109 protein-coding genes (2 of these 109 running past the window's edge) are annotated in these 115,343 nt (G+C 39.7%); 47 read left to right on the top strand and 62 right to left on the bottom strand.

Annotation, left to right across the window (positions count from 1 at the left end; translation table 11 throughout):
* Positions 1-38, top strand: partial view of an alpha/beta fold hydrolase gene (locus tag BMZ55_RS09275; RefSeq protein ID WP_089820094.1) — the 3' portion only. Its footprint begins 745 nt before the window's first position; 38 of the gene's 783 nt are visible here — the last part of the coding sequence; its start codon lies off the left edge, out of view; it ends in the stop codon at positions 36-38.
* A 67-nt stretch (positions 39-105) separates the two neighbouring features.
* Here the strand turns inward: BMZ55_RS09275 and BMZ55_RS09270 are convergent, their stop codons facing one another.
* Complete coding sequence (locus tag BMZ55_RS09270; RefSeq protein ID WP_089820093.1) at positions 106-1,113, bottom strand: DHH family phosphoesterase; 1,008 nt, start codon at positions 1,111-1,113, stop codon at positions 106-108.
* A 235-nt stretch (positions 1,114-1,348) separates the two neighbouring features.
* Here BMZ55_RS09270 and rpmH point away from each other — a divergent pair, with 235 nt between their 5' ends.
* Together rpmH and BMZ55_RS09260 are read left to right on the top strand one after the other, a co-directional pair.
* The gene (gene rpmH / locus BMZ55_RS09265; protein ID WP_084060812.1) at positions 1,349-1,507 is read left to right on the top strand and encodes a 50S ribosomal protein L34; all 159 of its coding nucleotides are present in this window, start codon (positions 1,349-1,351) and stop codon (positions 1,505-1,507) included.
* Positions 1,508-1,665: 158 nt separating this feature from the next.
* Entirely contained in the window at positions 1,666-2,376 is a 711-nt protein-coding gene (locus tag BMZ55_RS09260; protein WP_039341229.1) for a cell division ATP-binding protein FtsE, read from the top strand.
* A 66-nt stretch (positions 2,377-2,442) separates the two neighbouring features.
* Here the strand turns inward: BMZ55_RS09260 and BMZ55_RS09255 are convergent, their stop codons facing one another.
* Positions 2,443-3,399 (bottom strand): acetyl-CoA carboxylase carboxyltransferase subunit alpha, encoded by a 957-nt coding sequence (locus BMZ55_RS09255; protein WP_039341232.1) that lies wholly within the window; start codon positions 3,397-3,399, stop codon positions 2,443-2,445.
* A 48-nt stretch (positions 3,400-3,447) separates the two neighbouring features.
* Positions 3,448-4,959, bottom strand: a complete 1,512-nt coding sequence (gltX, locus tag BMZ55_RS09250) for a glutamate--tRNA ligase (RefSeq protein ID WP_089820178.1) — start codon at positions 4,957-4,959, stop codon at positions 3,448-3,450.
* 72 nt (positions 4,960-5,031) lie between these two features.
* On the opposite strand from gltX, the gene BMZ55_RS09245 reads away from it, so the two are divergent.
* Complete coding sequence (locus BMZ55_RS09245) at positions 5,032-5,970, top strand: glycosyl transferase family 90 (protein WP_089820092.1); 939 nt, start codon at positions 5,032-5,034, stop codon at positions 5,968-5,970.
* Between the two features lie 13 nt (positions 5,971-5,983).
* The gene (locus BMZ55_RS09240; protein ID WP_089820091.1) at positions 5,984-6,328 is read left to right on the top strand and encodes a phosphomannose isomerase type II C-terminal cupin domain; all 345 of its coding nucleotides are present in this window, start codon (positions 5,984-5,986) and stop codon (positions 6,326-6,328) included.
* A 40-nt stretch (positions 6,329-6,368) separates the two neighbouring features.
* On the opposite strand, the gene BMZ55_RS09235 is transcribed toward BMZ55_RS09240, so the two are convergent.
* Positions 6,369-7,628 carry a glycosyltransferase family 4 protein gene (locus BMZ55_RS09235; protein ID WP_089820090.1) on the bottom strand — a complete coding sequence of 420 codons (1,260 nt, stop codon included), beginning with the start codon at positions 7,626-7,628 and terminating at the stop codon, positions 6,369-6,371.
* Complete coding sequence (locus tag BMZ55_RS09230; protein ID WP_089820089.1) at positions 7,576-8,667, bottom strand: CDP-glycerol glycerophosphotransferase family protein; 1,092 nt, start codon at positions 8,665-8,667, stop codon at positions 7,576-7,578. The genes BMZ55_RS09235 and BMZ55_RS09230 overlap by 53 nt, the downstream gene beginning before the upstream one ends.
* 177 nt (positions 8,668-8,844) lie before the next feature.
* Here BMZ55_RS09230 and BMZ55_RS09225 point away from each other — a divergent pair, with 177 nt between their 5' ends.
* Positions 8,845-9,930: a glycosyltransferase family 4 protein gene (locus BMZ55_RS09225; RefSeq protein ID WP_089820088.1), complete on the top strand. Its 1,086-nt coding sequence runs from the start codon at positions 8,845-8,847 to the stop codon at positions 9,928-9,930.
* Here the strand turns inward: BMZ55_RS09225 and rocD are convergent.
* The 6 genes from rocD to pdxA form a co-directional block, all read right to left on the bottom strand.
* Positions 9,920-11,170: an ornithine--oxo-acid transaminase gene (gene rocD, locus BMZ55_RS09220; protein ID WP_089820087.1), complete on the bottom strand. Its 1,251-nt coding sequence runs from the start codon at positions 11,168-11,170 to the stop codon at positions 9,920-9,922. The two genes, BMZ55_RS09225 and rocD, sit on opposite strands and share 11 nt — an antisense overlap.
* Positions 11,171-11,271: 101 nt before the next feature.
* Positions 11,272-12,624, bottom strand: a complete 1,353-nt coding sequence (gene accC, locus BMZ55_RS09215) for an acetyl-CoA carboxylase biotin carboxylase subunit (protein WP_039341253.1) — start codon at positions 12,622-12,624, stop codon at positions 11,272-11,274.
* A gap of 78 nt (positions 12,625-12,702) precedes the next feature.
* Positions 12,703-13,182: an acetyl-CoA carboxylase biotin carboxyl carrier protein gene (accB, locus tag BMZ55_RS09210; RefSeq protein ID WP_039341255.1), complete on the bottom strand. Its 480-nt coding sequence runs from the start codon at positions 13,180-13,182 to the stop codon at positions 12,703-12,705.
* Between the two features lie 115 nt (positions 13,183-13,297).
* Positions 13,298-13,501 (bottom strand): 50S ribosomal protein L32, encoded by a 204-nt coding sequence (rpmF, locus tag BMZ55_RS09205; RefSeq protein WP_084060814.1) that lies wholly within the window; start codon positions 13,499-13,501, stop codon positions 13,298-13,300.
* A 66-nt stretch (positions 13,502-13,567) separates the two neighbouring features.
* Complete coding sequence (locus tag BMZ55_RS09200; RefSeq protein WP_089820086.1) at positions 13,568-14,089, bottom strand: YceD family protein; 522 nt, start codon at positions 14,087-14,089, stop codon at positions 13,568-13,570.
* Positions 14,090-14,177: 88 nt separating this feature from the next.
* The gene (gene pdxA, locus BMZ55_RS09195) at positions 14,178-15,266 is read right to left on the bottom strand and encodes a 4-hydroxythreonine-4-phosphate dehydrogenase PdxA (RefSeq protein ID WP_089820085.1); all 1,089 of its coding nucleotides are present in this window, start codon (positions 15,264-15,266) and stop codon (positions 14,178-14,180) included.
* Positions 15,267-15,390: 124 nt separating this feature from the next.
* Here pdxA and BMZ55_RS09190 point away from each other — a divergent pair, with 124 nt between their 5' ends.
* Genes BMZ55_RS09190 through BMZ55_RS09180 form a run of 3 tightly spaced genes read left to right on the top strand, consistent with a single transcriptional unit; the run spans position 15,391 to position 18,203 of the window.
* The gene (locus BMZ55_RS09190; protein ID WP_089820084.1) at positions 15,391-15,987 is read left to right on the top strand and encodes a riboflavin synthase; all 597 of its coding nucleotides are present in this window, start codon (positions 15,391-15,393) and stop codon (positions 15,985-15,987) included.
* Positions 15,974-17,467 carry a sensor histidine kinase gene (locus BMZ55_RS09185; RefSeq protein ID WP_089820083.1) on the top strand — a complete coding sequence of 498 codons (1,494 nt, stop codon included), beginning with the start codon at positions 15,974-15,976 and terminating at the stop codon, positions 17,465-17,467. The genes BMZ55_RS09190 and BMZ55_RS09185 overlap by 14 nt, the downstream gene beginning before the upstream one ends.
* A gap of 40 nt (positions 17,468-17,507) precedes the next feature.
* A complete protein-coding gene (locus BMZ55_RS09180) occupies positions 17,508-18,203 on the top strand; it encodes a tRNA1(Val) (adenine(37)-N6)-methyltransferase (protein ID WP_089820082.1) in 696 nt (231 codons plus the stop codon).
* 2 nt (positions 18,204-18,205) lie between these two features.
* On the opposite strand, the gene BMZ55_RS09175 is transcribed toward BMZ55_RS09180, so the two are convergent.
* Positions 18,206-18,784, bottom strand: coding sequence for a DUF6759 domain-containing protein (locus tag BMZ55_RS09175; RefSeq protein ID WP_089820081.1), 579 nt, complete (start codon positions 18,782-18,784; stop codon positions 18,206-18,208).
* 137 nt (positions 18,785-18,921) lie between these two features.
* On the opposite strand from BMZ55_RS09175, the gene tsf reads away from it, so the two are divergent.
* Both tsf and BMZ55_RS09165 read left to right on the top strand, forming a co-directional pair.
* Positions 18,922-19,746 (top strand): translation elongation factor Ts, encoded by an 825-nt coding sequence (tsf, locus tag BMZ55_RS09170; protein ID WP_089820080.1) that lies wholly within the window; start codon positions 18,922-18,924, stop codon positions 19,744-19,746.
* A 157-nt stretch (positions 19,747-19,903) separates the two neighbouring features.
* Positions 19,904-23,194 (top strand): T9SS type B sorting domain-containing protein, encoded by a 3,291-nt coding sequence (locus BMZ55_RS09165; RefSeq protein WP_089820079.1) that lies wholly within the window; start codon positions 19,904-19,906, stop codon positions 23,192-23,194.
* Here the strand turns inward: BMZ55_RS09165 and fmt are convergent.
* The 5 genes from fmt to folK all read right to left on the bottom strand — a co-directional run bounded on the left by fmt (position 23,191) and on the right by folK (position 29,191).
* On the bottom strand, positions 23,191-24,144 hold the full coding sequence (fmt, locus tag BMZ55_RS09160) for a methionyl-tRNA formyltransferase (protein ID WP_089820078.1): 954 nt from the start codon (positions 24,142-24,144) through the stop codon (positions 23,191-23,193). The two genes, BMZ55_RS09165 and fmt, sit on opposite strands and share 4 nt — an antisense overlap.
* Before the next feature lie 20 nt (positions 24,145-24,164).
* Positions 24,165-26,099, bottom strand: coding sequence for a RecQ family ATP-dependent DNA helicase (locus BMZ55_RS09155; protein ID WP_089820077.1), 1,935 nt, complete (start codon positions 26,097-26,099; stop codon positions 24,165-24,167).
* A gap of 57 nt (positions 26,100-26,156) precedes the next feature.
* Positions 26,157-27,587 (bottom strand): OmpA family protein, encoded by a 1,431-nt coding sequence (locus BMZ55_RS09150; RefSeq protein ID WP_039341280.1) that lies wholly within the window; start codon positions 27,585-27,587, stop codon positions 26,157-26,159.
* 70 nt (positions 27,588-27,657) lie between these two features.
* The gene (locus BMZ55_RS09145) at positions 27,658-28,758 is read right to left on the bottom strand and encodes an outer membrane beta-barrel protein (protein WP_089820076.1); all 1,101 of its coding nucleotides are present in this window, start codon (positions 28,756-28,758) and stop codon (positions 27,658-27,660) included.
* Between the two features lies 1 nt (position 28,759).
* A complete protein-coding gene (gene folK / locus BMZ55_RS09140) occupies positions 28,760-29,191 on the bottom strand; it encodes a 2-amino-4-hydroxy-6-hydroxymethyldihydropteridine diphosphokinase (protein ID WP_089820075.1) in 432 nt (143 codons plus the stop codon).
* 23 nt (positions 29,192-29,214) lie between these two features.
* Here folK and sppA point away from each other — a divergent pair, with 23 nt between their 5' ends.
* Positions 29,215-30,969 (top strand): signal peptide peptidase SppA, encoded by a 1,755-nt coding sequence (sppA, locus tag BMZ55_RS09135; protein WP_089820074.1) that lies wholly within the window; start codon positions 29,215-29,217, stop codon positions 30,967-30,969.
* Positions 30,970-31,026: 57 nt separating this feature from the next.
* On the opposite strand, the gene BMZ55_RS09130 is transcribed toward sppA, so the two are convergent.
* From BMZ55_RS09130 to BMZ55_RS09095, 8 genes are all read right to left on the bottom strand, one after another.
* On the bottom strand, positions 31,027-31,281 hold the full coding sequence (locus BMZ55_RS09130; protein ID WP_039341291.1) for a GlsB/YeaQ/YmgE family stress response membrane protein: 255 nt from the start codon (positions 31,279-31,281) through the stop codon (positions 31,027-31,029).
* Positions 31,282-31,424: 143 nt separating this feature from the next.
* Entirely contained in the window at positions 31,425-32,378 is a 954-nt protein-coding gene (gene ftsY, locus BMZ55_RS09125) for a signal recognition particle-docking protein FtsY (RefSeq protein WP_089820073.1), read from the bottom strand.
* A gap of 117 nt (positions 32,379-32,495) precedes the next feature.
* Positions 32,496-32,651, bottom strand: coding sequence for a DUF4295 domain-containing protein (locus BMZ55_RS09120; RefSeq protein ID WP_084060817.1), 156 nt, complete (start codon positions 32,649-32,651; stop codon positions 32,496-32,498).
* A gap of 21 nt (positions 32,652-32,672) precedes the next feature.
* Complete coding sequence (gene rpmG / locus BMZ55_RS09115) at positions 32,673-32,855, bottom strand: 50S ribosomal protein L33 (protein ID WP_039341297.1); 183 nt, start codon at positions 32,853-32,855, stop codon at positions 32,673-32,675.
* Between the two features lie 9 nt (positions 32,856-32,864).
* The gene (gene rpmB / locus BMZ55_RS09110) at positions 32,865-33,104 is read right to left on the bottom strand and encodes a 50S ribosomal protein L28 (protein ID WP_039341300.1); all 240 of its coding nucleotides are present in this window, start codon (positions 33,102-33,104) and stop codon (positions 32,865-32,867) included.
* A 146-nt stretch (positions 33,105-33,250) separates the two neighbouring features.
* Complete coding sequence (murB, locus tag BMZ55_RS09105; RefSeq protein WP_089820072.1) at positions 33,251-34,270, bottom strand: UDP-N-acetylmuramate dehydrogenase; 1,020 nt, start codon at positions 34,268-34,270, stop codon at positions 33,251-33,253.
* 52 nt (positions 34,271-34,322) lie between these two features.
* The gene (locus BMZ55_RS09100; RefSeq protein WP_089820071.1) at positions 34,323-35,528 is read right to left on the bottom strand and encodes a pyridoxal phosphate-dependent aminotransferase; all 1,206 of its coding nucleotides are present in this window, start codon (positions 35,526-35,528) and stop codon (positions 34,323-34,325) included.
* Positions 35,529-35,882: 354 nt separating this feature from the next.
* Positions 35,883-38,021 carry a M3 family metallopeptidase gene (locus BMZ55_RS09095; protein ID WP_089820177.1) on the bottom strand — a complete coding sequence of 713 codons (2,139 nt, stop codon included), beginning with the start codon at positions 38,019-38,021 and terminating at the stop codon, positions 35,883-35,885.
* Positions 38,022-38,100: 79 nt separating this feature from the next.
* Between BMZ55_RS09095 and BMZ55_RS09090 the strand changes: the two genes are divergently transcribed.
* Entirely contained in the window at positions 38,101-38,898 is a 798-nt protein-coding gene (locus BMZ55_RS09090) for a head GIN domain-containing protein (protein WP_089820070.1), read from the top strand.
* A 75-nt stretch (positions 38,899-38,973) separates the two neighbouring features.
* Here the strand turns inward: BMZ55_RS09090 and BMZ55_RS09085 are convergent, their stop codons facing one another.
* From BMZ55_RS09085 to BMZ55_RS09075, 3 genes are read right to left on the bottom strand one after another with little or no spacing between them, the layout of a single operon-like run.
* Entirely contained in the window at positions 38,974-39,774 is an 801-nt protein-coding gene (locus BMZ55_RS09085) for a TPM domain-containing protein (protein ID WP_089820069.1), read from the bottom strand.
* Positions 39,755-40,183 (bottom strand): TPM domain-containing protein, encoded by a 429-nt coding sequence (locus BMZ55_RS09080; protein ID WP_089820068.1) that lies wholly within the window; start codon positions 40,181-40,183, stop codon positions 39,755-39,757. Before BMZ55_RS09080 ends, BMZ55_RS09085 begins: the two co-directional genes overlap by 20 nt.
* Positions 40,183-40,791, bottom strand: coding sequence for a LemA family protein (locus BMZ55_RS09075; protein ID WP_089820067.1), 609 nt, complete (start codon positions 40,789-40,791; stop codon positions 40,183-40,185). The genes BMZ55_RS09080 and BMZ55_RS09075 overlap by 1 nt, the downstream gene beginning before the upstream one ends.
* 78 nt (positions 40,792-40,869) lie before the next feature.
* On the opposite strand from BMZ55_RS09075, the gene BMZ55_RS09070 reads away from it, so the two are divergent.
* Both BMZ55_RS09070 and BMZ55_RS09065 read left to right on the top strand, forming a co-directional pair.
* On the top strand, positions 40,870-41,370 hold the full coding sequence (locus BMZ55_RS09070) for a dihydrofolate reductase (protein ID WP_089820066.1): 501 nt from the start codon (positions 40,870-40,872) through the stop codon (positions 41,368-41,370).
* 63 nt (positions 41,371-41,433) lie between these two features.
* Positions 41,434-42,000 (top strand): hypothetical protein, encoded by a 567-nt coding sequence (locus BMZ55_RS09065; protein WP_089820065.1) that lies wholly within the window; start codon positions 41,434-41,436, stop codon positions 41,998-42,000.
* Between the two features lie 237 nt (positions 42,001-42,237).
* Here BMZ55_RS09065 and BMZ55_RS09060 read toward each other — a convergent pair whose 3' ends face one another.
* The 3 genes from BMZ55_RS09060 to BMZ55_RS09050 all read right to left on the bottom strand — a co-directional run bounded on the left by BMZ55_RS09060 (position 42,238) and on the right by BMZ55_RS09050 (position 44,395).
* On the bottom strand, positions 42,238-42,816 hold the full coding sequence (locus BMZ55_RS09060; protein ID WP_089820176.1) for a trimeric intracellular cation channel family protein: 579 nt from the start codon (positions 42,814-42,816) through the stop codon (positions 42,238-42,240).
* Between the two features lie 63 nt (positions 42,817-42,879).
* Complete coding sequence (gene coaD, locus BMZ55_RS09055; protein ID WP_039341328.1) at positions 42,880-43,356, bottom strand: pantetheine-phosphate adenylyltransferase; 477 nt, start codon at positions 43,354-43,356, stop codon at positions 42,880-42,882.
* Positions 43,357-43,408: 52 nt separating this feature from the next.
* Complete coding sequence (locus BMZ55_RS09050) at positions 43,409-44,395, bottom strand: D-alanine--D-alanine ligase (protein ID WP_089820064.1); 987 nt, start codon at positions 44,393-44,395, stop codon at positions 43,409-43,411.
* Positions 44,396-44,553: 158 nt separating this feature from the next.
* On the opposite strand from BMZ55_RS09050, the gene lpxK reads away from it, so the two are divergent.
* Entirely contained in the window at positions 44,554-45,579 is a 1,026-nt protein-coding gene (gene lpxK / locus BMZ55_RS09045; protein WP_089820063.1) for a tetraacyldisaccharide 4'-kinase, read from the top strand.
* A complete protein-coding gene (locus BMZ55_RS09040; RefSeq protein WP_089820062.1) occupies positions 45,563-46,381 on the top strand; it encodes a purine-nucleoside phosphorylase in 819 nt (272 codons plus the stop codon). Before lpxK ends, BMZ55_RS09040 begins: the two co-directional genes overlap by 17 nt.
* 69 nt (positions 46,382-46,450) lie before the next feature.
* On the opposite strand, the gene BMZ55_RS09035 is transcribed toward BMZ55_RS09040, so the two are convergent.
* The gene (locus BMZ55_RS09035; protein WP_089820061.1) at positions 46,451-47,206 is read right to left on the bottom strand and encodes an NYN domain-containing protein; all 756 of its coding nucleotides are present in this window, start codon (positions 47,204-47,206) and stop codon (positions 46,451-46,453) included.
* A 139-nt stretch (positions 47,207-47,345) separates the two neighbouring features.
* On the opposite strand from BMZ55_RS09035, the gene dinB reads away from it, so the two are divergent.
* From dinB to BMZ55_RS09020, 3 genes are all read left to right on the top strand, one after another.
* Positions 47,346-48,395: a DNA polymerase IV gene (dinB, locus tag BMZ55_RS09030; RefSeq protein ID WP_233701935.1), complete on the top strand. Its 1,050-nt coding sequence runs from the start codon at positions 47,346-47,348 to the stop codon at positions 48,393-48,395.
* 109 nt (positions 48,396-48,504) lie between these two features.
* Positions 48,505-49,977, top strand: coding sequence for an alpha-amylase (locus BMZ55_RS09025; RefSeq protein ID WP_089820175.1), 1,473 nt, complete (start codon positions 48,505-48,507; stop codon positions 49,975-49,977).
* A gap of 91 nt (positions 49,978-50,068) precedes the next feature.
* Complete coding sequence (locus tag BMZ55_RS09020) at positions 50,069-51,127, top strand: NAD(P)-dependent alcohol dehydrogenase (protein ID WP_089820059.1); 1,059 nt, start codon at positions 50,069-50,071, stop codon at positions 51,125-51,127.
* A gap of 51 nt (positions 51,128-51,178) precedes the next feature.
* Here BMZ55_RS09020 and BMZ55_RS09015 read toward each other — a convergent pair whose 3' ends face one another.
* The 4 genes from BMZ55_RS09015 to ruvB all read right to left on the bottom strand — a co-directional run bounded on the left by BMZ55_RS09015 (position 51,179) and on the right by ruvB (position 55,171).
* Complete coding sequence (locus BMZ55_RS09015; protein ID WP_089820058.1) at positions 51,179-52,447, bottom strand: alkaline phosphatase family protein; 1,269 nt, start codon at positions 52,445-52,447, stop codon at positions 51,179-51,181.
* A 102-nt stretch (positions 52,448-52,549) separates the two neighbouring features.
* Positions 52,550-53,179 carry a dephospho-CoA kinase gene (gene coaE, locus BMZ55_RS09010; RefSeq protein WP_089820057.1) on the bottom strand — a complete coding sequence of 210 codons (630 nt, stop codon included), beginning with the start codon at positions 53,177-53,179 and terminating at the stop codon, positions 52,550-52,552.
* A gap of 24 nt (positions 53,180-53,203) precedes the next feature.
* On the bottom strand, positions 53,204-54,070 hold the full coding sequence (locus tag BMZ55_RS09005; protein WP_089820056.1) for an MBL fold metallo-hydrolase: 867 nt from the start codon (positions 54,068-54,070) through the stop codon (positions 53,204-53,206).
* A gap of 78 nt (positions 54,071-54,148) precedes the next feature.
* Positions 54,149-55,171, bottom strand: coding sequence for a Holliday junction branch migration DNA helicase RuvB (gene ruvB, locus BMZ55_RS09000; protein ID WP_089820055.1), 1,023 nt, complete (start codon positions 55,169-55,171; stop codon positions 54,149-54,151).
* A gap of 159 nt (positions 55,172-55,330) precedes the next feature.
* Between ruvB and BMZ55_RS08995 the strand changes: the two genes are divergently transcribed.
* From BMZ55_RS08995 to BMZ55_RS08910, 18 genes are all read left to right on the top strand, one after another.
* Positions 55,331-56,476, top strand: a complete 1,146-nt coding sequence (locus BMZ55_RS08995; protein WP_089820054.1) for an MFS transporter — start codon at positions 55,331-55,333, stop codon at positions 56,474-56,476.
* A gap of 62 nt (positions 56,477-56,538) precedes the next feature.
* Positions 56,539-57,762: an imidazolonepropionase gene (gene hutI, locus BMZ55_RS08990; protein WP_089820053.1), complete on the top strand. Its 1,224-nt coding sequence runs from the start codon at positions 56,539-56,541 to the stop codon at positions 57,760-57,762.
* Between the two features lie 37 nt (positions 57,763-57,799).
* Entirely contained in the window at positions 57,800-58,081 is a 282-nt protein-coding gene (gene paaB, locus BMZ55_RS08985) for a 1,2-phenylacetyl-CoA epoxidase subunit PaaB (RefSeq protein WP_039341363.1), read from the top strand.
* Between the two features lie 70 nt (positions 58,082-58,151).
* On the top strand, positions 58,152-58,901 hold the full coding sequence (gene paaC / locus BMZ55_RS08980; protein ID WP_089820052.1) for a 1,2-phenylacetyl-CoA epoxidase subunit PaaC: 750 nt from the start codon (positions 58,152-58,154) through the stop codon (positions 58,899-58,901).
* A gap of 140 nt (positions 58,902-59,041) precedes the next feature.
* Positions 59,042-59,509 carry a 1,2-phenylacetyl-CoA epoxidase subunit PaaD gene (paaD, locus tag BMZ55_RS08975; RefSeq protein WP_089820174.1) on the top strand — a complete coding sequence of 156 codons (468 nt, stop codon included), beginning with the start codon at positions 59,042-59,044 and terminating at the stop codon, positions 59,507-59,509.
* Positions 59,510-59,656: 147 nt separating this feature from the next.
* A complete protein-coding gene (locus tag BMZ55_RS08970; protein WP_089820051.1) occupies positions 59,657-60,454 on the top strand; it encodes an enoyl-CoA hydratase-related protein in 798 nt (265 codons plus the stop codon).
* A 7-nt stretch (positions 60,455-60,461) separates the two neighbouring features.
* Positions 60,462-61,691, top strand: a complete 1,230-nt coding sequence (locus BMZ55_RS08965; protein WP_089820050.1) for a 3-hydroxyacyl-CoA dehydrogenase NAD-binding domain-containing protein — start codon at positions 60,462-60,464, stop codon at positions 61,689-61,691.
* A 106-nt stretch (positions 61,692-61,797) separates the two neighbouring features.
* Entirely contained in the window at positions 61,798-62,211 is a 414-nt protein-coding gene (locus BMZ55_RS08960) for a PaaI family thioesterase (RefSeq protein ID WP_089820049.1), read from the top strand.
* 207 nt (positions 62,212-62,418) lie between these two features.
* Positions 62,419-62,931 carry an RNA polymerase sigma factor gene (locus BMZ55_RS08955; protein WP_089820048.1) on the top strand — a complete coding sequence of 171 codons (513 nt, stop codon included), beginning with the start codon at positions 62,419-62,421 and terminating at the stop codon, positions 62,929-62,931.
* Positions 62,932-62,941: 10 nt separating this feature from the next.
* Positions 62,942-63,613, top strand: a complete 672-nt coding sequence (locus BMZ55_RS08950; protein ID WP_089820047.1) for a hypothetical protein — start codon at positions 62,942-62,944, stop codon at positions 63,611-63,613.
* A gap of 63 nt (positions 63,614-63,676) precedes the next feature.
* On the top strand, positions 63,677-64,942 hold the full coding sequence (locus BMZ55_RS08945; RefSeq protein WP_089820046.1) for a DUF4252 domain-containing protein: 1,266 nt from the start codon (positions 63,677-63,679) through the stop codon (positions 64,940-64,942).
* Between the two features lie 5 nt (positions 64,943-64,947).
* Positions 64,948-65,472 carry a DUF4252 domain-containing protein gene (locus tag BMZ55_RS08940; protein WP_089820045.1) on the top strand — a complete coding sequence of 175 codons (525 nt, stop codon included), beginning with the start codon at positions 64,948-64,950 and terminating at the stop codon, positions 65,470-65,472.
* Between the two features lie 44 nt (positions 65,473-65,516).
* On the top strand, positions 65,517-68,060 hold the full coding sequence (locus tag BMZ55_RS08935) for a gliding motility-associated C-terminal domain-containing protein (protein WP_089820044.1): 2,544 nt from the start codon (positions 65,517-65,519) through the stop codon (positions 68,058-68,060).
* 71 nt (positions 68,061-68,131) lie between these two features.
* Positions 68,132-69,592, top strand: a complete 1,461-nt coding sequence (gene guaB, locus BMZ55_RS08930) for an IMP dehydrogenase (RefSeq protein WP_089820043.1) — start codon at positions 68,132-68,134, stop codon at positions 69,590-69,592.
* Positions 69,593-69,679: 87 nt separating this feature from the next.
* Positions 69,680-70,135, top strand: a complete 456-nt coding sequence (locus tag BMZ55_RS08925) for a DUF6759 domain-containing protein (protein ID WP_089820042.1) — start codon at positions 69,680-69,682, stop codon at positions 70,133-70,135.
* Positions 70,136-70,325: 190 nt separating this feature from the next.
* Positions 70,326-71,363, top strand: a complete 1,038-nt coding sequence (nirK, locus tag BMZ55_RS08920; RefSeq protein WP_089820041.1) for a copper-containing nitrite reductase — start codon at positions 70,326-70,328, stop codon at positions 71,361-71,363.
* Positions 71,364-71,398: 35 nt separating this feature from the next.
* Positions 71,399-72,238 (top strand): formylglycine-generating enzyme family protein, encoded by an 840-nt coding sequence (locus tag BMZ55_RS08915; RefSeq protein ID WP_089820173.1) that lies wholly within the window; start codon positions 71,399-71,401, stop codon positions 72,236-72,238.
* Positions 72,235-72,807, top strand: coding sequence for an SCO family protein (locus BMZ55_RS08910; RefSeq protein WP_317041317.1), 573 nt, complete (start codon positions 72,235-72,237; stop codon positions 72,805-72,807). The genes BMZ55_RS08915 and BMZ55_RS08910 overlap by 4 nt, the downstream gene beginning before the upstream one ends.
* A 51-nt stretch (positions 72,808-72,858) precedes the next feature.
* Here BMZ55_RS08910 and BMZ55_RS08905 read toward each other — a convergent pair whose 3' ends face one another.
* The 5 genes from BMZ55_RS08905 to BMZ55_RS08885 all read right to left on the bottom strand — a co-directional run bounded on the left by BMZ55_RS08905 (position 72,859) and on the right by BMZ55_RS08885 (position 80,465).
* Positions 72,859-73,938 (bottom strand): DUF4407 domain-containing protein, encoded by a 1,080-nt coding sequence (locus BMZ55_RS08905; RefSeq protein ID WP_394332637.1) that lies wholly within the window; start codon positions 73,936-73,938, stop codon positions 72,859-72,861.
* Positions 73,939-74,078: 140 nt separating this feature from the next.
* Positions 74,079-74,633: a crossover junction endodeoxyribonuclease RuvC gene (gene ruvC / locus BMZ55_RS08900; protein WP_039341399.1), complete on the bottom strand. Its 555-nt coding sequence runs from the start codon at positions 74,631-74,633 to the stop codon at positions 74,079-74,081.
* Between the two features lie 24 nt (positions 74,634-74,657).
* The gene (locus BMZ55_RS08895; protein WP_089820040.1) at positions 74,658-75,719 is read right to left on the bottom strand and encodes a fatty acid desaturase; all 1,062 of its coding nucleotides are present in this window, start codon (positions 75,717-75,719) and stop codon (positions 74,658-74,660) included.
* A 117-nt stretch (positions 75,720-75,836) separates the two neighbouring features.
* The gene (locus BMZ55_RS08890) at positions 75,837-76,976 is read right to left on the bottom strand and encodes a serine hydrolase domain-containing protein (protein WP_233701930.1); all 1,140 of its coding nucleotides are present in this window, start codon (positions 76,974-76,976) and stop codon (positions 75,837-75,839) included.
* A gap of 108 nt (positions 76,977-77,084) precedes the next feature.
* Positions 77,085-80,465 (bottom strand): methylmalonyl-CoA mutase family protein, encoded by a 3,381-nt coding sequence (locus tag BMZ55_RS08885; RefSeq protein WP_089820039.1) that lies wholly within the window; start codon positions 80,463-80,465, stop codon positions 77,085-77,087.
* Positions 80,466-80,635: 170 nt separating this feature from the next.
* Between BMZ55_RS08885 and BMZ55_RS08880 the strand changes: the two genes are divergently transcribed.
* Entirely contained in the window at positions 80,636-80,968 is a 333-nt protein-coding gene (locus tag BMZ55_RS08880) for a hypothetical protein (RefSeq protein WP_089820038.1), read from the top strand.
* Positions 80,969-81,021: 53 nt separating this feature from the next.
* On the opposite strand, the gene BMZ55_RS08875 is transcribed toward BMZ55_RS08880, so the two are convergent.
* On the bottom strand, positions 81,022-81,888 hold the full coding sequence (locus BMZ55_RS08875; RefSeq protein WP_089820037.1) for a GLPGLI family protein: 867 nt from the start codon (positions 81,886-81,888) through the stop codon (positions 81,022-81,024).
* A gap of 443 nt (positions 81,889-82,331) precedes the next feature.
* On the opposite strand from BMZ55_RS08875, the gene rplM reads away from it, so the two are divergent.
* From rplM to rpsB, 3 genes are all read left to right on the top strand, one after another.
* Complete coding sequence (gene rplM, locus BMZ55_RS08870) at positions 82,332-82,787, top strand: 50S ribosomal protein L13 (protein ID WP_039342627.1); 456 nt, start codon at positions 82,332-82,334, stop codon at positions 82,785-82,787.
* A 5-nt stretch (positions 82,788-82,792) separates the two neighbouring features.
* The gene (gene rpsI, locus BMZ55_RS08865) at positions 82,793-83,179 is read left to right on the top strand and encodes a 30S ribosomal protein S9 (protein WP_039341413.1); all 387 of its coding nucleotides are present in this window, start codon (positions 82,793-82,795) and stop codon (positions 83,177-83,179) included.
* Positions 83,180-83,375: 196 nt separating this feature from the next.
* Positions 83,376-84,158: a 30S ribosomal protein S2 gene (gene rpsB / locus BMZ55_RS08860; RefSeq protein ID WP_089820036.1), complete on the top strand. Its 783-nt coding sequence runs from the start codon at positions 83,376-83,378 to the stop codon at positions 84,156-84,158.
* Positions 84,159-84,344: 186 nt separating this feature from the next.
* Here the strand turns inward: rpsB and trmB are convergent, their stop codons facing one another.
* The 14 genes from trmB to lpxB form a co-directional block, all read right to left on the bottom strand.
* Positions 84,345-85,022 carry a tRNA (guanosine(46)-N7)-methyltransferase TrmB gene (gene trmB, locus BMZ55_RS08855; protein ID WP_089820035.1) on the bottom strand — a complete coding sequence of 226 codons (678 nt, stop codon included), beginning with the start codon at positions 85,020-85,022 and terminating at the stop codon, positions 84,345-84,347.
* A gap of 51 nt (positions 85,023-85,073) precedes the next feature.
* A complete protein-coding gene (locus tag BMZ55_RS08850) occupies positions 85,074-85,760 on the bottom strand; it encodes a DUF6759 domain-containing protein (RefSeq protein WP_233701810.1) in 687 nt (228 codons plus the stop codon).
* A 192-nt stretch (positions 85,761-85,952) separates the two neighbouring features.
* Positions 85,953-86,744 (bottom strand): hypothetical protein, encoded by a 792-nt coding sequence (locus tag BMZ55_RS08845; protein WP_089820034.1) that lies wholly within the window; start codon positions 86,742-86,744, stop codon positions 85,953-85,955.
* 165 nt (positions 86,745-86,909) lie between these two features.
* Positions 86,910-89,822, bottom strand: coding sequence for a reprolysin-like metallopeptidase (locus BMZ55_RS08840; RefSeq protein WP_089820033.1), 2,913 nt, complete (start codon positions 89,820-89,822; stop codon positions 86,910-86,912).
* Between the two features lie 203 nt (positions 89,823-90,025).
* Entirely contained in the window at positions 90,026-90,685 is a 660-nt protein-coding gene (locus BMZ55_RS08835) for a DUF6048 family protein (RefSeq protein WP_089820032.1), read from the bottom strand.
* Complete coding sequence (locus BMZ55_RS08830) at positions 90,651-91,127, bottom strand: hypothetical protein (RefSeq protein WP_089820031.1); 477 nt, start codon at positions 91,125-91,127, stop codon at positions 90,651-90,653. Before BMZ55_RS08830 ends, BMZ55_RS08835 begins: the two co-directional genes overlap by 35 nt.
* Positions 91,127-93,634: a zinc-dependent metalloprotease gene (locus BMZ55_RS08825; protein ID WP_089820030.1), complete on the bottom strand. Its 2,508-nt coding sequence runs from the start codon at positions 93,632-93,634 to the stop codon at positions 91,127-91,129. The genes BMZ55_RS08830 and BMZ55_RS08825 overlap by 1 nt, the downstream gene beginning before the upstream one ends.
* A gap of 29 nt (positions 93,635-93,663) precedes the next feature.
* On the bottom strand, positions 93,664-95,070 hold the full coding sequence (gene rlmD / locus BMZ55_RS08820) for a 23S rRNA (uracil(1939)-C(5))-methyltransferase RlmD (protein WP_089820029.1): 1,407 nt from the start codon (positions 95,068-95,070) through the stop codon (positions 93,664-93,666).
* Positions 95,071-95,502: 432 nt separating this feature from the next.
* Positions 95,503-97,011 carry a TlpA family protein disulfide reductase gene (locus BMZ55_RS08815; RefSeq protein ID WP_089820028.1) on the bottom strand — a complete coding sequence of 503 codons (1,509 nt, stop codon included), beginning with the start codon at positions 97,009-97,011 and terminating at the stop codon, positions 95,503-95,505.
* A gap of 178 nt (positions 97,012-97,189) precedes the next feature.
* Positions 97,190-97,957, bottom strand: a complete 768-nt coding sequence (locus BMZ55_RS08810) for a succinate dehydrogenase/fumarate reductase iron-sulfur subunit (RefSeq protein WP_039341446.1) — start codon at positions 97,955-97,957, stop codon at positions 97,190-97,192.
* Positions 97,958-97,977: 20 nt separating this feature from the next.
* Positions 97,978-99,990 (bottom strand): fumarate reductase/succinate dehydrogenase flavoprotein subunit, encoded by a 2,013-nt coding sequence (locus BMZ55_RS08805; RefSeq protein ID WP_089820027.1) that lies wholly within the window; start codon positions 99,988-99,990, stop codon positions 97,978-97,980.
* A 55-nt stretch (positions 99,991-100,045) separates the two neighbouring features.
* A complete protein-coding gene (locus BMZ55_RS08800; RefSeq protein ID WP_089820026.1) occupies positions 100,046-100,717 on the bottom strand; it encodes a succinate dehydrogenase cytochrome b subunit in 672 nt (223 codons plus the stop codon).
* Between the two features lie 104 nt (positions 100,718-100,821).
* The gene (locus BMZ55_RS08795) at positions 100,822-102,594 is read right to left on the bottom strand and encodes a ComEC/Rec2 family competence protein (protein WP_089820025.1); all 1,773 of its coding nucleotides are present in this window, start codon (positions 102,592-102,594) and stop codon (positions 100,822-100,824) included.
* A 50-nt stretch (positions 102,595-102,644) separates the two neighbouring features.
* The gene (gene lpxB, locus BMZ55_RS08790) at positions 102,645-103,751 is read right to left on the bottom strand and encodes a lipid-A-disaccharide synthase (RefSeq protein ID WP_089820024.1); all 1,107 of its coding nucleotides are present in this window, start codon (positions 103,749-103,751) and stop codon (positions 102,645-102,647) included.
* Between the two features lie 44 nt (positions 103,752-103,795).
* Between lpxB and BMZ55_RS08785 the strand changes: the two genes are divergently transcribed.
* The gene (locus BMZ55_RS08785; protein WP_039341458.1) at positions 103,796-104,302 is read left to right on the top strand and encodes a DUF2480 family protein; all 507 of its coding nucleotides are present in this window, start codon (positions 103,796-103,798) and stop codon (positions 104,300-104,302) included.
* A 59-nt stretch (positions 104,303-104,361) separates the two neighbouring features.
* Positions 104,362-105,024, top strand: coding sequence for a DUF937 domain-containing protein (locus BMZ55_RS08780; protein WP_089820023.1), 663 nt, complete (start codon positions 104,362-104,364; stop codon positions 105,022-105,024).
* A 33-nt stretch (positions 105,025-105,057) separates the two neighbouring features.
* Here the strand turns inward: BMZ55_RS08780 and BMZ55_RS11540 are convergent, their stop codons facing one another.
* Complete coding sequence (locus BMZ55_RS11540) at positions 105,058-105,348, bottom strand: 30S ribosomal protein THX (protein WP_089820022.1); 291 nt, start codon at positions 105,346-105,348, stop codon at positions 105,058-105,060.
* A 316-nt stretch (positions 105,349-105,664) separates the two neighbouring features.
* Here BMZ55_RS11540 and aspS point away from each other — a divergent pair, with 316 nt between their 5' ends.
* Together aspS and BMZ55_RS08760 are read left to right on the top strand one after the other, a co-directional pair.
* The gene (gene aspS, locus BMZ55_RS08765) at positions 105,665-107,419 is read left to right on the top strand and encodes an aspartate--tRNA ligase (RefSeq protein ID WP_089820020.1); all 1,755 of its coding nucleotides are present in this window, start codon (positions 105,665-105,667) and stop codon (positions 107,417-107,419) included.
* Positions 107,420-107,491: 72 nt separating this feature from the next.
* On the top strand, positions 107,492-109,765 hold the full coding sequence (locus tag BMZ55_RS08760; RefSeq protein WP_089820019.1) for a GH92 family glycosyl hydrolase: 2,274 nt from the start codon (positions 107,492-107,494) through the stop codon (positions 109,763-109,765).
* A 2-nt stretch (positions 109,766-109,767) separates the two neighbouring features.
* On the opposite strand, the gene BMZ55_RS08755 is transcribed toward BMZ55_RS08760, so the two are convergent.
* From BMZ55_RS08755 to paaZ, 4 genes are all read right to left on the bottom strand, one after another.
* The gene (locus tag BMZ55_RS08755; RefSeq protein WP_089820018.1) at positions 109,768-110,484 is read right to left on the bottom strand and encodes an SDR family NAD(P)-dependent oxidoreductase; all 717 of its coding nucleotides are present in this window, start codon (positions 110,482-110,484) and stop codon (positions 109,768-109,770) included.
* A gap of 11 nt (positions 110,485-110,495) precedes the next feature.
* The gene (locus BMZ55_RS08750; RefSeq protein ID WP_089820017.1) at positions 110,496-111,263 is read right to left on the bottom strand and encodes an enoyl-CoA hydratase/isomerase family protein; all 768 of its coding nucleotides are present in this window, start codon (positions 111,261-111,263) and stop codon (positions 110,496-110,498) included.
* On the bottom strand, positions 111,260-111,946 hold the full coding sequence (locus BMZ55_RS08745; protein ID WP_089820016.1) for an SMUG2 DNA glycosylase family protein: 687 nt from the start codon (positions 111,944-111,946) through the stop codon (positions 111,260-111,262). Before BMZ55_RS08745 ends, BMZ55_RS08750 begins: the two co-directional genes overlap by 4 nt.
* Before the next feature lie 73 nt (positions 111,947-112,019).
* Positions 112,020-114,512, bottom strand: coding sequence for a phenylacetic acid degradation bifunctional protein PaaZ (paaZ, locus tag BMZ55_RS08740; protein ID WP_089820015.1), 2,493 nt, complete (start codon positions 114,510-114,512; stop codon positions 112,020-112,022).
* Between the two features lie 356 nt (positions 114,513-114,868).
* Here paaZ and BMZ55_RS11335 point away from each other — a divergent pair, with 356 nt between their 5' ends.
* Entirely contained in the window at positions 114,869-115,012 is a 144-nt protein-coding gene (locus BMZ55_RS11335) for a hypothetical protein (protein ID WP_177179802.1), read from the top strand.
* Between the two features lie 57 nt (positions 115,013-115,069).
* Here the strand turns inward: BMZ55_RS11335 and BMZ55_RS08735 are convergent, their stop codons facing one another.
* Positions 115,070-115,343, bottom strand: the end of a protein-coding gene (locus tag BMZ55_RS08735; protein ID WP_089820014.1) for a citrate synthase. 1,013 nt of this gene lie beyond the right edge of the window; 274 of the gene's 1,287 nt are visible here — the last part of the coding sequence; its start codon lies off the right edge, out of view; the stop codon is at positions 115,070-115,072.

Here is a 115,343-nt window from a genome sequence, read left to right as displayed (position 1 = left end):
AACTTCTGCACCATTTACCAAAACATTTCGTGCTGTAAGTTTTGAAAAAAATGCCCAAATAGCGGCGAAAAAAAGGTTGTCTTTGCAGGCAACCTTTTTTATTTTTTAAAATTCTTCGTCGGTGATTTTCTCTTTAAAATCTTCGATGGTTTCTTCAATCGTTTTGAAATATTTTCCACCCGCCGCATTGATGTGTCCGCCGCCGTTGAAATATTTTCGGGAAAATTGGTTAACATCAACATCATCTTTTGAACGGAAAGAAATTTTAATGAAATCTTCATATAAATCTTCCATAAAAAACGCAGAAACCTGCGTTCCCATAATGCTTAAGCCGTAGTTTACAAAACCTTCGGTGTCGCCTTTCTGGAAGCCATATTCTTTCAGTTCCTCGCGTTTTAACCAAAGAATGGCAACTTTTCCGTCTTTCACGACTTCAATTCTGCCTAAAATCAATGCCAGCAAATGAAGCCGAGAAACGGTATTTGTATCCCAGGTTTTCGAAGTAATCATTGCAGGATCTGCACCATTTTCAATTAAGTTGGCCACAATCCGATGTGTGGTCGCGCTTGTAGAACGAAAACGGAAACCGCCGGTATCGGTCATAATTCCCGTGTAAAGACATTCCGCCACATTTTGATCGACCAAATTTTCCTCTTCCAAACCCTGAATAAAATGGTAAACCATCTGGCAGGTTGCGGGAACTTTCACATCGGAATACACGAAATCAAAATCTTCCGGCTGCTGGTGATGATCGACGAGAATTTTTGTGGCGCGCGCCTTTTCGATCCAGGGACCTACCAGATTTCCACTTCGGTGCGAGGCATTGAAATCTAAAATAAAAATGATATCAGCATTATGAATGGCTTCGCCGGCAACTTTCCGCTTATAATCTGCGATGATGACTTGCTTTGCGCCGGGCATCCATTTAAGGAATTTCGGAAAATCGTTCGGCACGATTACATCAGATTCAAGACCTTTATTTTTCAGAAAATGCTGCAAGCCTAAACTGGAACCAATTGCGTCGCCATCGGGATTATAATGGGTGATAATGACGATTTTTTTGTCCGGAGTGAGTAGATTTTGGATATCGGTAAGTTCTGCAGCTGTAAACATTGGTGAGGTAAATTTTTAGAAAGGCAAAGATAAGGTTTGTTTTTATTTTTTGGTTGCCGGCTTTTAATTTGATTCATATTTGAATGTGCTGAAAGAAAAAAATCTGCTGTTTTTAAAGCAATAAATTTTACCGGTTATTAACCTAAAAAATTTACTTTTAAATTTGCAGAAAGTAAAAAGTTTTCTATCTTTGCAATCTGAAAATAAGATATAGTTTTTACTAAAAATAATCGCAATGCCAAAAAGAACATTTCAACCATCTGAAAGAAAAAAAAGAAACAAACACGGTTTCCGTGAAAGAATGTCTACTCCAAACGGAAGAAGAGTGTTGGCTGCTAGAAGAGCGAAAGGCAGAAAGAGTTTAACTGTAAGTGCACAGCGCGCTAAGAGATAATCTCAGGAATTATCATATAAAATTATGCTTGAAAAGTTTCTTTTCAGGCATTTTTTGTTTGTTAAAATTTGCTAAATTGTAGCACGCAAAGAAAGTTTTATTTACTTTTGGTGGGCTATTGCAGCACATGCATTTACTTTAATTCAATTGTACTTTATATGCCACATACTTATCAGGAAGGACAGGATGTTATCCGGCTAAAAAATGCCAAAATTGCCCAGAAAAATTTTACCGTTCTGAACGATGTTAACTTAAATATTAAAAAAGGCCGTTTTTGCTACCTCATCGGGAAAACCGGTTCAGGTAAAAGTTCGCTTTTAAAAACCATTTACGGGCACATTCCGCTCACCGGCGGCCAGGGAAATATTGCGGGTTTCGACTTAGAAAAACTCCGCACTTCGGACATTCCGAATTTACGCCGCAAACTTGGAATTGTTTTCCAGGATTTTCAGCTTTTACCGGACCGAACTGTAGAAAAAAATCTTCGTTTCGTTTTGGAAGCTACAGGCTGGGACGACAAAACAAAAATTGATGACCGGATTAATGAAGTTTTGGCAAGCGTTGGTATGAAATCGAAAAAGCATAAAATGCCGCATGAACTTTCAGGTGGTGAGCAACAGCGTATAGCAATTGCGCGTGCGCTTTTAAACCACCCCGAATTGATTCTTGCTGATGAGCCCACCGGAAACCTGGATCCGGAAACTTCGAACGAAATTATGACTTTATTGAAGCAGGTTGCAGTTGAAAATGGTTCTGCAGTAGTAATGGCGACGCACGATTATCACATGATTCAGAATTTCCCGGGCGAAGCAATTCGCTGTGAAGACGGAAAAGTAACTGTTCTGGACACTTCCGAACTTTTCGAATAATTCTGTTATTTTAAATAAAAAAATCCTGCTAAACGGCAGGATTTTTTGTTTTTTCTAAAAGCGAAATTAACCTTTAAACTGGCCCATGGCAATGAATTTATCTTGTCTTTGCGTTTCAAGTTCTTTACCGGTGAATTTCGAAAAAGCTTTGATGTTTTGTAAAATCGAAGTTTTCAAATGCTCATAAGCAACTTTTGGATCGTAATGTGCACCACCAAGCGGTTCTTCGATAATTCCATCAATAAATTTTTCGTGTAAAGCATCATTGGGCGTAAGTTTTAAAGCATTTGCGGCGTCTTCCTTGTGATCCCAGTTTCTCCATAAAATGGAAGAGCAACTTTCCGGTGCAATTACGGTGTACCAGGTGTTTTCAAGCATATAAACTTTATTTCCCACACCAATTCCCAAAGCGCCTCCGCTGGCACCTTCACCAATGATGTACACGAAAATCGGCGTTTTCAGCATGGTCATTTCGAAGATATTTCTGGCAATTGCTTCACCTTGCCCGCGTTCTTCAGCTTCCAAACCAGGATAAGCTCCCGGTGTATCGATTAAAGAAATTACAGGAATATGGAATTTTTCCGCCAATTTCATCAATCTTAAAGCTTTTCGGTAACCTTCGGGATTGGACATGCCAAATCTTCGGTGTTGTCTTTCCTTAGTTGTACGACCTTTTTGCGTTCCGATAATCATCACTCGTTGTCCGTCGATGGTTGCTAAACCGCCAATCATTGCCGGATCATCCGCAAAATTTCGGTCGCCGTGCAGTTCCAGGAAACTGTCTTTATCTGTAATTCCTTTGATGAAATCTAACGTATACGGCCGGTCCGGGTGACGCGAAAGCTGCACGCGCTGCCACGGCGTAAGGTTATGATAAATTTCTTTTTTCTTTTCTATAATTTTATCCTCGATTTGCGAACAGGCGAGCTTTACGTCTACCCCACTTTCTTCGCCCACCAATGAACAGGTTTGATACTGATCCATCAGATCCTTAATCGGAAGTTCAAAACTTAAGTATTCCATTTCAGTTATTACAAATTATGAGTCAAATTTAGGGAAAATTCTAGGAAATCAGGGAATATTATTCACCGCATTTTGAATCCTGGCGGCACATTCATCTTTTCCAAGGATTTGCATAATATCAGGCACATCCGGACCTTTCAGTTCACCAACCAAACACAGGCGCAGCGGCATCATTACTTTTCCCATACCTGTATTTTGACTTTCAGCAAAATCATGAATTTCCTGTTTCAGTCCTTCGGCTGAAAATGAAAAATTTGCCATTTGAGCGGCTAAAATTATCATTAATGATTTCGCGCTTTCGCTCCAGGCTTTTTTAACGGCTTTTTCGTCATAATTTGTCGGAGCTTCGAAGAAGAATTTTCCATCTTCATAAATGTCTTTCGGGAAAGTTGCACGCTCTTTCATTAATGAAATTACTTTCAGCAGTTTTTCGTCACCGGAATTCGATAAATCTAAATCTTTTGAAGATTTTAGTAATTCCAAAACTTCTTCGTCAGATTTTGATTTTAAATATTGCTGATTAAACCATTCCGCTTTTTCTTTTGAAAACCTGGCGCCGGCTTTATGAACCTTGTGCAGATCAAATTCCTGAACCATTTCCTCTAAAGTCAGAATTTCACGGTCGTTAGCGGGACTCCAGCCCAAAAGCGCTACCATATTGATGAAGGCATCTGGCAAATAACCTTCTTCGCGGTAACCTTTCGAAATATTTCCGGTTTCAGGATCTTTAAAATTCAACGGAAATACCGGAAAACCGAATTTATCACCATCTCTTTTGCTTAATTTTCCTTTTCCTTCGGGCTTCAGAATTAAAGATAAATGCGCGAACTGCGGCTTTTCCCAACCCATTGCTTCGTATAACAAATAGTGCAAACCAAGCGACGGCAACCATTCTTCACCACGGATGACGTGCGAAATTTCCATCTCGTGATCATCAACAATATTCGCGAAATGGTAAGTTGGCATTCCGTCATTTTTCACCAAAACTTTATCATCTAAAGTATTGGTGTTCACCGCAAATTTTCCGCGGATAATGTCTTCAAGATTTAAAACGCGGTCCACCGGCATTTTAAAACGCACAACATAAGGAACCTGAGCTGCGAGAAGCTTCTGAACTTCATCTGCAGAAAGCGTAATTGAGTTTTTCAGGCGGTTTCTGGTGATATAGTTATAAGCGAAAACATCGCCGTTCTGTTCGAATTCTTTCCGGATTTCGTCCAGTTCTTCAGTGGTGTCAAATGCCAGATAAGCATAATCGGTTTTGAGAAGTTCTACCAGATGACGATCGTAAATTTCACGTCTTTCAGACTGACGGTACGGCGCATATTTTCCGCCTTGTTTTGGGCTTTCATCGGGGATAATTCCGCACCATTCCAGCGCTTCCATAATATATTCTTCCGCACCTTCCACGTAACGCGCGGTATCGGTATCTTCAATTCTCAAAACGAAATCGCCGCCCTGACTTTTAGCAAAAAGATAATCATATAAGGCAGTTCGTACGCCACCTAAATGTAAAGGCCCGGTTGGACTCGGCGCAAAACGCACTCTAACTTTGCTCATTTTCTGTAAAATTTTAAGAGGCAAATTTACTGAAAATTTAGCGCGTTTTAGAAATTTAGGTAATTTTGTATAATGGCAAAAATTAAAAAACAAAACAAACTTCTATTTTATCTCAAAGGTTTTTCTGCCAGATTGCTTCCACATCAAGAATTGGAACGCAAAATTAAGGATTTACGGAAAAATTTATCTGCGGAACAATTGAAAACAGTAGACTTTCGGGTAGATTATTATAATAAAATTTCGGAACCGACACCTGTTCCTCACAACGGAACCCGTATAAAAGATTTATTATCTCCTAAAAAAAAGAAAGTATATTATTTTGACACCTATAAATACGCAAAATATTTTGATAAAAATCTGCTGATTGACTTTACTTTTGGAGATGTAAATACGATTTTACCATTTCCCATGATTGCGAAAAGTCGACCTATTTCCGAAGATAATCAGAATAATATTCTGCTCAATTTGAATAAAATACGGCATTTTGTATCAGTTGAAAATGATAAACCACTAAATACTAAAAAAAACAAATTAGTTGGCCGTGCTGCAGTACACCAACAACACAGGATTGATTTTTATAATCAGTATTTTCAATCGCCCATCTGTAATCTTGGTCAAATTAATAAAACCGGCGGCCGCGCAGAATGGATTAAGCCAAAGATGCCTATTAAAGAACATTTAGATTACAAATTTATTCTTAGTTTGGAGGGAAATGACGTCGCAACAAATCTAAAATGGATTATGTCCTCAAATTCAATCGCTGTAACTCCAAAGTTGAAAATGGAAACTTGGTATATGGAAGGAAAGCTGGTTGCTAATGAGCACTACCTTTGCATTGATGACGATTACCAAAATCTGGACGAAAGACTTCAGTATTACCTCGATCACCCAAATGAAGCCAAAAACATCATTGAAAATGCTAAGATATATCGGGCTCAGTTTAATAATAAAAATATGGAAGATTTAATTTCATTTTTGGTTCTAAAAAAATATTTTAACTACATTCGCTAGAAATTTTGAGAGTATGTTAGAAATTGGTGAAAGACCCTGGGGAAAATATTTTGTTTTGGTAGATGAACCACATTATAAATTAAAGCGAATTGAAGTACAGCCGGGCCATCGCCTGTCTTACCAATTTCATCATAAAAGACAGGAACAGTGGACGATTGTGGAAGGTGACGCCACGGTGATTTTGGATGACAAAGAAATTTTGCTGTCTTATGGTGAAAGTATATTTATTCCGCAAGGTGCAAAGCACCGCATTATGAATCAAAGTGATAAGCTCGTAGTTTTTATAGAAGTTCAAACAGGAACGTATTTCGGAGAAGACGACATTGTACGCCTCCAAGACGATTACGAAAGAAAATAAAAATATGCCGTTATAGCGGCATATTTTTTTTAATTTACATTTAAGATTTTGTTACAAATTCGATGGCATCATCGAATTTTTGCAATACCGATTTCCAGGAATAATTTTCCAAAACGTAATTCTGCGCTATTTCAGCTTCAATTTCCCTTTCTGTCTCGCTTTGCTCAATGTAAAACTGCAGCGCCTGGAAAAATTCTTCTTTTGTAGTATAACTTTTCCCCACGCCACTGCGCTGCACGTGGCTTTTTAAAACATCGCAATTTCCGTTCACAATCACCAGTTTTTTTTCTACCATCGCCTCCAAAGTCACCATCGAAAGACTTTCGTAAAAAGACGGCATAATCATCGCGAGTGCTTTGGTCAAATAAGCGTGCTTTTCTTCTTCGGTCACAAAACCTGCAAAAATTACCGAGCTATTCCGGTAACTTTTTTTCATATGATTTTTCCCGACGAGCACCAGTTTAAATTCCCGGTATTTTGGGTATTTTTTCTGGAATTCCAGAAAATGGTGAATAACCAAATCGCAACCTTTTGCAGCCTCGATGCGTCCAATATAAATGAAATATTTGTTCGGAATAATTTCCGCGGGAAGATTAACTTTTTCACCCTCAAACGGGGAAATTCCGACACCGGCAATCTCTGAATTTTGGGCAATATTCGGAAAGTTGTTTTCAACAAGCTGCTTTTCACTTTCCGTATTATACATGATAAATTTCGGGACAGAAAAAAGATTTTCGTACGGTTTCGTGTACAAAATCGGTTCGTCGTGCGCGGTTGGAATAAAAATACTTTTTTCCGACACAAGCGGCATTCCTTCAACAGTTGGAAAGTACAGATAGGTGAAAAATATGAAGACATCATACTTTTCTTTATTTGCTGAAATAAAATCTACCAAATCTGGTACGTAAGGTCCCTGACCGCGCAACCAGACGTCCACATTTTCTTCTGTAACTTCAGATAAATTGAAAAGCTGATCAGCTTTTTTAAAAATTCCAAGGAATTTTAAAATTTTAAAATACTTTTTCTTCTTAAAAATGGCTCGTCGCGCAGCCCGGGTTTTTCTCTTATTTTCGGCAAAAGTTGGAAATCGGCGAACTTTAATTTCATTGATAAAACTTTCGCCGGGCTGATAATGATTTTCCCAACCGTGGTTGTTGATGGCGGTGGAAGTCAGAATTTCCACTTCATATTTTTGCGCTAATTTCACCGCTAGAATCCGCGCATGAAATTCTGCGCCGCCGTTTACTTCAACGCCGTAACGCTGAACAATCAGGGCAATTTTCTTCCTTTTTTCCGGCATTAAGTTTAAAATATTTTGTTTTCCAGCGCAGTTTAAGTTTTCGGACTAAATTTAAAGGTTTTGGTTTTAATTTTCCCTGATAATTGTCGATGAAATCGTCCACTGCAAAAAGTACGCGCTCGGAATTTTTGCCGTCGCGGTGCGCCTCATGATGCAGTGTATATTTATGGATTTCTTGCATAAGATTTTCGGGTCTTTTCAGGGCTTTTTCCAAAGCTTTACCTATTTCATTTTTATCCAAAACATCGATTAAATGTTTTCCCGGATGCGTGTTCCGATAAGTCACCACAGGTTTATCCAAAAGCATGGCTTCAATAATAATCGAAGAACTGTCACACAACATCACATCGATTTTCTTTAAAGTTTCCAAGCCGTCATTAAACCGCTGAAAAGTAACATTTGGAAATTTTGCCGCTAAAGCACGGTATTTTTCAATAAGTTCCGCATCATCCAATTTCGGATGAAAGGTGATGAGCCAATCCCAGGGTTTTGTCTCCATCAAATTTTCAAGTGTGCCGTGCAACGCTTCAGCAGAGGAAATTCCTTTTGTAAATGTTGGTGAATAAAGAACCAGCGGCCTTTCATTTTCCACTTTGTGGTCGACGGAAAAAAACGGATCGACTTTACACCAACCGGTTTCATAAATTTTGAAAAAGCCTTTTTCCTTCTCTAATTTCTTAAAGTATTCCGTGCTGCTCGGGCCTTGGGTGCAATAAATGTCAAACCAGCCACGAATGGTAAAATGATCGTCGATTTTTTCAATGCGTTTTTTCATGGCATAACCGTGAAAAACTTCCACTTTTACACCCGGAAAAAAATCATAGATGTAATTTCCCGGCGCAAACACCGCGATCGGCTGATAATCCATAACTTCCTGAATGGTATGAACTTGCTTTTCTTTTTTTGTCAACAAAACTTCACACGGTTTTTCGATAAACCAGGCTACCTCATCACCCCTTTTCCAGATTTCATCCTGCAAAGGCCGCAAAATCGAATACGAATACGGAAGTGAAACAAAAAAAAGATAGCGTTTCGGCATTTTTCAAAGGATTTCTTCAAAACTACAGAAATCGGCTTGATGTCGCAAGATGTTCTGAAATCTGGTTTTGCGAAAATACTCAGCTTCGATTTTTGAATTTTTAAATTATATTTGAGCTTACTAAACTTTAAAAAAGTTTGATGAAATATTGCTTAAAATTTAAAGGTTAAAACATTGATGAAAGTAAAAGTTCTGCTTGATCTTGAGCGACTTCGCCGACCGCATTCCGGCATTGCAAATGTTTTCAGAAACCTGGCGCGCGGCATCGAAGAAACTCAGCACAACTTTAATTTCACCTATTTTGGTGTTTTTACGACGATAAATTTTCCCTTAAATGAGCAAAAAAAGTGGAAACGGCTTCATAAAATTTACGAAAATTTCAGTCAAAAATTCGACATTATTCACGTCAGTCATCAGGCTTCGCTGTATTTTACGCGGAAGTATAAAAATTCTATAAAAATTGTAACGCTGCACGACCTGAATTTTCTGCACGAAAATTTACCTGAAAAAAAGAAAAAAAAGCTGCTTTTAAGGCTGAATAAAAATCTAGAATACGCAGATTATATCGTTTGCATTTCTCAGTTTGTAAAAGCTGATTTCGAAAAAAATATCGGGCTTTTCCGGCTAAAAAAGCTGAAAAAGGTTGAAGTCATCCATAACGGAATTCAGCTGCCGGAAGTCCGGAAATACAAATTGGGGAAATTCGCGTGTTTAGCCGCTAAAAAATATATGCTGAACATCGGTGTATTATTCGACAAAAAAAACCAGCTGAAACTCGTAGAAATGCTGCCGTTTTTAGAAGAAGATTTGGTTTTGGTGGCTTCGGGTGAAAAGGAACCGTATGCGACAGAAGTTCGGAATAAAATTAAAGAACTGAAGTTGGAAAACCGCGTTCATTTTCTGAAAAATATTTCAGAAGAAGAAAAATATGCATTGATCCAAAACTGCGAGGCGATGTGTCATCCGTCAACGGCGGAAGGTTTTGGTATTCCGCCGATCGAAGCGATGGCATTTGGCAAGCCGGTTTTCCTGTCGGAATATACCAGCTTACCGGAAATTGGCGGTGATTCCGCCTTTTATTTTAAAAATTTCGAACCTAAATTGATGGCAAAATTTTATCGGGAAAAAATGAAATTTTACCACGAAAATCCAGAGGAATTTTCGCTAAAAATCAAAAATTGGGTAAAACAATTTGATTATAAAGCGATGGCGAAAAATTACCTGAATTTCTACGAAAAAATTCTGGAAGATTCTATTTCTTAAATTCCAAAACCGTTTTTTCGATAATTTTCACACATTCTAAAATCTGCTCCTCAGTGATGACCAAAGGCGGCGCGAGGCGAATTATGTTGCCGTGTGTTGGTTTTGCGAGCAAACCGTTATTTTTCAGCTCCATGCAAAGATCCCACGCGGTAGAACTTTCCGGTGAATCATTGATTAAAATCGCATTCAGCAAACCTTTTCCGCGAACTTTTGTGATAAGCTCGGTTTTTTCGATTACTTTTTCAATTTCAGAACGAAACAGTTTTCCTAATTCTTCGGCTCTTTCGGAGAGATTTTCATTTTCTACCACGCCCAAAGCTGCTAATGCAACGGCGCACGCGATAGGATTTCCACCGAAAGTCGAACCGTGCTGACCAGGCTTAATGACATTCATAATGCTATCATTGGCCAAAACCGCAGAAACAGGGTACATACCGCCGGAAAGTGCCTTGCCGAGAACCAAAATATCTGGTTGTACATTTTCGTGATAACACGCGATTAATTTTCCGGTTCTTGCGATTCCGGTTTGAACTTCATCAGCAATGAAAAGCACATTATATTTTTTACAAAGATCAGCAGCTTGTCTTAAATATCCTGCGTCCGGCACAAAAACGCCAGCTTCACCTTGGATTGGTTCCACCAAAAACGCAGCGATATTATCCGCATCGTTTTTCAAAGCTTCCTCTAAAGCAGAAATGTCATTATAAGGAATTTTGACAAAACCCGGTGTAAAAGGACCATAATTTTTGCTGGCGTCCGGATCATTTGAAAAGGAAACAATTGTCGTAGTTCTACCATGGAAATTGTTTTCGCAAACGATAATTTTAGCCGCATTTTCGGCAATATTTTTCACTTCGTAACTCCATTTTCTGGCGAGTTTTACTGCAGTTTCTACGGCTTCCGCACCAGAATTCATTGGTAAAACTTTATCAAAACCGAAAAGTGTCGTAATTTTTTTTTCGTATTCACCAAGATTTGAATTGTAAAAAGCGCGTGAAGTCAATGCCAATTTTTGCGCTTGGTTTACCAAAGCATCAACAATTTTCGGGTGCGAATGACCTTGATTCACCGCAGAATAAGCAGATAAAAAATCGAAATATTTTTTCCCTTCCACATCCCAAACGTATACGCCTTCGCCTTTTTCCAACACAACCGGCAACGGATGATAGTTGTGAGCGCCATATTTATTTTCTAAATCAATGTAATACTGAGCATTATTTTTTACCGCTAATTCTGACATATTTTTTACTTTTTTACAAATTTACTCAATATTATCCTAAATCTAAAACCAAAAAAATTGCCCCTAAAAGAGGCAATTTTTTCTATTTTTTAAACTTATGTTTAGTTATCGAAACTTTTATCCATTTTAAAATCTTCCATGAACTTCGTGGTGTAATTCCCGGAAAGATAATCTTCATCTTCCATCAACTGACGGTGAAATGGAATGGTAGTTTTCACACCTTCAATATAAAATTCTTCCAACGCGCGCTTCATTTTGGCGATGGCTTCCTGACGCGATTGCGCTGTTGTAATCAGTTTAGCGATCATGGAATCGTAATTTGACGGAATGGTGTAACCCGAGTAAACGTGCGTATCAACACGAACGCCGTGACCACCAGGAATATTTAAACCGGTGATTTTTCCCGGTGACGGACGGAAATCATTAAATGGATCTTCCGCGTTAATTCTACATTCAATTGAATGCAATTTTGGGAAATAATTCTGACCGGAAATTGCATTTCCGGAGGCTAAAAGTATCTGCTCACGAATTAAATCGTAATCTACAACCTGCTCGGTAATCGGATGTTCTACCTGAATTCTGGTATTCATTTCCATGAAATAAAAATTCCGGTGTTTATCGACCAAAAATTCTATTGTTCCTACGCCTTCGTAAGCGATATATTCCGCAGCTTTTACGGCAGCATCACCCATTTTCTGACGAAGTTCATCGGTCATAAACGGTGAAGGAGTTTCTTCGGTTAATTTCTGGTTTCTACGCTGAACGGAACAATCGCGTTCTGAAAGGTGACATGCATTTCCGTATTGGTCACCTGCAATCTGGATTTCAATGTGACGCGGTTCTTCGATGAGCTTTTCCATATACATTCCTCCGTTTCCGAAAGCGGCAACAGCTTCCTGAATTGCAGATTCCCAAAGTTCTTTCAAATCTTCTTCTCTCCACACGGCGCGCATTCCTTTTCCGCCGCCGCCTGCAGTAGCTTTAATCATCACCGGATAACCAATTTCTTTTGCGATAACCAGGGCGCTTTCATAAGATTCTACCAAACCGTCGGAACCGGGAACGCAAGGTACACCTGCTTCTTTCATGGTCGCTTTAGCATTCGCTTTATCGCCCATCCTGTCGATTTGCTCCGGAGTTGCGCCTATGAATTTTATGCCGTTCTTTTGGCAAATTCTGGAAAAATTAGAATTCTCTGATAAAAATCCGTAACCAGGGTGAATCGCATCGGCATTGGTAATTTCTGCAGCAGAAATGATATTCGGGATTTTAAGATAAGAATCTTTGCTCATCGCGGGTCCAATGCAAACTGCTTCATCTGCGAACCGAACGTGCAAGCTGTCCTTATCGGCAGTAGAATACACGGCAACGGTTTTAATTCCCATTTCTTTGCAGGTACGTAAAATACGCATTGCAATTTCGCCGCGGTTGGCGATTAATATTTTTTTGAACATCTAAGAAATTTTGAATTTTAATTTTAAATTATTTCAGACGAAGCGCCCAAAATTTATAATCTATAATTTAAAATTATATTAAGAAGGATCTACTAAGAATAATGGCTGATCGTATTCTACAGGCGTGGCATCATCTACCAAAACTTTAACGATTTTACCGGAAATTTCAGATTCAATCTGGTTAAATAATTTCATCGCTTCAATAACACAAACAACTTTACCAACAGAAACTTCGTCACCAACGTTCACGAATAAATCTTTATCAGGAGCAGGTTTTCTGTAGAAAGTGCCGATCATTGGAGATTTTATGGTTACGTAGTTCGCATTTTCAGCAGCTGGTTCTTCAGTGGCAGCTGGAGCAGCAGGAGCACTTGATGGAGCAGCTGGAGCTTGCTGTTGCTGTGTGTGGTAAACGGCAGGTGCCGGACCGTAGTTAATTTCACTTCCACCAAGTGGCGTTTTAATGGTGATTTCGAAGTCTTTTGTTTTGTATTTTACCTCGGAAACCTCAGCTTTAGACACAAATTTTATAAGATTCTGTATGTCTTTAATGTCCATATAATTGGTATTTGTTTATTATGCCAAAGATACTAAAAATCAATAAAAAACCACTCAAAATTGAAAAAATTGAGTGGTTTATGTATTAAAACGAAGAATTTTGACGTTTTTTGGCTTAGTTCTCTTCTGAAGTTTCTACTTCTTTTTCCATTACTACTTTACCTCTGTAGTAAAGTTTTCCTTCATGCCAGTGCGCTCTGTGGTACAGGTGCATTTCACCAGATGTTGCATCTTTTGCCAATTGAGGAACTTCAGCTTTGTAGTGTGTTCTTCTCTTATCTCTTCTTGTTGACGACTGTCTTCTCTTTGGATGTGCCATTTTCTATATTTTTAATTTGATGAGCGATGAGTACTTGATTGCTCAATTCTCATCATTTTAAATTATTTAATTATTATCTTTTAACTTTTTTAGCGCTTCCCATCGGGGATCAGTCGCAGGTTTTTCTTCTTCGATAATTTCGGGACTGAACCGGTTTAAAATTTCCAAATCTTCCTCAGAAACATTTGGTGAAACCTTTTTCATCGGAATGGATAACATCACGTCTTCATAAATCAGCTGTGCTGCATTGAATGCGTGGTCGGTCATCGGAATCGTGATTACATCTTCATCGCTGTCATCATACTCTTCACCAAATTTCACCAAAACCTTGATCTCATGTTCAATAGGATAATCGAAATTGTCGTTCGTGATATCACAAACTAAATTAACGGTTCCAGTTGTTTTAATCCAAAGTTCCAAAAAAGTCGTATGCCGGTCCATAAGGATTTCCGCCACGATTCTGGGATCTGTAAATTCCTGTTCAGTATCGAAAAGTTCAAAGAACGCTTTATCTACCTCAAACCTGAACTCGTGTTTTCCGTTTTTAAGCCCCGAAAACACAATATCGTAGTTTCTAAACTTGTCCATAAAATGAGTGTGCAAAAATATGCATTTTTTTTAATATTACAAATATATTTGAAAACAATCTGCAGTAATAAATATTTACTCAGATTTCTCAGGCGCGGTCAACCGGCAAATCTTCATCCACGTTGTTGTTGGAATTGTTCCTGCGCGGTCGCATTCTATTGGTCATCAGATCATTATATTCCTGGCGGTTTTTAAAAATTTTAATTGCCATAAAAATCGCTTCGCTGAAACTTTGCGGATCTGCGATGTTTTTTCCGGCGATGTCATAAGCCACGCCGTGGTCCGGACTGGTTCTGATAAAAGGCAATCCCGCGGTATAATTTACACCTTCTTCATAGGCGATCGTTTTAAACGGCGCCAAGCCCTGATCGTGATACATTGCTAAAACAGCATCGAAATTTTTGTACTTTTCAGGCTGAAAAAAGCTGTCTGCCGGATACGGCCCGAAAGCCATAATTCCATTATCGAACAATTCGCGGATTGCCGGTTCGATGATTTCAATTTCTTCTTTACCAATTGCGCCGCCATCGCCAGCGTGTGGATTTAAACCTAAAACCGCAATTTTTGGTCTTTCAATACAGAAATCTTCAACCAAACACTGGTTGAGTAATTTGATCTGCTTTTTAATTTTTTCTTTTGAAATATTTTCAGCTACGTTTGCAATTGGAATATGATGCGTGGAAACCGCAACTTTCAAACTTTCTGTAACCAAAAACATTAAACCTTTTCTATTAAATTTCTCCTCAAGATAACCGGTGTGGCCCGCGTGCTGAAAACCGTATTTCAGCATTTCTTCCTTATTGATCGGCGCGGTAACCAAGACATCTACTTCACCGTTCATCAAAGCATTGGTTGCAGCTTCTAAAGATTCAATCGCCATTTTCGTGGATTCTTCCGTTGGTTTTCCTAAATCAACATTCACGTTATCTTTCCACAAATTCACCATATTAATTTTATCAGCGTGCGCCTGCGACACTTCGGTGATATAATTAAAATTATGCTGTAGTTTGAAGATATTTTTCTGGTAGGTAAACAATTTTCCGGAACCGAAAATCACGGGCGTAAAAAAATCTGTGATGGATTTGTCCTGCAGAGATTTCATAATGATTTCCGGACCAATTCCGTTGTAATCACCGATCGATATTCCTACTCTTATTTTATGCGGTTTCGCGGTCATTTTTGTTATCTTTGAAAATTGTTTGAATTTTACAAATTTAACAAATTAGGACTAATAATCCTTCATATAATTTATTTTAAGCTGATTCAGCAGTTTATTTACTACATTTTTTAATACTACCAATATGTTTACAGGAATTGTAGAAGCCACGGGAATTGTAGAGAACATTGAACATCGTGACCGAAACATTGATTTTATTTTGAGTTGTCCTTTCACCTCCGAATTGAAGATTGACCAAAGTCTGGCGCATAACGGCTGCTGCCTTACCATAGTGGAAATTACCGATACCAATTATCGCGTAACTGCTATCGACGAAACGCTGGAAAAAACAAATCTCGGCAAGTGGAATGTAGGAACCGAAGTGAATTTGGAACGCTGTTTGAAGTTTGATGGCAGACTTGATGGCCACATCGTACAGGGACACGTAGACAAAACCGGAATTATAGAAAAAATAGACGATAAAGCAGGAAGTTTTTTCATCATCATTTCTTACGATTCTACCGATGAATACACCACTGTTCCCCAAGGTTCCATAACTGTAAACGGTATAAGTTTAACGGTTGCGGAAAGTGCAGACACCAGTTTTTCAATCGCGATAATTCCTTACACCTGGGAATTTACGAATATGAAAAACCTGCAGGTTGGTGATATGGTTAATCTTGAATTTGATATTATCGGAAAATATGTAAACAAATTGATGAAAAAAAATGCCCTTCTCTAAATATAAAGGTTTAAGCCTTCGCAACAAAGTTTTCTGGGGATTTTTGGTGATCTGTTTACTCAGTATTACCGGCTCCTCAATACTTTCCTATTTTATTTTGAAGGACAATGCAACTGTGCAAAGCCGCACCGATTTGCAGAAAAAAGCAGAAGCGCTGATGTCTGCTTTGGATTACGCGGTAAGCCACACTCAGACGCAAACCGAAGACCTGCCGAAAATCCTTTCCAACTCCATTTACGAAATTGCTGATATTAACAATCAAGACATCATTATTTATGATTTAAACGGTAATTTTGTGCTTTCCAATAAAGACAGCAACCTCATCGCGACCAAAAAGCTTTCCTTACCGGTAATCAACCGCGTGCTGAAAAGCGATAAAAGAACCGATTACAATACTTTCGACAAAGACATCGGTGCGAACGTCACTTCTTCTTACATGATGTTGAAAAACAATATGCTGGAACCGATTGCTATTGTTTACTTTCCTTTCTACCACAACGATTCGGCGTATGTAAGCGTTTTTAACCGATATCTGAACTATATTTTCATTGTCAATCTTTTGGTCATTGCTTTTGGCGGCTGGCTCAGCTGGATTATTTCTAAAAATCTCACGAAGACAGTCACGAAATTTTCAGAGCTTATCAATAAAATCACCTTCCTGGAAGAGGATCCGCAGCCCATTAAATATTATCAAAACGATGAGCTGAATCAACTTGTGAAAGCTTACAATAAAATGATTTTGCAGATTCGGGAGCAGAAAGAACGACTTTCCTTTAAAGATAAAGAAGAAGCCTGGCGCGAAATGGCAAAACAGGTGGCACATGAGGTGAAAAATCCGCTGACGCCGATGAAACTGACCATTCAGAATTTTGAGCGGAAATTTGATCCGGCGGATCCTGAAATTAATGAAAAAGTGAAAAAATTAAGCAAAGTCATGGTAGACCAAATTGATTTGGTAGCCACCGTGGCGAACGCTTTTTCCCAGTTTGCGCAGCTTCCGGAAAAATATAATGAGGTTTTCGATGTGAACAGTGAAATTAAAAACATCATTAAAATCTTCAGCGACGAAAAAATATATTTCCACGCCAACCAGGACAAAATCATGGTCGAAATGGACAAAATTTATCTGTCCAGAATTATTACCAACCTGGTTTCCAACGCGCGACAAGCCCACGATGAAGAACGCGAAAACATTATTAATGTTGATGTGGAACAGCGCCAAAAAAGAATCATCATTACCGTGGAAGACAACGGCGTTGGCATTCCGGAGGAATTATACGCACGGATTTTCGAACCGAATTTCACCTCAAAAACCAGCGGAATGGGACTTGGTCTTACGATGGTGAGGAAAATGGTGGAAGATTATAAAGGCGAAATCACTGTTTCTTCTGAAATTGGAAAAGGCACCACTTTTACCATTTTTCTTCCCACGAACCTGAAAGCAAAACACGAAAAGGTTTTAGAAAAAGCCATGGTTTAATCGGTGCTAAAACGGCAATTTTTTTCAAAATACATAATTCTTGAAACTTTTCCATTTTAAAAAATTCTCGGTTAAACAGTCCGAAAAAGTTTTCCGAGTCGGGACCGATGCGGTTTTGCTTGGCGCATTAACCAATGTTATCGGCGCGCAAAAAATCCTCGAAGTTGGCTCAGGAACGGGGATTATTTCACTCATGGTAGCGCAGCGAAACACTTCAGCGGAAGTTACAGCGCTGGATATTTCAGTAGACGCAACAGAACTCGCGGCGGAAAATTTTGAAAACAGTCCGTTTCATTCGCGGTTGAAAAGCATCAATACTGATTTTAAAGATTTCAAAAATTCCGGGGTATTTGACCTGATTTTTTCAAATCCGCCTTACTTCGAAAAAAACGGTTCAACAAAAGATATTGTGGCGCGACAGCAAACCGAACTTTCCTTCGAAGAACTTCTGACAAAATCTTCAAAAATACTGAGCAAAAAGGGGCAAATTTCTGTAATTATCCCAACTGAATCTGAAGCGGTTTTTACCAAAATTGCAAATAAAAATTTGCTTTATTTAAACCGAAAAATCACGGTTTTCGGCATTAAAAATTCAAAACCAAAACGCGTGGTGTTGGAATTTACATTTCAGGAAAAAATGACCGTAGAGCAGGAAATTTTTATTGAAAAATCGCCGCGGATTTATTCGGAAGAATATTTAAAACTTACTGAAGAATTTCACCTTTTTAACCGGTAGTTTTATTTCGGTTGGTTCAAGGTAATTACGATGTCTTTGCTGATGCTTTTCCGTGAGGTGTATTTCGCGTCACAAACCGAAGTTGTCAGCGTGTACGAACCTTTATCCACCATGATGAAGTTTTGGTTTCGCGCCGGGACATCAAGATTATAAAACTTTTTACCGTTGATTTTAACGATTAAATTGCATTTTGATTTATTTACGATTTGTACGTAAGCAGTTTTGCTGTTGGGATCAGAGTTAAAAAGATGATTCAGCAAATCTGCGGTTCTTTTATGTTTATCATTTCGCCCATCAGCTGCAACATCTTTTCTCACCGCGGTTTTCAGTTTACTTTTATTTACGGGCGTTACGGTAGGTTTTGCAACGCTGACTTTTACGGCAGCAGGTTTGTCATTATTGATAACGGCGAAGAGTTTTCTTTTAAATTCCGGTGTTCTTGGATGGTTGGGATTGTACTTAATGAAATTCGCAATAACCTGCGCATTGGTACTTTTTTCTACTTGCTGAACCGTATATTTGGATTGTGCAAAGGCAAAAACAGACAGTAAAAAAACAATTAAATAGAGTGTTTTTTTCATTAAAGGTTTAATAATTAGAGATTTAAATTTTAGGAATAACGGAAAAATCCTCTTTTTAGTTTGTGCTAAATTTATTATCTTTGCAACGCTCTAAAACCGAGCTAAAGTAATCAATTTTAAATCTAAAAAACAAGAATATGTATACACCAGTTGCTGCAGATGTAGCGAAATTGAGAAATATTACAGGCGCAGGAATGATGGACTGTAAAAAAGCGTTGGTAGAAGCGGAAGGAGATTTCGATCTTGCGATTGATAACCTACGTAAAAAAGGTCAGAAAGTTGCCGCTAACAGAGCAGACAGAGATTCTCATGAAGGTGCTGTAATTGCAAAACTGAACGAAGATTTCACCATGGGTGCAATTATCGCTTTAAACTGCGAAACTGATTTCGTAGCGAAAAACGACAGCTTCGTAGAATTGGCACACGAACTTGCTGAGCAGGCTGTGATGTATGCAAACAAAGAAGAATTTTTAGCTTCTGATTTCCACGGAATGACTGTTGCTGAGAAATTAATCGAGCAAACAGGTGTAATTGGTGAAAAAATCGAAATCGGTTCTTTCGAAAGAATTGAAGGTCCTTATTTAGGGGCTTATATCCACGCTGGAAACAAGATTGCTGCAATCAGCTCTCTTTCTTCAAACGTTGACGGCGCTGCCGAAGTTGCAAAATCTGTATCAATGCAGGTTGCTGCGATGAACCCAATCGCGTTGGACGAAACAAAAGTTTCTCAGGAAACCATTGATAAAGAATTGGAAATCGAAAGAGAATTGTTGACAAAAGAAGGAAAACCTGCAAACATCATCGATAATATTTTGAAAGGAAAAATGCAGAGATTCTACAAAGACAACACTTTGGTTCACCAGTCTTTCATCAAAGATTCTTCCATCTCGGTTGCAGATTACGTAAAATCTTTAGATAACGATTTGAAAGTTTTAGGTTTCGTAAGAGTAAGTCTTACCTAATTTTTCAAAAGTAAATTCAAAAATCTCTTTCTATTTTTAGGAAGAGATTTTTTTTTCGGCTAAATAGAAGTAATTTTATATTTCTAATTTACCTATATAATTGAAAAATCTACTTTCTTTCTTTTTCGCATTATTTTTTGCAGATGCTTCTGCACAAATGGATACGGAACACTGGTTTGCACCTATGGCAGCAAGCCAGAGTTCAAACGGTTCTTTTCAGCCGGAAAGTTACCTTTATCTTTCCACCAATGAGACCACGTCTTTTCTTGTAGAAATTTACAGCGGTAATGTACTTTACACCACCGTACAGGTTTCTAAGGGAAACCCGCAAGTGATCGATATTCCGTTCAATTTTATGATGACAATTTCAACTTCGGAAATGTTTAAAGCAGTTCCGATGGGTCTTCATGTAAAAGGAACAAAGAAATTTTTTGCTAATTACAGATTTTCTGTACCTAATCACGCAGAAATTATCACTTCCAAAGGTTTGGCAGGAGTTGGAAAAAACTTTTTCGCCGTTATGGCACCTCTTACTGCCGCCAGAGAATACTTCAATGCGACCATAGGAGTTATTGCCACTGAGGACAATACGCAGGTAAAACTATCCGGCTATAATCCCGCGGTAGTTTTTGCCGATGGAAGTAGCAGTCCCACGAAAACATTTACCTTAAATAAAGGCGAGTCTTATATAATTAATGCGATCAACAATTTGGAGCTTGCAAACAGCGATGGTTTAGTTGGAGCAAAAATCGAAGCTACTCAACCTATCGCTGTGACTAATGGAAACTTTAATGGCATTTATACGAATGAAAATTTTAGCAATAATGACATCCTGATGGACCAATCTGTACCGGTAGAACGACTTGGAAAAGAGTTTATTCTGGTCAAAGGAAACGGTCCATATAACAATAATATGGAATCCGCGCTTATCGTAGCATCCGACGACGACACCCATATTTTCATCAACGGCGCAGATTCCGGAGTGGTTTTAAATGAGGGAGATTATCACGTTTTTAAAGCTAATAATTACGTTGATCAGTCACGTAATCACTATAACATGAGCGTTTCTACGACTAAAAATGTTTATGTGTACCAGTTACTTGCTGGCGTCGGTTTTGGAAGCGTATATGCTACGGGTGGATTCAATTTTATCCCTGCACTCAGCTGCTTTTTACCCAATAAAATTGATGAAATCTCTGCAATTAATCAAATTGGACAGGATCTCTACAATGCTAAATTAAATATTATCTCCGAAAAGGGAGCGACAGTTCAGGTAAATGGAACTGTACTTAACAGCCTGCAAGGTCCCTTTCCCGTGATCGGAAATCCAAACTGGGAAACCTACACCGTACTAAATGTAAGTGGTAATATCACGGTAAATTCTACAAAATCTGTTACCGTCGGTATTGCCTCGGGAAATGGCGCGGTGGGCTACGGCGGTTATTTCGCGGGGTTCAGTTCAGTGCCGGTGATTTCCAAAACAGGTGATTGCTATGCGGGAGTTTTATTACAGGTTGATGATTCCTATGACCAGTACCAGTGGTATTTAAATGGAATAGCGCTTCCGGGTGAAACTAAATTTATCATCAATCCCGACCTTTACGGAAGCGGAAGTTACACCAACAACATTTCGAAAACGAATTGTGAAACCAAGTTAACTGCGCCTTACCAATTTACAAAATGTCCGCCCATATCCACGACAACATTCGATATCGGTTTCTGCCAAACGGTTACGGTCATTCCGGCATTCACAAGTTCCAGCCAAAAAATAAACCCGCTTAAAACCAAAATTATTGTAAGACCTCAGTATGGAAGTGTCATTATTGATGTGGCAACCGGCATTATTACCTACACTCCTAATTCCACATTAACCACCAATGTTTCCGACGTTTTTGTTTATTATATTGAAGGAAACGGGACCCCGGAAGACAGCGAGTATTTTAAAGTGCTTGTCAATGTAAAAACCCCACAAACTACCGATGCTACCCTTCTGGTCTGCCCAAATCTGGACGGCACCGGAACCTATAATTTAAGTCTGGCCACCGTCTCCACCGATGCAACGGATACTGTTGTGTACTATTCGGATCAGCTGCTAAATAACCGCATTTCAAATTTCACCAACTATAAAACCCCACCCGGAACCGTATACGCGGCGGTAACTTCAACCTACAATTGCACTAAAACCGTAAAAATATTCTTAGAACTTACCAAGTTACCAATATTGAACGGAAATAATTACAATTTTACTCTTTGTGATGATAATTTTGCAGGAAGCATTCCAATTAAATTTTCGACTATTGCCCCGCAAATTATTTCAAATTACACCAGTTCGTTTACTGTCCGATATTATCTGAATCCCGCAAGCCAGCAGAATGGTACAAATGATTTTTTACCCGACGACTGGTCTTATTCTGCCAATACTACGGTTTATGTGAGAGCATTTGACACGTCGGGCTGCACAGTTGTTTTAGGTCAAATTAATTTTATTGTCGGTACAAAAACACCACTTAAAAACGCCACGGTAGTAAAGTCTGTCTGCGATGACAAACTTCTCGGAAAGGTAGAGGTCGATTTAAATAATTATCTCTCAGAATTCACCGCTAATGCGTCTGCTACTTTCTACATTAATGAAACCGATGCGAAAAATAAACAAAATCCAGTTTCAGCCAATCAAAATCTTACTGCTTCTAAAACATTTTACATTAGATTTGAAAGCAATAACGCATGTACAAATATCGGTACTTTAACCTTAAATATTTCTACTCCCAAGAAATCTACAACTTTAAAAAACGAAAAAATATGCCCTGGAAGCAGCGTAAATTTAGACGCTGGCTCCGGTTTCGATTCGTACAAATGGAGCACGGGCGAAACTACATCTAAAATTAATGCCCGAGTTGGAACGTACTACGTAGATTTAGGTTTTAACGGTTGTGTCTATAGGCAAACTGTAGAAGTTACAGCAGCTGAACTTCTGCAGATAAAACTAATCGAAGTTACCGGAAACACCGCCACGGTTTCAGTTACCGGTGGAACGCCACCTTACCAGTATTCTTTTGACAATATTAATTTCCAACCCTCAAATATTCTAACAAATATTCCCCGCGGAAAGCAAACGGTTTACGTGAAAGACGCGCAAAATTGCCAGGTAATTACCAAAGAATTTTTAATACTGAATTTAATAAACGTCATTACACCAAATGATGACGGAAAAAACGATGTGCTGGATTATTCCGACTTAAGCATCAAAAAAGATGTTCAGATTGAAATTTATGACCGCCACGGAAATTTGGTATTTTTGGCCAATAAAGCACCGTATTTTTGGGATGGCAAATTAAACGGCCGGCTTTTATCCACCGGAAATTACTGGTATATTTTAAAATGGATTGAGCCCGACACCGATTTGCCAGTGCTTCACAAAGGCTGGATTTTAGTGAAAAACAGAGATTAAATAAAGGCTGCCGAGATGTGCTTAAAATCCTGAAAACCATTTAGAAAATCCTTTACACTCATGCGTTTTTTACCTTCAAGCTGAACTTCTTCAGGGTAATAAATTCCGCTTTCGGTATAAAACTGCAGGTGATTTTTATCGATTTCTAAAGCTCCAGGTTTCTGATCGTGAGAATTTTCTTCGAAATGACCTTTAAATATTTTCAGCACTTTTTCATCATCTCCGATTTTTATTGAAGTAAAAGCCGCGGGATACGGCGACATTCCGCGGATAAAATTGTAAACCGTTTCAGAACTTTCTTGCCAGTTAATCCGGGTATTTTCTTTAAAAATTTTAAAGGCATTTTTTGGATTTTCTACGTGTGGCTGCGGCTTCTCCTTAATTGAATTTTCCGCCAAACCATCCAATGTTTCTACCACGAGTTTTGCGCCCATTTCCATCAAACGGTCGTGCAGTTCGCCCGCATTTTCTTCAGGAAGAATATCGATTTCTTCCTGCAGAAGAATATTTCCTTCATCAATTTTTTCATTGATAAAAAATGTTGTTGCGCCGGTTTTTTTCTCGCCGTTGATTACAGTGTAATTTATGGGTGCCGCACCGCGATAATCTGGCAGCAACGAAGCGTGCAGGTTAAAAGTGCCGAGTTGTGGCATTTCAAATAAAATTTTCGGCATCATCCGAAAAGCTACAACCACAAAAACATCGGCTTTTAATTTTTCTATCTCCGCTAAAAATTCCGGATCCTTCAACTTTTCTGGCTGCAAAACGGGCAAATTTTTCGAAATTGCATATTCCTTCACCGCTGACTGATGGATTTTCTGGCCGCGACCGCTCGCTTTATCAGCGACAGTTACTACGCCGACCACTTCGTGATGCGATTCATAAATAGCTTGCAGCGAAGTTTTAGCAAATTCTGGTGTACCAAAAAATATAACTTTTAGAGATTTCATTTGTTTAATTTAAAATGCATTTAATCATGGTTAAAGGCGTAAGTCCGGAAGTTCAGCATTTTTACTTTTCCTGAATCCAGGAGATGAATAAGGTTTTCCAGGATATTTTCTTTGCTGAAGTAGTTTAGTTTTATCGAAATTTCTTCCACATTTGCCGGAGAAATTTTTAAAATATTTAAAATATCTCCGGAAATATCACGGCCAAAAATACTTTCTTTCTGTTGCTGACAAACCGAGCACTTTCCGCAGTTTTTTGCATTTTTTTCGCCAAAGTAGGATAAAATCATTTTCATTTTGCAGAAGTCCGTATCCTGCACAAAAAATTTCATTTCTTCCCATTTCTGGATTTTATTTTTTTGTATCTGCGCAAATAATTGCCAATATTTCCCTTCGATTGCACGCTGGTCGCGGTGCTGAAGAAATTTCACACTAGACAGCGCTCCGTCGATATAGCTTAAATGCCCGCTTTTTTGAAGTTCCAATAAACGTTCTTTCACCAAATGAGGCTCAGAACCAATTTTTGTACTGAACGTTTTTTCGCTGAAAAGCACTTTGTGTGTTGCTATTCCGGTGAGATTTCTGAGCAAAAGTTCAATAAAATAAGCGTCTTTCTTCGGTAATAATTCTATTTGTTCCGGACTTATTTTCAATTCCAGCGAGGACAAAGAATTTTGGAAATTATAATAAATAATCTCCTGATGGTGAAGGAAGTTCAGCACATTCCGGATTTTGGCTAAAGAACTTTTGGTAAAATTCTGAACTTTCTGGATATGAAGCTGAAAAATATTTTCAGGAAGATCATTTTCCGCGATTTGAAACCTGGAATATAAATAGGTGACAATGTTCTGAAATTCTAATTTCGACGGAATTTGATTGATCAGAATTTGGTCAAAATTTTTGAGCTCCTGTTCGTTCCAAAGTAAAAAAGCATAAGATTCTGCGCCGTCGCGTCCGGCTCTTCCGATTTCCTGGTAATAATTTTCAATCGACGCAGGCGGTGAAAAATGCAGGACAAAGCGCACATTTTCCTTATCGATTCCCATACCGAAAGCGTTGGTTGAAATTAGGACGTGGTTTTGGCTTTTCACCCAATTGTTCTGCTTCGCGTTTTTTTCTTTTACAGGAATTCCGGCGTGGAAAAAATCAACATTTTTAATTTGGTTTCGGTGCAGGAAATGCGTCAGTTCTTCGGCTTCTTTTCGCGTTCGCACGTAAATTATTCCGGAGGAACTGTTATATTTTAAAAGATTTAAAACCCGTTCATATTTATCCGAAATTTTATCTGAAATAATTTTCAGGTTACTTCTGCGAAAACTTTTCTGAAAAACCAAAGCATTTTTCAGGTTCAGTTTCACCTGAATTTCCTGCATCACCTTTGGCGTCGCGGTAGCGGTTAAAGCTAAACACGGAATTTTGCCTATAAAAGGCCGGAATTTTTTAATATTCTGATAGCTCGGCCGGAAGTCCTGTCCCCATTCGGAAATACAGTGCGCTTCGTCCACCGCGAGAAATGAAATCTGAATTTCTTCCAAATTTTTCAAAAAAATCTGGTTTGTAAGCCGTTCCGGCGAAACGTATAAAAGTTTGGTGAGACCGTCTTTGCAACGGTTAAAAATGACTTCAGCATCAAAATCATCGAGTTCTGAAGAAAGGTATTCTGCTTCAATTCCTAAGTTTTTCATTTGAAAAACCTGGTCTTTCATTAATGCTAAAAGCGGCGAAACCACCAAACATGTACCTTCCAATATCAACGCCGGCAGTTGGTAACACAGCGATTTTCCACCGCCGGTAGGTAAAAGTGCTACTGCATCCTGACCGGAAATTACGGCGTTAATAATTTCTTCCTGAGCATCGCGAAAATTCTCGAAACCAAAAAAATGTTTTAAGGTTTGATGTTTTAGCTGCTCAAAATTTTGGGAAGAAATCACCCGTAAATTTACTGAAACAAATTTCATAAAACAAAAAAAGCCACGATATACGTGGCTTCTTTTATAGTCTGAAAAACTTTGAAATTATTTAGCTTCGAAGTAAACTCTTCGGTTTGCTCTGTTTTTCCATTCAGGGCACTTTGTAGCCGGTTCACATTCTGGATATTTCAAGTCTTTTTCTCCTTTTCCGATTGCATTGATTTTACCTGCATTTACTCCGTTGTCGATCAAATAATTTTTAACGCTATTTGCTCTTCTTTCAGATAAATTTTGGTTATAAGCATCAGAACCTCTGGTATCTGTTCCACCGATTACGTTGTAAGTACCTTCGGAAGAATTGATGTAAGTTACTGCATTATTTAAAATTGGTGTGTTTGACGGAAGGATTCTGTCTGAATCGAAATCGAATTCAATACCTTCAAGTGTTCTTGTATCGTCAGAAACTGTAGATGAAGAAGTTGTAGGACAACCGTCATTTTCAACTGGTCCCGGAACAGTTACACATTTGTCATACAAATCGATAACGCCATCTAAATCAGCATCTAAAGCTACACCAGCACCGTCAACTCTCGCTCCGGCAGGCGTATCCAATTGTCTGTCCCAATCATCGCAAACTCCGTCATTATCAGCATCACCTGTTTTACAAACTTCAACATCCTGATTTCTTTCAGCCAAAACATCTAACTTGTAATAGATTTCCTGTAACGGATCGTGCCAGAAAAGGTGAGATTCGTGTTTTCCTAAATTTAATGTTGCACCTAAAGTCAGGTTGATTAAGTTATCTGATGGGCTGTCATTAACCGTTTTACGTGCACCGTCAAATGTCTCATCACCGGAAACCAGATACATACCTCTTGCTTCCAAATCTAATGATTTAGTCGCGCGGTATTTTACACCAGCACCTGCCTGGCCGAATAAACTGTTTAATTTAAACGGTTCTATTTCGGTAATTAAAGCCTGGTTATAAACTGGACCTGCATCCTGTCTGTAAGCTCTGTAAGCCAATGTACCAATACCTGCATAGCCGTGAAGTGCCCATCTGAAAGGTGAGTGATTATCAACTCTACGCAACAGGTTGGAAATATTAAGGTCTCCTAAAACGGAAAGTGCATCATACTGAGTTCTTGCACCGTCTCCCGCAGTAGTTGTTTCGTGATCTTTGGTATTTACAAAACCCTGTCTTGTTTCACCTTTGTCGTATTGTAGTTTAAGACCGAAAGCATGGGTAATTGCTTTGTCAACACTTAAATAAGCCGACCAGCCGAATAAGTTTTTACCTGCTCCAAAACCTTTAATAGAAGTTAAGTCAGATGACTGCATTAAAGGTACACCTACCCCAGCAGAAACTGCCCAGTCATTAAACCTTTTCGATTCCTGCGTAAACGGGGAAACATTTGCTGAACCGGAAGTGTAGGCATTTGGATAACCTACGGGCGCAACAGCAATTGTGTCCTGTGCAAAAGTAGCTGTTGGTATAGCTAATGCGATTGCAATAATTGTTAAATTTAGTTTCATATTTTGTTATTATTTGTAGATTAAGAATTTATAATATTTTGCATCAATATTTGTTGCATCTCATATTATATTATTTCGGGCAACCACTGTTTTCTACCGTACCCGGTACAGTAACACATTTGTCATAAAGGTCAATAACACCATCCAGGTCCATATCTAAAGCTACACCAGCACCGTCAACTCGTGCACCTGTTGGTGTATCAAGCTGTCTGTCCCAATCATCGCAAACGCCATCATTATCTGCATCACCACGTTCGCAAACAACCAGTTCAATTGGTTTCGCTTCCAGCACCCCAATTCTGCCGTTAATATCCTGCAATGGATCATACCATGATAAATGAGTATCGTGACCACCTAATTTAAAGGTTAAACCAAGATTTACCGTAAATAAATTGTCTGAAGTACCTGGATTAATCGCGTTATATGGAGGTCTCGCATTTTTGCCGTAACCGCCGCCATCGAAAGAATCATCACCGGTTATAGTATATAATGCTCGTGCTTCAATATCAATTAATTTGGACGCATTATATTTCACGCCTGTTCCCAAATGAAACATGAAAGTATCTAAACCTAATTTTTGGTCAATTTTTATAGGAATTCTTGGTGGATTTGTACTGTATCTCGACATATCATTATCAAGCAATAAAGTATTGTAACCCTGGAAACCTAAACCTGCGTACCCGTGCAAAGCCCATCTGTAAGGTGAGTGGTTGTCTACACGTCGCATTAAATTAGAAAAATTTATATCACCCATTAAAGAAAGTTGGTGATATTTTGTATAAGCTGTCGCAACGCCCGCTGCTGCTCCAAGTTCGCCAGGCAACATAGCCTTTTGGTTGGTTTCTCCGGTTTGGAAATGTAATCCTAAACCAAAAACATGTGTAATTTGTTTGTCTAATGACCCATACAAATTCCATCCGAAATCTGTTTTCCCGTCGTAGAACGAGTTTACATCGGCATTTTGTAGAAAAGCGCCGCCGCCACCTATTGAAACGGACCAGTCACGAAACATTCGCGAAGAATTGTCAAAGGGACGGACATCGGCAGAGCCGGAAGAGAATGCATTAGGATAATCCCCGATTGTGCTGTCTACTTTTGTGCTGTCCAGAGTGGTACTCTGCGCAAAAAAAGCCATCGGAAAAGCTAATGTTAATAATAAATTTAATTTCATATTATTGTTTTTTAATGTTCATTAATTCATCCAACAGCCGCCGGGAAAATTCCCGCTGATGCAAATGTTTCTCATGTGGAATTATCAATTCCGTAGAATAAAAGCTAATTTTATCAAAAAATATCACATCAATGTCAATTATTCTATCTTCGTAGATTTTTGAAACTGATGTGTCAGTGCTCCTGCCCATCAACCTTTCAAACGCTTTTAGCTGCTTTAAAAGGGATATGGGTGAATATTGCGTTTTTATTACTATTGCAATATTACAAAAAAAATTATTACTATCAAATTCTACCGGCTCGGTAGTAATCATTTCTGTGCGAGCTATAATTGTGCCGATTTTTGCTTCTAACAGCCGAATTGCGGTTTTTATATTATTTTCTGTGTTCCCGACATTACTTCCCAGTAACAAAGTGACTTCATGTTGCGACATATAGCACAAATATAAAAAGAATAATGAAGAGTTTTTTTAAAAATGTTTTAGCAAATATTGTTGCTGTAATTATTATCGCCGCGGTATTTTCTATCACCATTATTATGCTCATTGCTGCAAGTGCTTTAAGCGGTGACCAAAAACCCAAAATCAAAGACAAATCTGTCCTTACTCTCGATTTTAAAACCAATATCATCGATAGTCCTTCGGAAGACCAAGGTGAAATTTTTACCTTCAATAACACCGAAAAAAACATCATGATTTATGATATGCTGGAAGCGGTGAACAATGCGAAATCTGATGATAAAATTAAAGGAATCAGTATAGAAACCGATGGTTTACGTGCCGGTTTTACGCAGCTGGATGATTTGCGTGCCGCATTACAGGATTTTAAGAAAAGCGGAAAGTTTGTGTATGCTTACGGAAATGTGGTTTCTCAACCCGCTTATTATTTAGGTTCGGTTGCTGATAAATATATTCTCAATCCAGCGGGGGGAATTGATTTGAAAGGACTTTCCATGGAAGTGCTTTACATGAAAAGTTTTGCTGATAAATACGGTATAGGAATACAGATCATTCGCCACGGAAAATACAAAGCCGCGGTAGAACCTTTTATGCGCGATGATATGTCACCAGAAAACAAAGAGCAGCTTTCAACTTTATTGAATGACATCTGGTCTGAAAATGCCGGCAAAATTGCAGCGTCAAGAAAAATGGATACCTTGCAGTTCCGCACTGTGGTCGACAGCCTGTACGGTACAATTCCGGAACTAAGCATTCAGAACAAATTGGTGGACCGGTTGATGCAGAAAAGCGAATACGACCAAATGATAAAAAATAGGCTAAAACTCGGCGAAAAAGATAAACTCTCCAAAGTTTCCTTCAGTAAATACATAAAGTCATTTGAGGAAAAAACCGATAAAAAGGAGCAAATAGCTGTTCTATATGCTTCCGGAACAATTTATAATGGTGAAGGTTTCGATGATATTTACGCAGAAAATTTCATCAAGGAAATTAAAAAACTTGCCGAAAACGAGAAAATAAAAGCCGTGGTTTTACGCGTAAATTCACCAGGTGGAAGTGCGAACGCTTCTGACGAAATATTATTCGAGCTTCAGCAGCTAAAAAAGAAAAAACCGCTGATCGTTTCATTTGGTGACTATGCCGCTTCTGGCGGATATTACATTTCCATGGCGGCGGATAAAATTTATTCCGAACCGAACACCCTTACCGGTTCAATTGGCGTTTTTGGAATGATTCCTTATTTTAAAGAAATAGCCGATAAAAACGGTTTAAGCGCGCACGCAGTTTCCACGAACGCCAACTCCAATATGTATTCTGCAATTAACGGCGTTACACCAAGCGGTGTAGCAATTTTAACTAAAAGTGTCGAACAGACTTATAAAAGATTTGTACATTTTGTAACCAAAAACCGAAATAAATCTTTTGAACAAATCGATGCGATTGGTGGCGGACGGGTTTGGAGCGGAGCGCGCGCAAAGCAGATCGGGCTTGTAGATGAACTTGGAAGTTTGCAGGATGCTATAAAATTCGCTGCTCAAAAGGCAAAAATTAAAGATTTCGGTGTCGTAAATTATCCAAAAAAATCGTCGCCTTTCGAGCAGTTTTTTAAGAATATAGAGGAAGACGAAATCTCAGCAAGATTCATCAAAAATAAAATCGGTGCTGAAAATTATAAAATGTTTGAAATGATTTCGAACCCGAAATTCAAGCAAGGTGTAATGATGACCACACCTTTTCAAATTAAAATGGATTAAGAACAAAAAAAAATCCCGCACTGAAATTCAGCGCGGGATTTTTATATTTTCTTTTAATTATCCACGTTTTGTGGCCATACCGTAGATCCAGAGAACGACCAGCGCTCCTACTACAGCAAGAAGAATTCCTTTGATGTCAAAATCTTCAACAGTTCCCCAACCTAGCATACTTCCGATCCATCCACCAACGAATGCTCCTACGATACCTAAGATGATTGTTAAAAGCCAACCCATGTTCTGGTTTCCTGGCATAATTAATTTAGCGATTGCTCCTGCGATAAGACCAAAAATGATCCAAGTTAAAATTCCCATAGTTTAAAAATTTAATGTTAGTATTTATTAATTTAACTTCTATTCTCTCATCAAACATAAGACCAAAAGAAACTGACAACTGCATTTTTTAATCAACTACAGGTTAAAATTAATAAATTATATTTAAATAATGGGCATTTTTATTATCTTTTTTTGAAAAACGAATCCACGAACTCTGCTCCGTTGAAGAGCTGAAGATCAGTCATTTTCTCGCCAACACCGATGTATTTTACCGGGATTTGGAACTGATCTGAAATACCGATTACCACTCCGCCTTTCGCAGTTCCATCTAATTTTGTAATCGCCAAAGCATTTACTTCCGTCGCCGCTGTAAACTGTTTTGCCTGCTCAAAAGCATTCTGCCCAGTAGAACCGTCAAGCACCAAAAGAATTTCGTGTGGCGCATCGGGCAGCACTTTCTGCATCACTCGTTTGATTTTCGTGAGCTCGTTCATTAAGTTCACTTTATTGTGAAGTCGACCCGCGGTATCGATGATTACAACATCTGCATTGTTTGCCACCGCACTTTGTACCGTGTCAAAAGCTACAGACGCCGGATCGCTTCCCATATTTTGCTTTACAATCGGTACACCGACTCTTTCACTCCAAATAACAAGCTGATCAACCGCGGCAGCGCGAAATGTATCGGCAGCTCCCAAAACCACTTTTTTACCTTCGCTTTTAAACTGATGCGCCAGCTTTCCGATGGTTGTAGTTTTTCCGACACCGTTTACACCCACCACCATAATTACATAAGGTTTTTTGGTCTCATCGATATTGCCACTTCCGGCGTGGGGATTATCGAGTAATAAGCCGGTAATTTCTTCACGTAAAATTCTGTCCAGTTCGTCTGTACCGACGAATTTGTCGCGCGCCACACGGTTTTCAATTCTTTCAATGATTTTAATGGTGGTAGATGCGCCGACATCCGACGCGATAAGAACTTCTTCCAGATCATCCAAAACCTCATCATCAACTTTAGATTTCCCTACGACCGCTTTCGAGATTTTATCGAAAAAACCCTGGCTGGATTTTTCCAGACCTTTATCTAAAGTTTCCTTCTCTTCTTTTTTAAATATTTTTTTATACCAACTCATTGTCAGATTTCAGTTTTACATTAAGAAATTTAAGCGCCGCCGCGGCTGGCAAACAAAGATAAAATAAAAAAACTACCCAAAATGGATAGTCTTATATATTCGCAATGGTGCTGAATATTATTTTTTCAAATAAGCTTCAACCTCGTCAGCGTTCATTACTTTTTCGTCAAATACGTAAGCTCCGGATTTAGGAGATTTTACCATTTTCACAACTTTGGTCATTTTCTTTGATCCTGCACCACCCTGAAGCGTTGCTACTACTTTCTTTGCCATATTCTATAACTTTTAAAAAAATTATTTAATTTCTTTGTGAACAGTATATTTCTTCAGAACAGGATTATATTTTTTCAATTCCAATCTTTCTGTAGTGTTCTTTTTATTTTTAGTAGTGATGTATCGTGACATTCCTGCTACTCCAGTTTCTTTGTGCTCAGTACACTCCAAAATCACCTGTACTCTATTTCCTTTTTTTGCCATGATTTCTTCTTATTTTTTAATAAAACCATTTCTGGTTGCTCTTACGATAGCTTCTTCAATACCAATTCTATTGATAATTCTCAAACCGTGAGCTGAAACTTTTAAAGTTACAGATTTCTCCTGCTCCGGGATGTAAAATTTCTTTTCCAACAAATTTATCTCAAAACGACGTTTCGTTTTGTTATTAGCGTGAGAAACATTGTTTCCTACCATTGCACGCTTTCCTGTTATTTGGCAAATTCTTGACATATCTCGATGTTCTTTTTTTACTACTAAATATTTGAGAGTGCAAAATAACGAAGAATTTTTTAGTTAGACAAATATAATTCAGATTTATTTTCTACAAAATCAAACAAATAAGCCCCGAATTTTTCTCCAAACCATTCCCCACAATTTTACAGGATGTTCACTTCCCTTTCCAGCTCAATACCAAACTTTTCTGCCACCGAATCAATGATCTGCGCCGAAAAATCATAGATTTCCTGTCCGCTCGCTTTTCCCGTTTTGTTCACGATTACCAAAGCCTGCAACTCGTGCGACGCCACATTTCCAATCTGTTTGCCTTTCCAGCCACATTGTTCGATGAGCCAGCCCGCCGGGATTTTCACCAAATCACCGTTTGGATAATTCGGCATGTCCGGATATTTTTTCTGCACTTCTAAAAACTGATTTTTGGTGATCGATGGATTTTTAAAAAAACTGCCCGCATTGCCCAGAATTTTTGGGTCCGGCAATTTGCTTTGTCTGATGTTAATGACCGCCGCGGAAATTTCCTGAATCGTCGGATTTTCAATTCCCATCTTTTCCAGCTCAGTTTTTATCGCGCCATATTCCGTTTTCAGCTGATGATTTTTCCGGGTCAGTTTAAAGGTAACTTCAAGAATCACAAATTCACCTTTTCGCTCACGTTTAAAAATCGATTCGCGGTAACCGAACTTGCATTCTTCATTAATGAAAATTTCAGTTTCCAAAGTTTCAAGGTTCAAAACTTTGCAACTTACAAAACTGTCTTTAATTTCCCGGCCATACGCACCAATATTCTGCATCGGCGACGTACCCACATTCCCCGGAATCAATGACAAATTCTCAAGTCCGCCATAATTTTTTTCCAGACAAAACTGCACAAATTCATGCCAGTTTTCACCGGCTTTTGAAGTCACCAAAACTTCATCATCACTCAAAAGTTCCTCCGTAATTCCTTGTAAATTTAACTGAATGACCAAACCTTCAAAATCTTTGGTAAATAAAATATTACTTCCGCCACCTACAAATAACGGTCTTAAAGCCTGTCTTTTTGCAAATTGCAATGCCTCGATAAGTTCGTTTTCAGAAGTGACTTCTGCAAAATATTTTGCCGAAACATCAACGCCGAAAGTATTGTAATTTTTTAAAGAATAGTTTTCCTGAATCTTCATGTATTTAAAATATTAAAAAAAACGGGCTAAAACCCGCTTTTTTTTGATTTTACTAAAGATTGAACTCCAGCTTATATTTTTCTAGTGCGTCGCTTAAAAGCTCTACACTTCGGCGCAAATCTTCTTCTTTTAAAACGTACGCTATTCTGACCTGTTTTCTGCCCAATTCCGGATCGCTGTAAAAACCGCTCATTGGCGCCACCATTATGGTTTCGTTGTTGTTCGAATAACTTTCCAGCAGCCATTGCGCAAATTTATCGGTATCATCCACCGGAAGTTCTACCGCGCAGTAAAAAGCGCCTTTCGGTTTCGGACAAATCACGCCCGGAATACCGTTCAGCAAATCCACCAAAACATTTCTGCGGTGCGTATATTCAGCCCGAACTTTTAAAATATATTCAGAATCGTTTTCGTGTGCCGCAGCTGCCGCAATTTGTCCCAACAAAACCGGACTCAATCGTGCCTGCGCGAAAAGCATCGCCGCATCATGAATTTTTTTAGAACGCGTTACCATAAAACCGATGCGCACCCCGCACATCGAATATCTTTTGGATTCAGAATCAATGATGATGCAGTTTTCCGAAATTTCCGGAAATTCAAACATAGAAATTTGCTGTTTTCCGTCGTACACATATTCGCGGTAAACCTCATCAGAAATAATTACGATATCGTGTTTTTTAGCAATATCAGCCAGTTTCTGCAATTCTTCACGCGTGTAAAGATAACCCGTCGGGTTTCCCGGATTGCAAATCAAAATTGCGCGCGTTTTATCGGTGATTTTCTCTTCAAAATCTTCTACCGGCGGCAAAGCAAATCCCGTTTCAATGGTAGACGAAACCGCCACCACATTCACATTAAAAGAACTCGCAAAACCGTTATAATTCGCATAATACGGTTCCGGAATGATCACCTCGTCACCATCATCACACAAGGTGGAAATCGCAAAATTCAGCGCTTCCGAACCACCGTTGGTTACAATGAAATTATCCGTTGTCAAATCGGTAAAACCCAAAGAATGGTAATAATTGTTCAGCGCCGTTCTGTAATTCAAATTCCCTTCAGAAAGTGCATATTCATAAATCTTCAAATCATTGTTTTTAACGGCATCCAGCGCAGATTTTGGCGTTTCAATATCTGGCTGACCAATGTTTAAATGATAAACTTTAATTCCTTTTTGCTTGGCTTGCAAGGCATAAGGAACCAGTTTTCGCACCGGCGAGGCGGGCATATGTTGTGCTCTTTCAGAAATTTTTGGCATTATATAAACTTTTACACAAAATTAAGAATATTTTTCGGGAGCAACACGGTTTTCTCTTCTAACAAGATGATCACCGGTCTCCGCTGCAATCTTTTTTTTCCTCCGCGGAGTTCAGCCGCAAAAAAAGGATTTCCGCTGCACCCGGGCTAGAAGTTCAGGTAGTTTTTCATCCGACGGGTGCGCGTACGGCATTCTGAAAAAATTTGCCCGAAAAACATCCAAAAAATTTATTCATCAAAATCTGATTCTTTTACATTTCTGTAATAAGTTTAACTGAAAAAATTTGCCTGAATAGCGCCAAAAAAAACCGCAGAAAAAATCTGCGGTTTTGTATCAGTTATTTTGTGGTTGATTTTATTTGATAAAGCCTTTGCTTTTCAGTAAAGGTTTCAAATCTGCCTCACGGCCTGTAAATTCTTTATAGGCCTCGTTCAAATCTTTTGAATTTCCTACAGACAGAATATACTTCCGGAAACGGTCACCGTTTTCACGCGTCATTCCGCCGTGATTGGAGATCCAATCCCACGCGTCGGCGTTCAGCATGTCGCTCCACATATAGGCGTAATAACCTGCAGAATATCCGCCGCCCCAAATGTGCGCAAAGTATGGCGAATGGTATCTTGGCGGAACTTCAGTAAGGTTGAATCCGTATTTCGCCAAGACATCTTTTTCAAATTCCAAAGTTGGTTTAAACTGCGATTCGTCGGTTACCGAATGCCAGTTCATATCCAGAGTCGCTGCAGAAACAAGTTCTGTGGTAGAATAACCCTGGTTGAAAGTTCCGGCTTTTTTAATTTTATCAACTAACGCCTTTGGCATTGGTTTTTTAGTTTCGTAATGAATGGCGTAATTTTTCAAAACTGAAGGTTCCAGCGCAAAAAATTCATTGATTTGCGACGGAAATTCTACGAAATCACGCGGAACATTGGTCCCGGAAATCGAAATGTATTTCTGGTCTGCAAATAAACCGTGCAAAGTGTGCCCAAACTCATGGAACATCGTAGTTACATCGTCATATGAAATCAACGAGGGTTTTCCTTCCGCCGGTTTCTGGTAATTGAAAACGTTAACAATCACAGGTTTCTGGCCTAGCAGATGCGACTGCTCAACAAAGTTGCTCATCCACGCGCCGCCGTTTTTATTGCTACGGGTATAAAAATCCAGGTAATAAAGTGCCATTGATTTTCCGTCTTTATCGAAAACTTCGTAAGCCACCACATCTGGATGATAAACCGGCAAATCCTTTCTTTCCTTGAAGGTTATACCGTAGAATTTTTCTGCGGCATAGAAAACACCTTTCTCGAGAACGGTCGTTACTTCGAAATATGGTTTAATTTCGTTTTCATCCAGATCATATTTTGCTTTACGAACCTGCTCTGCAAAGAAATTCCAGTCCCACGGCTCTACGGTAAAACCACCTTTTTGCTTGTCAATCAGCGCCTGAATTTCATCGCTTTCACGTTTTGCAGTTGCCACGGCTGGTGTTGCCAAACGCGCTAAAAGATTCATCGCATTTTCCGGAGTTTTCGCCATCTGGTCCTGTAACTTCCATTCTGCGAAAGATTTTTTGCCCATTAAATGGCCTTTTTCCATGCGAAGCTTCGCTTCTTTTTCCAGAATAGCTCTGGTGTCATTTTCGTCCCCTTTCTGTGCGCGGAACCACGAAGCGCGGAATAACTTTTCTCTCGTTTCGCGGTTTTTAAGATTTTGAAGCAAAGGCTGCTGCGTCGTATTTTGTAAAGCCAAAAGATAACCGGTTTTTCCGGCAGCTTTTGCATCGGCTGCAGCCGCGGCAATTTCGTCTGCTGAAAGTCCGTCCAGCTCTTTTACATCAGCGATGAGAAGTGCACCTTCTTTTCTGGCATCCAATAATTTGCTCGAAAACTGCGTAGAAAGCGTTGCCAGTTCTTCATTGATTTTTTTCACCTTCGCTTTATTTTCCGGTGAAAGATTTGCGCCGGCAAGATCGAAATTGGTGGTATATAATTCTAAAACTCGTTTTTCTTCGGAACCTAAATTGTCAGTTTTAATGGCTTTAATCCTTGAATATAATTTTTCGTTCAGATAAATTTTGTCGCTCAAAGCCGAAAAAACCGGTGCGTATTCCTCTTCTAATTTCTGCAAGCCCGGATTGGTATTAGAGCCGGTAAGATTATAGAATACAAGCTGTGCTCTTTTTAAAACTTCACCGCTGTTTTCCAGCGCCACAATAGTATTTTCGAAAGTTGGCGCCGCAGTATTGTTAGCGATTGCTTCAATTTCTGCCAGCTGAACTTTCATTCCGTAATCAAAAGCCGGTTTGAAATGTTCGTCTTTAATTTTGTCAAATTCCGGTGCCTGATATTGCAGTGAACTTTTCTTTAAAAAAGGATTATTTGCCATTACGTCTGGAATCGCAATTTCTGTGGATGCGTTTTCGGTTGTTTTCATAGTAGTACAGGCGGAAGTTAACGCCAGAGAAGATATTAAAAAAACAGATGTAATATTTTTCATTCTTGAATTGTTATTTAAAGATAAAGGTATTAATTTTAAATTTATCTTTAACAAATAAACCCTGAAAACAAACTAAACCATGAAAAAATCTCTAATTTTTGGCTGCTGTGCAGTGCTTTTTTTTAATTCCTGTTCCATAAAGTCAGACAACGGTTTTTCGCTGAATTTCCAGACTAAAGAAGGAAAAGGAATAATTAAAAACAAAGAGTTTAAAGGTAATTTTGATGAAATTAAAGTTTCACAATCCATCAACGCGGAAATTGTAAAAGCAAACACCGAAAAAGTAGTTTTAAGCGCACCATCCGATATCATTGATGATGTTTTGGTAGAAAATAAAAACGGAAAACTTTATATCCATTTCAAACCCGGACTTAATATTTCTGCGCGAAATGTAGCGGTGAAAATTTTTGCTAAAGATTTTTCCAAAGTTGAAGCAAATTCTTCCGCCTCAATTGATATAAAAGATCAGTTTACTCAGGATAAAACTAAAGTTAAAGTTGGAAGTTCAGGTTCAGTTACGGGGAATTTAGAAGCCAACGAACTTACCATCGATGTTTCAAGTTCCGGCACCTTCACCGGAAAAATATGGGCAGTAGATTTTGATGCTGAAGTTTCTTCTTCCGGCGACATTATTGTTTCCGGTGAAACCAAAAATGCAAAACTTCATGCCTCATCATCCGGCACCTTGGATGCGCGGAAAGCTACGGCAGCGAATGCAGATATTGAAGCTTCAAGCAGCGGTTCCGTAAGCTTGGCAGTGAAAAACCAACTTTCAGCGCGCGCGAGTTCTTCCGGTGATATTACGATCCGAAAAGCTGGAAACTTAAATGTAATCAGCAAAACCGAAAGCAGCGGTGGCAGCGTGAACATTCAGTAATATATAATTGCTAAAATGAAAAAATCAGCCCTTTTAACGGCTGATTTTTTTCATTTAAAATCTGTTCATTTTAATTTACCAGCCACCAGACGCGCCGCCACCGCCGAAACTTCCGCCGCCTCCAAAGCCACCGAAACCGCCACCTCCAAATCCGCCGCCAGAACCGCCGCCGCCGAAACTTCCCGGGAATGGGAAAAATCCGCCAGGGTAAGATCTTCGTCCGCGACGTGAGAGAATTACATCTTCATCATCACCATTTCGGCCTCGGCCACCGCCACGGTTTCGAAACAGAAAACTCAGGATGATGAAAACAAAAAATGCGATAATCATAATTTGCGCGGGCGACAAACTGTCTTCCAAGGTATCTTTAACAATCGGTTTAAATTTTCCCTGCACGGCTTCCATCAAAGCGGTGGTCCCGCGGTTGATTCCTTCATACCACAATCCCTGCTTGAAATTCGGCGTCACAATATAATCCAGAATCTGCCCTGCGACTGATGCGGTTAAATATTGCTCCACCGCGCGTCCCTGTTGAATAGACATCGTGTGATCTTCGGTCGCAATCAGAAAAACAATTCCGTTGTCTGTTTCTTTCTGGCCAATTCCCCATTTTTCACCATACATCGTTGCGAGATAATTTACATCTTCACCGCCAGTATTTGGAATGATGATGACGGCTATCTCTGTGGAAGTACTGTCGGCAAATTTGATCAGTTTCTGGTTCAGCTGATCTTTTTCAGTCTGCGTTAATAAACCAACTTCGTCGGTAACCGGATATAAAATTGCCGGCTTTTCAGGTATTTTTTGGGCAAAAGCATAGATGCTAAAACCTAAAAATAAAAAAAGGAAAATATATTTACGAGAAAGTAATCTCATTCGAAATTTCATTGGGATTTTCGCCCGAAATCGGGAAATGTTTTTTTAGTTCCAAACCAGTTTCTAAAATCGCCTTTTTCAAACCGTCGTGGTATTTTCCCACCGCAAAATCCCTCGTAATCTGGTCATGCATTTTGTCCCAGAAGTGCTGATGTACTTTTTTGTGAATTCCTTCATCACCGATAATGGTCAAATAGTGCTGCTCAAAATTTACATGAAAAAGCACGGCATTTTTTTCCGCGGTTTTTCCTTCGCACAACATCTTGAAAACCTCAAAAGCAATTTCTGCGTTGTTGCCTTCGGTTTGGGAATCTATGTGAATACGGATTTCACCAGTAGAATGATCTTCGGCGGTTTTAATGGCTTCTACGAGAGAAGCCATTTCAGAATCTGTGAGAAAACTGTTCATTAGTTAGTGAAAACTTCCGGCGCTTTTTGCGCACCTGCATCCGCTTTAAAGTATGGTTTTTCTTTAAAGTTGGTAAAGTTTGCCAAAATATTATTCGGGAAAGTCTTTATCGAAGTATTGTAATCCTGCGCCGCTTCATTGTAATAAACGGTCTCGCTTCGGATGCTGTTTTCAATCGCGGTATATTCTCTTTGAAAATTCAGGTATTGCTGATCCGCTTTCAAGTTTGGATATTGTTCCACAACCGCCATCAATCTGCTCAAAGCACCGCTTAATTCACCTTGCGCCGCCTGGAATTTCGCCATATCAGCTTCGGTCATATTTGTAGGGTCCACAGTAATAGAAGTTGCTTTAGAACGCGCTTCAATTACTTTGGTTAAAGTTTCCTGCTCGAACTGCGAATATGATTTTACGGTACGTTCCAGATTTGGAATCAGGTTCGCACGTTTTTGATATACGGTTTCAACGTTAGACCATTTGGTGTTTACGTTCTGTTCTTTGGTGACAAAATTATTGTAGCCATTTTTACCCCAGAAAAACAGGATAGCAGCAATTACAAGGAGAGCAATACCGATGGTTCCGGCGCTCATACAACCTTTATTTCTCATAGTTTATTAATTTTTTTAATTTTTATTGCTACCCAAATATACAATATATGTGCTAAATTTGTGGCAAATTACTTTAAAATGATTACAGCGGTCGTCGCCATGGGCTTAAACAATGAAATTGGTGCTGAAAATCAAATGCTTTGGCATTTACCAACCGATTTAAAACATTTTAAAGAAATTACCACAGAGCATCCCGTGATCATGGGCCGCAAGACGTACGAAAGCATCGGTAAAGCCTTGCCAAACCGTACCAACATTGTCATCAGCACCAAAAAAGATTGGTTTGAAGAAGGAATTCTGATCGTTGGAAGTATTAAGGAAGCACTGAAATTTGCTAAAAAAATCGATGAAAATATTTTCATCATCGGCGGCGGCAAAATTTACGAACAAACGATGGATGTTACCGATAAACTGGAAGTTACGCTGGTAAAAACCACGCTGAAAGCTGATACTTTCTTTCCGAAAATCAACCCAAAAATCTGGGAGAAAACTGAAGAAATTTGCCACGAAAAGGACGAAAAAAATGCTTTTGACTTTTGCTTTCAAACCTACGAGCGAAAGGTAAAACTCGAAAAATAAGCCTGAAATTGTGCTGTTTCTTTTTAGCACAAATTATTATCTTTGCACCACTAAAATTTAACAATGAATAAATACCTGAAATTCGTTATCGCAGCGCTGATTATCGCAGCCGGAGTATATCTGATGATGAATAGAAATATCGGCTGGGGAATCGTTTTGGTAATTCTTTCCGCGATCCCGATTTTACTTTTTTTCAAAAACGAATATATTTTGGCGGCTTTCTGGTACATGCGAAAACAGAATATGGTAAAAGCTGCGCACTGGCTTTCGAAAATCACCAATTATGAGTCGCAGCTGCACAGATCGCAGTACGGTTATTTCCATTATTTACAGGGACTGACTTTAGCTCAGGAAAATCCGGCTAAAGTTGAGCCTTTTATGAAAAAAGCGTTGGAATTTGGTTTAAATATGAAACATGACCGCGCGATGGCAACATTAAATATCGCTGCCGGAGCCATGCAAAAAGGCCGTCGCCAGGAAGCGCAGAAACTTCTGGAAGAAGCCAAACGCCTGGACTCGGCCGGAATGATGACAGACCAGATAAAGATGCTGAAAGACCAGCTGAAAATGCCGTCAATGCAGAAACACATGCACAACCCGAATATGCGCCAGCGTGGGAAATTCAACTAATATTGATTTCATAAAAAATTAAAAAAAAGCCTCATTTAGGGGCTTTTTTTATGTTTATATGTTTGCCATTGTCGGTGGAAGTTGGTTTACGCAGAAGACTTTAATTAAAAAAAACCCTCATTTAGCGGCTAATTTTTTGACTTGAATTCTTGATTACGCTTGAAAAAACGGGCCAATTTTAAATCAGAAAAATACCGGGCTAAAACGGCATTTTTTTTTAAATTTCAAAGTGAAATATTACATTTCCGAACTGTTGTCCACGCCGTAAAATTTCGGAATTTCCCAATGATATTTCACCGCAAAAGTACGGATGGCGACAATCAGCAAAATCGTGGAAACCTGAACAAATGCGTAAGAAAGCGTACTGTATTTCACCAAACCTAAAAAAATGGTTCCACCGATAATGCACGCCGTGGCATAAATTTCCTTCCGGAAAATAAGCGGAATTCGGTTCAGCAAAATATCGCGACTGATTCCACCAAAACAACCCGTAATCGTTCCTAAAGTGATGCAGATCAGTGGGTGCAAATCAGCATTAATTCCTTTCTGAATTCCGATAATGGTGAAAAGTCCCAAACCGAAACTATCGAATATAAACAAGGTTACTTTAAACTTTTTTTCCACCGATTTAAAAATCATCGAAACGATCGTGGTGATGAAAATAACGCTGCAAATGACCATATCGTGCATCCAGAAAACCGGTACATCGAGGATCAGATCGCGAATTGTACCGCCGCCGACGGAAGTTACAAAAGCAATAATCAGTACACCGAAAGGATCCAGGCGCTTTTGCATCGCGGCAAAACTGCCCGACATCGCAAAAGCAATGGTGCCCAAAATTTCGATGGCTAAACTAAAGTTTTGCTGAACTTCCACGCTTTATTTTGTTTTAGGCGCAACGCGTACAGCTGGTGGAACCAAAATTTCATAATTGCCGCCAAAACTGATGATTTCGCGCACAATACTGCTGCTGATAAAGGATTTCCCGGCAGATGTCAGTAGGAAAATGGTTTCTATTAAATTATTTTTGGTGAGCTCTCGGTTGGTTTGCGCGATGGCTTTTTCAAATTCAAAATCTGCTGGATTTCTGAGGCCGCGAAGTATGAAATTCACGTTTTTGCTGTGGCAGTAATCAATTGTTAGACCTTCAAAATGATCGACTTCAATATTGGGAAAATCTTTGAAAACCTCGCGGATAAAATGCATCCGCTGCTCCAGGGAAAACATGTATTTTTTCTGCGAATTCTGCCCGATCGCGATAATTATTTTGTCAAATAACGGGTACGCTCTTTCTACAATATCGTAGTGACCAAGCGTGATCGGATCGAAAGAACCCGGAAAAACTGCAACTCTCATAAATGGTTGTTTTAATTACAATTTCAATTCGGCTTTTATGAATCTGAAATTTTTATTTTTTAGCTAAAGCTTTTTCTACCTCATTTCCGCACAAATCTTTGATGGAAATTCCGTAAAAAGCAGCTTGTTGTGGTAAAATTGAGGCGGGCGAAAACCCTGGATTGGTATTCATTTCCAACATATAGGGAATTCCATCCATAATAATGAATTCGCTGCGCGAAAAGCCACTCATTCCCAATGCATTATATGCTTTAATGGTGATTTCTTCCACACGTTTTCGCGTTTCATCATCAATTCTGGCTGGTGTAATTTCTTCGGATGCGCCTTCGTATTTGGCTTCATAATCGAAAAATTCTTTGTCCGGCACGATTTCCGTAATACCGAGCACGATGGTTTCACCATTGAAATCGACCGCGCCCACGGAAACTTCCATTCCGTCCAGAAAGCTTTCGATTAATATTTCTTCATCTTCCGCGAAAGCGAAATCTAAAGCTTTTTGAAATTCAGACTGCGCTTTTACTTTAGAAATGCCAAGCGAGGAACCGGATTGGTTTGGTTTCACGAAAAGCGGCAAACCGAGTTCCTTAATAATTTGGTCTTCGTCAATATTTTCACCGTGGCGCAAATAAATACTTTTCGCGGACGGAATTCCGTATTTTGACAAAACCGCCAAAGTATCTTTTTTATTAAAGGTGAGCGCGCTCTGGTAAAAATCGCAGCCGGTATATTTTTGCCCGATGGTGTTCCAATACGCTTGAAGTTCACCATTTTCACCGGGTTTCCCGTGGATAATATTAAAGCAGACATCAAATTTCACTTCAAAACCACTGCTTAATTCTACCGTAAAATCTGCTTTATTAATAGGTGCTTTTACACCGCGATCGTCGACGAAATACCATTCATCTTTTAAAATGACGACTTTATAAACGTTATATTTTTCACGGTCCAGGGAATCAAAAATCAGTTGGCCGCTTTTTAGAGAAACTTTATATTCCTCGGAATAGCCGCCCATTACAACGGCAATGTTTTTTTTGTTCATCAGATTTTACAATAAAAGCAAAATTAAACAAATTGTTTAATAGCCACCGACTAATATGAGATTTTATAAAAAAACTGGCTTTTAGCGGCTAATTTTTTCTTTAAAAATGTAAAGAATCACCTTTTTAGAAGTCTTAAAAAATTGTAATTTCGCCCTCTATGAAAAGATGGTATCTCTACCCTTTTTCCTTAGGTTATCATGTGGCTACGGCAGCGCGTAACACCATGTATAATTGGGGAATTTCTAAATCGACCGCCTTTAAAACGCCGATTATCAACGTCGGAAATCTTTCCGTTGGCGGCAGCGGAAAATCGCCGATGGTGATGTACCTCGCAGAATTGCTCTCGAAACATTATAAAACCGGCGTACTTTCCCGTGGTTACGGCCGCGTAACGAAAGGTTACGGCATTACCAACTACGACAGCAATTATAAAACGGTGGGCGATGAAGCCATGCAGCTTTTTGAAAGGTTTAAAAACCGTTTCGTCATCGCAGTTTCAGAGGAAAGAGTTCCCGGCGCCAAAAAAGTCACTAAAGATATGGATCTGGAAGTTTTGATTTTGGACGACGCTTATCAGCACCGCGCAATAAAACCGGGTTTTAATATTTTGATGACCGATTACGAAGATCCGTATTTCAAAGATTTTCTTTTACCTGCCGGAAATTTACGTGAAAGCCGAAGTGGCGCGCGGCGCGCTCAAATCATCATGGTTTCGAAATCTCCGGAAAACTTGACGGAGGAAAAAAAGCAATTTTTCATCTCGAGAATAAATCCGCGTCACGGCCAAAAAGTATTTTTTTCGAGTATTGGTTACGATGAGAATGTATATTCGAAAACTCAGATATTGCCGGATAATAACCTTTCGTATTACGATATTTTGCTGATTACCGGAATTGCAAATCCGAAACCGCTCGTCAAACATTTAGCTAAATTTTCAGACCGCGTGAAACATCTTAAGTTTCGCGACCATCATAATTTTACCGATCATGACATTAAAAATATTTTGGCAGAATTTAAAAAACTCGGCGAGTATAAGCTCATTCTGACCACCGAAAAAGACTACGTTCGCCTGAAAACTTTTGATTATCTTCGGGACCTTGTTTTCTACTGGCCCATCAATATTACCATCGACCGGAAGGAAGAATTTAACCAAACCATCCTCAACTATGTTGGAAAAAATTAAAGAAACCGCACAATTCATCAAAAACATTATTCATGAAACACCGGATTTTGCGATCGTTTTAGGTTCCGGTTTGGGAAAATTAAAAGATGAAGTAGAACCGATTCACGTTTTGGATTATTCTGAAATCCCGAATTTCCCTCAAACCACGGTTGTCGGTCATGGCGGAAAATTAATTTTTGGTCTGTTAGAGGGCAAAAAAGTGTTGATGATGAGCGGCAGATTTCATTATTATGAAGGTCACGATATTCAAACAGTGGTTTTCCCTTTTCGCGTTTTTCATCTTTTGGGCATTAAAAATTTAATCTTGTCAAATGCTTCCGGCGGTGTGAATCCAGATTTTAATGTGGCTGATGTGATGATCATTAATGACCACATCAACATGATACCGGAACATCCTCTGCGCGGAAAAAATCTGGAAGAATTTGGGCCACGCTTCGTGGATATGAGCGAACCGTACAATCGGCAAATGATAAAAATTGCCCGAAATACCGCCGAAAATCTCGGAATTACTGCACACGAAGGCTGCTATGTCGCGCTACAGGGACCAACTTTTGAAACACCGGCGGAATACGGAATGATTCGCGCCATCGGCGGCGATGCTGTCGGGATGAGCACTGTGCCCGAAGTAATTGTCGCAAAACATCAGGGAATGGAGTGTTTCGGGATTTCCATCATCACCGATGTGGGTGGCCCGGACATCGCCTTCACCGTTTCCCACGAAGAAGTCTTGGCAGCTGCAGATAAAGCAATGCCGAATGTCATTAAAATTGTAAAAGGTGTGGTGAAAAATTATAACTCCTAAATTACATTTCAGCAAAAAATAAAAAAAATGCCCTTTTAGCGGCATTTTTTTTCGTTTTGGATCGTGCTGTTATTTCACACGCACATAAATATGCCTGATGTTTTTTACGCCGGTTTCTCTTTCGTCGATTTCAATTTTACCGATGCTTTTAATTAAAGGTAAAAGTTTTGGAAAACCGAAATTTCGCGGATCGAAATCGGGTTTCTTTTTGATGATAAAACTTCCGAGGTTTCCAAGAAAAGTCCAGCCATCTTCATCACCCAAATCATTGATGCTTTCAGTTATTAATTTAATCGTACGCGAATCTACTTTGCTAAGCGGTTCTTTTTTGCGTTTCGTTTTTTCGGGCTTTTTTGTGGCAATATTTTCAGTTTCCTTTTCAGAATCTTCGGTGTCATTTAAAATTTCCAAATAAATAAATTTATCGCAGGCAGAAATAAACGGCTTCGGCGTCTTTTTTTCACCAAAACCCATCACCATCATACCGGCTTCGCGAAGTCGTGTCGCAAGACGTGTAAAATCGCTGTCGCTGGAAACAATGCAAAAACCGGTAACTTTTTCGGAGTATAAAATGTCCATCGCATCGATGATCAATGCGCTATCGCTGGAATTTTTTCCTGTCGTGTAGCTGTATTGCTGTATCGGCGTAATTGCGTTTTCAAGCAGCACATTTTTCCAGCCGGAAACCGTGGGTTTTGTCCAGTCGGCATAAATTCTTTTGATGGTTGGTGTTCCGCTGCGCGAAATTTCTTCCAGCATTTCCTTCACATTTTTGTACGGGACATTATCTGCATCGATGAGCACTGCTAATTTATCGTCGTTCATAAATTTTTTTAAATTAAATTTTTGTCACTTTCAGTCAAATTTACGGCATTTATCCCAAGGTTTGCGAAATGGTGAAAATCTAAAGTGCATTTCCTAATTTTGCAGCGTGCAAACCGACCGAAAAATTATTCATGTCGATATGGACGCGTTTTATGCGTCTGTAGAGCAACATGATTTCCCCGAACTGAAAGGAAAACCACTCGTGGTCGGTGGCGGCATGTACGGCGTAGTGGCAGCGGCGAGTTATGAAGCACGGAAATATGGAATCCGTTCTGCGATGCCGGGAAAAGTTGCCATGGAAAAATGCCCGCATCTGATTGTGGTGAAACCGCGCTTTGCGCGTTACAAAGAAATTTCGCTGCAAATACGGGCAATTTTTTATGAATTTACCGATTTGGTGGAACCGCTTTCTTTGGATGAAGCTTATCTGGACGTTACCGAAAACAAGAAAAACATCGATTCTGCTCAGGAAATCGCGCGAGAAATCCGTAAAAGGATTTTCGAAGAAACCGGACTCACCGCTTCCGCCGGAATTTCGGTGAATAAATTTTTAGCAAAAGTAGCTTCAGATTACCGCAAACCGAATGGCCAGAAAACCATTCATCCGACACAGATTCTGCAGTTCATGGAAGAATTGCCGATTGAAAAATTCTACGGGATCGGGAAAGTTACCGCAAACAAAATGCACGAACTTCACATTTTTAAAGGTTTACACCTGAAAGAAAAATCTTTGGAAGAACTCGTGCGGCTTTTCGGAAAATCCGGCGCATATTATTATAATGTCGTGCGCGGAATTCATCACAGCGAAGTAAAAGCGCACCGCATCCAGAAAAGCGTCGGCGTAGAAGAAACTTTTTGGGAAAATCTGCTCGATGAGGAGGAAGTTTTCAAGCAGCTGGAAATCATCAGCGAAGATCTGAACAAGCGGCTTTTGACGAAAGAAATTAAAGGAAAATCTTTTACCTTAAAAATTAAATACAAAGATTTCACCGTGTACACGCGTAGTAAGACGCAGGAAGAATATTTCGGAAACGAAAAAAACCTCTTCGAAACGGCGAAAAAATTGTGGGAACTTCGTCCGTTCGATAAACCGGTTCGTTTGCTCGGTTTGTCGCTTTCAAACCTGAACACGCAGGAAAAAAAGCAGGTTTCTGTCCAGCTGAAAATTCCGTTTGAGGAGTTCGATTAATTTGAACTTCAATTTTTTTCCGGAATTAAATTTCATTAAAGAAGATAAAACAGAAAAATATGCCGAAATTAGGGGATATTTTTCTATTTCATTAAAATTTTTTAAGCATATGAATCCAACGATGATTCAGTTTTTCCATTGGTATTCCGATGGCGACGCGCAACTTTTTGACCAGATTAAAGATTCCGCTTCTTATTTAAAAGAGCTCGGAATTTCTGCGGTTTGGTTTCCCCCGGCTTACAAAGCTTCGGGCGGCGGATTTTCCGTAGGTTACGATCCTTACGATCTTTTTGACCTCGGCGAATTTGACCAAAAAGGCACAATTCCAACAAAATATGGCACCAAAGAACAATATTTAAATGCGTGCAAAACTCTGCAGGAAGAAGAAATTTCAGTGTATGTGGATATTGTTTTGAATCACAAAGCGGGCGGTGATGAAATGGAAAAATTTCATGTCATTAAAGTAAATCCGGAAAACCGCCAGGAAGATATTTCGGAACCTTTTGAAATTGAATCTTACACCAAATTTACTTTTCCGGGCAGAGGCAACAAATATTCAGATTTTGAGTGGAATTTCACCTGTTTTTCCGGAGTTGATTTCGCCGAAGGTGAGGAAGAAGGAATTTACCGCATTATTCAGGATTACTGCGAAGGTTGGGAAGAAATGATTTCTGATGAAAAAGGAAATTACGATTATTTAATGTACAATGACATTGAACACCGAAATCCCTTCGTACGCGAAGAGCTGAATTATTGGGCAAAATGGTATCATGACCAGGTTCAGTTTGATGGGGTCCGCCTGGATGCGGTGAAACACCAGTCGCCGGAATTTTATCAGGAATGGCTTTATAATTTACGCGCAAATACCGGCAAAAATATTTTTGCCGTGGGCGAATATTGGGCGCCCGGAGAATTATCCCTTCTGGAAAAATATATCGAAGCAACGGCAGGTTCCATGAGCCTTTTCGATTCGTCGTTACAGCAAAATTTTCACATCGCATCGCTTTCCGGGTCGGAGTATGATTTACGTACTATTTTCGACGAAACACTAACTTCTGCAAATCCACTTTTGTCGGTAACTTTGGTGGATAATCACGATACGCAACCGCTTCAGGAACTGGAAGCTCCGGTGGAAAAATGGTTTAAACCTTTAGCTTACGCCTTAATTTTACTTCGGCAGGATGGTTATCCGTGCATTTTTTATCCTGATTTATTTGGTGCACATTACATTGACAAAGACAAAGAAGGCAACGACCAGGAAATTTTCCTGGATAAAGTGGAGAAAATTGAGGAATTGCTGAAAGCACGACAATTTTTCGGGTACGGAATTCAGCGTGATTATTTTGAAGATGCAAACTGTCTGGGCTGGATTCGCGAAGGTGATGAAGAACACGCCGGTTGTGCGGTGGTTTTGAGTAATAAAGATGCCTACGAAAAACCCATGGAAATGGGAATTCAATATGCAGGGCACAATTTCTACGATTATTTGGGCTGGTTTGAAGAAAAAGTAACCATCGACGAAAGCGGCTGGGGAAATTTTCCGGTTCCGGCAGGAAATGTTTCGGTCTGGGTTCCGGAATAAAATGGCCAAATAGCACGGAAAAATTTTAATACTTCATTAACACACATTCTTTTCCGTAGCCAGTATATTTGCGTAAACGAAAAAATAAAATATGGGCGAGACCAATATAAAAGCTTTCGGAACCGCATCGAAAGATGAGGATTTGAAAGAAATGCACATTGAGCGTCGGGAAGTTTTACCTACCGACATTGAAATTGAAATTATGTACTGCGGCGTTTGTCACAGTGACTTGCACACTGCGAGAAACGATTGGGGCGGCACGAAATATCCAGCAGTTCCTGGACACGAAATTATCGGAAAAATTACCAAAATCGGTGCAGAAGTCACTAAATTTAAAGTAGGCGATTTAGCTGGGGTTGGCTGTCTGGTAGATTCCTGCCGCGAGTGCGAAAGCTGCAAACAGGATTTGGAACAATATTGCCTGAACGGTTCCACCGGAACTTATAACGGTCAAGACAAACATTTAAACCAACAAACTTTCGGTGGTTATTCCGAAAAAGTGGTCGTAGATGAAGCTTTTGTTTTGAAAATTCCGGAAAATTTAGATTTAAAAGCCGTTGCACCACTTTTGTGCGCGGGAATTACAACCTGGTCGCCACTTAAGCACTGGAACGTAAAAGAAGGTAGCAAAGTCGCAGTCGTAGGTTTGGGCGGTTTGGGTCACATGGCCATTAAACTGGCCAAAGGTTTGGGCGCTGAGGTAACTTTAATCTCCCGCAGTCCGGATAAAATTCAGGATGGTTTGGATTTAGGCGCAGATGCCGTAGTGATTTCTACCTACGAAAATGAGATGAAAGCCGCACAGGGAAAATTCGATTTGATAATCGATACCGTACCATACGATCACGATATCAACCCGTATATTTCAACTTTAAACATCAGCGGAACTTTAGTTTTGGTCGGTTATATCGGAAAAATGGAGGAAGCTCTTTTCACACCTCCGGTAGTTTTGGGCAGGAGATCTGTGGCCGGTTCACTGATTGGCGGAATTAAAGAAACTCAGGAAATGCTCGATTTCTGCGGTGAACACAATATTTTACCGGAGATTGAAATGATTAAAATGCAGGACATCAACGAAGCGTATGAACGCATGCTAAAAAGTGATGTTCACTACCGATTTGTCATTGATATGGCGTCCCTGAAAAATTAACAGCTTTTGGAAAAACGAAAAAATCCGGTCATTTGAGGCCGGATTTTTTATTTATTTTACGAGAACTTTTCTCGCTGTTGTTTGAGTACCGTCTATTGGTTCTGTGATTTTTAGCTTTAAAATATCGGCTACAATCGGGTACACATTTACATTTTTAAATTCACCAATTTTTTTATCTGTTTTAAAAGCCGGACCGTCCGCAATAAAAACGGCTTTCATTTCCGGCACTTTATACGGATTGTAACCGTGTTTTCCCGCAGAAGTGGTTTTGCCTTCTTCCAGAAATATTTTCGGAGCTTTAGGCATCAAAACTAGATTACCAATCCGCTCGTAGCGGTCTTCTTTGGTTGAAAAGTTTAGCTTGCGCGGAATTCTTTTAGTTAAATAAACCTCGTAATCAGGTGTTTTATTTTTCTTTAATTCACGGTAAACCGAGTTTATTTCGCTTTTATTTTTAACCACAACGCGAAGCAGCGTAATGGAATTGTAAAAATCAAATCGGTTTTTATTTAATAAAATTTCCGGTATTTTCAGCGGATTTTCACGATCTACTGAAATCATTCCGTGATCAGAAACAAAAATAAAGTTCACATTTTTTAGGCCTAAATCGTCCACTTTCTTCACCAAACTTCCCACCGCATCATCCACGAGTTTTACCGCCGCTGCTGTTTCGGCACTTTCCGGCCCGAAATGATGGCCTTTCGAATCTACTTCAGGGAAATATAAGCTGATGAAATGCGGTCTTCTATCCATCGGAAGTTTCAACCAGTTCACTACTTTTTCCACTTTTTCTTCGGGTGAAAATTTTTCGTGGTAATGGTAATAATAAGTTGGTCTCGCTCCGCCGGCATCACTTGCTGCACCCACCCACATCATTGAAGCTGAAACTACATCTTGCTTTTGGGCCAAACTCCAAAGTGGCATGCCGCCGTACCAAGAACCGTTTTCAGCATCTTCCTGTTTGCTCATCGCGTAAGATTTCTGCCGCTTGTAATCGTAAAAGTAATTGTCAATCAAACCGTGGTGCGATGGATACAAACCGGTGATTAAGCTCCAGTGGTTCGGAAAAGTAATGGTTGGAAAACTCGGAATCATCGCTTTTGCAGAAACGCCATTTTCAGCCATTTTTTGCAGGTTTTTTGCCTGAAATTTTTCTACATAATCTGCGCGGAAACCATCGGTTGAAATCAAAATAACATATGGTTTTTGCTGCGCTTCGGGAGAATTAAAACGGTTAGCGACAACTACCTGCGCGGTATCAGCCTGGGAATAGGCAAAACCGAAAAAAAGGGCAAAACAGAGCCGAAAAAATTTATTCATAATGAATTTAAAAAAATATAAAAAGTTTAATTGAAAAATTTAAAATGGAAATTTTGGTCATTAAAAAGCCAAATTTTTAGAAAAAATCTGGCTAGTTATCGTTTATAAAATTGCTTGAAGTTCAGTGAGCACTTTTTCAGTTTCGCGCTGAAGTTCCTCAAAACCGTCATTATTAAAAATAACAAAAGCTGCCATTTTCACCTTATCTTTTTCGGGCATCTGGCGCAGCATGATGGATTCTACTTCGCGGTACGTTTTGTTGTCGCGGTCCATCACTCTTTTCAATCTGCAGTTGTCGTCCGCCGTTACCAAAATGGATTTGAAGCAATCTTCATTTAATTTCAGTTCAAATAAAAGCGCAGTTTCCTTAAACACCAGATTTTTTGACTGCTGTTTTACCCAATTTTCGAAATTTAACTTTACGGCCGGATGAATGAGGGAGTTCAATTTTAAAAGCAAATCAGGATCATTAAAAACGAGATTTGCAACAAATTTCCGGTCGTATAAACCCTCCTGATTATATGCTTTTTCACCTAAAAGCTCAGTGATTTTTCCGCGCAATTGCGCATCTTCATTGACAATTGTTTTAGCGCGCACATCCGAATAATAGACAGGAAATCCCGCTTCTTCGATAAATTTGGACACAGTAGATTTCCCGGAACCGATTCCGCCGGTTACGCCGATAATTTTCGTCTTTTCCCCGGGCTCAGGTTCAGCTTCTTCTTCTATCATAATTTTTTTTAAATTTTTAATGTTTTAATAGCCAAAAACCTCGTTCATAGAAAAGGTTTCGTCTAAACGGATGCCTTTTTCAGTCATTTTAAGGCTGGCGAGTTCGTTGTGAGCGTCGTGCTCGAAAAATAAAAGGTATTCGTTATCCACGCATTGCTTCAAAAACTTTGCCTTTTCTTCCATGGTCAAAAGCGGCCGCGTGTCATATCCCATCACATAAACCTGCGGAATATGTCCCACGGTCGGAATTAAATCTGCCGCGAAAACCACCGTTTTTTCTTGATATTGAATGACCGGCAGCATTTGTTTTTCTGTATGACCGTCGACGAAAATCACATTCATTTTTAAATCCGGTGCAAAACCGTAATTTCCGGTTTGTGGTGTCGGTAAAAACTGAAGCTGACCGCTTTCCTGCATCGGTAAAATATTTTCTTTAAGGAAACTTGCCTTTTCACGCGGATTCGGTTCTGTTGCCCATTTCCAGTGTTCTTCATTGGTCCAGAAATTGGCATTTTTAAAAGCCGGACGATAACCTGTTTTATCATCATTCCACTCTATCGCGCCGCCGCAGTGGTCGAAATGAAGGTGCGTAAGGAAAACATCGGTAATATCTTCTCTTACAAAACCATATTTTTTAAGATTCTTATCCAAATTATCATCGCCCCAAAGCGAGTAATGACCGAAAAATTTTTCGTCCTGTTTGTTGCCGAGACCACAATCGATGAGGATGAGTTTTTTACCGTCTTCCACCAAAAGTGAGCGGGTACCGAGCTCAATTAAATTATTTTCGTCCGCCGGATTTGTACGCTGCCAAAGGCTTTTCGGAACCACGCCAAACATAGCTCCGCCGTCTAATTTAAATTTTCCGCACTGGATTGGATAGAGTTTCATAAAACAATAGGTTTATTTTTATCTGTTTTTGAGACAAATTTCAATTCATACAAAATAACAATTTTATCTTTGAATGGGCTAAAACAGTTCATCAGGTCTTCTCGGAACCGAAATATTCAAATGCTTGTAAGCTTTTTCAGTGACTTCGCGGCCGCGGGGCGTTCTGATGATGAATCCTTCCTGAATTAAAAATGGTTCATAAACCTCTTCCAATGTTTCCGGATTTTCCCCAATGGAAGTTGCTAAAGCAGAAATTCCTACCGGTTTGCCACGGAAATTTTCAATCATCACTCGCATAATCCGGTTGTCCATATCATCAAGACCGAATTCATCAACATTTAAGGAGTTTAAAGCAAATTTTGTAATCTCAATTTCAATTTCTCCGTTACCTTTTATTTCAGCAAAATCACGCACGCGTCGCAAAAGTGCATTTGCAATTCTCGGCGTCCCGCGACTTCTGCGCGCGATTTCCAACGCGGCATCTTCGTAAATTTTTACATCTAAAACCCGCGCGCTGCGCTGGATAATCATCGATAAAAGTTCAATGGTATAATATTCCAACCGTGATTGAATTCCAAATCTGGCGAGCATCGGTTTGGTAAGCATTCCGCTTCTTGTGGTGGCACCAACCAATGTAAAAGGATTTAAACCGATCTGCACACTGCGCGCGTTTGGGCCGCTTTCCAACATAATATCGATTTTGTAATCTTCCATTGCGGAATACAGATATTCTTCTACAATAGGAGAAAGCCGATGAATTTCATCGATGAAAAGCACATCATTTTCCTCCAGATTCGTTAGCAAACCTGCCAAACTTCCGGGCTTGTCCAAAACCGGCCCCGAAGTTATTTTGCAACCAACGCCCAATTCATTCGCAATAATATGCGCTAATGTGGTTTTTCCCAAACCCGGCGGACCGTGCAACAGTACGTGATCCAGGGCGCCGCCACGGTTTTTTGCCGCAGCAACAAATACTTCCAAATTATCCAAAGTTTTGCGCTGACCCGCAAAATCCTGAAAGCTCTGCGGGCGGATTTTTTCCTCTAACATCAACTCATCCGCGGAGAAATTCTCCTGATCCGGATGCAAAAAATCGGGCATTTTATAAAATTTATCCAAAGATATAAAATTTTAAAAGGGAATTTTTTCCATCTTTTTTAAATTCAAAAATTTTCCTGAGATATTTTTTCGGCCTTAAAACGGCATTTTTTTAAAAAAATCAAAAAAGTTTTCGCTTTCTAAATTCGTAATTTTGCACCAATGATTTCAACACCACAAAAGCAAAGAGTTGCTTTATCAGCTTATTTCCTGTTATCGGGAATGTGTTTTTCAACCTGGGCGTCGCGAATTCCCACCATCAAAGATCAATTTAACCTCAGCGAAAGCGATTTGGGAAACCTGCTGATGATTATGCCGGCAAGCGCAATTATCGGTATTCCGCTGTCGGGCTGGCTTGTCGCAAAATATGACAGCCGAATTCCATTACAGTTCGCGAGCGTACTTTTTCTGCTTTCTCTATTTTCAATCGGTTGGGGAATTTCTCTGTTTACGCTGGTCGTTTCTTTGGTTTTATTTTCAATCGCTCTGCGCGTTATCAATGTGGCGATAAACACGCAGTCGCTTTCAATTCAGGAAAAATTTGAAAAAAAAATTATGGGGAAATTCCACGGCGTCTGGAGTATCGGCGGAATTTTAGGTGTGCTATTTTCCACGCTGATGATCAAATTTGAAGTTTCAATTTTTTGGCACTTTTTAGCGGTAATTTCTCTCGGATTGCTTATTGTCATTAGCATGTTCCCTTTTCTAATTAAAAATGACAAAGCAAAAACCAGCAATCCGTTCCGGTTCCAGAAACCCAGCAAATATATTTCACTATTGGGATTCATGGTTTTTTTCGCGGCGATCTGCGAAGGCGGAATGTACGACTGGAACGGCGTTTACCTGCAGGAAATCGTGCATCAGGAAGTTTTTACCTACGGATATTTGCTGTTTATGGTTTGTATGACGATTTCGCGGCTAACCATCGATAATCTGATGGGCAGATTTGGTATGCAGAAACTCTACATCACCAGCTCGGTTTTAATTACAGGCGGCGTACTTCTCGCCACCATTTTTCCTTATTTGGTACCCGTTTTAATTGGGTTTTGTATGGTAGGTTTTGGCGTTTCGGGGCTTTATCCGATGACTTTTATTTTGGCCGGAAAAGCAAAAAAATATTCGGTGCCAATTGTAATTTCAATTATCAGCACCTATTCTACCGTCGGGATGTTTTTAGGACCGCCGATAATTGGTTATCTTGCAAGTGCTTTCGGACTTCAAAGAGCCTTTATCGCCTTTATTGTCGCCGGCGTAATGTTTATTCCGCTTTCGAAAATGGTTTTTGACCATTTAAAAAAGACAGCATAAATATTTAGAATTAAATTTTTTCGCCCTAAAACGCCTTTTTTTTGAAACTTTAAATTGCACTTATGAAATTGATCGGTCCTTTTAAACAAATTGTAACGCTTGCAAACCTGCCGCTGAGGGGAAAACTTTCTGATGAGCAGCTGGAAATTATTACTGATGGCGGAATTTTGGTTAAAGACGGAACAATTTTAAAAACCGGAAATTTTACCGCTTTAAAGGCCGAATTTTCTCAAATTAAACTTGAAGAAATTGAAGGTGAACAGGTGTGTTTGCCAGCGTTTACAGATTCTCACACGCACATTTGCTTCGGAGGAAATCGTGCGAACGATTTTGCTTTGCGAAATGCCGGAAAAACTTATCTGGAAATTGCGGAAAGCGGCGGCGGAATCTGGAGTTCGGTTTTACATACCAGAAAAGCGAGTGAAGATGAGCTTTTGCAGACAGTTTTAGAAAGAATAAATTCTCTAATTTCCCTCGGAATTACCACGATTGAAATAAAATCCGGTTACGGTTTGGATGTTGAAAATGAGCTGAAAATGCTGCGCGTCATTAAAAAAGCGCAGAGTTTTACGAAAGCGACCTTGATTCCGACCTGTCTTTCAGCACATTTAAAACCAAAAGATTTTACCGGAAGTTCTGAAGAATATTTACAATTTATTATTGATGAAATTTTGCCCAAGGTAAAAGCAGAAAATCTTGCCAAAAGAGTCGATATTTTTATTGAAAAATCAGCTTTTTTACCCGAAGAAAGCCGGAATTTTTTATTAAAAGCGAAAGAATTAGATTTTGAAATTACAGTTCACGCAGACCAATTCACTTCCGGAAGTTCGCGAATTGCAGTGGAAGTCGGCGCGAAATCTGCCGACCATTTGGAAGCCACGATCGATGAAGATATTGAATTTTTAGCAAAATCAAACACTGTAGCCACCGCGCTGCCAGGCGCGAGTTTAGGTTTAGGTGAAAAGTTTACACCGGCACGAAAAATTCTTGATGCCGGTGGAATTCTCGCCATCGCTTCCGACTGGAATCCGGGTTCCGCGCCAATGGGAAATTTGATTACACAAGCATCAATTTTAGCTACTTTCGAAAAACTCTCTACGGCAGAAGTTTTAGCCGGAATCACTTTCCGCTCTGCATTTGCTTTAAACCTGGAAGACCGCGGAACTTTGGAAAACGGAAAGAAAGCTGATTTAGTCACCTTTAAAACAGATAATTTTCAGAATATCCTTTACTATCAGGGAAGTTTAAAAGCCGAACATATTTTCATAGACGGAGAAAAAGTTTAAAAAAATCTTTATCTTTAAAACCATAAATTTTTGATTAATGAGCAACTTAGATATGTGGGAAGTTTTCATCCAGACAAAACCCGGACTTTCCCATAAACACGCGGGAATTGTGCAGGCAGCAACCGCAGAAATGGCGCTGCAGGCCGCACGCGACGTGTACACACGCAGAATGGAAGGAACTTCAATTTGGGTGGTTCCGAGCAAATATTTGGTGACTTCGGAAGGTGTTGATAAAGAAGCGTTTTTCGATCCGGCAGACGATAAACTCTACCGCCACCCGACTTTCTACGAAATCCCGAATGATGTGAAAAACATGTAAAACCGCGATATGCAATGGCAATAAGCAGCACGCTTATAGCTTAAAGCTTATAGCCTAAAGCTTCAAATAAATGAATCCACTTTTTAATTATACTTTGAAATTAGCTGATGATACTTTGATTTTTGGTCAAAGGTTGGGCGAGCTTTGTGGCCAGGGACCGTATCTGGAAGAAGATATTGCGCTGACGAACATCGCGCTGGACTATCTGGGCCAAAGCAATAATTTCTATAAATACGCGGCGCAAATTCAGGGTGAAGGAAAATCGGAAGATGATCTGGCTTTTCTGCGTTTGGAAAAAGAATATCTGAACTGCCAGCTTTCGGAACTTCCGAACGGCGATTACGCAAATACGCTGCTAAAAGTGTATTTTTTTGCGGTTTACCAAAAAATTCTTTACACAGAATTAATGAAAAGCAGTGATGAACAGCTTTCTGCAATCGCTGAAAAATCGCTGAAAGAAGTAAAATATCACTACACGCACACTTCAACATGGATAAAAATGTTCGCGGGCGGAACTGAAGAAAGCAAAATGCGCCTGCGAAATGCGGTTGAAAATTTATGGGAATACACCGGCGGAATGTTCGCGGAAACGCCGGGTGAAGAAGATTTAGCAAAATTGGACATCGTGCCGAATTCAAAAAATCTGCTCGAAAAGTGGTCAAAAAATATTTCTGAAGATTTCCAGACTTTTGGTTTACAAATTCCGGAAAGTGATTTTATGCAAAAAGGTTCCAGAACCGGCTATCACACGGAATATTTCGGTTTTATATTATGTGAACTGCAATATATGCAGCGAACTTATCCGAATTGTGCGTGGTAAAATTGATGCGGTGATTTGACAATGTGCTAATTTGAAAATTTAAGAATAACACGTTGCCTTTCATTTTCAAATTTCCACAATTTCAAATTCTCAAATTTAATTTTTGTGGTTTAAAAAATAATAGAAATTCTGTGGTTAAAATAGAAGAAAATTTATTCGAACTATTATCTCAAATTCCGGATCCCGAAATTCCCGTCATCAATATTGTTGAATTAGGAATTGTGCGGGAAGCTGAAATGATTTCTGAAAACGAAGCGGAAGTTGTGATTACACCGACGTACTCGGCATGTCCGGCGATGTTTAATATCGAAGAAGACATCGTTAAACTTTTTAAAGAAAACGGAATTTTAGCCAAAGTAACGACCAAAATTTCACCCATCTGGACCACCGATTGGATCACTGATGAAGCACGCGAAAAACTCCGCGCTTACGGAATTACGCCACCGGAAAAAGGAAATCACGAAGATCATCTGAACATTCCGAAAAAATGTCCGCGCTGTGGTTCCGAAAACACCAAACAAATCAGCCGCTTCGGTTCTACACTTTGCAAAGCCAGCTATCAGTGCATCGATTGTCTGGAACCTTTCGATTATTTTAAATGTCACTGACGATGTGGTGATGTGCTAAATTGATGTTTAAAAAGACAGTATTCAAAGCATTATTTTAAATGTAATTAAACCATTATCTTTGTTAAAATCCGATTAATATTGGAAAAATAAACACATTACCACATTAGCAAATCAACACCTCAAAATATGTACAACCAACTCGAAATAGAATCTCACCTCGACGGGAAACTGCAGATCGCTTATCTGAATGACGAAAAAACTTATAATAGTTTAAATAAAACTTTGCTCGCAGAGCTCCGAAAATTTGTTCACGACGGCAGCCGCGAGGAAAATGTGCGCTGTCTTGCGATTTCGGGACGTGGAAAAGCTTTCTGTTCCGGTCAGAATTTAAAAGACGCAATGTCATTAGGCGATGCTGACGAAGAAAGAGTCATTCAGCGCATGGTTATTGATTATTATAATCCATTAGTTAAAGAAATTGCAAACGCCAGAAAACCGGTAATTTCATTGGTAAACGGTCCGGCCGTAGGCGCTGGCGCGATGTTGGCTTTGATTTGTGATTTCACTTTAGCCACGGAATCGTCGTATTTTTCTCAGGCCTTTGTAAACATCGGATTAATTCCCGACACTGGCGGAACGTACTGGTTACCGAAACTTTTAGGAAGACAGCAGGCAAATTATCTGGCTTTTACAGGTAAAAAATTATCGGCTAAAGAGGCAAAAAATCTCGGTTTAATAGCTGATGTTTTCGAAGATGAAAACTTCATGGAAAATTCGATGGCAATTTTGGAACAAATTTCAAATTCACCAACGAAAGCCATTTCATTAACCAAAAAAGCCTTTAACGAATCATACGACAATACGCTGACTCAGCAACTTGACATTGAGGGAATTTTGCAGCAGGAAGCCGCAGAATCCGCAGATTTTATGGAAGGCGTGAGCGCATTTTTAGAAAAAAGAAAACCGGAATATAAGGGAAAATAGACAAAAGATGCAAGAACCAAGAACCAAGAAGCGCGAGAAATCTCAAATCTCAAATCTCGAATCTCAAATCTCCAAAGTAGGAATCATCGGTTCGGGAACCATGGGAATTGGCATTGCGCAGGTTGCAGCAACTTCCGGATGCCAAGTTTTTTTGTATGACGCCATCATTGCCCAAACCGAAAAATCTTTAGAAAACTTGCAAAAAGTTTTAGCCAGATTAGTTGAAAAACAAAAAATTACGCCAGAAAGCAGCGAAAATATTTTCCGGAAAATAAAACCTTGCGCTGAACTTTCGGATTTTAAAAATTGCGATTTGGTAATCGAAGCGATCATTGAAAACAAAGAAATCAAGACCAAAGTTTTCCAGCAACTGGAAGAAATTGTGTCTGAAAAATGTATTATTTCGAGCAATACGTCATCAATTTCAATTACATCACTTTCTTCAGAATTAAAAAATCCGGCCCGTTTTATTGGAATTCATTTTTTTAATCCCGCACCGCTGATGCCTTTGGTAGAAGTTATTCCTGGACTTTTAACCGAAGAAAATTTAGCGCCGGAAATTTATGCTTTAATGGAAAATTGGGGTAAAATTCCTGTCATTGCGAAAGATGTTCCGGGTTTTATTGTGAACCGAATTGCACGACCTTTTTATGGCGAAGCTCTGCGGATTGTCGAAGAAAATATCGCCACGGTTGAGCAGGTTGATGAAGCCATGCGAAGTTTGGGAAATTTCAAAATGGGACCTTTTGAACTCATGGATTTAATCGGAATTGACATCAATTTTTCAGTAACAAAAACAGTGTATGCCGATTATTTCTTCGATCCGAAATATAAACCGAGTTTGCTGCAACAAAGAATGGCAGAAGCGAAATTGCTGGGTAGAAAAACCGGAAAAGGATTTTTTGATTATTCGGAAAAGATTCAAGATGCAGGAACCAAAAGTCAAGAAATAAAAGCTGTTGAGCAAAATTCAGAAAAAACTGCCGAATTGCACCGAGAAATTTTCATGCGGATAATTTCTATGCTGGTGAATGAAGCGGTGGAAGCCAAAAGACTAGGCATTGCAAATGATGCTGACCTTGAACTCGCCATGCAAAAAGGGGTAAATTATCCGAAAGGTTTACTCGCGTGGGGTAAAGAAATTGGTTACCAGAAAATCTCGGAAACCTTGCAAAATCTTTACGAGGAATACCAAGAAGAAAGGTACAAACAAAGTCCGCTTCTTAAGAAGATGTAATTAAAATTATAATTAAAATTGAGAAAATATGCTGCTTTAAGCCCCTTTTTTTTTCAAAGATTCAAATTAGCAGATTTTCACATTCCCAAATTATCAAATTACCCCAATGACGCCACTAAAACTCGCGCAATATATGCTGAACCAGGATGAATTCTCAAAATGGATGGGAATAAAACTCATCGAAATCCGCGAAAAATATTGCAAAATAGAAATGCCGGTGAAAAAAGAAATGATCAACGGTTTAAGAACCGTTCATGGTGGCGTAACTTTTTCGCTTGCGGATTCCGCGCTGGCATTTTCGAGCAACAATACCAATGACGCATCGGTTGCTTTACATTGCGCGATGAATTTCACAAAAGCTGCGAAACTCGGTGATATTTTAACGGCTGAAAGCACCTTAATTTCCGAAACACGAAAAACCGGAATTTATGACATTTCGATAAAAAACCAGGACGAAATTCTGGTCGCGAGTTTCCGCGGGACGGTTTATAAAATTAATAAAAAAGTCACCGATTTATAGCGCACACCGCAACCCGACTTGAGCGGAGCTCTTTTTGCGGAGCGGAGCGGAGCAAAAAAGCGGGAGCGGAAGGCCGAAATGTTGTCCAAAAAAAATTTGCCGCTAAAACACCCAATTTTTCTAAACTTCAAAAACTATTTTGAAGTTTTTTTTATTTCCATGTAACAAATTTGTGATCTTCGTTGTCTTACCTATAGAAACTAAACTATGACTCACACGATTTTTAAAGAAACGGTTTTCTGTCTCAAAGATGAGATGTACCGTTTTGCGAAAAGATTTGTGGTCAGCAGTGACGAGGCTGAGGATGTTGTGCAGGATCTGATGCTGAAATTCTGGCAGAAAAAAGAGGAACTCGGCAGTTTTGGAAATCTGAAATCTTATGTGATGAAATCGGTGAAAAATGAATGTTTAAACCGACTGAAACATGAAGATGTGAAACTGGGTTTCGCGGATTTTCAGCAGCACCGAAGCGAGATTTACCACGTGGAAGCGAACAATTTGAAAGACCAGATCATCGGCTTCATTAACCAATTGCCGGAAAAGCAGAAAGCCGTGATTCACCTGAAAGATGTAGAAGATTTTGATGTGGCGGAAATCGGCGAAATCCTGGAAATGGAGCAAAATGCAGTTCGCGTAAATCTGATGCGCGCACGGCAGAAAGTGAAAGAGCAGATTGAAAAACTGATGGATTTCGAAAACAGAATGATCGAAAATTTATAAAATTTTTAAGATGGAAAAGAGCAAATCTCAAGATAAATATACCGAAATCACCCGGGAAATCCGCGAGGAAAAAATGAACTGGAGTTTCGAGGAATTTCTGGAAAAAGCAAATGAAGAGGAAAAAGTAATTCCGCTAAAAAAGGTCCAAAAAGGCGGTTATTTTCCGAAAAATTTTTGGATGGCGGCAAGCTTGATTTTGCTTTTTTCGGTTGGCGTTTTTTTCAAGTTTGGAAATTCAAATTCAGTTGAAGACCAAAATAACCTGGTGAAAAACGAGATTTTGAAAGAGAAAGACAACTTTCAGCATGAATCTAATTTCGCGGTGAATGCGGTAAATGACAGCGTGGAAGTTAGAAAAGACAGCATTATTTCCGATTCCAGCAGAACGGTAGAACAGTCGCCGGAAGTAGATATTATGGAAAAGATTTTACCGCGCCGGGGAAGAATCAGAAAAGACGTAAGACCGCGCTTCGCCGCAGTTTCATCGGAAATGTCCGATCATAAAAAAAACACAGAAAAGCCTGAATACGAATCGAATTACGTAATTATTAATGGCCAAAAAATAGAAAACGAACAGGAAGCGATTGACTTGACGAAGTATTCCTTCCGGATTTTGTCTGAAAATGTGTTGAAAACCGTGGCGCAAACCGATGTTATCACCGCAATTAACGAAGAATATTAAGCAAAATCAGCTATTCACTTTCAGCAGTCTTCTGTGAAACTTTTAACCCAAAAAAACTGTATCATGAAAAAACTTCTTTTAATATTAGCACTTACTTTTTCGTATTTTTTCCAAATCAATGCGCAAAAAGATAAACTGGATCAGCTTTTTGAAAAATACCAGGAAGCCGACGGCGTAACATCGATAAAAATCGCCAAACCGATGTTCAACATGCTGAACAAGCTGAATATCGCGGACGACGAATTGTCGCAAATCAAACCTTTGTTGAGCAAAATCAACAGCTTGAAAATTTTAATTCTGGAAAAACCAGAAGCTACGACCACCGTCGCAAATCAAAATCAAATGCAATTGTTTCAAAAATTGCAGAACGAAATCGGGACTTCGCTGAAAAACCTGAAATACGAGGAACTCATCACGGTGAATAGCAAAGACAACAAAATTAAATTTCTCTCCACCGATGCGGCAAATGGGATTTTGGATGATTTGTTAATCAGCATTAATTCCGACGGAAATACGGTTTTGATGATGCTGGACGGCAAAATATCGATGGACGATGTGAATAAACTGGTGAATGAAGCACAGAATTCCGCGCCGAAAAGTTCGGTAACCACGGAAAACATCAATTCAAACGGTGTAACCCAAGTACGGAATGTCGGAAAATTTACAGGAATTTCGGTTTCCAGTGGAATAAAAGTAAATTTCACACAGGGAAATAATCAAACCGTGGTCGTAGAAACCAATCCGAACCTTCAGGAATATGTTTCTACGGAAGTTGAAAATGGAATTTTGGTAATTTCAGTGAAAAATACCGGCAAGAAAAACCTTAATTTTAAAAAACTTCTGGTAACCATTGAAGCGCCGCGCTTATCATCATTGAAAGTGAATTCCGGTTCGTTTTTCACCACAGTGAACACGGTAAATGAAAATGATTTTGCGGCAGAAGTTTCTTCCGGTGCCAATCTTACCGCCAATTTAAATGTAAAAAACCTGACCAAAATCGATATTAATTCCGGTTCTTCAATGCGACTTGATCTGCAAACCAAAACATTGGAACTGGAGGGAAGCAGCGGCTCAATGGCGACCGTTACCGGAACTGCGGAAAACAGTGTGGTAAATCTTTCCAGCGCGGCCTCTTACAACGGCCAGGAACTGATTTCGAAAAACAGCGCAGCGCGTGCTTCATCAGGTTCAAGTATTAAAATCAACGCTACTGAAAGTTTAAACGCTGCAGCAACTTCAGCCGCTTCCATCCGATACAGCGGAAACCCGAAAAAAGTGCTGGGTGGCGAAAAAACTTCAAGTGGCGGAAGCGTTAAATCTATAAACTAAAAACCATGAAAAAACTCTATTTTGTCCCCGTACTTTTTGTGATGCTGTTCGCGCTGCAGTCGTGTATGGTATCCTCCAGCCCGAACATGGCGTTTTTCGATAATCCGTATTACGATTACAAAGACGCGCGATTTACAAGCGTAAACGTCCCGATGTTTCTGGCAAAACCAATGGTGAAAAAAGCTTTGCGCGAAGACGGTGAAAGTGAAGAACTCATCAGGCTCATCAAAAAGATCTCTGATATTAAGGTGATGAGCATAGAAAACGGAAATCAGGAAATGGTGGCAGATTTCGCGAAGTATCTTACAAAAAATAATTTTGAAGAATGGGTAACCGTGAAAAAAGACAACGAAATCATTAATTTTCAGGCAAAGCAGAAAGGGGAAAGTATCCGCAAACTTCTCATCACCATCGCTTCGGGCAAAGAACTGGTTTATGTGGATATTTCCGGAAAGTTCACTGCGGATGATATTTCCAAAATGATCAATTATTCGGAGAAAAACGAAATCCGAAACAAAATGGCTAATTAAATATTATTGTAGCAAGAGTGCTTTATTTTTTTTAAATTTAGAGCATGAAATTCAGTAAAATCTTAATAAGCCTTTTTCTGTGCTTAGGTATTTTTTCAAAGGCGCAATTAGATTTAGAGCACTGGTTTCCGCCTGTCTACCAAAGTGGCAGCCTCTATAAACTTTCAGAATTTGCCATTTATCTTTCTACGGAAAAAGAAGAACCTTTTAAGGTAAACGTGTACAGCAATAATATCCTGCTGAAAACGGTGGAAATAAGCAAATCAAATCCGTTCAGTTTTCAGATTGAGGATACAAGTATGATTTTGGTTTCAACCGACCGGCGTGTAATGAAAGTTTTACAAGCCGGTATTCACCTGGCGGGTGAAAAAAGCTTTTACGCCAGTTTACGGCTTGCAACGGGAAGAACAGTAACTTCCGCACCCATCGCTGATGTTTTATCTTCAAAAGGGAAATCAGGTTTAGGTAAAGATTTTTTTACGGTTATGGACCAGATTATCCTGTACGGCAACAACCCGAGTGGGATGAATTATTTTGCCTCGGTAATTGCCACTAAAGATAATACGCACGTAAAAGTTTCCGATTACGATAAAACCATCATATTTTCTGACGACCAAAAGCACGAAAATTTAGAATTTACCTTGCAGAAAGGTGAATCTTATATTATCGCAATGGATAAAAGTAAAAATAATCCGAGCGGTATTTTAGATGATAATGACCCGAATTTAATTGGCATGCGAATTACCACCGACCAGCCGGTGATTGTTTCCAATGGAAATTTCGCAAGTCAGAACATTGGTGCGGAAGGCCCGGGAAACATGAATCTTGATCAGGCGATGCCCATTACGAAAATCGGCAAAGAATATTTTATCGCTAACGCAATGACAAAAACTGAAGCCGGATTGGAAAAAGTGATTGTTTTTGCCACAAAAAACGGTACCAAAGTTTACTTTAACAATGAAACTGAACCGTATAAAATCCTAAATAAAGGAGAACATTTTATAAGCCCTTCACCAAACCGCAGAAATACATGGGTTGATGGCACGCAAGAAGGTTTTAAAAATGAGGACGCGATGGAAATCGCTACGCGTGGCATGTTCATTCGTACATCGCAACCCGCTTACTTATACCAATTGATTGGCGGCTATAATTTTATGGTGCGCGGACCCGTTCCCGACAGAACCGACTTTACGAGCGGAATGCTTTTTTCTTACCCTCTCGATAAAGATTATTTGCCAGACCCGCGGCAAAATTTATCCAATACCATTCAGATTCCGAAGATTAATGAGTTGGGTGCAGTTTTCGTCGTTAACAACAAAGTAATTGTAAAAACGCCCAGCAATGCTTCGGTTATTTTTAATGGCGCTCCGGTTACTGAATTTTCGGATATTCCCGGAAAAGCGGGTTGGTCCTATTTTACCAGAATAAATTTAGGCGGTGATATCAGCGTAAATTCCAATAAAAGTTTGATGGTAGATACCGTTGGCGGTTATCGATATGCCGGCTATGGCGCAGGATATACTGGCTTCTCCAATGATCCTTTCATCATAAAAAATGGAAATTGCATCGAAGAAGGCGTTTTTTTATACCTCAATAATAATGATTTTGACGGTTTTCAGTGGAAGCGCGATGGCGTAAATATTCCGGGTGAAAACAAGCCTACGATAATCCCCAAACTTCCGGGAAATTACACCTGCGTGCTTTCGTATATGGATTTTACATTCACCACTACTCCTATCCGCGTGGATGGCTGTCCTTACCGGGTGATTGAAAAAGATGAGGGGTTACAGTGTCTTTCTTTTACTGCAGATGCGTCTTTTTCGCCACCGCGACCGAGAGACGTTGTGGTTTCCACGAAAATTCTAACTGAACCCTTACGCGGAAAAGCGCGAATCGTTGATGAAGTTTTATTCGTAGAAATTGACAAAGACTTTTCTGGTGAAAACAGATTAGTTTATGAAATTAAAGGTGAAAGCGGCTTTTCGCAAACGGTTAAATTAAATTTTTCAATTTATCCACCGCCAAATGTTCAGCTGCAGGAATCTATTTTCCCAAAAGGTTTCCGAAACACAAGTTATGTGTATAATCTCGCGGAAGCAGTTATTTCAAATCCGGGAAATAACCGAATCCGCTATTTCCAAACGGAAGACGCAAATTCTTCAAGTGAAATAACCGGTTCCGTCATCAATAATTTCGCTACCACAAAAACTGAAGTTTTCGCCCAGATTATTTACGGAAGCGGCTGCACTATTTTAATTCCCATCAGCCTTACTCAAACTAAAATCCCGGACCAACCAGGAGATCCAAACGCGCTTTTAAACAACTTTTTCTCACCAAATAGTGATGGAATTAATGATTTCTGGTGTTATGAAAACCTGGGAAATCTATCTACGCTTAGGCTTGCAATCTACGATCGGTACGGCACGAAAGTCTATGAACACACCAATAATGAATCGTGTTGGGATGGTAAAAATAAGAACGGCATCAGTTTTCCGGTCGGGACGTATTGGGTATTTTACATCGTTACCGATTCCGAAGGAAATAAAATCCAGAAATCGCAATGGGTCGTGCTGAAAAACTCAAATTAAAAATTTGCCGTTAAAAGAGGCAAATTTTTCATTTTAAATAAAAATTGCTTAATTTTGCACAGAAAGTAAAGATGTCTATTCACAACAAAATCGTAGAAACTGCCATCACTTTCGATGACGTTCTGTTAATTCCTTCTTATTCCGAAGTTTTACCTAATCAGGTTTCCCTAAAATCACGACTTTCCGATAAAATTACGCTTCAGACTCCGATTATTTCGGCAGCGATGGATACCGTTACCGAAGCTGAAATGGCTATTGCGCTCGCGCGAATCGGTGGTTTGGGTTTTATCCATAAAAATATGCCGATTGAGGAGCAGGCTTCGCAGGTTTACCGCGTGAAACGTTCGGAAAACGGCATGATTTCCGACCCGGTTACTTTAACAAAAGACCATACTTTAAAAGAAGCGCGCGATCTGATGGCGACTTACAAAATCTCTGGTTTACCAGTGGTTGATGAAGAAAATACGCTGATCGGAATCATTACAAACCGCGACGTAAAATATCAGCAAAATCTCGATGCGAAGGTGGAAGAATTAATGACGAAAGATAAGCTAATTACTTCCGACAAAGCAACCACGCTGGAACAGGCAAAAGAAATACTGCTTCAAAACCGCATTGAAAAGCTTCCGATTGTTGACCAGAACTTCAAACTGGTTGGTTTAATTACTATTAAAGACATCGACAACCAAATGGAATATCCAAATGCGAACAAAGACCAAAATGGCCGCCTGATTGTAGGTGCCGGGGTTGGTGTTGGCGAAGATACCATTGACCGCGTTACCGCTTTGGTAAATGCCGGAGTTGATATTATCGCTGTAGATTCAGCGCATGGTCATTCTAAGGGTGTTCTCGATAAAGTTGCAGAAATACGTAAAAATTTCCCTGATTTAGATATTGTCGGCGGAAATATCGTAACGGATGAAGGGGCTAAAGATTTAATTGAAGCCGGTGCCAATATTCTTAAAGTAGGCGTTGGTCCGGGCTCCATCTGTACCACCAGAGTTGTTGCCGGTGTTGGCGTTCCGCAACTTTCCGCGATTTACAATGTTTTCGAATATGCAAAAAGTAAAAATGTTGCTGTTATCGCTGATGGTGGAATTAAACTTTCCGGTGACATCGTAAAAGCTTTGGCTTCGGGTGCAAGCGCGGTAATGCTCGGCTCATTACTGGCCGGAACTGATGAAGCTCCAGGTGAAGAAATTATTTTCCAAGGAAGAAAATTCAAATCTTATCAGGGAATGGGCTCGCTTTCTGCGATGCGAAGAGGCGGAAAAGAAAGATATTTTCAAAGCGAAGCGAAAAAATTTGTTCCGGAAGGAATTGAAGGTCGCGTTCCGCACAAAGGAAGTTTGGAAGATGTAGTTTTTCAGCTCACAGGCGGCATCCGTGCCGGTATGGGATATTGCGGCACGAAAGACATTACCACTTTGCAGAACGAAGGTAAAATGGTGATGATTACCGGAAGCGGTTTGAAAGAATCTCATCCGCACGACGTGATTATCACGCAGGAAGCACCGAATTATTCATTGTAAAAACAAGGTTTTTTTTAAAAATTTATGCCGGAGTTCTGCTTCGGCGTTTTGTTGTAATTTTATTATATTTACTTTTTTAGAAGTTTTATGAAATCTATTTTTTCGGGGTTTTTACTGCTTTTTTTTCTGAGTTGCGAGGTTTTGCCACCGGGAAGCGTCTACCGCTCTCCTGCCGGTCAGGCACCGACCAACGCTTCGGCGCCGAAAAACGAAGGTTCAGAATTTGACCAGCTGATGGCAAAAGACCAGATCGATAAAAGAAAAGTTACCGCTGAAGTGCTGACTTACCTTTTAAATGATCCTGACCCGACGGAAAAACAAACAGGCGCCGTCATCGAAAATAGATCCAACTGTAATATTATTATTAGGCTGGTTGGCATTAATTCTACAAAAATTTACAATTTGCCAGTTCCGCGTCAGTCTAAAAACCAATTTGTCATCGATAAAGGAAATTACACTTTAAAATCAGATATTTGCGGCGCGAATTATTATTCTCAAAAAGACATTACAGAACCGCTGATCTTGAAACTTTCCAATAATTAAATTTTAACCGAACCAAAAACATTTTTTGACAACCATCAGAAATAACCAAAATATGCTCATTTCACCCGGAAAATTTAATGCAGAAGAAAGCTATTTCCAGATGATAAAATTCATATCAGCAAATTTTGAAATAAAGTCTAATTAGGATAATTTTGTCCTATTAAAAAACAGTAAAAAAAATCTCTTTAAAATGAAAAGAATTATCACAAGTTTTGCATTAGCCCTTTTAACATTACAGGCGTGCAAACAAACCACAGGCGACAACGGCGCTAAAACTACTGAAAATTCTGCAATGGATATGAAGGTAAGTGGTGAAACAGAAGTGCAGAAAAAATTAGACCCGCCAATGGTTCCTGCCGCAATCGGTAACAGAGCAGCGAAAAAAGTTGTAGTTCACCTGGAAGCTACTGAAGAAGAAGGCGAATTGGCTGATGGTGTAACTTACAAATTCTGGACTTTCAACAGTACAGTACCGGGAACTTTCATTAGAATCCGTGTAGGTGACGAAGTGGAGCTTCACCTGAAAAACGCAAGTAACAGCGTAATGCCGCATAACATCGACCTTCACGCTGTGAACGGCCCAGGTGGTGGTGCTGAAGCTACCAACGTTGCACCGGGAAAAGAAGCGATCTTCAATTTCAAAGCTTTAAATCCAGGTCTTTATGTGTATCACTGTGCTGCAGCGCCAGTTCCATTACACATTGCAAACGGTATGTACGGTTTGATCCTAGTAGAACCGGAAGGTGGATTGCCAAAAGTTGACCGTGAATATTACATCATGCAAGGTGAATTCTACACCAAAGGAAAAACCGACGAAAAAGGTCTTCAGGAATTCGATCAGGACAAAGGTGTTGACGAAAGACCAACTTATGTTGTCTTCAACGGTAAGAAAAACAAATTGATGGGTGCAGACGCTTTGGAAGCTAAAGTAGGTGAAACAGTTCGTTTCTTTGTAGGTAATGGTGGACCAAACTTGGTATCTTCATTCCACGTGATTGGCGAAATCTTCGATAGAGTTTACGTAGAAGGTGGCGACATGATCAACAAAAATGTTCAGACAACTGTAATCCCTGCTGGTGGAGCTGCAATGGTAGAATTCAAAGTAGAAGAGCCAGGAAACTATATTTTAGTGGACCACTCTATTTTCCGCGCCTTCAACAAAGGAGCTATCGGAATGCTGAAAGTTACCGGCGAGAAAAATCCAAAAATTTTCCATAAAGTTCAATAATATTGTTCACTTATAAATCAGTAAAAGAAATCACCATGTCTAAAATTTTTAAAATAATCTTATTCTTTGGTGGTTTCTTTTTTCTACTCACCGCCTGCGAAAAGATTTCCGCCACCAATACGCACAAAGATTCTTTAAATCATTTAGAAGAAGCTGCAATCACACCGGATGTAAAAATGGTTTTGATTAAAGGTGCCGAGTATCAGCCATTTTATGGTGAAGACAGCTCTTTTGTAGAAGTTCAGGATTTTTTACTCGATGAAAGACCTGTTACCAACGCTGAATTCTTAGATTTTGTAAAGAAAAATCCGAAATGGAAACGCAGCAATGTTAAAGCCGCTTTCGCTGATGAAACCTATCTGAAAGACTGGCAGGACGACGAAACTTTACCCAAAGGTGCAAATCCTAATGCAGCTGTAACGTTCGTTTCCTGGTTTGCCGCAAAAGCATATGCTAAAAGTGCCGGCAAAAGATTGCCAACTCTGGACGAATGGGAATTTGTGGCGATGTCAGATGAAGAAAGCGCAAATGCGCGAGACAAACCAACCTACTCCTCTCACCTTATCAATCTTTATAATGAAAAAAATCGGGAGAAACACCCGGTAAAAATTTCAAAACCCAATTATTGGGGCGCTTATAATATGTTTGATCTGGTTTGGGAATGGACGGACGATTTTAACTCAATAATGACGACGAGCGATTCCAGAACTGCTGAATTTGATGACAAAGGTTTATTCTGCGCCGCAGCTGCGACCAGCACAACCGATGTTTTAAATTACGCCTCGTACATGCGTTACGCGTTCCGCTCCAGTTTAAAAGCAAATTACACGGTAGGAAATCTCGGTTTCCGATGTGCTAAAGATGTAACAAAATGATGAAAAATATTTTTATCCTGCTCTTTTCGGTATTTTTTCTGTTTTCCTGTAAAGAAAACGAAGTTCCGAAAAACGAAAAAAAAGCCCTGAATGAGTCGATATTTTTATTGGATTCAAAATGGGAAAACCAGGATGCAAAGCAACTTCAGCTCCGCGATCTGAAAGGTAAAAACCTTGTCATGGTCATGATTTTCACAAGCTGTAAAACTGCCTGTCCGCTTTTGGTTTCAGACATGAAAAAAATCGCTAAGAAAATCGATGCAGACAAACTGAAAGAAACCACAATGGTAATGGTTTCCATAGATCCGGAAAATGATACGCCGGAAGTTTTGAAACAGTACGCCGCGCAAAATAAAATTTCCGGTGAGCCCTGGTTATTTCTGCGCAGTGACAAAGAATCTGTACGCGAACTCGCGAATGTTTTAGCGGTAAAATATAAAAAGATTTCACCGATTGTTTTTTCTCATTCCAACATTATCACCGTTTTCAACAAGGAAGGTGAAATGGTAAAACAAGCCGAAGGAACCGTAAACGCTGATGAAGTTGCGCAAACGGTAAATCAGTTATAAATTAAACTTTTTAAACACAAAAAAAACCTGCTTAAAGCAGGTTTTTTTTTATTATTCATCTTCACCGAGACGGTCTTTAAAATCTTCAATCCGATGGTTGGTTAAAGCATTTCCTTTTTCCACTTTTTCTTTTGAATAAAGCCGGAAATCGTTCTCGGTTTTTTCTAAAAGATGATCGTACGGTCCAACGGTCGAAATTAATTTAACCAAAACCGGCGCAATTTCCAGTGTGATGAATAAGCCCATGATAAAAGCCGCCGCGACTGCGATTATCGCTGAATTTTTGCCCAATTCATCCAAAGCCTGCAAACGCGCCGCAAAACCGTTAAACTGATCTTCAAAAGTTTCAGTTTTATCGCGCTCTTTTTCGATGTTGGTGTACACTTTAGAAACTTCCTTATCAAGATATTCCAGGCGCGGCGCCATTTGTTTCTGATAATTTTCAAGATCCGCCCGGCGCTGTTCTTTCAGTTCAGCTTTTCGTTTAGCATTCGACCCGAAACCCACTTTTCCGCTGGTTAATCCGCTTTGTTTTCCTAAAATTTCTTTTTCAAGTTCCACCGAAGCAGAATCATAAGATTTTTGGTATTCTGCAATTTTGGTTTGAATTTGATTCTTTTCGGTTTCAAAAGGTCCGGATTGCTGCAAAATTCGTCCGTTCATTTCGGCTTGCAACTGCGTTTTATTTCGTTGAATAATGGTGTTCAGTTGCTTATTCACTTCTTTTTCAAAAATCTTCAGCTCCAACGGTTTTGAAATAATAATGCCCAAAAAAGCAGCTAAAATTAATCGCGGAATTGCCATTAAAATCTGGTTCCACCACGGCCCTGTTTTTTTAATCGAAGAAACAATGTAACGGTCTAAATTGAAAATCATTAAACCCCACAAAACTGCGAAACCTACCGAAATCCAGATATTGTCGAACACCGTGAACATCGCGTAACCCGCAGAAAGTGTGGCGAAAATCGCGGTGAAAAGCACAATTCCGCCAATTCCGGAAAATTTGTTCCATTCGCTAGGAGTTTTTCTTAAAATATGAATATTTCCACCGGAGCAAACCATCAGAAATTTCTGAAACCAGTTCATAGAATGACCTGCAGAATTCACCGGATTTATTTTTTGATTTTTCATGCTTAGAAGCGCTAATAATTAATTGGTCTTAGAAAACGCAACAATGTTACAAATAGTATTAGGTTTAGCCAAGTAAATGCTTTGTAAATATGCTGTAAATGTAATTTACAAAAAAGGATTTTGATTTTTAAGTACTTAGCTTATTTCAGCCGCTCCGGATTCTGTTTCAGGAAACTGTCCCAGCCAGTGTAGGATTTATCCTGTGAAATGCTTCCGGAATTGAAATGATGACAAACCGCCACCGCCAAACCGTCTGAAGCATCCAGGTATTTCGTCGGAAATTCCTTGAGATTCAGCAAAGTTTTAAGCATTCCTGCAACCTGTTCTTTGCTGGCGTTTCCGTTTCCGGTGATTGCCATTTTGATTTTCTTCGGGGAATATTCCGTAATCGGCACATCGCGGTAAAGCGACGCCGCCATCGCTACGCCCTGTGCGCGACCCAACTTCAACATGGACTGTACATTTTTACCGAAAAACGGCGCTTCAAGAGCAACCTCATCCGGATGAAATTCATCAATCAAAGATAAAGTCCGTTCAAAAATATATTTGAGTTTGGTTTCGTGGTTTGGATACTTTTTCAGGATCAGCTCGTGAATGGAAAGCAGTTCCATTTTACTTCCCTTGACAGAAATTAGTCCGAAACCCATAATCGTAGTTCCGGGATCAATTCCTAAAATAATTTTTTCAGTCGCCATCAGCGCAAAGGTAAGAAAGTACTTTTACGATCGAACGCGAATTTTCTTCAGATGCGAAAATTTAATCATCCGGTTATTTTCCTCGTCCCAAAGCGTGTAAAAAGCATATTTTAAACTGCCCCACCAAGTAATTTGCGAAACGTGTTTCTGGAAAATCGGGTTTTCTTCGCTGCATTTTTTCAGTTTGTAAAACGGGATTTTCGGTGCCAAATGATGCAAATGATGGTAACCGATATTTCCGGTAAAAAAGTTCAAAATAGCCGGTAATTTATAATACGAACTTCCTTTGATCGCCGCCAGCACATATTCCCAGTCTTTTTTCCAAGCTTTGTAATTTGGATCATGCTGATGTTGCATGTAGAAAAACCAAATCGCGGTAAAAACGAAAGTCAGCAAAATCGGCACATAAATAAACGCGAGTTTTTTAAAGCCGTAAGCCAAATCAAAGCTCGGTAACGACAGTAAAAGCCCGAGAACTGCGAAAAATAAAACCAAAAACAAGTTCGTAAAATGCAGCATTTTTCTTTCTTTATCCCAACCTTTCAAGGTGATGAACGGAATGCGGTTGTGCACGAAAATATAGTAAGCCGGCCCGATGATGAACATTACAGGAAATGAACGGTAAATGCGGTATTTGAATTTTGCAAACTTTGAAAGCGCTTCGTATTCGCGAACGGTTAAAAGGTTGACATCGCCAATGGTTCTTGTATCAAGTTGCCCTTGGTGCGCGTGGTGATGGTTGTGGGATCTTGCCCAATATTTATAGGGAATACAAGTCAGAAAGCTTGTGATAAAGCCGGTTACATCGTTTTTTTTACGGTCGGGGAAAAACGCGTTGTGGCCACAATCATGCTGAATGATGAAGACGCGGGTTAAAAAAAGTCCGCCCACGATACAAACCGCCAAAGTTGCAATCAGTGAATATTCGTAGAGAATTGAGGCTAAAATAAATATTCCGATGAAGGGTAAAATGGTATTGAAAATCTGTTTCCAGGCGAGGTCCGTTTCCGGCGATGCGTAGGGTTTAATAAGTTTTTTCCAGTCTTTGAGGTCGTGAATGATCTGTTGTTCTTGCTCTTGAGTCATGTAAAGTAATAATCTGCAAAGGTATTGTTTAAGAAATGGTGATGCAAATTTTACCCATCTTAACGGGAAATTTTTAAAAGTGCGGTCCTTTGCTTTTCAGTTTACATTTTTTAGCTGCTATAAAGCGGTTTTTTGCAAATTCGTCCGAACTGAAAGTGCTGCATTTTCCAGTGAATCGGTGATTTCTTTTATTCTTTTATGCGGAATAAAAACCGCACTTTTTCCGCGGCTTTCATCAGCAATGTTGGAGAGAATCACCACCGAAGTTTTGCTTTCCGGATAATAAATAATCAATGACGGCGCACCTTTCACGTAGCCCGTATGAAAATATGCCGTTGGCTGGGCGAAATTTGTCATAATACCAAAACCGTAACCCATTTTCCCCAAGATGGCATGTTCTCGCTCCGCAGATTTGTCGACAAATTTTTTCAGCAGTTCAGGTTTAATAATTTTCCCGTTGTACAAAGCCCCGTTCCAGCGGTGAAGATCGTTTGTGGTTGACAAAATTCCGCCGGCTGGAACCGAAATGGCGCGCGCAGAAAGCCTCTCGGGCATATTCGGAACTTCTGAAAAACTTTTCGCCGTGCCGAGATAAGCCGACGCAAAATTTTTCCCGTCAAATTTATTGGCGGTAAAGGAATGATTCATTCCAACTTTTTTAAATAATTCGCTCAAATTTTCGTCGTACGATTTACCCGAAACCTTTTCGATGATTTCGCCTAAATAATAAAATCCTTTGTTCGAATAATTGAATTCTTCACCCGGTTTCGAATGCAATCCATCAGCAAAATCTCTGATTCCGGAAGTATGATTCAGCAATTCTTTAATGGTGATTTTTTCAAACTGTTTCGTTCCAAATTCCTTCAAATATATTGAAGCAAAATCATCGGTGTTTAATTTTCCGTTTTCTTCCTGCAGCAAAATTAAAACGGCAGTAAACTGTTTGCTTAAGGACGCAATGGCAAAAACCGAATTCCTGTCCAACGGTTTTTTCTCTTTAAAATCTTCGAAACCGTTTATTTTCTCATATAAAATCTTTCCGTTTTGATGCACCGAAACGCTGCCATTAAAGTTCGTTTTTGCGAACACCGAATCAATCTGCGATTTCAGCAACTGCTTTTGAAAAACCGTAATGTTGCTGTCGATTATCGCATTTCGTTCCGCGATTTTATTTACTACTTTTTCAGGTTCGGCTTTACAGGAAAAAAGAGAAATTAGAAAAAAAAGGGCAAAAGAGGCGGAAATTTTTTGAAACACGATTTGTAATTTTTATAAAAATATCAATTTTAAATTAAACAATAAACCCTGTCTGGATTTTGAGTTCCAGACAAGGTTGAAATTTATTTGCCGCTAAAAGGGCATTTTTTACATATTTCTACGGTATTTTCCGCCGACCTCGAAAAGTGCGTTCGTAATTTGCCCTAAAGAACAGTACTTCGCGGCTTCCATCATTTTCTCAAATAAATTTTCCTGGTTGATGGCAGCAGTCTGTAAACCTTTCAGAATTTCTGCACTTTTATCAGCGTGTGATTTCTGGAAATTTTCCACATTTTGAATCTGCAACTGCTTTTCTTCTTCCGTGGAACGAATGACTTCGCGCGGTAAAACCGTTGGTGAACCATCTTTTCCTAAAAACGTATTCACACCGATAATCGGGAATTCGCCGGTATGTTTCAGCATTTCGTAATACATACTTTCTTCCTGGATTTTAGAGCGTTGGTACATGGTTTCCATCGCGCCGAGAACGCCACCTCTCTCCGTAATTCTGTCGAATTCGGTGTAAACTGCTTCTTCTACCAAATCGGTTAATTCTTCAATAATAAATGAACCTTGCAGCGGATTTTCATTTTTCGCCAGACCTAATTCTTTATTAATGATGAGCTGAATTGCCATCGCACGGCGCACGGAATCTTCGGTGGGTGTCGTGATGGCTTCATCGTAGGCGTTGGTGTGAAGTGAATTACAGTTGTCGTAAATCGCGTAGAGCGCCTGCAAAGTCGTGCGGATATCATTAAAATCAATTTCCTGCGCGTGCAATGAACGCCCGGAAGTTTGAATATGGTATTTCAACATCTGACTTCTTTCGTTCGCGTGGTATTTCAGCTTCATGGCTTTTGCCCAGATTCTTCGAGCCACACGACCGATTACGGCGTATTCCGGATCGAGACCGTTGGAGAAAAAGAAGGATAAATTCGGGGCAAAATCATTGATGTTCATGCCTCGGCTCAGATAATATTCCACATAAGTGAAACCATTTGCCAAGGTAAATGCAAGCTGCGAAATCGGATTTGCACCCGCTTCCGCAATGTGATAACCGGAAATTGAAACCGAATAAAAATTACGCACTTTCTGATCAATGAAATATTGCTGAACGTCGCCCATCAGTCTCAATGCAAATTCTGTGGAGAAAATACAGGTATTTTGCGCCTGATCTTCCTTCAAAATATCTGCCTGAACCGTTCCTCGGACCGTTGCGATGGTTTCCGCTTTGATTTTATTATAAACATCAGCTTCCACCACTTCATCACCGGTTAGACCTAATAATTTCAAGCCCAAACCATTATTTCCTTTCGGAAGTTCGCCGTTGTATTCAGGTCTTTTTAAACCTTGATCATCGAATTTGGCTTTTAGTTTTGCTTCAACTTTATCCCAAAGATTATTTTCTGAGAGATATTTTTCAACATTTTGGTCAATTGCTGCATTCATAAAAAAGGCGAGCAACATCGGCGCGGGACCGTTGATGGTCATTGAAACCGAAGTCATGGCATTCACCAAATCAAAACCGGAATACAATTTTTTCGCATCATCTAAAGTCGCGATGGAAACACCTGCATTTCCAATTTTTCCATATATATCGGGCGGGAAAGCCGGATCCTGACCGTAAAGCGTCACCGAATCGAAAGCCGTAGAAAGGCGTTTTGCATCCATATCGGAAGAAACGTAGTGAAATCTACGGTTGGTTCGTTCCGGACCACCTTCACCCGCAAACATACGCGTAGGATCTTCACCGGTTCGTTTGAAAGGAAATAAACCAGCGGTGTACGGAAATTGTCCCGGAACATTTTCCTGCCCTTTCCAGCGCAGCAAATCTCCCCAATCCTGAAATTTCGGTAAAGAAATTTTCGGGATTTTTAAATGTGATAAAGATTCGTATTTTGTCTCAACCTTAATCTCTTTTCCGCGCACGAAATAAGAATAAGAATCGCCGGACATTTCTTCTTTGAAATTTTTCCAGCCTTTTAAAAAGGCAATATTTTCTTCGGAAAGTTCTTTTTTGGTTTTCAGAAAAGCTTTTTCAAGCTTCTCGGTAGTGTGCTGATCGTCGGTAATTAAAAGTTTTGCACCGTCCAGCAGATACATTCTTTTGGCGATCAAAGCCTGGTTTTCCACTTCCTTATCGTACGCGTGGTTGCTTTCCACGATTTCCGACAGGTAACGCACGCGTTTTGGCGGAATTACCGTAGTGTCTTCGGAAATATTCTGCTCAACAAACTCATTAAATTTTGGCGCCTTTTCACCCAAATTTTCCGAAAGTTTAGCATTTACTTTCTGGATCAAAGCGTTGTATAATTCAGTCGTTCCAAAATCATTAAACTGGCTGGCTTTCGTGAAATACACCGGCATTTCTTCCAAAGGTTTGTCAAAAGCCGTGTGATTTCGCTGATAGGTTTTTCGAACCGCCTGTAAAGCATCCAAAGCGCCACGTTTGTCGGATTTATTTAAAGCAATTAAATCCGCGTAGTCGAGCATATCGATTTTTTCCAACTGCGTGGAAGCGCCATATTCCGGCGTCATCACGTACATTGAAACATCAGCAATATCGGTAATTTCGGAACCCGACTGCCCAATTCCGGAAGTTTCCAGAATAATGACATCAGGTTTTGCGAGTTTTAAAATATTTAAAGCCGAATGAATATACGGTGAAACCGAAACGTTGTTTTCCCGCGTCGCCATGGAACGCATATAAACGCGCGCATCGTTAATGGAATTCATGCGGATTCTGTCGCCTAAAAGCGCACCGCCCGTTTTCTTTTTCGAAGGATCTACAGAAACGATGGCGATTTTCTGCTCCGGATTTGAGCGTAAAAATCTTCGCACCAATTCATCGGTTAAAGATGATTTTCCCGCGCCGCCGGTTCCCGTGATCCCGATAATGGGAATGGTAGAATCTTTAGATTTTTCGTCTATTGCCTGAACGAGCTCCGGCTTTTTGTCGGAAAAATTTTCGACGGCAGAAATCACTTCAGCTAGAGATTTAGAATCTTCAAATTTAATATTATCTAAATCTGAAACTTCAATATGTTCACCTGTGGCGAAGTCGGAACGTTGCACTAAATCATTGATCATTCCCTGCAAGCCCATTTCGCGGCCGTCATCCGGCGAATAAATTCGGTCGATGCCGTATTCCATTAATTCCTTGATTTCTTCCGGCAAAATTACACCGCCGCCGCCACCAAAAATCTTGATTTGCGGTGCACCTTTCTGGCGCAAAAGATCATAAATATATTTGAAATATTCGTTGTGACCGCCCTGATAAGAGGTTAAAGCAATTGCATTTGCATCTTCCTGAATGGCGCAGTCCACCACTTCTTCCGCAGATTTATCATGGCCGAGATGAATAACTTCAGCGCCGGTGGCCTGAATCATGCGTCTCATAATATTGATTGCAGCATCGTGACCATCAAACAAAGAAGCGGCTGTAACGACTCTTACCTTATTTTTGGGCGTATATTTTTCCTGGTTCATAAAATAGTTTCGATTGTCTCCAAAGATAAGGTTTTTAGAAATTTTGAGAAAAGAAAACCCTTTCAGTTTGGTGAAAGGGTTTTAGCAGAATTATAACCGGGTTTTCCAAAAGCAAAAAAAAGCGTCAAAATGCCCCGAAAATTTCTAATTTTGTCACAAATCAAAATTAAATGCAGCGCGCACTCCTCTATTTCTTCGCCGGTACTTTGGTCAGTTTTTTATTAAATTATTTCCTGCTCGGAAGCCAGGGTTGGGAACTCGATTTATATTATGGTGTAGCATTTGGGCTCGCGTGGGGAATTGCGTATTTTCTGGATAACGAAAAATTTTCGCTGATGCAGAAACTTCTTTATTCTTTCGGTGCAATGGCGATTTTGGTTGCTCTAGGCGCATTTTTTTTCAATCTGGAACTGGCGGTGCCTTCTATCATTAAATTTTCAATGGTTTTCGTGGCGTATTATATTTTAGCAAGTTTTAAAAGATCAAAATCTTTGCGGAAATAAGCTGCCACGAAGGCACGAAGTTTTACAACTAAAATGGGAAAAAAACACGAAATTTAGGGTTTTAAAAGATCGATTTCTATCAGGTTATTGTCTTTTGCGTTTGCTTGTTTGGCGTTTTGCTCTATTTCTTTAATTCTTGAGGCTGGTGAAATCTCGGTTCCATTTTTGTCTTTAATGATAAACGTGCCGCCGCTGGCAATAACCTGTTTCATGTCTTTTGCCGGATCGTTTCGGCGGTCCCAAAACATCTTTTTATATTGTACGCGGTTAACGGCGAGTGGTTTTGCCGGTGAATTAAATTGGGAAGTCACTTCAACTGCAGGTGTATACTTTGTTACGCCTTTCAATTCAAAAACGTGAGTTTTGCTTTCGTCTTCAAGCTTTACAATCAAACCCGGAAGTCCCTGAAATTTGTACGGACCGTCCTGGAAAGGCAATTCCGGTGCGAAAAAAGCTGTCCATTCTCTGCCGGCGAAAGTTGTTGTGGCTTTTTGAGCTTCAAATTCACCAATTTTCATTTTTTCCGGCAAAATTTTCCAAACCATCTTTCGGTCTTCAGCAACGTGAAAAAGATCGCGGCCGACTTTTGATTCTAAAATTACCTCCTGTTTCGGGTAATTTTTAATGATTTTATCTTTTACAGTTCCTCGGTTGCCTGAATTGAAAGAAACCGAAACATTCATTCCTCCGGTGGTTTTTATCTGTTTTTCGAAATTGGCATACATGGTGGAATCGGCGACGAAGGTGTCTCGGCTGTAAAACTTCGAACCGTCTTTAGAAATATCGAGATACATGAGTTCTTTTAAGACATCAGCTTTAGCTAAAGTGTCTTTCACAAAAGTGTAATCGTAGATAAATCTGTGGTTCTGCGCGGAAGACAAAACGGAAAAAAAGAGAAATAAAGCGGCAAATTTTTTCATTGTTAATGTAAATTTAAATTGAAAGATAATTCTTTTATGGATTGTAAAGTTCGGAGAAAGATATTTTATTTAATTAAAATTTTTCGGTTTTAATATTCTCGCGGATGACGCAGATTATCACAGATGAAATTTAAAAAGAAAAAAAATGCTGTTTTAGCTTGGAATTTTTCAATTTGAATTAAAATAGTTTAAACCGGAATTTTAGTTTTTAATTCAAATCAGAAAAAAACGCCGTTTAAACCGGATATTTTTTAGTTTTTGAAAATGTAAAATTAAATAGAAAACTGCGCGAAGATATTCAGCGTGAATATTTTAGCTAAAAAATTATTTTGGTGGAAATCATTTCGGACAAATATTACTAAACCTTTTCGGAATAGAAAAAAAAATCCTACCTTTGCACACCCGTTTTGGGGAAAATTATGTTTAATCGTAAACGAAAAAGTGTGAATACATTAAGTTACAAAACCGTTTCAGCTAACAAAGCTACTGCAAATAAAGAATGGGTTGTGGTAGACGCTGAAGGACAGCCTTTAGGAAGATTAGCTTCCAAGGTTGCAAAGATTTTGAGAGGTAAGCACAAAACGAATTTTACACCTCACGCAGATTGCGGAGACAATGTAATCGTTTTGAATGCTGGGAAAGTTACTCTTTCCGGGAACAAGTGGGCTGACAAGACTTACATTTGGCACACAGGTTATCCTGGTGGTCAAAAGTCAATGACTGCGCTGGAACTTCAGAAAAAAGATTCTTTGAAAGTATTGGAAAAATCTGTAAAAGGTATGCTTCCAAAAAACAAATTGGGATCTATTTTGTTCACCAACCTTTATTTATATGAAGGAACTGAACACAAACATGAAGCTCAACAGCCAAAAGTTATTAATATTAACGAATTCAAATAATTAATATGTCAATAGTTCATAAAATCGGAAGAAGAAAAACTTCTGTTGCAAGAGTTTATGTGCGCCCAGGTTCTGGTGTGATCACAATAAACAAAAAAGATTCTAAGGAATACTTTGGTACTGATGTATTGGTTTACAAAATCAACCAGCCGTTTTTGTTGACAGAAACTGTGGGTCAGTATGACGTTACCGTGAATGTTTTCGGTGGTGGTATTACTGGTCAGGCAGAAGCTATCAGATTAGGGATTTCCCGTGCAATGTGCGAGATCAACGAAGAATTCCGTTTGCTTCTAAAGCCACACGGATTGCTTACCAGAGACGCAAGAATGGTTGAAAGAAAAAAACCAGGTCAGAAAAAAGCGAGAAAGAAATTCCAATTCTCGAAACGTTAAGAATGGCTGTAAGCTGTATGCAATATGCATTAAGCTTAAGCTCAAACAAATTATTAACTCGCTTGAAAGCTTAAAGCGTTCTGCTTAAAGCCCAAAGCACCAATTGCCCCGTTTAGTTTAGCACCCAAACATTTCTCCCATCTAAAGAAATTGTTGATTGCATAAGCGGCACGTAAACTAAAAACAAAAAAGAGACATGGCAAAAGCAAATGTTAAAGACCTTTTAGAGGCAGGCGTACACTTCGGTCACATGACCCGTAAGTGGAATCCAAATATGGCTCCATACATTTTTATGGAGAAAAACGGTATTCACATCGTAGACTTACATAAAACAGCAGTAAAATTAGACGAAGCTTGTACCGCTTTGGAAAAAATTACTTCTGCAGGTAAAAAAGTTCTTTTCGTAGCTACCAAAAAGCAAGCGAAAGAAGTTGTAGCGAAATATGCAGCAGAACTTAACATGCCTTATATTACTGAAAGATGGCCGGGCGGAATGTTAACCAACTTTGTTACCATTCGTAAAGCGGTGAAGAAAATGAACCACATCGATAAAATGAAGAAAGATGGTACTTTCGAAACTTTATCTAAAAAAGAAAGACTTCAGGTTGACCGTCAGCGTGCAAACCTTGAGAAAAACTTAGGTTCAATTTCCGATATGGTGCGTCTTCCATCAGCACTTTTCGTGGTTGATATCATGAAAGAACACATCGCGGTAACAGAAGCGAAAAAATTGGGCATCCCGGTTTTCGCAATCGTTGATACCAACTCAGATCCAAGAAAAGTAGAGTACGTAATTCCTGGAAATGATGATGCTTCCAAATCTATCGATATGATTTTGAGCGTTGTTTCAGATTCAATCAAAGAAGGTTTATCTCAAAGAAAAGCCGACAAAGAAAAATCTAAAGAAGAAGGTGAAAAAGTTTCAGCTGATGCTGATGCAGATTTCACTTCCGAAACTCCAGCTACAGCTGCAGAATAAGGATTTGCTCTTTAAAATAAAAAAGGTTCAGAATTAATTTTCTGAACCTTTTTATTTGCCGTTATATTGGCAAATTTTTGCATTTTAGCTTTTGAATTAAATTTAATATTTTAAAAAAGAAAGGTTCAGAATTAATTTTCTGGACCTTTTTATTTGCCGTTATTTCGGCATTTTTTTGTGTTTTAGCTATTTAATTCTAAACTTGATGTACGTAATGGTTTTTCCTTTCGCTTCGAAAAGACTTTCATAATAGGTTTTTATTTCCCGTAAAAGCGGAGTTTCCGGATCGAATTCCGGTGCGCCGTAAATATCGTGGTTCGCGAAAAGAATTTCGTGACCTAAACCCTGAAGCAAGCCTAAAGTGTAACCGTGCAGAAACTCCGAGTCAGTTTTTAGGTGCATAATACCGTCTTTTTTCAGGATTTTTTTGTAGCGTTCCAGAAAGTCCGGATGCGTCATGCGGTGTTTCGTACGGCGATATTTTATCTGTGGATCCGGAAAAGTAATCCAGATTTCATCTACCTCATCTTCCGCAAAAAAACGGTCAATCAGTTCGATTTGAGTTCGCAAAAAAGCTACATTTCGCAGGTTATTTTCCAGCGCATCTTTCGCACCGAACCAAAAACGTGCGCCTTTGATGTCCACACCGATAAAATTCTTTTCCGGAAAAGCTTTTCCGAGTCCTACAGAATATTCGCCTTTACCACAGCCGAGTTCCAGCACAATCGGGTCATTATTTTTAAAGACTTCCTGGCGCCATTTTCCTTTCAGCGGATATTCCGCTAAAGCTTCTGCTCTGGTTGGCTGAAAAACGTTCGGAAGCGTTTTATTTTCGGCAAATCTTGCCATTTTATTTTTACCCATAAGTGGTACGGAAGCACGCGCTTCTACGAAAATTTTAGTGAAAAAAGGAAATTATTTTCCCGGATTGTTCAGCGAAACGATGATGGCTTTTTCAATAGATTTCTGCGAAGCGTAATCAGCGCCGCAAATCTTAGTTGTGAAGAGATAACTGCCCTTTTGTACTACAATAGAACCTTCTGCCTGCGTGGGAACCGCAAGACGGTATTTCGTATTCCCTACGCCTTCAATCCGCATGATCATATTGCATTTTGACTTATTTTCAATCATCACAATACTTTCTTTGCTTGCAGGATCGTTGTCAAACAGGGAGTTTAAAAGCTGAACAGTTTTATGCTTATGCTCCGCGGGCGAAACAGACATCAGCATCAGAAATTCTTCCTGTTCATTGGCATCCATTAAAGTTGATGATTCACCCAAAGCTGCTAAATCCTGATTTGCGGCGTAACTTTTTGCCGCAACTTCAGCTTCCAGCTTCGCGATTTGTTTTTGTTTGATGATTTCATTCATCTCCTCAAAACTAATTTTCGTGGAAGGTCTTCTGTAAAGTAAAGCTATTTTCTCCTGAAAATCCGGCACTCGCTGGTCCGAAGGATGCGCTTTTTTGATATATTCTTTCATCAGTTTTATCAGCCTTGGTTTCAGAAGCAGTCGTTTTGGATCATCGGGATGCGCGTCTTTCAAAAAAGCATCAATTTCATAAATACTGGTGCTTCGCATAATACGGGAATAATCCTTCATTTTTTTCTGTGCCGAAATATTTGCAGAAAACAAAGTGATAAGAAGTAAAAAAGATACCTTTTTCAAAAATGCCATAGAGTGTATAAATTATCAGTTCAAGTAAATTTCTAGTTTTGGTGTGCTAAAAAATACCTTTTTCAAGATACGTCGCCAAATATAAAAAATTATTCCTTATAAAAGAGTTATGCTGCCTTATTTAACCTGCTCCATCAAATTAGAATTTCTTAAACGGCGCTGGTAAATCGGCAGATATTTTTCAATATACAACGTGATTCCTTCATAATTTTTCGCTGCAACGAAGGAATAAATATCATCTGACGAATACACGAACTGCAGAAAATTTTCGATAAGATTTTCGGGAATTTTTAAATTGGTAAAATACGGAACGCCAAAATAATTTTTGATATTAATAACGGTTGAATTCATTTTTTCGTACTGCTCGGCTCTTTCTTTTTTCTTGCGCTCACCGGAAAGAATATCGTACATGCTTTCTACGCTGAAAGACAAGCCACCACCTTGCAGCGACGCGACCGGAAGCTGTGGCGAAGTGCCGTCGCCTTTCGGACTTGGCAAACCAATCATTTGCTGCAAAGCCAAAGCTTTTTCACCATTTTTTAGCGAGCTTACGTCTTTGCGGAGATTTCCTGTCGGTTTAAATTTGCTGATGACCACTTCCTGAATATCGTAGTACGCAATTTTCAGTTCTACCACATTTAGTGAAGTCTGCAGTTGCTCTTCGGTAACTTTTACATCTTTTCTGTCCGTAACTATTGAGGTAAAACGGATGACATCGCCGGGTTTTGCAGGAATTTTAAAACTTCCGAAATGGTCGGTGTACACCGTTTTGCGGTCTGTTAAATTGGTAACGTAAATTTGGTTCAGATAATAAACCGATTTATCACGGATGATAATTTCTCCGCTGAAATATTGCGCCTTGAATTGAATTAAAATAAAAAAAACGGCCAGTAACAGTAGCTTCTTCATACAGTGCGCAAAATTAAATGCTTTTTCGCTAAGATTAATTTCTTTGATGCTAAATTGAGGTTAAAGTTTGGTTAAAATCAGAAAATATGCCCAGATAACGGCAAATAAATAAAAATCCCCGAAATATTCCGGGGATAGAGATATGTTTTTAAAAAAAATTCGGTGCTATTTCTTTATAAATTTCACTTTTGCAGTTTCCTCAACATCTTTGAAGGAAATGATATAAACACCTTTAATTAAAGTTGAAACACCAACCTGGTGATCTTTAATTACACCTTTGTCAACAAGCTGACCTAACATATTATAAATTTCAAAAGCAGCTTTATCTGAAACTTTGGTTACATTCAAAACCTCGGTTGCAGGATTTGGGTAAACCTTAATTTCTGTTGAAGCCAGATCGTTCACCGCCAGATCAGCGCTTATTTTTACGGCGTAATCTTCAACTTCACCATAATTAAAAGTTCCGCACGGTGAAGTCTGTAAGGCATTATATCTTAAAACCACGCGCATTCCAACAGTTTTGTCTCCAGTATAAGCATCAGCCGGCACCGCGAAAGTTGCAGAAACTGGTGTTGTCTGACTTGGTGAACTCGACATAATGAGTTCACTCGCTTCGTAAATTCCATTTCGGTTGAAATCAATCCATGCCGTTACACCGTCATTAAATTTGTCGCCCGGCCAGGTTTTAGTCACCTTAATGATGTTGTTTGTGGTATTCGCCCTAAGTTTCACCAACCGCGCCGGATCAGCTGAAAAATCCGAATAGGTAGAAGCTCCGGAATCGCTGGTGACGCCGGTTGCTTTTTCAGCGATAATCTCAACTTTACTGATATATTCGTCCGCTGCGCTGTTCGCATCCAAATCGCAATATGTCAATCCCGTGGTTTTAAAGTTTGCGTTTGCATATACACCGACGGTACCGGAGCAAACAGCTGCGACCTGGACATTGTAATCTGTGCTTTCCGCTAAATTGGTAAGCGTATAGCTAACGCCCGTAACCGGAATTTGTGTCCAAGCGGTTTCAGTTGATTTTTTAAACCGCACCATATAAGTAGCATTTGCCACCGCTTCCCAGCTTAAAGTTGCGCTATTGACGGTCACTGTGCTTACCGTGAAATTCTTCGGTGCTGTACCGTCGCACGGTGCTATTGGCGCCATCGTCACCGGTGCAACAGCATAAAATACATTTCCGATTGCGGAAATTCTTACCTTAATTTCGAGGTTTGTAGCTAAAGACGGAAAATTGAACAGTTCTACACCGTCATTCGGTGTGGAAGCGGTTACCAGCAACCAGGTATCGCCATCGTCTTTGGTATAATCTATGCGCACGTCTTTAACATTAAACGGCGCAGCATTGGTGCCGACAACATCCCAGGTTAACGGTCCGGAGGCGTTATTGTAAACTTTCGTGCTTGTAATTTTAAACGGACCATTATCGCTCACGATCACTTTCTGAATGGCACTTTGCGTTTGTTTTTGCGTAGCATCAGGGTGATTATCTCTAACATTAATACTAAAATTTGAGATTCGTGCAACTAGTGAAGCCGATTCCCAACTGTCGGGACTTCTCACCACGCCTGAAAGCACCGTTTCCAATTTCGGGAAATACCGCGTGGGGTTTGGAGTTGGCGGTAAAGACCGGAAACTTGCACCGGTGGTTGTTTTTCCAAGATTTTCCTTTTCAATCGGCGTCAAAGCATTATCAACTTCTTCCCAGGTGTACGTCAGCGGATTTTTTTCTGGATCTGTAGCCTGGGCGGTTAGAACAAAAGCCGTGGATTTTGGGATGGTAACTTCCGGCATCGGCGTGATAACCGGCGGATTATTGCTGATAGGAACCTCCACATCGCAGGTTTTATTAATTAAATTATTCTGAACCTGATTGATAGAAACCACATGAAAATAAGCATCAGCCTGTGCTTGAACATCGGTTGTGGCACCAGTGATTCCAGCGTAGCCCATTATGGTAGAGCCTGAACCCGGTTCCACATTATTGCCGCCTTCTAAAATATGCGAAAAAGTGTGCGTCGCACCGAGCTGGTGCCCAAGTTCGTGCGCCACGAAATCAAGATCAAAACTGTCACCTTTCGGAATGTTATTCGCCGGCGAAGTGATTCCGGAACCTTTACCTCTGTCCGTATCACTGGTCGGGTTTACACAAACACATCCTACGCAGCCGGCATTGCCTCCGCCGCCCGAAGCGCCAAATAAATGCCCGATATCATAGGCATTATTTCCGATGGTTTTGGTAAGATTTTTCTGAAGCTCAACGTTCCAATTATTTAGATTTGTATATGGATCCGTATCGGGATTTGCATAAATAAGTTCTGGGAAATTCTGTAAAATGAGGCGTACGGCAAAATCTCTTTCAAATATTCCGTTCACCCGCGTGAGCGTAGCATTAATAGCAGCTAAAGCCTGGGAAACACCGCCAAAATACTGCGTATATTCACCGTTTACCGACAAAGCCAGACGCAAAGTGCGGAATTTTTTATCGGATGATTTCGCAAAATTTAAAGCATTTTTATCGAAACTTTTTCCTTCGGAATAGAGCTGATCAATCTGCTGTTTGGTTAAGGGATTTTCGTTGGTTGAACAAACGAACGCTTGTGAACCGCTCGCTCTGGTGCTTTTCGGTTTAACACGGTAAATGGATTTCTCGGTGTTTTGCGGTTCGATGAATTCGTAAACGCCGTTTCTGATCATCATCGCCTGAAAATCGTTGGGTGCCATGCTGAAGCGTACATAAGCCGTGGGATCATCAATACCGACACCAACATACGAACCCAAACCGAAACGGTCTGCCAAAGATTTTACCACCACCGGCGAGCTGTACACCGCAAATCTTTCCAGTCTGCCGTCCAACGTTGGCAGCGTAATTTCAACAGGAGCAGCATATTTGCCAGATTCATCTGCATTTTTAAGCGCTGAAATCATTTTATTTTGATCAAAAGCGTAATAAGCGGTGTGCTGCGTCGGTTTATTTATCTGTTCACCTTGCGCGGTTGTGCGAATCCACTGAGCGGTAGCTGCTGTTGAAAAGATTACGAAAAGAAAGGAAAGAAAAATCTTCTGCATATTCTTGTGTTTTTTAATATTCAAATGTAGATTATTTTTGACTTATCTAAAATGAAAATAACTGGAAAGTGTTTTTAAGCTACAGATATCAAGCTTTTTAAGGAATTTATAAAAAGAAAAAATTGGGCTAAATAACGGCGAATAAATTTTGAAAGATTCATTAAAAAAAATTCCGGCAAAAACGGTATTTTTTTACGTTTTAGCTAAAAAGAATACGCAATATTCCACGAAAAACCCATATTGAATTTCGCAGAACTTTTACCAAATCCGGGAACGATCATCGGTTTTATTTCTTCCTGCGTGGTGGAATACAATAAATATTTTGGCTGCGCTGTCACTTCGATGTACAGTGGCGTTTCGAAGAGCTGAACTCGTCCGCCAACAGCGCCTTCGAGCCAGTAAGAACTTTGTGTAGAAGCCGGAAAAGCGGTGGAAACATCGCTGTCGCCATAACCGCGAATCGGCACGGCGAAATATTCCTGAGAATACAAAGAAGCCGCAGCTTTTGCACCGATAAAAAAGCCGTTCAGCTCATTTTCGGGATCTTTTGCCAACATGTACGAACTTCCCAAACGCACAAAGGGTCCGGAAGCTTTAGCATCATAACCGTTTTTCTGATAAATATTGGACTCAAAACCGCCATCAACAATAGCGTAAAAATCATTTTTAATTTTGGTAGAGACAAAACCTTGAATTAATTTCCGGTCTGTAAATACCGCAAGACTTGCATTTAAAACATCAAAACCTACCAAAAAATTCGGTTCATATTTCCAGGCAGTTTTTACAGAATCTTTTTTATTCTGCGCCAGAGAAAACATAAAAATCAGGCTAAAAAAGAAGGAAAAAATGCGTTTTGTTTTCATCGGTAATCTGAGTTTGGTTGGTTTCTAAACCAAGAACAGGATTGGGAATTTCAAGCTCCGGACGGAAATTCTGGTAAACTTTTTTAATGCCACACGCGGGCGAAACATATTCCGCCACAGTGGTATAATTCAATTTGATTTTAGAATTTACCGCTTTTCTTGACGTTCCCACATAAATATCGGTAAAAGGTGAATCGTCCACGCGAATGGGTATGAGCACCGAATCGGTTTTTACCACGCTCCCGAAAACGGGCACTGGACCCTTCCCGTAATCAACATTGATAAAGAGAGAGTCCAGTGTTTTTATTTTGCCCGTTGCCTGTGTTTTAAATTTGATTTTCACCCTTGGTGTGGCTTCTCCGCTGATACAGATGTCGTCATCTGACCCGCAGGAAAAAAGGAAAATCGAAAAAAAACAGAGAAAAAGCAGTTTTTTTTTCATTATTTAGGATCTAAAGCCTTGTCGATTCGGTACACCAAATCGTCGTAATGATATTTGTTTATTAAATCGGTTGCAGTTTTTTGAGCTGCTTCATCTTTGATGCTTTTCAAAGTTCCGCGAACAACTGCAGTTACATCAGAATTCTCAGAAACCGTTACACCATCAGAAAAACGGGAAGTCGGCGCTGGTTTTGCTGTCAATAAATTGATGAGCGACCCAACATAATTTCTTTGAAGATTTCTGCGGTAAATATCGGTTTCACCATTAGTGAAAATCGAGTTTTTCAAATCGTTCATATATTCCACCAACGGATACGCGTTTTTGTCCATCACCTGATTTTGATACATCATCTGAAGAACATTGGCGCTTAAAATTCGGTTTAAAACTGAATTCTGCAAACCTTCAACTACCGCTACCGGTGTTTTTTCCGTGTTCTGGAAAACATCTTTCTGCAACAGCCATTCCGGTGTGGTAAAGATGTTTTTGCTTAAGAAATCCAATGATCTTTTTTGGTCTTCTTTTGAAACCACTTCGTAAACCGGTCCTTTTTGTTCCAAAGTTTTTGGTGTTTCCATCTGTCCACCGATGTATTTCGAAACGTGACCTAAATATCTGCCGAACTGTCCTGTAACCTGATCGTACATCAACGCAAGGTTTGAGTAATCTTCGTTTGGTTTTTTGGTCCAGTTTGGTAAATTATCTACAATTCGCTGCAAGTTTTTAATACCGTAAGTGCTTGCGAGCATTGCATCATCACCAACCTGCTCGCTTTGGGAACGCGGATCGTACGCATTGCTTTCAGTTCCAAACCAAAGTCTGTTGTCTTTCAACTTGTTCATCACCCATTTATTCAGGTGTTCTTTTTCTTTATCCGGAGAATTGAACTGGTAAAATCTTCGGTAACCCCAATCGATTGCCCAGTCGTCATAATCACCAATTCTCGGCATTAGTCCGGCTGCTTTTACACGGTCTTCCGGTTGTGCAACATAATTAAAACGCGCATAATCCATAATTGATGGCGTATGACCGTTTTTTTCTAACCATTTATTGTCGCGCAGTTTTTCAACCGGCACGCTGGAACTTGAACCGTAGTTGTGACGTAAACCTAAAGTGTGACCAACCTCATGCGAAGAAACGAAACGGATCAGTTGTCCCATCAACGCATCATCAAAATCCATTTTTCTGGCGCGTGCATCGTTTGGTGAGGCCTGCACGAAATACCAGTTTCTTAAAAGCAACATCACGTTGTGATACCAGTTGATATGACTTTCTAAAATTTCCCCGGTTCTTGGGTCTGAAATTGAAGGGCCCGAAGCATTCGGCACATCCGAAGGTTTATAAACGATCGCGGAAAAACGCGCGTCTTCCAAACTCCATTCAGGATCGTCTTTCGCATTCGGAACTTTTGCATAAATCGCATTTTTAAAACCTGCTTTTTCAAAAGCTTTCTGCCAGTCATTCACACCTTCCACTAAAAACGGAACCCACTTTTTCGGCGTTGCGGGATCGATATAGAAAACAATCGGTTTTGCTGGCTCAACGAGTTCGCCTCTTTTATATTTTTCCAGATCTTCAGGTTTTGGTTCAAGTCTCCATCTTTTAATCAATGAAACTCTTTTTACGCCCTGCGGATCAAGATCAAAATCGGTATAACCAACCGCGAAATAACCAACACGCGGATCGAAATATCTTGCCTGCATTTTGTTAGCTGGTAAAAGTACGAGTGAAGAATTGATTTCCACAGTGTAATTCCCGCTCACCACCGGTCTTTCCTGACCTGGCGGAACGGTAATTCTGCCCAAAGTTTTCGCAAAAGTTTTGGTGGTATTTATTTCGAGGTTATTCGGGAAAGATTTTACAAAATTTACAAACGATTTATCTTTCTGGAAAGCGCCAACTTTGTAATTGTTTTTTACCGGCGCCGCAAATGAAACCAGCTCATTATCGGCGTTCAGCATATCGGTAACATCAATTACCGATGATTTTTTATCAGCACCATATGCTTTGATGTCAAAAGACATAATAATCGCCTGCATATTATTACGCATCACCGAATTGTACATTTCGGAAGTGGAATCTTTCGCATAATCTACATACGAAATAGATTTAATGAAAATCTTGTCTTCCGGTCCTTTCTCAAAAGTGATGACATTCTGCGCGATCTGGTCTCCCGCATATCCGCTGGTTCCGGAACGCATTCCTGCTGCCGCTTTTGTCAGTCTGCTTACAAGCAAAAACTCTTTCGCAAGTACGGAATTTGGAATTTCAAAATAAAATTTATCCTCAACTTTATGAACCGCAAGCACGCCCTGATCGGATACTGCTTTCGCCGTAATCACATCTTTGTAAGGTTTAATTTTTTCGGGCTTTTTAGCAGTATTTTTCGGTTTTGATGAAGCGGCAGTATCTTTTTTCGCCGTTAAAGTGTCCTTTTTTTCCTGCGCTGAAGCACCGGTAATTACACCAAAAACCAAGAGAGCAGATAGAATGTTTTTCAATGATTTCATTATTTAATTTTAAAAAATAAAAATAGTATTTATATTCGATATAACAGGGCAATATTTTCCACATGATGCGTTTGTGGGAACATATCTACAGGTAAAATTTTCACCAGACGGTAATGGTCTTTCATCAATGCAAGATCGCGCGCCTGTGTTGCCGAATTACAGCTGACATAAACGATTTTCTCCGGTGCAATTTTTAAGATTTGTTCCACCACTTTCTGGTGCATGCCGTCGCGCGGCGGATCGGTAATTAAAACATCAGCTTTTGGATGCTGCGCAATAAATTCATCATTAAAAATTTCTTTCATATCGCCGCAATAAAATGTACAGTTTTCCAAACCGTTCAGCGCCGCGTGCTCGATGGCAGAATTAATGGATTCCTGCACCGATTCAATTCCGATGACCTGTTTTGCTTTTCTCGCCACATATTGCGCAATGGTTCCCGTTCCCGTATAAAGATCATAAACAACCTCATCACCTTTTAAATCAGCGAACTCCAGCGTTTTTTGGTAAAGATTTAAAGCCTGTTTGTAATTCGTCTGGAAAAATGATTTCGGTCCGATTTTAAAACGCAAACCTTCCATTTCCTCCATTAAAAATCCTGGTCCGGAATAAATCTGAACTTCCTGGTCGTAAAGTGAATCATTTTGTTTTGAATTGATGGCAAACATCAACGTCTTAATTTCCGGAAATTTTTCGAGTAAAAAATTGAACATTTTTTCCTGATCTTTTTCCTTTCGGAATAATTGAAACAAAACCATCCATTCACCGCGCGAATTCTGGCGGAACATTACCGTTCTTAGAAAACCGCTTTGGTTCCGCACATCGAAAAATTCCAAACCATTATCAACCGCGTAATTCCGGATCGCCAAACGCATTGCGTTGGACGGATCTTCCTGCAAAAAACACTCTTTGAGGTCCAGAATTTTGCTCCACATTCCCGGAATATGAAAACCCAAAGCATCGCGGTTGCCGTAATTTTCTTCAGCGCTGATTTCATATTGCGTAAGCCAGCGCGCATTGGAAAAAGAAAATTCCATTTTATTGCGGTAAAAATACTGCTCTTCGCTGCCCAAAATTGGTAAAGTTTCGAAATCTTCAATGCCCGCAATTCTTTTGATATGATTATAAACTTCGTCCTGCTTAAATTCCAGCTGCTGTTCATAAGCCAGATTCTGCCATTTGCAGCCGCCACAAACACCGAAATGAATACAGCGCGGCTCCACACGAAACGGTGATTTCTCAATAATTTCCACCATTTCCGCTTCGTAGTAATTGGATTTGGATTTTCTCACGCGTGCATTCACCACATCGCCCGGCACCGCGCCGGAAACCAAAACGGTTTTTCCTTCCACGGTCTTCCCTACAGCAACGCCTTTAGAGCCCGCCGAAACCAGCTTAATATTTTCTAAAATAATATTTTTGTTCTTCTTTCTCATTGAAATTTATCTGTGCGCAAAAGTAAGGTTTTAAAATAAAAAACGCGGCGCAATTACAGCTCGAAATTTTACCGGCTTAAACGGTGTTTTTTCCTGATTTTTAATTTGATGTAAAAAATTTCATTTCTATTAAAATCAAAAAAAAGCCTCAAATAGCAGCAAATAAATTTTAATTAATGCTGAAAGTTTTCATGTAAATATTCAGATCTTCATCTTTGTTAAAATGAAAAAATTAGGTGTTAAAAGCATAAAATTTTGAAAAAAATAACTGCCAAGAATGCACGAATTTGCTTTCAATTAAATTGGAAAAATATGCTGTTGAAACTGCAATTTTTTCTGAAAATGGAATTTTCCAAATTAAAAAAGCATTTCATCAAAACAAAAAATTCCGCCCAAAAAGGGCAGAATTTTTATATTAAAAAATGTTATAAACTATTTAGTTTCCAGTGCCGGTTGCTGTTGCGGCGCAAGCAAATCATTTTGCAAAGTTGCTTCCGGCGCGGCGGTTGGCGCTTTCAAACCTGTCAGCTGGTCCAGAACCGCAATCAATTCCGGATCGCCTAAGTTGTAGAAAAACTTGCTAGCGATTTTTCCGTCTTTACCAACAGCAACATAAGAAGGCATTTTAAAACCATAAATTCCTAAATCTTTCGCAATCTGAGAATTCATGCCGTTTTCCGCGTAGACGTTGGTTCCCGGGATTCCCTGTAAAAGCGCTTTGCTGGTTTTGCCAAACTGGTCTTTGGTATCATCCAGATTCACGAAAACAAAATCCATTTTCGATTTGTAGAAATTTACCACTTCGCGCAAAACGGGAATATTAGATTCTGCGATGTACGGATTCCACGATGCGTAAAACATCACCAATTTTGGTTTTTCAGTAGCTGCAGAAAGGTTGAAATCGCCGCCGTCTGCCTTAATTAATTTTGCATTTGGCGCAGCTTCACCGATTTTCGGCCCAGAAATAACGAATTGAATTCTTTTTAAATCTTCTTTAATTTCTTTATCCTTGATTTTTTCGTCGATAATTTTGCTGATTTTTGCAGCATCAGCTTCGCTTGTAGACGGATTAATATCGCTGTTTGACATTACGAACGCCAACAGATAATCTTTTGCAAGCTGAGATAAATCTTTTTTGGTATCCAAAAATTTCGAGAACAGTACGGAAGAAACTTCAGTTCCGGTTTTGTTGTTCGCATCCGCGTAAGCCTGAAAATCCTTGCTTAATTTGCCCAACAGATAATTGCGGTAAATCGGCTGGTTTTTCAGCAAACGGTCTTCGTCTTTTTTCAGTTTTGCTTCCATATCCGTAAAGTTTTTCGAAACTTTAAAGTTTGGGTTTTGGCTTACCATCGGGCGGTTCATTTCGTATTGATTCATCAAGCCCAAAACGCTCGCGTTCAATTCGTCTTTTTTCCACTGCACCACTTCGCTGTCCGGAGATGTGCTTTTTGCGGCAGTTTCAATTTTTTGGTTCAAATCGGCGCTTATTTTTTCAATTTCCTTTAAGAACGCTGGTTCATCTTTGGAAACCAGTTCGCCAACATTTATTTTCGCTGCGTAGCTTTCGATGAGTTTTTGAACTTCTTTTAAATATTGGTTGTTATTTTTAGCATCACCTGCCACGGTAAACTGTGCCGGGAAAGATTGCGCTGAGCCGGAAATATTTACTTTCTGACCGCCTTTCAGGTAAATCATCGCCTGCTTTCCAGCGTAGGTCATGATGTACATTCCGTCTTTTGGCGCTTCGAAACTGCCGGAGAAATTTCCTTTCGCGTCTACACCGATATTGATGAGCGGGAGAGTTGCCACACCCGAAGCTTCGATGAATTCTATCCTTTCCAAAGGTGAACCGCCGGCAAAATTACCGGAAACCTCCACTTTTTTTGAACAGGACATTGCCACGAAGGCGATTAAGAGCATTAGAAAAAACTTATTCATTTTTTATGATTTTACTTTTATGATTTAAAAATATTTAAAGCAGATATGCTTTTAACTTTCAGCAAAAATAAGGTATTCGCTGAGTTATAAGAAATTTAAAAATAAGATTTGTGATATTTTAACAAAGAAAAAGCTGCTTTCCTTAGAGAAAACAGCTTTTGGTATTTTTTGTACAGATTTAGCCTTTATCAATATTTGCAGACATATATTCTCTGTTCATTTTTGCGATAACGGCAAGGGTAATTCCTTTTGGACATTCCACCTCGCAGGCGCCGGTATTAGAGCAGTTTCCAAAACCTTCTTCGTCCATGGCTTTCACCATATTCAGCACTCGTCTTTCAGCTTCCACTCTACCTTGAGGCAAAAGTGCAAGCTGGGTAACTTTAGCACCCACGAATAACATTGCCGAACCGTTTTTACACGTTGCAACACAGGCACCACACGCGATACAAGCCGCAGCGTCCATTGCGTTGTCAGCATCTTCTTTCGGAACGGGAATCGCGTTTGCATCTAAGGTGTTCCCAGAAGTGTTTACGGAAATAAATCCGCCGGCTGCCATCACTCTGTCGAAAGAACTTCTGTCGGTTACCAAATCTTTAATGATTGGGAACGCAGCACTTCTCCACGGTTCAATGTGAATTGTTTCGCCATCTTTGAACATTCTCATGTGCAGCTGACAAGTGGTGATTCCGGTGTCCGGTCCGTGCGGACGGCCGTTGATGTACAGCGAACACATACCGCAGATTCCTTCGCGACAGTCGTGATCGAAAGCTACAGGCTCCTGACCTTCGTTGATTAAATTTTCATTGAGCATATCCAACATTTCCAGAAACGAAGAATCCGTAGAAACACCGGAAATTTTGTAAGTCTCAAATTGTCCTTTTGATTTATTGTTTTTCTGTCTCCAAATTTTTAGAGTCAGGTTTAATCCTTTTTTAGTACTCATTTTATATTATATTTTGGAGATTATTTGTAGCTTCTTGTTTTCACTTCGATGTTTTCATAAATCAAATCTTCTTTATGCATCATTTCTTGGTTGATGTCGCCACCCTGATATTCCCAGGCAGCAACATATTTGAAGTGCTCATCGTCGCGTTCTGCTTCTCCTTCCGGCGTGGCATGGTCCCAACGGAAATGTCCACCGCAAGATTCTTCTCTTTTCAGTGCATCCATTGCCATCAGCTGACCTAATTCTAGGAAATCTGCAACCCGGAAAGCTTTTTCAAGCTCCATATTCATCCCATTAGCTTCACCTGGAACTTTTACTTCTGCCCAGAATTCTTTCCGAACTTCTTCGATTTCTGTAATGGCTTCTCTTAAACCTTCCGGTGTACGGCCCATTCCAACTTTATTCCACATAATATGGCCTAATTTTTTGTGGAAATAATCTACACTGTGCTTACCTTTATTGTTCATAAAGAAAGCAACTTTATCCTGAATTTCTTTTTCTGCAGCATCAAACTCCGGCAAATCTGTTGGGATTTTTCCGGTTCTGATGTCGGCTGCTAAGTAATCCGCAATGGTATAAGGTAACACGAAATAACCATCCGCTAAACCTTGCATCAGTGCTGAAGCACCCAATCTGTTCGCACCGTGATCAGAGAAATTAGCTTCACCAATTACGAAACAACCCGGAATGGTTGACATCAAATTGTAATCAACCCAAACGCCACCCATGGTATAGTGTACCGCAGGATAAATTTTCATCGGAGTCACGTATGGATTGTCGGCAGTAATTTTTTCGTACATCACGAAAAGGTTACCATATTTTTCTTCAATCCAGGCTTTACCCAGATCATAAATTTGTTGCGGCGAAGGATTGTGAATATTTTTCTCGATTGCTGCTTCATTTCCTTTTTTCAAAATTTCCGTAGAGAAATCAAGATAAACACCTTCATGGGTTTCATTGTTTTCGATACCGTAACCTGCGTCACATCTTTCTTTTGCTGCGCGCGATGCAACGTCACGGGGAACTAAGTTCCCGAAAGCCGGATATCTTCTTTCCAAATAATAATCGCGGTTTTCTGCCGGAATATTTTCTGGTTTAAGTTTGCCTTCACGGATTGCAACGGCATCTTCGATATTTTTCGGCACCCAAATTCTTCCGGAGTTCCGTAAAGATTCGGACATTAAAGTCAGTTTCGACTGTGCAGTTCCGTGAACCGGAATACACGTCGGGTGAATTTGCACAAAGCAAGGATTTGCAAAATATGCTCCTTTTTTGTGGATTTTCCAGGCTGCAGAAACGTTGGATCCCATGGCGTTTGTAGAAAGGAAATAAACATTTCCGTATCCGCCGGAAGCGATAACTACAGCGTGCGCAGAGTGTTTTTCAATTTCGCCGGTAACGAGGTTTCTAGCAATAATTCCGCGCGCTTTTCCGTCCACGATAACTAGTTCAAGCATTTCGTGACGGTTGTACATTTTAATTCTTCCTTTACCGATTTGTCGGCTCATTGCAGAATATGCTCCTAATAATAATTGCTGGCCGGTTTGTCCTTTCGCATAGAAAGTTCTTTTTACCTGCACTCCACCGAATGAACGGTTATCAAGCTGACCACCATATTCTCTACCGAACGGCACGCCTTGAGCCACACATTGGTCGATGATGGAAGCGGAAACTTCTGCTAATCTGTAAACATTAGCCTCGCGGGAACGGTAGTCGCCACCTTTAATAGTATCGTAAAATAAACGGTAAACGGAATCTCCGTCACCCTGATAATTTTTTGCAGCATTAATACCACCCTGAGCCGCAATAGAGTGCGCTCTTCGTGGTGAATCCTGATAACAAAAAGCCTTTACATTATAACCCTGTTCTGCTAAAGTTGCGGCAGCAGAGCCACCCGCCAAACCTGTACCTACTACGATGATATCAATTTTATCACGGTTGTTAGGTGAAACAAGGTTCATATGATCTTTATGATTTTTCCATTTGTCTGCCAACGGGCCGGCCGGAATTTTTGAATCTAATTTGCTCATTTTTTAGAAATTTTAAATTTTAAATTTTAAATTTTAGTCGTATAAAACTTAAAATTTATTGAGTAACGTAATGAAAAACGGCTATAAAAATAAAACCCGCAGGAATAAGAATGGAATACCAGGTACCGATTGCCTTGATAACCGGTGTATATTTTGGATGTCTTGCACCGACTGACTGGAACGAAGACTGAAACCCGTGTGCAAGGTGTAAACCCAAAAGCACGAAAGAAATCACATAAAGAACCACGCGCCAAAGCTCCGCGAATTTTGCATGAAGTTCACCCCAAAATCTTGTTACATCAGCTGCATCACCCTCACCCGGAACATATTTGTAAGTCATTTCGTGCACCCAGAAATCATACATATGAAGTACTAAAAACGCTAAAATTACAGCGCCGGTAATAAGCATATTACGTGACATCCACGTACTGTTTGCTGCTCGGTTGTTCGTTCCGTACTTTATTGGTCGTGCTTTATTATTCTGAATTTCAAGTACAAAACCCATTACAAAGTGAAATATAACGCCGATTACCAAGATAGGTTGCATTACAAATTGTACCAGCGGGTTGTAACCCATAAAATATGATGCTGCGTTGAAAGGGCCATTTTCGCCACCCAAAGAAAGTAAATTTACCGAAAGGTGCATAATTAGAAAAAGGAGCAAAAACATCGCAGACAATGCCATTGCGTATTTTCTTCCAATCGTAGAAGTCGTAAATCCTGCCATAATATTGTTTAAATTTGAATTCTCACAAAGTTAGAAAAATGGTGAGCGACTACCACGTGAGAAATGTCAGAAACATTTAGTTTGTAATCTTTCTAAATAAGAAATCAGCGCCGGGAAATATTTTTCGGCGGTTCAGACTTTAAATATACGAAATTCTCGTCCTTAATTATAAGCTGAAAAGATTTTGTTCGGCGAGAAGTAAGATAAGGTTCAATGATGTACTGCATGATTTTTTCCTCATCAACATTTCTACCCGCATAAAATGTCACGTGCGGGCCATTTTTAACCGACCAGATTTTTTCTTTGAAAAACTGGTGCTCCAAAGTTTCATTTAAATTTTCTGCTCTATAATTAAGGAGCATCCGCACCGAAATAAAAATCAGGAAAAAATAGCCAAACCGCGCCAAATTTTTAATGCTGAAATTTTTAATCACAAACCTCAGCAGGTAAATCATAATAAGAAGCAGAAAAACTTTGAGCAAGGTCATCGCAATCATTCTGAAAAAAGCAAAATCCACATCAGCGAAGAAATGAATTACTTTCAAAATAGTTGTCACGGTGAAATCATAGACTAAATTCAAAACCGAAAAATCTGCCGAAATAGCCGCCAAAAAAGTCATCAGCAATGCAAAAATAATCAGCACTTCGGAAAACGGTATAATGACAAGATTTGCCAAAATCGAAATAAATGAATATTGGTGAAAGTAAAAAAGCATCAAAGGTAAAGTTGCCAGCTGCGCTGAAAAACTGATTGAAATAATACTGAAGAAAAATTTCTGAAATTTATTCCGTGCTTGCGGCAGCAATTTTAAAATCGGCTGATTGAACCAGAAAATCCCGAAAACTGCCAAAAAACTTAACTGAAAACCCACATCGAAAAACTGGTTGGTGTCGATGATCAAAATAATCAGCGCCGCCAGGGACATCGCGTGCAGCAAATCGGGTTTTCTTTGCAGCAAAATGAAAATGTAATACGCCGAAATCATAATGCAGCTGCGCACCACAGAACTTCCGAAATCAATAAAAATGGCGAAACTCCAGATCAGCAACAACGCAATTACGATTTTAAAATTCCGGAAATTTGCCGGAAAAAGCGGCTTAAAAATCGCTAAAATCAGCCAGAAAATAATTGCCATGTGCGAGCCGGAAATTGCTAAAATATGTACCAAACCCGATTTGCTGAAATCCTGAACTACAGTTTTGTCCATTTCTGTGCGGTCTGCCAGAATTATTCCTTTGGTAAATTCTCGGGTAGATTTTGAAAGTTTTGCGCTATCAATTTCCTGCAAAATCTCAAGCCTTTTCTGCCGAATTTTTTCAGAAAAAGAAAGATCATTCCGCGCTGAAATTTCGAGCGAACCGGGTAAATAACTTTGGAAATAGATATTTTTCCGCGCTAAATATTTACCATAATCAAACTGAAAATCATTGTACGGTTTTTCCAGAGTATTAATGAAAAGTTCTGCTCGGTAATAATGTGCAAAATCGAGTTCGCGTTCAGCTTTTGGAACAGAAAGTACACTGTTAAACTGCTGATTATTTTTCCAGCCCGTAATTTCGTAACGCCGGTTTTTCTCATTGCTGTTCAGCTTTTTCCGAAGTTTAAAAATAACCTGCTCTTTACCCGAAAAATCCGGAAATTCCGGTTTTTTACCATGCAGAAAGTGCAGAAAAATTCCGAAACTGAAAAACAGAAATCCCAACACAAAAGCGCGGATTTTGAAAGTGAAAAAACTTTTAACAAAGAAAATAAGCAGTAAGAAACTACTGGAAATCAGGAAAAAAATGACCGTTTTGCTGCCAAAATTTAAATAATCCTGCAACGCCATTCCAAGAATAAACGCGAGACAGAGAATAAGCAGCGGTTGTTTTTGCAAGGTCTTTTCCGGTAAAAATATCAATATTTACCGAAGATATTACGGTGAAATCACCCATTTACAATCACGTCTGCGGCGTGGTCGCTGGCTCCTTTTCCGCCTAATTTTTCCTGAAGTTTTTGGTAATTATTAAGCATTTTTTCGCGCTCAGCACCGTTCACAATCTTTCCGAGCTCTTCGACCAGATTTTCAGTATTTAACTCACTTTGAATTAGCTCTGTTACAATCTCTTCGCCCATTATCAAATTGACGAGCGAAATATATTTGATGTTTTTCACCACGCGTTTTCCGATTTCGTAGGAAATGGTGCTGCTTCGGTAACACACAACCTGCGGAATATTCAGCAATGCCGTTTCTAAAGTTGCGGTTCCAGATGCGACCAGCGCAGCTTTTGAACATCGAAGCAAATCGTAGGTTTTATTCGAGACGAAATGCACATTTTCGTCAACAAATTTCTGGTAAAAAGATTTCGGCAAACTCGGCGCACCAGCGATTACAAACTGATAATCTTTAAAATTATCGCGCACGGAAAGCATTAAAGCCAGCATTTTCGTCACTTCCTGCGCGCGGGAACCGGGCAAAAGCGCGATGATTTCTTTTTGATTCAGCTGGTTTTCAACTTTAAATTTTTCAACATCGATTTCGGGTAAATTCGAAACCGCATCCAGAAGCGGATGACCAACAAAATGCGCGTCAACCTGATGCTTTTTGTAAAAATCTTTTTCGAAAGGCAATATCACCAGAATTTCATCTACAAACTTCCGGATTTTTTCCACGCGGCCTTCTTTCCACGCCCAAAGCTGAGGCGAAATATAATACACCACACGAAGTCCGAGATTTTTCGCGAACTCTGCTATTCTTAAATTAAATCCGGGATAATCGACTAAAATCAAAACATCGGGCTGATAATTTTTAAGGTCTTTTTTGCAGAATTTAATGTTTTTCAGAATGGTGCCGAGGTTTTTAGCCACTTCCAGAAAACCCATAAAAGCCAGATCTTTATAATGTTTCACCGGTGCAATGCCGGCAACCTCGGCCATCAAATCGCCGCCCCAAAACCGAAATTCTGCCGCCGGATCCTTTTTAATGAGCGATTTCATAAGGTTTGAAGCATGAAGGTCACCGGACGCTTCACCCGCGATGATGTAATATTTCACTTGGATTTTATGTTGTAATTTTGCTCAAAGATAAAATAAAAAAAATGTCAGATTTAGAAATAAAAAATAAAATTGCCGAAAGCGGATTGGTTAATTTTGACCTTTCTAAGCTGGTTCCGCAAGGTAAAAGAATCGGAATTGATCTTAAAGATTTCCTTTTCGAAGGACTTATTTTAAAGGAGAAGGATTTCCGCGAAAAAATAAATTTGCTCGATACAACGCAATATAATTCAGCTTTTGTGTACGTTTTTAATTCCGCAGAAGCTATTGTACCGTTGTGGGCGTATTTTTTACTCACCGCAAAACTCACCGGAACTGCCAAAAAAATCGTCTTCGGAAACCGCGAAGATCTGGAAGTTTTGTTGATGCACAACGCGATACAGACTTATGATTTTACCGAATTATTTGGTAAAAGAGTTTTGGTTAAAGGCTGCTCGGACGAAAGCATTCCGGAAAACGCGTACATCGAATTGGTGGAACAGCTGAAACCGGTGGTGAAATCGCTGATGTTCGGTGAAGCGTGTTCTAACGTGCCGATTTTCAAAAATTAAATTCTGGACCTTTATTTGCTGCTAAAACCTCAAATTTTTAATATTTTAAAACAAAAAAAATGAGCTTAATCGATCTAATTACAGGAAACGCCGGTACGCAAGTAGCCGCGCAAGCAGAAAACAAATTCGGAATAGACAAAAATCAAGTCATCGCATTATTAGCGGTTTCAGCACCTTTGGTGATTTCTTACCTCCGAAAAAAATCCCAGGAAGACGACCAGGAAGCGGAAGCTTTAAACTCCGCACTTGAAAAAGATCATGACGGCAGCATTTTAAATAATCCGGCGCAGGCGACAGACAGACAGCAGGAAGGAAATTCTATTTTAGATCATATTTTCGGCGGGCAAAAAGACCAGGTTGAAAACCAGCTTTCGCAAAAAACCGGTATTTCAATGGATAAAATTGGACCAATTCTCGGCATGTTAGCGCCATTGATTATGGGTTACATCGGTAAACAGAAACAATCCAACGGCGTAAGTTCCGGCGGCGGTTTGGGAGATTTGCTGGGCGGAATTTTAGGCGGTGCACAACAACAGGCGCAAGCTGAACCTTCAAATCCTTTGAATGATATTCTTGGAAGCGTTTTGGGCGGTGGTACTTCGAATTCCGGTAATCCGCTGAACGATATTTTAGGCGGTGTACTTGGTGGTGGAGGCTCTCAACAGCAACAGCAACAAGGTGGTTTGGGCGGACTTTTGGGAAGCATTTTAGGCGGAAGATAATTTTCAGCTAAACGTGAATAAAAAAACCGAAGATTATTCTTCGGTTTTTTTAGCTTTTTCTACTTTCGGTTTATCGTCGGCTTCGGCAGCTTTAGTTTTTGGTTTTGTGGCGGCTTTTGGTTTTTTGTCAACGTCCGCGTTTTCAGATTTATCAGAGGGATAACCAACTTCTTTTCTCACTTTTTCTCTTGGCGCTTTTTTATCATCTTCGTCCAGTACGCTTACCGGAATTTTCTTTGCTGAATTAGATTTGCGTGGTCTTCTTTTACCATAACTTCCGGCGGTAACTTTGCCGCGTCTGGATTTTTGATCGCCTTTTCCCATAATTTTATTATATTTTGGTTAATGATTTACATCAAAGTTAAAGAAATTCGGCAAATTCAACTTCTTAAAATTTCATAAAGTTTATTTTTTAATTTTAAAAATTCGGCCTTTAAAGCGCCAATTTTTTCATTTTTCCAATCTTTATTTTTAAGCTGCTTTTTAGCCATTTTTTTCATTTTTTTAAAAGCGGGAAATTTTTCGGCTTTTCTAAAGCTGCGCGATTTTCCGCGATAAATCATCCAAAAAACTTATCTTTGCAGCGGAAATTTTTACCATTTTCAAAGAGCAAAAATTTAACTTCAAACAGCTGCAAAATATGTTTCGTACGCACACCAACGGAGAATTAAACCTGGAAAATCTAAATCAAAATGTTACCCTTTCGGGCTGGGTTCAAACCATCCGCGACAAAGGTTTTATGATGTGGATAGATTTGCGCGACCGTTACGGCATCACACAGTTGGTTTTTGATGCAGACCGCTCTTCGGAAGAATTATTGGAAAACGCGCATAAACTCGGACGTGAATTCGTAATTCAAATTGAAGGAAAAGTCATCGAAAGAGTCAGCAAAAATCCTAAAATTCCTACAGGAGATATTGAAATATTGGTTGAAAAGCTGGTTATTTTAAATCAGTCTGAAGTTCCGCCATTTACCATCGAAGACCAAACCGACGGCGGTGAAGAGCTTAGAATGAAATATCGCTACTTGGACATCCGCAGAAATCCGGTAAAAGAGAAATTAATTTTTCGGCACAAAATGGCCCAAAAAGTTAGAAATTATCTTTCTGACCAAAACTTCATTGAAGTTGAAACGCCAGTTTTAATTAAATCAACTCCCGAAGGAGCAAGGGATTTCGTGGTTCCAAGCCGCATGAATCCGGGACAATTTTATGCGCTTCCGCAATCTCCGCAAACTTTCAAACAATTATTGATGATTGGTGGCATGGATCGCTATTTCCAAATTGTTAAGTGTTTCCGCGACGAAGATTTAAGAGCCGACAGACAACCCGAATTTACACAAATCGATTGCGAAATGGCTTTCGTGGAGCAGGAAGATGTTTTGGAGATTTTTGAGGGAATGACGGCAAATTTATTGAAAGATATCGCCGGAAAAGAATTCGGAAAATTCCCCAGAATGACTTATGCAGACGCGATGAAAAAATATGGGAACGATAAACCGGATATCCGTTTAGGGATGGAATTCGTGGAATTAAATGATTTGGTCCAAGGTAAGGAATTCAAAATTTTCGACGATGCAGAACTTATTGTCGGAATTAATGTAGAAGGTTGCGCTGGATATACCAGAAAACAGATTGATGACCTTATCGATTGGGTAAAACGCCCGCAGATTGGTGCATCAGGTATGATTTGGGTAAAATATCAGGAAGATGGAGTTGTAACCTCATCGGTGAATAAATTCTACAGCGAAGATGATTTAAAGAAGATAACAGAAAAATTCGGGGCAAAAGAGGGAGATTTAATGCTTTTGATGTCCGGAAACGAAAATAAAGTCAGAACACAACTCTCTGCTTTAAGAATGGAACTAGGTAACAGATTGGGCCTAAGAAATCCGAAAGAATTTGCGCCACTTTGGGTCATTGATTTTCCGCTATTGGAATGGGATGAAGACACCGAAAGATATCACGCAATGCACCATCCTTTCACGGCGCCAAAACCCGAAGATGTGCATTTACTGGAAACCGATCCGGGAAAAGCCCGCGCAAACGCGTATGATTTAATTTTGAACGGAAATGAAATCGGCGGCGGTTCTGTACGGATCTTCGATAAAGATTTGCAGGCAAAAATGTTCAATTTGTTAGGATTTACAAAAGAAGATGCAGAAGCGAAGTTTGGATTCTTAATGAACGCTTTCCAGTACGGAGCGCCGCCGCATGCCGGAATTGCTTTAGGTTTTGACCGCTTAGTTGCGATTTTAGATGGAAATGAAGTCATCCGCGATTATATCGCGTTCCCGAAAAACAACTCCGGACGAGACGTCATGATTGATGCGCCAAGCAAAATTGCGGATGAGCAATTGCAGGAACTTTTCCTAAAAGTGAAGATGAAGGAATAAAGCACTTTTAAAAAATCATTATAAATCCCGGCAAAATGCCGGGATTTTTCTATTTTTAATCAAAATTACTCCATGACCAAATTCTTCGTTATTTGTTCGCTCTGCTTTTTTCTTCCCATTCAGGCACAAAAATTAACATCGTTTGTGAATCCGTTCGTCGGTACAAAAAATATGGGACACACTTTTCCCGGTGCTACGGCGCCGTTCGGAATGGTGCAGCTTTCGCCGGAAACGAACCAGGAACCTTACGCAATCGACGGAAAATATAATCCGGAAACGTATCGCTATTGTTCCGGTTATCAGTTTGAAGACAAAACTATTTTCGGCTTTTCGCATACGCATTTCAGCGGCGTGGGACATTCTGATTTGGGAGATTTTTTGGTCATGCCAACCACGGGAAAATTGAATTTGGAACCCGGAAAAATTGGTGAACCTAAAAGTGGATATCATTCACAATTTTCAAAAAACACAGAAAAAGCGGAACCTGGTTTTTATGAAGTTTTTCTTGATGATTACGGAATTAAAGCGGAACTCACCACTTCCGAGCGCGTAGGATTTCACCGCTATACGTTTCCAAAATCCGGTGAATCGCATATAATTCTGGATTTGATGTCGAATATTTACAACTATGACGGCAAAAATGTCTGGACTTTTGTGCGCGTAGAAGACAATCAGACCGTAGTTGGCTACCGCGAAACGACAGGTTGGGCACGAACCAAAAAAGTTTTTTTCGCCATGAAGTTTTCAAAACCTTTTAAAAATTATGGCAGAAAACGTTATGAAAAAGTAGAATACAACGGCTTTTACCGGAAATTTAATGAAAACGAAAATTTTCCTGAATTTGCCGGAAGACAGATTCGAGCTTATTTCGATTTTGACACCGAAAAAGATGAGCAGATTTTAGTAAAATTTGCACTTTCAAATACTTCTACCAACGGCGCTTTAAAGAACCTGGAAGCTGAAATTCCGCACTGGGATTTTGATAAAGTCAAAGCCGAAACATCCGCAAAATGGGAAAAAGAACTTTCTAAAATTGAAGTAGAAACTTTAAATGAAAACGACAAAAAAACCTTTTATACCGCACTTTATCACACCATGATGTCGCCGATTCTTTATGAAGATGTAGACGGGAAATATCGAGGTTTGGACCAGAATATTCGTGAGTCTGAAGGATTTACCAACTACTCTATTTTTTCGCTTTGGGACACGTATCGAGCACTGCATCCGCTTTACAACATTATTCAGCCGAAAAGAAACAATGATTTTGTGCATTCGATGATGGCGCATTATGACCAAAGTGTTCACAAAGCTTTGCCAATTTGGAGTCATTACGCCAACGAAAACTGGTGCATGATCGGATATCACTCTGTTTCGGTAATCGCTGACGCTATTGCTAAAGGCACGACCGATATTGATTTAAATAAGGCTTTAGCCGCCGCCATAAATTCATCCAACTTAAAATATTACGACGGAATTGAAGATTATCTGAAGTACGGTTACGTTCCGGAAGATAAAAGCAGCTCGTCGGTTTCCAAAACTTTGGAATATGCCTATGACGACTGGGCAATCGCGCAGATCGCGAAAAAATTGGGCGATAAAAGCACAGAAAATTTGTATTTGAAAAGAAGCGAATCTTACAAACGAGTGTACAATCCTAAAACCGGTTTTATGCAGCCGAAACTTTCTTACGCGAATTTTAAAAAAGAATTTGATCCCATGGATACGCACGGACAAGGTTTTATTGAAGGAAATGCGTTTAATTACGGGCTTTACGTGCCGCAGAATGTTCCGGAAATGATAAAAATGATGGGCGGAAAAAAGAAATTTTCAAAACATTTAGATGAAATTTTCACCACGGAAATCGCGGATAAATACATCGAAAAAAATGAAGACATCACGCGCGACGGCATCATCGGGAATTATGTGCACGGCAACGAGCCGGGACATCACATTCCGTATCTCTACAACTGGACGGGCGATGCGTGGAAAACGCAGGAACGCGTGCGCATGATTATGCGGAAAATGTATTCTGCGGAAGAAGATGGCCTGTGCGGAAATGACGATGCCGGGCAAATGTCTGCATGGTACGTTTTTTCAGCATTGGGTTTTTATCCGGTTTTGCCGGGTTCCGTTGAATATCAGATCGGTTCGCCTTTGGTGAAATCTGCAAAAATTAGCCTCGAAAACGGCGAATTTTTGAATATTACCACTGAAAACCAATCGGAGAAAAATGTTTACGTGAAGAAAATTTTGGTGAACGGAAAAGAAGTGAAAAACCATGTCTTAAAGCACAGCGAAATTGCAAACGGTGGCGAAATCGTTTTTGTGATGAGCGACAAACACTAAAATTATGGCAATTTAGCCACGAATTTTTCGGGTAAAATTTTCAGAATAAAAAAGATCATCTTCCACTTCCAGTTCGGGACGATGGTGAACGAATTTCCGGCGCTCACGATATGTTCCGCGACGTAGTCAGGTTCCATTAATAAAGATTTATTCAGCGCTAAACCGGCGTTTATTTTCGTGTTGATGTAACCGCTCACCAGAACATTTACGGTGATTTTCCGAGGTGATAATTCCTGTCTCAATCCAGCAAGATAAGTGGTAAAAGCCGCTTTTGTACTTCCGTAAATATAATTGCTTTTGCGTCCACGCACTCCCGAAAGCGATGATAAACCGATGATTCTTTCGAGATTTTTGTTGGTTTTGTCTGTCGCAATAATATTTAAAATAGAAACCGCGCCCATATAATTTACTTCCATCATGCGTTTTGCGCTTTCAAAATCGTGAAGCGCCTTTTCATTTTCAACCAAAAAACCGGCAGCATAAATTACGATGTGCGGTTTGGTAGAAAGTTCCGCATAAAATTTTTGGTGTGAAGAAAAATTCGCAGCATCGAAAAAAACAATTTGAACATTGTTTTCCAAATGATTTTCCTCCACATATATTCTCAGTGAATCCAAATCACGAGAAGCTGCTAGGATGGAAAAACCGCGCGCAACATATCGCAGGATACATTGCTTTGCGACATCGGAATTCGCGCCGAGAATGAGAACGGTTTTCATTAAAAAAATGCCTATTTAGCGCGTAATTTTTCTTTGATGGCGCCGATATTTTTCTTCGCTGAATCTTCCAGAATTAAGCTTGCGCTCATGTGGATTCTTTCGGGCATTAAACTATCGAAATGTTCGGTGCCTTCCCAGGAAACTTTTTTAATTAAAGCTAATGCGTCGCTACTTCTTTGCGAAAGTTTTTCTAAAAAAAGGTGAAGCTGCGCATCCATTTCTGTAATATTTTCAGAAACTGAATGATAAACATCATGTTTTTCGCACCATTCAGCGGTACGGAAATCCGCATCAATTGACATTGCTGAATAAGCCGATTTACCAATTTTTCTTTCAACGTAAGGTCCGATTACAAATGGACCGATACCTAAATTGAGTTCCGTTAAAGCCATCGCTGAATCTTTTGTGGCAAAACAATAATCTGCCGCACATGCAATTCCAACGCCGCCGCCAGTTGTTTTTCCCTGAACGCGCACCACAACGATTTTACCGCAATGTCGCATGGCATTCAGCACTTTTGCAAAACCGCCGAAAAATGTTTTTGAGGTTTCCAGCTCTTCAATCGACAGCAATTCATCGAAACTTGCGCCTGCACAAAATGCTTTTTCACCTTCGGATTTTAAAAGAATTGCTTTCACAGTTTCATCTTTTCCACTTTCCAAAATAGTTTGAGCGAGTTTTTCTAAAATTTCGCCCGGTAAAGAATTACTTTTTGGTGTTCCAAAAGTGATCTCGGCAATATTATTTTTGATTTCGTGATTTACAAATCCGTGATTCATTGTTTGTTATTTAAGGCAATTATGTATTTGTCGATGAACTGCTGTTTTTCTTTGCTTTTGTATTGCTGGATATAGCGCGGATGTTCAAGCACCGTTAAACGGTCAAAAAAGTGGTTTTCAGCATTTAATTTTTCGATAAAAGTAGCGTTTTTCTTGCCGAGAATGAAAACTTCTGAAGTATCCAAACCCAGATCGATGTGACTTTTTATGGTCTCAATCATAAATTTTTTGACGGCTAAAAAGAGGGGTTTTTCGTCATAATAATTCGCATTCAGCGAACCTCGAGGTGTGCGGCGAGTAATTGCAAGCGGAAAAGGTGAATTAATGTAAAACTCGCTGTAAAATTTTTCCGGACCACCGTACTGTTGAATAACATCATAAAGAAAAACCGAAGAAATCTCGTGGGTGTGCGCTGATTTCATTTCGATGCCACAAATGCTTTCAAGCCGCTTTGTATCGGTAAATGGCACGCCTGTAACGCCCGCACCATGACGGCTTGGATTAATGCCGATAATAAATTTCCGGTGGTTGACGTCGTTATAAAACTTGCTGTAAAAACTGGTCATCACTGTCAACGTTTCTTCGTTATCAAAAAACGGATTGAGCACATCAAATCCGTCCGGAAGCTCGCCCCCATAATGCAATGTTTTATTAAAGTCGACTACTTTTTCGCCAAAAGTCATTTTATTAATTTAATAATATTGCAATGCAGCGGTTCCCAATGTTGGTACATAATTAAACTGGTGCATTGGTAAATTAAATGAGGTTAAACTGTTCGAAATGGTGCGTTACATGTTTTTGGTGAAATAGCTCCATCATTTCTTTATTCAGCATGCCGAAAACAAAATGAAGATGTTCTGCTTCCGGATTTTCGCGGTAATATATCTGATAATTTTTTACAGATTCCAGGAAATGCGTTTTCGCTTCGTCGAGGTTTTTATATTTCAAAGCTGGTAATTTGCCATCTTCGAGGAAAGGTGCCGGGAAATCTTTCGGCATCTTTCGGAAATTATAAAGCGAATCCTGATATTTTTCCAAATGTTCTTCGGGCGTTTTACACTCTCTGGTTTCAAGCTCACCAATGCTGTATTTCATTGTAGATTCAAGATGTTCGAGCATTTCCTGCGCTGTCATTCTGCCCCACAGAGCCAGAGATTTTTCGGTTAAATTGTTCAGTCTTTTTGTAAAATCTTTGTAATCGATTTTAATGAAAGGTGATTTTTTTGCCACTAAAGTTAAAATTGTTGCGACACACACCACTTCTTCACGCTGATTCACTACTTCTACGAGCCATTTTACCACGCCACTCGGGACATTGCGTCCTTTCACTCCCTTGTTGATTTTTTCTTTCGCCGTCAGGTAAACGGTAATGGTATCACCCGCGTAAACCGGTTTGAAGAAACTCGCGTTTTCCAGGCCGTAGTTGGCGATGACGGGACCTTTTTTTCCGGAAACAAATAAACCTGCAGCAGCTGAAAGAATGAAATAGCCGTGCGCCACGGTTTTGTCAAAGATAGTTCCGTTCAAAGAAGTCGCGTCGGTGTGGGCATAAAAATGATCCCAGGAAACATTTGAAAAATTGACAATGTCGGCCTCCGTAACGGTTCTTCCGGCAGTTTCCAGAGAATCGCCGATTTCAACTTCTTCAAAATATTTATTGAACGGATGTTTGTCAGCATATTTTTTCTCGGCTCCTTGTTGGTAGATTTTTGTGATCGCCGTCAAAATATCCGGTGAACCTTGAATTGCGGTTTTTTGAAGGAAAAAATGTAGACCATTCAAGCCACCCATTTCTTCACCGCCGCCAGCGCGCCCGGGACCGCCGTGCATCAATGTCGGTAAAGGCGAACCGTGGCCTGTAGATTCTTTAGCGTTATCGCGGTTTAAAACGAAAATGCGGCCGTGTGAAGATGCCATTTTCCAAGAAGTTTCGGCGACGAATTTTTCGTCGTGAGAAATAATGGAACCGACCAAACTGCCTTTTCCGCGTTTTGCCAAAGCGGCTGCTTCTTCGGAATCTCTGTACGGCATCAATGTGGAAACCGGACCGAACGCTTCGACTTCATGTGAAATATTTTTTTCAAAGGGTTTATCGTTGTAGAACACTTTTGGAGACATAAACGCGCCGTTTTCATAATCAGCGTCAACCAATTCATGCTTGCCGTCGTAAATAAGTTCGGTTTCAGCTCTTAATAAATTAATTTTTTCCTGTAAAACAGCCATTTCTTTTTTACCAACGATGGAACCCATGCGGGTTTCGCGGCTTAAAGGATTTCCGATTTTTGTTTGGTCTAAAGCTTTGCTTAAAGCATTTTGAACATCCCCAACCAAATTTTCCGGTACGATGATGCGACGAATCGCGGTACATTTTTGTCCGGCTTTTGTCGTCATTTCGGTGCGAACTTCTTTGATGAACAGATCGAATTCCGGTGTGCCGGGTTTTGCGTCGAGGCCGAGAATTGAACAGTTCAAAGAATCGGCTTCCATATTGAAACGCACTGCATTTTTGGAAACAGACGGCAAAGATTTTAATTTTTTTCCGGTTGAAGCAGAACCGGTGAAAAGCACCGAATCGCCGTCCTGAACGTAATCTAGAATATTTCCGGGCTCGCCGCAAACCAGCTGAATGGCGCCTTCCGGAAGAAGTCCGCTTTCTATCATATCCTGGAAAACGGCGTTTGTTAAATAAGAACCCGGCGTGGCAGGTTTTACGATACTTGGAACGCCGGCTAAAAGCGAGGTGGAAAGTTTTTCCATCATTCCCCAAACCGGGAAATTGTACGCATTGATCTGCACGGATACGCCTTCGCTTGGCGTGAGAATATGCGTGCCAAGAAAAGTTCCGTTGGCGGAAATTTTCTGCGTGTCGCCATCTACCCAAAACGGTGTATTCGGCAACATCCGTTTTGCTAAACCGGAATAGGTGAAAAAAGTACCAAAACCGCCTTCAATATCCACCCAGGAATCGGCGTGAGTTGCGCCAGTTTTGTAAGATAGTTCGTAATAATTTTTCTTTCTTTCTAGTAGATAAAGCGCTAATTTTTTCAGCATTTCGCCGCGGTCGTAGAAAGTCATGGAAGACAAGTTTTTGTAACCCACTGTTCTGCCGTAGTCCAGCGCCTGCTCGAAATCGATTCCTTCAGTGTCGGAAATGGCGACGAGTTCGCCATTTACCGCGTTGTACAATGGAATGTCGTTTCCGGAACCTTCGATCCACTGGCCGCTGATATAATTTTTTAGTTTCGTCATTTTGGTTAAAATGGTGTTTTATAATTTAGAAAAATTTCCCCTTTTAAGGGCAAATTTTTTGGTTTTGAATTTTCAAAAAAAACCGCGGTTTAGCCAGTAAAATTTGTAAAATAAAACAATTGTTATTGAAATGGGAAATTACGAATTTTATCTTTTACAGCATAAACGGCGGCGCGAAATTAAAACGAAAAAAAACGGCGTTTTAACCTGATTTTTTTTGTTTTGAAAAAAGTTGTTTAAAAAAAATTGCGTTTCAGGCGGAAATTTTTGGTGAAGACGGTGCTGCGCCCCGGATGGAACGGCCTGTTTGAGCTCTTTTTTGGCGGCGGCAAAGCCGCCGCCAAAAAAAGCGAGTAGTGACAGCCGGAAAAGGCGCCCAAAAGACAGTAGAGATGAGAAAAAAGAGTAAAGAGAAAAGAGAAAAAATGTTGAAAAAGCGTCGAAAAAATAGAAAAGAAAAGAGAAACAAGAAAAGAGAAAAACAAAAAATGCTGAAGTAAGGGCAAAAAAAATCCCTCGCAATAAAATTGCGGGGGAAATTGCTATATTTTCTTGATTTATCTTGCGTTCATCGGTACGTAATCGCGGGCTTTTTCACCCTGATAAACCTGGCGCGGACGCCCGATTGGATCGTTGTGCAAACGCATTTCTTTCCATTGGGAAATCCAGCCCGGAAGTCTGCCTAAAGCAAACATTACGGTGAACATTTCTGTTGGGATTCCTAAAGCACGATAAATGATTCCAGAATAGAAATCTACGTTTGGATAAAGTTTTCTGCTTACGAAATATTCGTCTTCCAAAGCTACACGCTCGAGCTGCATTGCGATGTCT

Origin of the sequence: Kaistella treverensis, assembly GCF_900114045.1 — a bacterium.
In the GTDB taxonomy this organism is placed as follows: domain Bacteria; phylum Bacteroidota; class Bacteroidia; order Flavobacteriales; family Weeksellaceae; genus Kaistella; species Kaistella treverensis.
The sequence above is the reverse complement of the archived record's forward strand: the minus strand, read 5'-3'. Positions and strand labels throughout refer to the sequence as shown.

What these genes read in the sequence shown, in the direction of transcription:
- BMZ55_RS09270 (WP_089820093.1), bottom strand. Translation starts at nt 1,113, where the DNA reads ATGTTTACAGCTGCAGAACTTACCGATATCCAAAATCTACTCACTCCG.
- rpmH (WP_084060812.1), top strand. Translation starts at nt 1,349, where the DNA reads ATGCCAAAAAGAACATTTCAACCATCTGAAAGAAAAAAAAGAAACAAA.
- BMZ55_RS09260 (WP_039341229.1), top strand. Translation starts at nt 1,666, where the DNA reads ATGCCACATACTTATCAGGAAGGACAGGATGTTATCCGGCTAAAAAAT.
- BMZ55_RS09255 (WP_039341232.1), bottom strand. Translation starts at nt 3,399, where the DNA reads ATGGAATACTTAAGTTTTGAACTTCCGATTAAGGATCTGATGGATCAG.
- gltX (WP_089820178.1), bottom strand. Translation starts at nt 4,959, where the DNA reads ATGAGCAAAGTTAGAGTGCGTTTTGCGCCGAGTCCAACCGGGCCTTTA.
- BMZ55_RS09245 (WP_089820092.1), top strand. Translation starts at nt 5,032, where the DNA reads ATGGCAAAAATTAAAAAACAAAACAAACTTCTATTTTATCTCAAAGGT.
- BMZ55_RS09240 (WP_089820091.1), top strand. Translation starts at nt 5,984, where the DNA reads ATGTTAGAAATTGGTGAAAGACCCTGGGGAAAATATTTTGTTTTGGTA.
- BMZ55_RS09235 (WP_089820090.1), bottom strand. Translation starts at nt 7,628, where the DNA reads ATGCCGGAAAAAAGGAAGAAAATTGCCCTGATTGTTCAGCGTTACGGC.
- BMZ55_RS09230 (WP_089820089.1), bottom strand. Translation starts at nt 8,667, where the DNA reads ATGCCGAAACGCTATCTTTTTTTTGTTTCACTTCCGTATTCGTATTCG.
- BMZ55_RS09225 (WP_089820088.1), top strand. Translation starts at nt 8,845, where the DNA reads ATGAAAGTAAAAGTTCTGCTTGATCTTGAGCGACTTCGCCGACCGCAT.
- rocD (WP_089820087.1), bottom strand. Translation starts at nt 11,170, where the DNA reads ATGTCAGAATTAGCGGTAAAAAATAATGCTCAGTATTACATTGATTTA.
- accC (WP_039341253.1), bottom strand. Translation starts at nt 12,624, where the DNA reads ATGTTCAAAAAAATATTAATCGCCAACCGCGGCGAAATTGCAATGCGT.
- accB (WP_039341255.1), bottom strand. Translation starts at nt 13,182, where the DNA reads ATGGACATTAAAGACATACAGAATCTTATAAAATTTGTGTCTAAAGCT.
- rpmF (WP_084060814.1), bottom strand. Translation starts at nt 13,501, where the DNA reads ATGGCACATCCAAAGAGAAGACAGTCGTCAACAAGAAGAGATAAGAGA.
- BMZ55_RS09200 (WP_089820086.1), bottom strand. Translation starts at nt 14,089, where the DNA reads ATGGACAAGTTTAGAAACTACGATATTGTGTTTTCGGGGCTTAAAAAC.
- pdxA (WP_089820085.1), bottom strand. Translation starts at nt 15,266, where the DNA reads ATGACCGCGAAACCGCATAAAATAAGAGTAGGAATATCGATCGGTGAT.
- BMZ55_RS09190 (WP_089820084.1), top strand. Translation starts at nt 15,391, where the DNA reads ATGTTTACAGGAATTGTAGAAGCCACGGGAATTGTAGAGAACATTGAA.
- BMZ55_RS09185 (WP_089820083.1), top strand. Translation starts at nt 15,974, where the DNA reads ATGCCCTTCTCTAAATATAAAGGTTTAAGCCTTCGCAACAAAGTTTTC.
- BMZ55_RS09175 (WP_089820081.1), bottom strand. Translation starts at nt 18,784, where the DNA reads ATGAAAAAAACACTCTATTTAATTGTTTTTTTACTGTCTGTTTTTGCC.
- tsf (WP_089820080.1), top strand. Translation starts at nt 18,922, where the DNA reads ATGTATACACCAGTTGCTGCAGATGTAGCGAAATTGAGAAATATTACA.
- BMZ55_RS09165 (WP_089820079.1), top strand. Translation starts at nt 19,904, where the DNA reads ATGGATACGGAACACTGGTTTGCACCTATGGCAGCAAGCCAGAGTTCA.
- fmt (WP_089820078.1), bottom strand. Translation starts at nt 24,144, where the DNA reads ATGAAATCTCTAAAAGTTATATTTTTTGGTACACCAGAATTTGCTAAA.
- BMZ55_RS09155 (WP_089820077.1), bottom strand. Translation starts at nt 26,099, where the DNA reads ATGAAATTTGTTTCAGTAAATTTACGGGTGATTTCTTCCCAAAATTTT.
- BMZ55_RS09150 (WP_039341280.1), bottom strand. Translation starts at nt 27,587, where the DNA reads ATGAAACTAAATTTAACAATTATTGCAATCGCATTAGCTATACCAACA.
- BMZ55_RS09145 (WP_089820076.1), bottom strand. Translation starts at nt 28,758, where the DNA reads ATGAAATTAAATTTATTATTAACATTAGCTTTTCCGATGGCTTTTTTT.
- folK (WP_089820075.1), bottom strand. Translation starts at nt 29,191, where the DNA reads ATGTCGCAACATGAAGTCACTTTGTTACTGGGAAGTAATGTCGGGAAC.
- sppA (WP_089820074.1), top strand. Translation starts at nt 29,215, where the DNA reads ATGAAGAGTTTTTTTAAAAATGTTTTAGCAAATATTGTTGCTGTAATT.
- BMZ55_RS09130 (WP_039341291.1), bottom strand. Translation starts at nt 31,281, where the DNA reads ATGGGAATTTTAACTTGGATCATTTTTGGTCTTATCGCAGGAGCAATC.
- ftsY (WP_089820073.1), bottom strand. Translation starts at nt 32,378, where the DNA reads ATGAGTTGGTATAAAAAAATATTTAAAAAAGAAGAGAAGGAAACTTTA.
- BMZ55_RS09120 (WP_084060817.1), bottom strand. Translation starts at nt 32,651, where the DNA reads ATGGCAAAGAAAGTAGTAGCAACGCTTCAGGGTGGTGCAGGATCAAAG.
- rpmG (WP_039341297.1), bottom strand. Translation starts at nt 32,855, where the DNA reads ATGGCAAAAAAAGGAAATAGAGTACAGGTGATTTTGGAGTGTACTGAG.
- rpmB (WP_039341300.1), bottom strand. Translation starts at nt 33,104, where the DNA reads ATGTCAAGAATTTGCCAAATAACAGGAAAGCGTGCAATGGTAGGAAAC.
- murB (WP_089820072.1), bottom strand. Translation starts at nt 34,270, where the DNA reads ATGAAGATTCAGGAAAACTATTCTTTAAAAAATTACAATACTTTCGGC.
- BMZ55_RS09100 (WP_089820071.1), bottom strand. Translation starts at nt 35,528, where the DNA reads ATGCCAAAAATTTCTGAAAGAGCACAACATATGCCCGCCTCGCCGGTG.
- BMZ55_RS09095 (WP_089820177.1), bottom strand. Translation starts at nt 38,021, where the DNA reads ATGAAAAATATTACATCTGTTTTTTTAATATCTTCTCTGGCGTTAACT.
- BMZ55_RS09090 (WP_089820070.1), top strand. Translation starts at nt 38,101, where the DNA reads ATGAAAAAATCTCTAATTTTTGGCTGCTGTGCAGTGCTTTTTTTTAAT.
- BMZ55_RS09085 (WP_089820069.1), bottom strand. Translation starts at nt 39,774, where the DNA reads ATGAGATTACTTTCTCGTAAATATATTTTCCTTTTTTTATTTTTAGGT.
- BMZ55_RS09080 (WP_089820068.1), bottom strand. Translation starts at nt 40,183, where the DNA reads ATGAACAGTTTTCTCACAGATTCTGAAATGGCTTCTCTCGTAGAAGCC.
- BMZ55_RS09075 (WP_089820067.1), bottom strand. Translation starts at nt 40,791, where the DNA reads ATGAGAAATAAAGGTTGTATGAGCGCCGGAACCATCGGTATTGCTCTC.
- BMZ55_RS09070 (WP_089820066.1), top strand. Translation starts at nt 40,870, where the DNA reads ATGATTACAGCGGTCGTCGCCATGGGCTTAAACAATGAAATTGGTGCT.
- BMZ55_RS09065 (WP_089820065.1), top strand. Translation starts at nt 41,434, where the DNA reads ATGAATAAATACCTGAAATTCGTTATCGCAGCGCTGATTATCGCAGCC.
- BMZ55_RS09060 (WP_089820176.1), bottom strand. Translation starts at nt 42,816, where the DNA reads ATGTCGGGCAGTTTTGCCGCGATGCAAAAGCGCCTGGATCCTTTCGGT.
- coaD (WP_039341328.1), bottom strand. Translation starts at nt 43,356, where the DNA reads ATGAGAGTTGCAGTTTTTCCGGGTTCTTTCGATCCGATCACGCTTGGT.
- BMZ55_RS09050 (WP_089820064.1), bottom strand. Translation starts at nt 44,395, where the DNA reads ATGAACAAAAAAAACATTGCCGTTGTAATGGGCGGCTATTCCGAGGAA.
- lpxK (WP_089820063.1), top strand. Translation starts at nt 44,554, where the DNA reads ATGAAAAGATGGTATCTCTACCCTTTTTCCTTAGGTTATCATGTGGCT.
- BMZ55_RS09040 (WP_089820062.1), top strand. Translation starts at nt 45,563, where the DNA reads ATGTTGGAAAAAATTAAAGAAACCGCACAATTCATCAAAAACATTATT.
- BMZ55_RS09035 (WP_089820061.1), bottom strand. Translation starts at nt 47,206, where the DNA reads ATGAACGACGATAAATTAGCAGTGCTCATCGATGCAGATAATGTCCCG.
- dinB (WP_233701935.1), top strand. Translation starts at nt 47,346, where the DNA reads ATGGACGCGTTTTATGCGTCTGTAGAGCAACATGATTTCCCCGAACTG.
- BMZ55_RS09025 (WP_089820175.1), top strand. Translation starts at nt 48,505, where the DNA reads ATGAATCCAACGATGATTCAGTTTTTCCATTGGTATTCCGATGGCGAC.
- BMZ55_RS09020 (WP_089820059.1), top strand. Translation starts at nt 50,069, where the DNA reads ATGGGCGAGACCAATATAAAAGCTTTCGGAACCGCATCGAAAGATGAG.
- BMZ55_RS09015 (WP_089820058.1), bottom strand. Translation starts at nt 52,447, where the DNA reads ATGAATAAATTTTTTCGGCTCTGTTTTGCCCTTTTTTTCGGTTTTGCC.
- coaE (WP_089820057.1), bottom strand. Translation starts at nt 53,179, where the DNA reads ATGATAGAAGAAGAAGCTGAACCTGAGCCCGGGGAAAAGACGAAAATT.
- BMZ55_RS09005 (WP_089820056.1), bottom strand. Translation starts at nt 54,070, where the DNA reads ATGAAACTCTATCCAATCCAGTGCGGAAAATTTAAATTAGACGGCGGA.
- ruvB (WP_089820055.1), bottom strand. Translation starts at nt 55,171, where the DNA reads ATGCCCGATTTTTTGCATCCGGATCAGGAGAATTTCTCCGCGGATGAG.
- BMZ55_RS08995 (WP_089820054.1), top strand. Translation starts at nt 55,331, where the DNA reads ATGATTTCAACACCACAAAAGCAAAGAGTTGCTTTATCAGCTTATTTC.
- hutI (WP_089820053.1), top strand. Translation starts at nt 56,539, where the DNA reads ATGAAATTGATCGGTCCTTTTAAACAAATTGTAACGCTTGCAAACCTG.
- paaB (WP_039341363.1), top strand. Translation starts at nt 57,800, where the DNA reads ATGAGCAACTTAGATATGTGGGAAGTTTTCATCCAGACAAAACCCGGA.
- paaC (WP_089820052.1), top strand. Translation starts at nt 58,152, where the DNA reads ATGAATCCACTTTTTAATTATACTTTGAAATTAGCTGATGATACTTTG.
- BMZ55_RS08970 (WP_089820051.1), top strand. Translation starts at nt 59,657, where the DNA reads ATGTACAACCAACTCGAAATAGAATCTCACCTCGACGGGAAACTGCAG.
- BMZ55_RS08965 (WP_089820050.1), top strand. Translation starts at nt 60,462, where the DNA reads ATGCAAGAACCAAGAACCAAGAAGCGCGAGAAATCTCAAATCTCAAAT.
- BMZ55_RS08960 (WP_089820049.1), top strand. Translation starts at nt 61,798, where the DNA reads ATGACGCCACTAAAACTCGCGCAATATATGCTGAACCAGGATGAATTC.
- BMZ55_RS08955 (WP_089820048.1), top strand. Translation starts at nt 62,419, where the DNA reads ATGACTCACACGATTTTTAAAGAAACGGTTTTCTGTCTCAAAGATGAG.
- BMZ55_RS08950 (WP_089820047.1), top strand. Translation starts at nt 62,942, where the DNA reads ATGGAAAAGAGCAAATCTCAAGATAAATATACCGAAATCACCCGGGAA.
- BMZ55_RS08945 (WP_089820046.1), top strand. Translation starts at nt 63,677, where the DNA reads ATGAAAAAACTTCTTTTAATATTAGCACTTACTTTTTCGTATTTTTTC.
- BMZ55_RS08940 (WP_089820045.1), top strand. Translation starts at nt 64,948, where the DNA reads ATGAAAAAACTCTATTTTGTCCCCGTACTTTTTGTGATGCTGTTCGCG.
- BMZ55_RS08935 (WP_089820044.1), top strand. Translation starts at nt 65,517, where the DNA reads ATGAAATTCAGTAAAATCTTAATAAGCCTTTTTCTGTGCTTAGGTATT.
- guaB (WP_089820043.1), top strand. Translation starts at nt 68,132, where the DNA reads ATGTCTATTCACAACAAAATCGTAGAAACTGCCATCACTTTCGATGAC.
- BMZ55_RS08925 (WP_089820042.1), top strand. Translation starts at nt 69,680, where the DNA reads ATGAAATCTATTTTTTCGGGGTTTTTACTGCTTTTTTTTCTGAGTTGC.
- nirK (WP_089820041.1), top strand. Translation starts at nt 70,326, where the DNA reads ATGAAAAGAATTATCACAAGTTTTGCATTAGCCCTTTTAACATTACAG.
- BMZ55_RS08915 (WP_089820173.1), top strand. Translation starts at nt 71,399, where the DNA reads ATGTCTAAAATTTTTAAAATAATCTTATTCTTTGGTGGTTTCTTTTTT.
- BMZ55_RS08910 (WP_317041317.1), top strand. Translation starts at nt 72,235, where the DNA reads ATGATGAAAAATATTTTTATCCTGCTCTTTTCGGTATTTTTTCTGTTT.
- BMZ55_RS08905 (WP_394332637.1), bottom strand. Translation starts at nt 73,938, where the DNA reads ATGAAAAATCAAAAAATAAATCCGGTGAATTCTGCAGGTCATTCTATG.
- ruvC (WP_039341399.1), bottom strand. Translation starts at nt 74,633, where the DNA reads ATGGCGACTGAAAAAATTATTTTAGGAATTGATCCCGGAACTACGATT.
- BMZ55_RS08895 (WP_089820040.1), bottom strand. Translation starts at nt 75,719, where the DNA reads ATGACTCAAGAGCAAGAACAACAGATCATTCACGACCTCAAAGACTGG.
- BMZ55_RS08885 (WP_089820039.1), bottom strand. Translation starts at nt 80,465, where the DNA reads ATGAACCAGGAAAAATATACGCCCAAAAATAAGGTAAGAGTCGTTACA.
- BMZ55_RS08880 (WP_089820038.1), top strand. Translation starts at nt 80,636, where the DNA reads ATGCAGCGCGCACTCCTCTATTTCTTCGCCGGTACTTTGGTCAGTTTT.
- BMZ55_RS08875 (WP_089820037.1), bottom strand. Translation starts at nt 81,888, where the DNA reads ATGAAAAAATTTGCCGCTTTATTTCTCTTTTTTTCCGTTTTGTCTTCC.
- rpsI (WP_039341413.1), top strand. Translation starts at nt 82,793, where the DNA reads ATGTCAATAGTTCATAAAATCGGAAGAAGAAAAACTTCTGTTGCAAGA.
- rpsB (WP_089820036.1), top strand. Translation starts at nt 83,376, where the DNA reads ATGGCAAAAGCAAATGTTAAAGACCTTTTAGAGGCAGGCGTACACTTC.
- trmB (WP_089820035.1), bottom strand. Translation starts at nt 85,022, where the DNA reads ATGGGTAAAAATAAAATGGCAAGATTTGCCGAAAATAAAACGCTTCCG.
- BMZ55_RS08850 (WP_233701810.1), bottom strand. Translation starts at nt 85,760, where the DNA reads ATGAAGGATTATTCCCGTATTATGCGAAGCACCAGTATTTATGAAATT.
- BMZ55_RS08845 (WP_089820034.1), bottom strand. Translation starts at nt 86,744, where the DNA reads ATGAAGAAGCTACTGTTACTGGCCGTTTTTTTTATTTTAATTCAATTC.
- BMZ55_RS08840 (WP_089820033.1), bottom strand. Translation starts at nt 89,822, where the DNA reads ATGCAGAAGATTTTTCTTTCCTTTCTTTTCGTAATCTTTTCAACAGCA.
- BMZ55_RS08835 (WP_089820032.1), bottom strand. Translation starts at nt 90,685, where the DNA reads ATGAAAACAAAACGCATTTTTTCCTTCTTTTTTAGCCTGATTTTTATG.
- BMZ55_RS08830 (WP_089820031.1), bottom strand. Translation starts at nt 91,127, where the DNA reads ATGAAAAAAAAACTGCTTTTTCTCTGTTTTTTTTCGATTTTCCTTTTT.
- BMZ55_RS08825 (WP_089820030.1), bottom strand. Translation starts at nt 93,634, where the DNA reads ATGAAATCATTGAAAAACATTCTATCTGCTCTCTTGGTTTTTGGTGTA.
- rlmD (WP_089820029.1), bottom strand. Translation starts at nt 95,070, where the DNA reads ATGAGAAAGAAGAACAAAAATATTATTTTAGAAAATATTAAGCTGGTT.
- BMZ55_RS08815 (WP_089820028.1), bottom strand. Translation starts at nt 97,011, where the DNA reads ATGAATAAGTTTTTTCTAATGCTCTTAATCGCCTTCGTGGCAATGTCC.
- BMZ55_RS08810 (WP_039341446.1), bottom strand. Translation starts at nt 97,957, where the DNA reads ATGAGTACTAAAAAAGGATTAAACCTGACTCTAAAAATTTGGAGACAG.
- BMZ55_RS08805 (WP_089820027.1), bottom strand. Translation starts at nt 99,990, where the DNA reads ATGAGCAAATTAGATTCAAAAATTCCGGCCGGCCCGTTGGCAGACAAA.
- BMZ55_RS08800 (WP_089820026.1), bottom strand. Translation starts at nt 100,717, where the DNA reads ATGGCAGGATTTACGACTTCTACGATTGGAAGAAAATACGCAATGGCA.
- BMZ55_RS08785 (WP_039341458.1), top strand. Translation starts at nt 103,796, where the DNA reads ATGTCAGATTTAGAAATAAAAAATAAAATTGCCGAAAGCGGATTGGTT.
- BMZ55_RS08780 (WP_089820023.1), top strand. Translation starts at nt 104,362, where the DNA reads ATGAGCTTAATCGATCTAATTACAGGAAACGCCGGTACGCAAGTAGCC.
- BMZ55_RS11540 (WP_089820022.1), bottom strand. Translation starts at nt 105,348, where the DNA reads ATGGGAAAAGGCGATCAAAAATCCAGACGCGGCAAAGTTACCGCCGGA.
- aspS (WP_089820020.1), top strand. Translation starts at nt 105,665, where the DNA reads ATGTTTCGTACGCACACCAACGGAGAATTAAACCTGGAAAATCTAAAT.
- BMZ55_RS08760 (WP_089820019.1), top strand. Translation starts at nt 107,492, where the DNA reads ATGACCAAATTCTTCGTTATTTGTTCGCTCTGCTTTTTTCTTCCCATT.
- BMZ55_RS08755 (WP_089820018.1), bottom strand. Translation starts at nt 110,484, where the DNA reads ATGAAAACCGTTCTCATTCTCGGCGCGAATTCCGATGTCGCAAAGCAA.
- BMZ55_RS08750 (WP_089820017.1), bottom strand. Translation starts at nt 111,263, where the DNA reads ATGAATCACGGATTTGTAAATCACGAAATCAAAAATAATATTGCCGAG.
- BMZ55_RS08745 (WP_089820016.1), bottom strand. Translation starts at nt 111,946, where the DNA reads ATGACTTTTGGCGAAAAAGTAGTCGACTTTAATAAAACATTGCATTAT.
- paaZ (WP_089820015.1), bottom strand. Translation starts at nt 114,512, where the DNA reads ATGACGAAACTAAAAAATTATATCAGCGGCCAGTGGATCGAAGGTTCC.